103 protein-coding genes and 2 pseudogenes (1 of these 105 running past the window's edge) are annotated in these 106492 nt (G+C 62.4%); 53 read left to right on the forward strand and 52 right to left on the reverse strand.

Features of this window, described 5'->3' with window-relative positions:
* On the forward strand, positions 1–1026 hold the 3' portion of the coding sequence (locus BBJ66_RS11465; protein ID WP_071087051.1) for a multidrug effflux MFS transporter. It extends 174 nt beyond the left edge of the window; only the last 1026 of its 1200 coding nucleotides appear in the window; its start codon lies off the left edge, out of view; it ends in the stop codon at positions 1024–1026.
* Between the two features lie 141 nt (positions 1027–1167).
* Positions 1168–2460, forward strand: a complete 1293-nt coding sequence (locus tag BBJ66_RS11470) for an MFS transporter (RefSeq protein ID WP_071087053.1) — start codon at positions 1168–1170, stop codon at positions 2458–2460.
* Between the two features lie 5 nt (positions 2461–2465).
* On the opposite strand, the gene BBJ66_RS11475 is transcribed toward BBJ66_RS11470, so the two are convergent.
* The 4 genes from BBJ66_RS11475 to BBJ66_RS11490 all read right to left on the reverse strand — a co-directional run bounded on the left by BBJ66_RS11475 (position 2466) and on the right by BBJ66_RS11490 (position 8497).
* Positions 2466–3503: a LacI family DNA-binding transcriptional regulator gene (locus BBJ66_RS11475; RefSeq protein ID WP_071087055.1), complete on the reverse strand. Its 1038-nt coding sequence runs from the start codon at positions 3501–3503 to the stop codon at positions 2466–2468.
* 482 nt (positions 3504–3985) lie between these two features.
* Positions 3986–4306: a hypothetical protein gene (locus BBJ66_RS11480; RefSeq protein WP_071087056.1), complete on the reverse strand. Its 321-nt coding sequence runs from the start codon at positions 4304–4306 to the stop codon at positions 3986–3988.
* Positions 4307–4417: 111 nt separating this feature from the next.
* Positions 4418–6316 carry an ABC transporter ATP-binding protein gene (locus BBJ66_RS11485; RefSeq protein ID WP_071087058.1) on the reverse strand — a complete coding sequence of 633 codons (1899 nt, stop codon included), beginning with the start codon at positions 6314–6316 and terminating at the stop codon, positions 4418–4420.
* Between the two features lie 219 nt (positions 6317–6535).
* Positions 6536–8497 (reverse strand): ABC transporter ATP-binding protein, encoded by a 1962-nt coding sequence (locus tag BBJ66_RS11490; RefSeq protein WP_190238084.1) that lies wholly within the window; start codon positions 8495–8497, stop codon positions 6536–6538.
* Positions 8498–8621: 124 nt separating this feature from the next.
* Here BBJ66_RS11490 and BBJ66_RS11495 point away from each other — a divergent pair, with 124 nt between their 5' ends.
* The 3 genes from BBJ66_RS11495 (at position 8622) to BBJ66_RS11505 (ending at position 12924) form a co-directional block, all read left to right on the forward strand.
* Positions 8622–9239, forward strand: a complete 618-nt coding sequence (locus BBJ66_RS11495) for a flavodoxin family protein (RefSeq protein ID WP_071087062.1) — start codon at positions 8622–8624, stop codon at positions 9237–9239.
* Between the two features lie 279 nt (positions 9240–9518).
* On the forward strand, positions 9519–10925 hold the full coding sequence (locus BBJ66_RS11500) for an FAD/NAD(P)-binding protein (RefSeq protein ID WP_071087064.1): 1407 nt from the start codon (positions 9519–9521) through the stop codon (positions 10923–10925).
* Positions 10926–10995: 70 nt separating this feature from the next.
* Positions 10996–12924 carry a hybrid sensor histidine kinase/response regulator gene (locus BBJ66_RS11505; RefSeq protein WP_049735259.1) on the forward strand — a complete coding sequence of 643 codons (1929 nt, stop codon included), beginning with the start codon at positions 10996–10998 and terminating at the stop codon, positions 12922–12924.
* A gap of 72 nt (positions 12925–12996) precedes the next feature.
* On the opposite strand, the gene BBJ66_RS11510 is transcribed toward BBJ66_RS11505, so the two are convergent.
* From BBJ66_RS11510 to cyoA, 6 genes are all read right to left on the reverse strand, one after another.
* Positions 12997–14148 carry an acyltransferase family protein gene (locus tag BBJ66_RS11510; RefSeq protein WP_071087066.1) on the reverse strand — a complete coding sequence of 384 codons (1152 nt, stop codon included), beginning with the start codon at positions 14146–14148 and terminating at the stop codon, positions 12997–12999.
* Between the two features lie 106 nt (positions 14149–14254).
* Positions 14255–15013 carry an SURF1 family protein gene (locus BBJ66_RS11515; RefSeq protein ID WP_071087067.1) on the reverse strand — a complete coding sequence of 253 codons (759 nt, stop codon included), beginning with the start codon at positions 15011–15013 and terminating at the stop codon, positions 14255–14257.
* A 46-nt stretch (positions 15014–15059) separates the two neighbouring features.
* Complete coding sequence (gene cyoD / locus BBJ66_RS11520; protein ID WP_071087069.1) at positions 15060–15461, reverse strand: cytochrome o ubiquinol oxidase subunit IV; 402 nt, start codon at positions 15459–15461, stop codon at positions 15060–15062.
* Positions 15458–16078 carry a cytochrome o ubiquinol oxidase subunit III gene (gene cyoC / locus BBJ66_RS11525; RefSeq protein WP_049735264.1) on the reverse strand — a complete coding sequence of 207 codons (621 nt, stop codon included), beginning with the start codon at positions 16076–16078 and terminating at the stop codon, positions 15458–15460. Before cyoC ends, cyoD begins: the two co-directional genes overlap by 4 nt.
* Positions 16079–16083: 5 nt before the next feature.
* Positions 16084–18087 carry a cytochrome o ubiquinol oxidase subunit I gene (cyoB, locus tag BBJ66_RS11530; protein ID WP_071087071.1) on the reverse strand — a complete coding sequence of 668 codons (2004 nt, stop codon included), beginning with the start codon at positions 18085–18087 and terminating at the stop codon, positions 16084–16086.
* 42 nt (positions 18088–18129) lie between these two features.
* Positions 18130–19314, reverse strand: a complete 1185-nt coding sequence (gene cyoA / locus BBJ66_RS11535; protein WP_071087073.1) for a ubiquinol oxidase subunit II — start codon at positions 19312–19314, stop codon at positions 18130–18132.
* A gap of 377 nt (positions 19315–19691) precedes the next feature.
* Here cyoA and BBJ66_RS11540 point away from each other — a divergent pair, with 377 nt between their 5' ends.
* The 4 genes from BBJ66_RS11540 to BBJ66_RS11555 all read left to right on the forward strand — a co-directional run bounded on the left by BBJ66_RS11540 (position 19692) and on the right by BBJ66_RS11555 (position 22862).
* Positions 19692–21023 carry an MFS transporter gene (locus BBJ66_RS11540; RefSeq protein ID WP_071087075.1) on the forward strand — a complete coding sequence of 444 codons (1332 nt, stop codon included), beginning with the start codon at positions 19692–19694 and terminating at the stop codon, positions 21021–21023.
* A gap of 289 nt (positions 21024–21312) precedes the next feature.
* The gene (locus BBJ66_RS11545) at positions 21313–21771 is read left to right on the forward strand and encodes a hypothetical protein (protein WP_071087077.1); all 459 of its coding nucleotides are present in this window, start codon (positions 21313–21315) and stop codon (positions 21769–21771) included.
* Positions 21768–22058 (forward strand): type II toxin-antitoxin system RelE/ParE family toxin, encoded by a 291-nt coding sequence (locus tag BBJ66_RS11550; RefSeq protein WP_071087079.1) that lies wholly within the window; start codon positions 21768–21770, stop codon positions 22056–22058. The genes BBJ66_RS11545 and BBJ66_RS11550 overlap by 4 nt, the downstream gene beginning before the upstream one ends.
* 69 nt (positions 22059–22127) lie before the next feature.
* Positions 22128–22862, forward strand: a complete 735-nt coding sequence (locus tag BBJ66_RS11555; RefSeq protein ID WP_244511656.1) for a metallophosphoesterase — start codon at positions 22128–22130, stop codon at positions 22860–22862.
* An 88-nt stretch (positions 22863–22950) separates the two neighbouring features.
* Here the strand turns inward: BBJ66_RS11555 and BBJ66_RS11560 are convergent, their stop codons facing one another.
* The 13 genes from BBJ66_RS11560 to BBJ66_RS11620 all read right to left on the reverse strand — a co-directional run bounded on the left by BBJ66_RS11560 (position 22951) and on the right by BBJ66_RS11620 (position 39751).
* Complete coding sequence (locus BBJ66_RS11560) at positions 22951–23418, reverse strand: cyclic nucleotide-binding domain-containing protein (RefSeq protein WP_004679746.1); 468 nt, start codon at positions 23416–23418, stop codon at positions 22951–22953.
* A gap of 101 nt (positions 23419–23519) precedes the next feature.
* On the reverse strand, positions 23520–26234 hold the full coding sequence (locus BBJ66_RS11565) for an ABC transporter ATP-binding protein (protein ID WP_049736364.1): 2715 nt from the start codon (positions 26232–26234) through the stop codon (positions 23520–23522).
* A 334-nt stretch (positions 26235–26568) separates the two neighbouring features.
* On the reverse strand, positions 26569–27021 hold the full coding sequence (locus tag BBJ66_RS11570; protein WP_071087081.1) for an EVE domain-containing protein: 453 nt from the start codon (positions 27019–27021) through the stop codon (positions 26569–26571).
* 3 nt (positions 27022–27024) lie between these two features.
* Positions 27025–27399 (reverse strand): VOC family protein, encoded by a 375-nt coding sequence (locus BBJ66_RS11575; protein WP_071087083.1) that lies wholly within the window; start codon positions 27397–27399, stop codon positions 27025–27027.
* Between the two features lie 67 nt (positions 27400–27466).
* Positions 27467–28162, reverse strand: a complete 696-nt coding sequence (locus BBJ66_RS11580; protein WP_071087085.1) for a helix-turn-helix transcriptional regulator — start codon at positions 28160–28162, stop codon at positions 27467–27469.
* 416 nt (positions 28163–28578) lie between these two features.
* Complete coding sequence (locus BBJ66_RS11585) at positions 28579–29727, reverse strand: glycosyltransferase family protein (RefSeq protein ID WP_071087190.1); 1149 nt, start codon at positions 29725–29727, stop codon at positions 28579–28581.
* Positions 29724–30971 carry a glycosyltransferase family 4 protein gene (locus BBJ66_RS11590; RefSeq protein ID WP_071087087.1) on the reverse strand — a complete coding sequence of 416 codons (1248 nt, stop codon included), beginning with the start codon at positions 30969–30971 and terminating at the stop codon, positions 29724–29726. Before BBJ66_RS11590 ends, BBJ66_RS11585 begins: the two co-directional genes overlap by 4 nt.
* Before the next feature lie 9 nt (positions 30972–30980).
* A complete protein-coding gene (locus BBJ66_RS11595) occupies positions 30981–32186 on the reverse strand; it encodes a glycosyltransferase family protein (RefSeq protein ID WP_049732614.1) in 1206 nt (401 codons plus the stop codon).
* Positions 32187–32283: 97 nt separating this feature from the next.
* Positions 32284–33456 (reverse strand): ABC transporter permease, encoded by a 1173-nt coding sequence (locus tag BBJ66_RS11600; RefSeq protein ID WP_071087089.1) that lies wholly within the window; start codon positions 33454–33456, stop codon positions 32284–32286.
* Entirely contained in the window at positions 33456–34454 is a 999-nt protein-coding gene (locus BBJ66_RS11605; RefSeq protein ID WP_003595069.1) for an ABC transporter permease, read from the reverse strand. Before BBJ66_RS11605 ends, BBJ66_RS11600 begins: the two co-directional genes overlap by 1 nt.
* Before the next feature lie 3 nt (positions 34455–34457).
* Positions 34458–36365: an ABC transporter substrate-binding protein gene (locus tag BBJ66_RS11610; RefSeq protein ID WP_049732612.1), complete on the reverse strand. Its 1908-nt coding sequence runs from the start codon at positions 36363–36365 to the stop codon at positions 34458–34460.
* Positions 36365–38254 (reverse strand): ABC transporter ATP-binding protein, encoded by a 1890-nt coding sequence (locus BBJ66_RS11615; protein ID WP_071087091.1) that lies wholly within the window; start codon positions 38252–38254, stop codon positions 36365–36367. The genes BBJ66_RS11610 and BBJ66_RS11615 overlap by 1 nt, the downstream gene beginning before the upstream one ends.
* A 153-nt stretch (positions 38255–38407) precedes the next feature.
* Positions 38408–39751: an adenylate/guanylate cyclase domain-containing protein gene (locus BBJ66_RS11620; protein WP_049732610.1), complete on the reverse strand. Its 1344-nt coding sequence runs from the start codon at positions 39749–39751 to the stop codon at positions 38408–38410.
* A gap of 493 nt (positions 39752–40244) precedes the next feature.
* Here BBJ66_RS11620 and BBJ66_RS11625 point away from each other — a divergent pair, with 493 nt between their 5' ends.
* From BBJ66_RS11625 to BBJ66_RS11635, 3 genes are all read left to right on the forward strand, one after another.
* Positions 40245–41582 carry a nucleotide sugar dehydrogenase gene (locus BBJ66_RS11625; RefSeq protein ID WP_071087093.1) on the forward strand — a complete coding sequence of 446 codons (1338 nt, stop codon included), beginning with the start codon at positions 40245–40247 and terminating at the stop codon, positions 41580–41582.
* Positions 41583–41661: 79 nt separating this feature from the next.
* On the forward strand, positions 41662–41913 hold the full coding sequence (locus BBJ66_RS11630; RefSeq protein ID WP_049732608.1) for a type II toxin-antitoxin system Phd/YefM family antitoxin: 252 nt from the start codon (positions 41662–41664) through the stop codon (positions 41911–41913).
* 1 nt (position 41914) lies between these two features.
* Positions 41915–42187 carry a Txe/YoeB family addiction module toxin gene (locus tag BBJ66_RS11635; RefSeq protein ID WP_071087095.1) on the forward strand — a complete coding sequence of 91 codons (273 nt, stop codon included), beginning with the start codon at positions 41915–41917 and terminating at the stop codon, positions 42185–42187.
* Between the two features lie 36 nt (positions 42188–42223).
* Here the strand turns inward: BBJ66_RS11635 and BBJ66_RS11640 are convergent, their stop codons facing one another.
* Complete coding sequence (locus BBJ66_RS11640; protein WP_049732606.1) at positions 42224–43393, reverse strand: DUF3095 domain-containing protein; 1170 nt, start codon at positions 43391–43393, stop codon at positions 42224–42226.
* A gap of 124 nt (positions 43394–43517) precedes the next feature.
* Here BBJ66_RS11640 and BBJ66_RS11645 point away from each other — a divergent pair, with 124 nt between their 5' ends.
* The 9 genes from BBJ66_RS11645 (at position 43518) to BBJ66_RS11685 (ending at position 51381) form a co-directional block, all read left to right on the forward strand.
* Complete coding sequence (locus BBJ66_RS11645; protein ID WP_071087097.1) at positions 43518–43997, forward strand: class I SAM-dependent methyltransferase; 480 nt, start codon at positions 43518–43520, stop codon at positions 43995–43997.
* Between the two features lie 47 nt (positions 43998–44044).
* Positions 44045–44476, forward strand: coding sequence for a DUF805 domain-containing protein (locus BBJ66_RS11650; RefSeq protein WP_071087192.1), 432 nt, complete (start codon positions 44045–44047; stop codon positions 44474–44476).
* A gap of 206 nt (positions 44477–44682) precedes the next feature.
* Complete coding sequence (locus BBJ66_RS11655; protein WP_071087099.1) at positions 44683–45126, forward strand: DUF805 domain-containing protein; 444 nt, start codon at positions 44683–44685, stop codon at positions 45124–45126.
* 3 nt (positions 45127–45129) lie between these two features.
* Entirely contained in the window at positions 45130–45882 is a 753-nt protein-coding gene (locus BBJ66_RS11660; RefSeq protein WP_071087101.1) for a hypothetical protein, read from the forward strand.
* Complete coding sequence (locus BBJ66_RS11665) at positions 45875–47149, forward strand: hypothetical protein (RefSeq protein ID WP_071087103.1); 1275 nt, start codon at positions 45875–45877, stop codon at positions 47147–47149. The genes BBJ66_RS11660 and BBJ66_RS11665 overlap by 8 nt, the downstream gene beginning before the upstream one ends.
* Positions 47136–48092, forward strand: coding sequence for an AAA family ATPase (locus BBJ66_RS11670; protein WP_071087104.1), 957 nt, complete (start codon positions 47136–47138; stop codon positions 48090–48092). The genes BBJ66_RS11665 and BBJ66_RS11670 overlap by 14 nt, the downstream gene beginning before the upstream one ends.
* On the forward strand, positions 48093–49412 hold the full coding sequence (locus BBJ66_RS11675) for a DUF58 domain-containing protein (protein WP_071087106.1): 1320 nt from the start codon (positions 48093–48095) through the stop codon (positions 49410–49412).
* Positions 49412–50488, forward strand: a complete 1077-nt coding sequence (locus BBJ66_RS11680; protein ID WP_071087108.1) for a stage II sporulation protein M — start codon at positions 49412–49414, stop codon at positions 50486–50488. Before BBJ66_RS11675 ends, BBJ66_RS11680 begins: the two co-directional genes overlap by 1 nt.
* Entirely contained in the window at positions 50485–51381 is an 897-nt protein-coding gene (locus BBJ66_RS11685; protein ID WP_071087110.1) for an RDD family protein, read from the forward strand. The genes BBJ66_RS11680 and BBJ66_RS11685 overlap by 4 nt, the downstream gene beginning before the upstream one ends.
* Before the next feature lie 80 nt (positions 51382–51461).
* On the opposite strand, the gene BBJ66_RS11690 is transcribed toward BBJ66_RS11685, so the two are convergent.
* Entirely contained in the window at positions 51462–52409 is a 948-nt protein-coding gene (locus BBJ66_RS11690) for a DMT family transporter (RefSeq protein ID WP_071087112.1), read from the reverse strand.
* 86 nt (positions 52410–52495) lie between these two features.
* Here BBJ66_RS11690 and BBJ66_RS11695 point away from each other — a divergent pair, with 86 nt between their 5' ends.
* Both BBJ66_RS11695 and BBJ66_RS11700 read left to right on the forward strand, forming a co-directional pair.
* Positions 52496–52975 (forward strand): Lrp/AsnC family transcriptional regulator, encoded by a 480-nt coding sequence (locus BBJ66_RS11695; protein WP_071087114.1) that lies wholly within the window; start codon positions 52496–52498, stop codon positions 52973–52975.
* A gap of 78 nt (positions 52976–53053) precedes the next feature.
* Positions 53054–53965: an ankyrin repeat domain-containing protein gene (locus BBJ66_RS11700; RefSeq protein ID WP_049732603.1), complete on the forward strand. Its 912-nt coding sequence runs from the start codon at positions 53054–53056 to the stop codon at positions 53963–53965.
* A 111-nt stretch (positions 53966–54076) separates the two neighbouring features.
* Here BBJ66_RS11700 and BBJ66_RS11705 read toward each other — a convergent pair whose 3' ends face one another.
* Positions 54077–54970, reverse strand: coding sequence for a LysR family transcriptional regulator (locus tag BBJ66_RS11705; RefSeq protein ID WP_071087116.1), 894 nt, complete (start codon positions 54968–54970; stop codon positions 54077–54079).
* 69 nt (positions 54971–55039) lie between these two features.
* Here BBJ66_RS11705 and BBJ66_RS11710 point away from each other — a divergent pair, with 69 nt between their 5' ends.
* Positions 55040–56011, forward strand: a complete 972-nt coding sequence (locus BBJ66_RS11710; protein ID WP_071087118.1) for a quinone oxidoreductase family protein — start codon at positions 55040–55042, stop codon at positions 56009–56011.
* Positions 56012–56206: 195 nt separating this feature from the next.
* On the opposite strand, the gene BBJ66_RS11715 is transcribed toward BBJ66_RS11710, so the two are convergent.
* The 5 genes and pseudogenes from BBJ66_RS11715 to BBJ66_RS11730 all read right to left on the reverse strand — a co-directional run bounded on the left by BBJ66_RS11715 (position 56207) and on the right by BBJ66_RS11730 (position 60467).
* Positions 56207–56854 (reverse strand): alpha/beta hydrolase, encoded by a 648-nt coding sequence (locus BBJ66_RS11715; protein WP_244511658.1) that lies wholly within the window; start codon positions 56852–56854, stop codon positions 56207–56209.
* A 114-nt stretch (positions 56855–56968) separates the two neighbouring features.
* A pseudogene (locus tag BBJ66_RS11720) lies at positions 56969–57241 on the reverse strand (FkbM family methyltransferase); the annotation flags it as partial.
* A gap of 2 nt (positions 57242–57243) precedes the next feature.
* A complete protein-coding gene (locus BBJ66_RS34585; RefSeq protein WP_128146172.1) occupies positions 57244–57633 on the reverse strand; it encodes a hypothetical protein in 390 nt (129 codons plus the stop codon).
* 237 nt (positions 57634–57870) lie between these two features.
* The gene (locus BBJ66_RS11725) at positions 57871–58749 is read right to left on the reverse strand and encodes an FkbM family methyltransferase (RefSeq protein ID WP_049732598.1); all 879 of its coding nucleotides are present in this window, start codon (positions 58747–58749) and stop codon (positions 57871–57873) included.
* Positions 58749–60467, reverse strand: coding sequence for an adenylate/guanylate cyclase domain-containing protein (locus tag BBJ66_RS11730; RefSeq protein WP_049732597.1), 1719 nt, complete (start codon positions 60465–60467; stop codon positions 58749–58751). The genes BBJ66_RS11725 and BBJ66_RS11730 overlap by 1 nt, the downstream gene beginning before the upstream one ends.
* A 180-nt stretch (positions 60468–60647) precedes the next feature.
* On the opposite strand from BBJ66_RS11730, the gene BBJ66_RS11735 reads away from it, so the two are divergent.
* Together BBJ66_RS11735 and BBJ66_RS11740 are read left to right on the forward strand one after the other, a co-directional pair.
* Complete coding sequence (locus BBJ66_RS11735) at positions 60648–61742, forward strand: glycosyltransferase family 4 protein (protein WP_049732596.1); 1095 nt, start codon at positions 60648–60650, stop codon at positions 61740–61742.
* Positions 61739–62490, forward strand: a pseudogene (locus tag BBJ66_RS11740) (polysaccharide deacetylase family protein). The gene BBJ66_RS11735 and the pseudogene BBJ66_RS11740 overlap by 4 nt, the downstream one beginning before the upstream one ends.
* Positions 62491–62523: 33 nt before the next feature.
* On the opposite strand, the gene BBJ66_RS11745 reads toward BBJ66_RS11740, so the two are convergent.
* Together BBJ66_RS11745 and BBJ66_RS11750 are read right to left on the reverse strand one after the other, a co-directional pair.
* Positions 62524–62898 (reverse strand): GFA family protein, encoded by a 375-nt coding sequence (locus tag BBJ66_RS11745; protein WP_071087120.1) that lies wholly within the window; start codon positions 62896–62898, stop codon positions 62524–62526.
* Positions 62899–62991: 93 nt separating this feature from the next.
* The gene (locus tag BBJ66_RS11750; protein WP_071087122.1) at positions 62992–63822 is read right to left on the reverse strand and encodes an MBL fold metallo-hydrolase; all 831 of its coding nucleotides are present in this window, start codon (positions 63820–63822) and stop codon (positions 62992–62994) included.
* Between the two features lie 498 nt (positions 63823–64320).
* Between BBJ66_RS11750 and BBJ66_RS11755 the strand changes: the two genes are divergently transcribed.
* Both BBJ66_RS11755 and BBJ66_RS11760 read left to right on the forward strand, forming a co-directional pair.
* Positions 64321–64989, forward strand: a complete 669-nt coding sequence (locus tag BBJ66_RS11755; RefSeq protein ID WP_049732592.1) for a GntR family transcriptional regulator — start codon at positions 64321–64323, stop codon at positions 64987–64989.
* A 2-nt stretch (positions 64990–64991) separates the two neighbouring features.
* Complete coding sequence (locus tag BBJ66_RS11760) at positions 64992–65666, forward strand: GntR family transcriptional regulator (RefSeq protein WP_010067919.1); 675 nt, start codon at positions 64992–64994, stop codon at positions 65664–65666.
* Position 65667: 1 nt separating this feature from the next.
* Here BBJ66_RS11760 and BBJ66_RS11765 read toward each other — a convergent pair whose 3' ends face one another.
* Entirely contained in the window at positions 65668–67563 is a 1896-nt protein-coding gene (locus BBJ66_RS11765; RefSeq protein ID WP_071087124.1) for a bifunctional sugar phosphate isomerase/epimerase/4-hydroxyphenylpyruvate dioxygenase family protein, read from the reverse strand.
* A 221-nt stretch (positions 67564–67784) separates the two neighbouring features.
* Here BBJ66_RS11765 and BBJ66_RS11770 point away from each other — a divergent pair, with 221 nt between their 5' ends.
* The 7 genes from BBJ66_RS11770 to BBJ66_RS11800 all read left to right on the forward strand — a co-directional run bounded on the left by BBJ66_RS11770 (position 67785) and on the right by BBJ66_RS11800 (position 73410).
* A complete protein-coding gene (locus BBJ66_RS11770) occupies positions 67785–68615 on the forward strand; it encodes a transporter substrate-binding domain-containing protein (RefSeq protein ID WP_071087126.1) in 831 nt (276 codons plus the stop codon).
* Positions 68616–68878: 263 nt separating this feature from the next.
* Entirely contained in the window at positions 68879–69328 is a 450-nt protein-coding gene (locus BBJ66_RS11775; RefSeq protein ID WP_049732510.1) for a type II 3-dehydroquinate dehydratase, read from the forward strand.
* Positions 69325–69993 (forward strand): amino acid ABC transporter permease, encoded by a 669-nt coding sequence (locus tag BBJ66_RS11780; protein ID WP_049732511.1) that lies wholly within the window; start codon positions 69325–69327, stop codon positions 69991–69993. The genes BBJ66_RS11775 and BBJ66_RS11780 overlap by 4 nt, the downstream gene beginning before the upstream one ends.
* Positions 69994–70003: 10 nt before the next feature.
* Positions 70004–70645, forward strand: a complete 642-nt coding sequence (locus BBJ66_RS11785) for an amino acid ABC transporter permease (RefSeq protein WP_071087128.1) — start codon at positions 70004–70006, stop codon at positions 70643–70645.
* A gap of 55 nt (positions 70646–70700) precedes the next feature.
* Positions 70701–71465 (forward strand): amino acid ABC transporter ATP-binding protein, encoded by a 765-nt coding sequence (locus BBJ66_RS11790; RefSeq protein WP_049732513.1) that lies wholly within the window; start codon positions 70701–70703, stop codon positions 71463–71465.
* A 42-nt stretch (positions 71466–71507) separates the two neighbouring features.
* Positions 71508–72575, forward strand: coding sequence for a Gfo/Idh/MocA family protein (locus BBJ66_RS11795; protein WP_071087130.1), 1068 nt, complete (start codon positions 71508–71510; stop codon positions 72573–72575).
* A gap of 4 nt (positions 72576–72579) precedes the next feature.
* Positions 72580–73410: a shikimate dehydrogenase family protein gene (locus tag BBJ66_RS11800; RefSeq protein ID WP_071087132.1), complete on the forward strand. Its 831-nt coding sequence runs from the start codon at positions 72580–72582 to the stop codon at positions 73408–73410.
* Positions 73411–73428: 18 nt separating this feature from the next.
* Here the strand turns inward: BBJ66_RS11800 and BBJ66_RS11805 are convergent, their stop codons facing one another.
* The 5 genes from BBJ66_RS11805 to pcaD form a co-directional block, all read right to left on the reverse strand.
* Positions 73429–74475, reverse strand: a complete 1047-nt coding sequence (locus tag BBJ66_RS11805) for a 3-carboxy-cis,cis-muconate cycloisomerase (RefSeq protein WP_071087134.1) — start codon at positions 74473–74475, stop codon at positions 73429–73431.
* A gap of 225 nt (positions 74476–74700) precedes the next feature.
* Positions 74701–75312, reverse strand: a complete 612-nt coding sequence (gene pcaG, locus BBJ66_RS11810) for a protocatechuate 3,4-dioxygenase subunit alpha (protein ID WP_071087136.1) — start codon at positions 75310–75312, stop codon at positions 74701–74703.
* 2 nt (positions 75313–75314) lie between these two features.
* Positions 75315–76064: a protocatechuate 3,4-dioxygenase subunit beta gene (gene pcaH, locus BBJ66_RS11815; RefSeq protein WP_071087138.1), complete on the reverse strand. Its 750-nt coding sequence runs from the start codon at positions 76062–76064 to the stop codon at positions 75315–75317.
* 9 nt (positions 76065–76073) lie between these two features.
* Complete coding sequence (pcaC, locus tag BBJ66_RS11820) at positions 76074–76472, reverse strand: 4-carboxymuconolactone decarboxylase (RefSeq protein WP_049732519.1); 399 nt, start codon at positions 76470–76472, stop codon at positions 76074–76076.
* Entirely contained in the window at positions 76469–77278 is an 810-nt protein-coding gene (gene pcaD / locus BBJ66_RS11825) for a 3-oxoadipate enol-lactonase (RefSeq protein ID WP_071087140.1), read from the reverse strand. Before pcaD ends, pcaC begins: the two co-directional genes overlap by 4 nt.
* Positions 77279–77814: 536 nt before the next feature.
* Between pcaD and pcaQ the strand changes: the two genes are divergently transcribed.
* The 4 genes from pcaQ to BBJ66_RS11845 all read left to right on the forward strand — a co-directional run bounded on the left by pcaQ (position 77815) and on the right by BBJ66_RS11845 (position 80727).
* Entirely contained in the window at positions 77815–78732 is a 918-nt protein-coding gene (gene pcaQ, locus BBJ66_RS11830) for a pca operon transcription factor PcaQ (protein ID WP_049732521.1), read from the forward strand.
* A gap of 18 nt (positions 78733–78750) precedes the next feature.
* Positions 78751–79440, forward strand: a complete 690-nt coding sequence (locus BBJ66_RS11835) for a methyltransferase family protein (protein ID WP_071087142.1) — start codon at positions 78751–78753, stop codon at positions 79438–79440.
* A gap of 94 nt (positions 79441–79534) precedes the next feature.
* The gene (locus BBJ66_RS11840; protein WP_071087144.1) at positions 79535–80059 is read left to right on the forward strand and encodes an MbcA/ParS/Xre antitoxin family protein; all 525 of its coding nucleotides are present in this window, start codon (positions 79535–79537) and stop codon (positions 80057–80059) included.
* Positions 80056–80727, forward strand: coding sequence for an RES family NAD+ phosphorylase (locus BBJ66_RS11845; RefSeq protein ID WP_071087146.1), 672 nt, complete (start codon positions 80056–80058; stop codon positions 80725–80727). The genes BBJ66_RS11840 and BBJ66_RS11845 overlap by 4 nt, the downstream gene beginning before the upstream one ends.
* Here the strand turns inward: BBJ66_RS11845 and BBJ66_RS11850 are convergent.
* Positions 80724–81359, reverse strand: coding sequence for an alpha/beta hydrolase family protein (locus BBJ66_RS11850; protein ID WP_071087148.1), 636 nt, complete (start codon positions 81357–81359; stop codon positions 80724–80726). The two genes, BBJ66_RS11845 and BBJ66_RS11850, sit on opposite strands and share 4 nt — an antisense overlap.
* Before the next feature lie 743 nt (positions 81360–82102).
* Positions 82103–83002, reverse strand: a complete 900-nt coding sequence (locus BBJ66_RS11855; protein WP_071087150.1) for a LysR family transcriptional regulator — start codon at positions 83000–83002, stop codon at positions 82103–82105.
* A 127-nt stretch (positions 83003–83129) separates the two neighbouring features.
* Between BBJ66_RS11855 and BBJ66_RS11860 the strand changes: the two genes are divergently transcribed.
* The 5 genes from BBJ66_RS11860 (at position 83130) to BBJ66_RS11880 (ending at position 86717) form a co-directional block, all read left to right on the forward strand.
* Positions 83130–83972, forward strand: coding sequence for a DODA-type extradiol aromatic ring-opening family dioxygenase (locus tag BBJ66_RS11860; RefSeq protein ID WP_116429629.1), 843 nt, complete (start codon positions 83130–83132; stop codon positions 83970–83972).
* Positions 83969–84349 carry a glutathione S-transferase N-terminal domain-containing protein gene (locus BBJ66_RS11865; protein ID WP_071087152.1) on the forward strand — a complete coding sequence of 127 codons (381 nt, stop codon included), beginning with the start codon at positions 83969–83971 and terminating at the stop codon, positions 84347–84349. The genes BBJ66_RS11860 and BBJ66_RS11865 overlap by 4 nt, the downstream gene beginning before the upstream one ends.
* Positions 84350–84378: 29 nt before the next feature.
* Entirely contained in the window at positions 84379–84777 is a 399-nt protein-coding gene (locus tag BBJ66_RS11870) for a DoxX family protein (RefSeq protein WP_071087153.1), read from the forward strand.
* An 88-nt stretch (positions 84778–84865) separates the two neighbouring features.
* Complete coding sequence (locus tag BBJ66_RS11875) at positions 84866–85768, forward strand: NADP-dependent oxidoreductase (RefSeq protein ID WP_071087154.1); 903 nt, start codon at positions 84866–84868, stop codon at positions 85766–85768.
* Between the two features lie 247 nt (positions 85769–86015).
* Positions 86016–86717: a DUF899 family protein gene (locus tag BBJ66_RS11880; protein ID WP_071087156.1), complete on the forward strand. Its 702-nt coding sequence runs from the start codon at positions 86016–86018 to the stop codon at positions 86715–86717.
* A gap of 178 nt (positions 86718–86895) precedes the next feature.
* On the opposite strand, the gene BBJ66_RS11885 is transcribed toward BBJ66_RS11880, so the two are convergent.
* On the reverse strand, positions 86896–87456 hold the full coding sequence (locus BBJ66_RS11885) for a methylated-DNA--[protein]-cysteine S-methyltransferase (RefSeq protein ID WP_083335552.1): 561 nt from the start codon (positions 87454–87456) through the stop codon (positions 86896–86898).
* Positions 87453–88658: an MFS transporter gene (locus tag BBJ66_RS11890; protein ID WP_071087198.1), complete on the reverse strand. Its 1206-nt coding sequence runs from the start codon at positions 88656–88658 to the stop codon at positions 87453–87455. The genes BBJ66_RS11885 and BBJ66_RS11890 overlap by 4 nt, the downstream gene beginning before the upstream one ends.
* Positions 88659–88895: 237 nt before the next feature.
* On the opposite strand from BBJ66_RS11890, the gene BBJ66_RS11895 reads away from it, so the two are divergent.
* The gene (locus tag BBJ66_RS11895) at positions 88896–89549 is read left to right on the forward strand and encodes an AraC family transcriptional regulator (protein ID WP_244511660.1); all 654 of its coding nucleotides are present in this window, start codon (positions 88896–88898) and stop codon (positions 89547–89549) included.
* Positions 89550–89579: 30 nt separating this feature from the next.
* On the opposite strand, the gene BBJ66_RS11900 is transcribed toward BBJ66_RS11895, so the two are convergent.
* The 6 genes from BBJ66_RS11900 to hutI all read right to left on the reverse strand — a co-directional run bounded on the left by BBJ66_RS11900 (position 89580) and on the right by hutI (position 96454).
* Entirely contained in the window at positions 89580–90209 is a 630-nt protein-coding gene (locus tag BBJ66_RS11900) for a J domain-containing protein (protein WP_071087158.1), read from the reverse strand.
* A gap of 173 nt (positions 90210–90382) precedes the next feature.
* Positions 90383–90958, reverse strand: coding sequence for a HutD/Ves family protein (locus BBJ66_RS11905; RefSeq protein ID WP_071087160.1), 576 nt, complete (start codon positions 90956–90958; stop codon positions 90383–90385).
* A gap of 5 nt (positions 90959–90963) precedes the next feature.
* Positions 90964–92637 carry a urocanate hydratase gene (gene hutU / locus BBJ66_RS11910; protein WP_071087162.1) on the reverse strand — a complete coding sequence of 558 codons (1674 nt, stop codon included), beginning with the start codon at positions 92635–92637 and terminating at the stop codon, positions 90964–90966.
* A gap of 16 nt (positions 92638–92653) precedes the next feature.
* Positions 92654–93457, reverse strand: a complete 804-nt coding sequence (gene hutG / locus BBJ66_RS11915; protein WP_071087164.1) for an N-formylglutamate deformylase — start codon at positions 93455–93457, stop codon at positions 92654–92656.
* A gap of 202 nt (positions 93458–93659) precedes the next feature.
* On the reverse strand, positions 93660–95195 hold the full coding sequence (gene hutH / locus BBJ66_RS11920) for a histidine ammonia-lyase (protein WP_071087166.1): 1536 nt from the start codon (positions 95193–95195) through the stop codon (positions 93660–93662).
* Positions 95192–96454: an imidazolonepropionase gene (gene hutI / locus BBJ66_RS11925; RefSeq protein ID WP_071087168.1), complete on the reverse strand. Its 1263-nt coding sequence runs from the start codon at positions 96452–96454 to the stop codon at positions 95192–95194. Before hutI ends, hutH begins: the two co-directional genes overlap by 4 nt.
* Positions 96455–96576: 122 nt before the next feature.
* Between hutI and BBJ66_RS11930 the strand changes: the two genes are divergently transcribed.
* Positions 96577–97923, forward strand: coding sequence for a formimidoylglutamate deiminase (locus BBJ66_RS11930; RefSeq protein WP_071087170.1), 1347 nt, complete (start codon positions 96577–96579; stop codon positions 97921–97923).
* 61 nt (positions 97924–97984) lie between these two features.
* Complete coding sequence (gene hutC, locus BBJ66_RS11935; RefSeq protein WP_071087172.1) at positions 97985–98707, forward strand: histidine utilization repressor; 723 nt, start codon at positions 97985–97987, stop codon at positions 98705–98707.
* Positions 98708–98740: 33 nt separating this feature from the next.
* Here the strand turns inward: hutC (BBJ66_RS11935) and hutC (BBJ66_RS11940) are convergent, their stop codons facing one another.
* Positions 98741–99496 carry a histidine utilization repressor gene (gene hutC / locus BBJ66_RS11940; RefSeq protein WP_049733007.1) on the reverse strand — a complete coding sequence of 252 codons (756 nt, stop codon included), beginning with the start codon at positions 99494–99496 and terminating at the stop codon, positions 98741–98743.
* 194 nt (positions 99497–99690) lie between these two features.
* On the opposite strand from hutC (BBJ66_RS11940), the gene BBJ66_RS11945 reads away from it, so the two are divergent.
* From BBJ66_RS11945 to BBJ66_RS11965, 5 genes are all read left to right on the forward strand, one after another.
* Positions 99691–100533 (forward strand): transporter substrate-binding domain-containing protein, encoded by an 843-nt coding sequence (locus BBJ66_RS11945; RefSeq protein WP_071087174.1) that lies wholly within the window; start codon positions 99691–99693, stop codon positions 100531–100533.
* A gap of 105 nt (positions 100534–100638) precedes the next feature.
* Positions 100639–101364 (forward strand): ABC transporter permease, encoded by a 726-nt coding sequence (locus tag BBJ66_RS11950; RefSeq protein WP_049733005.1) that lies wholly within the window; start codon positions 100639–100641, stop codon positions 101362–101364.
* Positions 101365–101374: 10 nt separating this feature from the next.
* Positions 101375–102079, forward strand: coding sequence for an ABC transporter permease (locus tag BBJ66_RS11955; RefSeq protein WP_049733004.1), 705 nt, complete (start codon positions 101375–101377; stop codon positions 102077–102079).
* 25 nt (positions 102080–102104) lie between these two features.
* Positions 102105–102881, forward strand: a complete 777-nt coding sequence (locus tag BBJ66_RS11960; protein WP_049733003.1) for an ABC transporter ATP-binding protein — start codon at positions 102105–102107, stop codon at positions 102879–102881.
* A complete protein-coding gene (locus BBJ66_RS11965; protein WP_071087176.1) occupies positions 102878–104368 on the forward strand; it encodes an HAL/PAL/TAL family ammonia-lyase in 1491 nt (496 codons plus the stop codon). The genes BBJ66_RS11960 and BBJ66_RS11965 overlap by 4 nt, the downstream gene beginning before the upstream one ends.
* Before the next feature lie 8 nt (positions 104369–104376).
* On the opposite strand, the gene BBJ66_RS11970 is transcribed toward BBJ66_RS11965, so the two are convergent.
* Entirely contained in the window at positions 104377–104931 is a 555-nt protein-coding gene (locus tag BBJ66_RS11970) for a hypothetical protein (RefSeq protein WP_071087178.1), read from the reverse strand.
* Positions 104932–105097: 166 nt separating this feature from the next.
* Between BBJ66_RS11970 and BBJ66_RS11975 the strand changes: the two genes are divergently transcribed.
* Positions 105098–105829, forward strand: coding sequence for a phosphatase PAP2 family protein (locus BBJ66_RS11975; RefSeq protein WP_071087180.1), 732 nt, complete (start codon positions 105098–105100; stop codon positions 105827–105829).
* 88 nt (positions 105830–105917) lie between these two features.
* On the opposite strand, the gene BBJ66_RS11980 is transcribed toward BBJ66_RS11975, so the two are convergent.
* Positions 105918–106492, reverse strand: a 575-nt coding sequence (locus BBJ66_RS11980) for an IS630 family transposase (RefSeq protein WP_131819117.1), incomplete at its 5' end; no start/stop codon positions are given.

A 106492-nucleotide genomic window follows, 5' to 3' on the forward strand; every position in this document is an offset into this window, starting at 1 on the left:
CAGCTCGTCTACGGCCCGCTGTCGGATATGTGGGGCCGCAAGCTGCCGCTCTATCTCGGCATTGGCGTCTTTGCCGTCGCCTCGATCGGCTGCGCGCTCTCGACCAATATCGAAACGCTGATCGCCTTCCGCTTCGTCCAGGGCATCGGCGGTGCCGCCGGCATGGTCATCCCGCGCGCCATCGTCCGTGATATGCATACCGGCGTGCAGGCCGCGCGCCTGATGTCGCTGCTGATGCTGGTCTTCTCGATCTCGCCGATCCTGGCGCCGTTGACCGGCAGCGCCGTCATCGAATTCTACGGCTGGCGCGGCGTCTTCTGGGCGGTGACGATTGCCGCCTTCATCGGCCTCGTCCTGCTCGCCACCCAGCTTGAGGAAACCCGGCCGGCCAAGGAGCGCAGCGGCAGCGGCCTCAAGAGCGCCATGAGCGCCTATCGGCTGCTGCTTGCCGACCGCAACTTCCTGACGCTGACCTTCATCGGCGGTCTCGGCATTTCGAGCTTCCTTGTCTATCTCGCCAATTCGCCCTTCGTGCTCATCCAGCATTACGGGCTGACGCCGACGCAATACAGCTTCGCCTTCTCGATCAATGCCGTCTCCTTCTTCGCGGTGTCGCAGGCTACCGGCTGGCTCGGCGAGCGTTTCGGCCTGGTGCGCGTCATGCGCATTGCCGTCAGCGCCTTCGCGCTGGCGATGGTCGTCATGGCAGTGGTGATGGCCTCCGGCTTCAACCAGCTGCCCGTCATGGCGAGCTTCCTGTTCATCGGCTACGGCTTTCTCGGCCTCGTCATCCCGACGAGCGCCGTGCTGGCCCTTGAGGATCACGGCGCCATCGCCGGCACCGCCTCATCGCTGATGGGCACGCTGCATTTCGTCATCGCCGCCGTCGCCATGGTGATCTCGAGCCTGTTTTTCGACGGCACGGCCGTTCCGATGGCCGCCGGCATCGCGCTCTGCGCCTTCGCAGCCTTCGTGCTGACCCAGGCGACGATCGGCCGCCGCGCCGCGGTTGCCGCCGCCGAATGATCAAAGACAGGCCGCACCCGGTTCCGCCGGATGCGGCCACCAACCAGGGTTGCGGCGTGGGAGAAAATACTTCGCGCAATTTAATATTGGTGGGTAGCGCTATCTACGCCTGACGAAGCATTGTCATTCCGGAGAAGACGCATGGTCGACGAGAAGCGGCTCATCTCGAAAATCACCTGGAAGCTGATGCCGTTTCTCGGCATCCTCTACCTCATCGCCTATATCGACCGGCAGAATGTCAGTTTTGCCAAGCTGCAGATGGTCGATGCGCTCGGAATGAGCGAATATGCCTACGGCCTCGGCGCTTCGCTGTTCTTCATCGGCTATTTTCTCTTCGAGGTGCCGAGCAACCTGTTCCTCGACAGGCTCGGCGCCCGCGTCTGGTTCGCCCGCATCCTGGTCTCCTGGGGTCTCGTCACCGTGGCGCTCGCCTTCACGCAGAACGCCACGATGTTCTATATTCTGCGCTTCCTACTCGGTGTCTGCGAAGCCGGCTTCTTTCCCGGCGTGCTCTATCTGCTGACGCTGTGGTTTCCTTCAGCCTATCGCGGCAGGATGGTCGGACTGTTCATGATCTTCAGCGCCATCGCCAATGCCGTCGGCGCACCGCTCGGCGGCGTGCTGCTCGATCTCGATGGTCTCTATGGTTTTGCCGGCTGGGAGTGGGTGTTCCTGGCGACCGGCATTCCCGCCGTCGTCGCCGGCATCGTCACCTTCTTCTATCTTCCCGGCCGGCCTGAGAATGCGAGTTTCTTGAGCAGCGAGGAAAAGGCCTGGCTCGAACGCCGGCTTGCTTCGGAAAATGCCGGCATGGGCGAAAATGCCGGAGACGGCTTCAAGGCGCTCATCGATCCGCGCGTGCTGCTGATGGCGCTCTGCTATATCGCCTTCCCGCTGTCGGCCTATGGGCTGAGCTACTGGCTGCCGACCATCGTCAAGGCCTTCGGCGTCAGCAACACGGTGAATGGTTTTCTCAACGTCATTCCCTGGCTGCTGGTGGCGGTGGCGCTCTATGCCGTGCCTGTCATGGCCGACAAGGCGCAGTCGAAGACACCCTATATCGTCATTCCCGCCTTTATCGGCGCCGCCTGCCTGCTGCTCTCGGCGCTGATCCCGAACCACACGCTGCAATTCGCCTTCCTGTGTGTGGCCGCCGCGGGGATCTTCGCGCCGCAGCCGGTGTTCTGGAGCCTGCCCTCGCGGTTCCTGAAGGGGGCGGGGGCCGCGGCCGGCCTTGCCGCCATCAATTCGGTCGGAAATCTCGGCGGTTTCGTCGCCCAGAACGTCGTGCCCTGGATCAAGGATGAAAGCGGCAGCACGATTGCGCCGATGTTCTTCCTGGCCGCCTGCCTTGCCGCCGGCGCCCTCCTCGTCTTCTTCGTCACGCGTCAGCTGTCGAGCCGGGAGGCTTCGGCGGCGCCGAGCCGGGTCTGAGGGCTTCAGCCGGTCAGCGTGAAAGCGTCGCTTTCGCCGGGAACGAGCTCCAGCGGCCAGATCCGGTTGCGGGCGCCCTGCGGATAGTGCTCGGCATAGGCCGGCATGCTGGCGAGCAGGGTTTCGCCGAGCTGGGCGCCGAGATCGCGCAGCGACATGCGGAACGAGGTCAGCGACGGCTGCAGGAAATGCGTGCGCGGCTCCTCGCGGAAACCGACGACGGCGAGATCGCGGCCGGGAACGATGCCGGCCTCTGCCAGCCGGCGGTAAAGCCCGATCGCCATCAGCTCATGGATCAGGATGATCGCGGTCGGCCGCTCCTCGATCATCAGCAGTTCGTGGCCGGCCTGATAGCCGCCCTGTTCGCTCGACTTGACGCGGATGACGAGCGCCGGGTCGAAGGCGATATCGTGGCGTTGCAGCGCCTGACGGTAACTGTCGAGGAAGATATAGCCGAGATTGATATCGGAGGAGGGGGCGGCCACCGCGATCCGCCGGTGGCCCTTGGCGACGAGCCGATCGACGCCGCGCGCCGCGACGCCCTCGAAATCGAGGTCCATCCAGGTATAGCTGCCGCCCGATGCGCTGCGGCCGAGTGCCACGAAGGGGATGCGGGCCTTTTCCAGGAGCTCGATGCGCCGGTCGGTGCGGCGGGTCGCCGAGATGATCAGCGCGTCGACCAGGCGGCGCGCCACCATGCGCTTCAGATATTCATGCGGATCCTCGTCATCGGGGCAGGGCAGCATGACCAGATCGAGCTTGTGGCGGGAAAAGACGCTCTGCAGCCCGTCGGTGACGCCGAGGAAGAAGTCGTCGCTGTTTTCCACCGTCTCACGGCTGACCTCGAGCATCAGCCCGATGACATTGGTCATGCCCTGGCGAAGGCTGCGGCCGGATTGATTGGCGACGTAACCGAGCTCTTCGGCGGCCGCCAGCACGCGCCGGCGCGTTTCGTCGTTGACGTCGGGCTTGCCGTTCAGCGCACGCGACACGGTGCCGATCGAAATGTCGAGATGCTCGGCGAGCTGGCGAATTCCCTTCATCCCTGGCGATCTTCCTCCCTTGCAGCGCCGCGCGTGATGACCCTTCTTGCCACATGACGACGCCTGCGAAAAGCTGGAAGGTTCGGCGGTGACCAATTCGGGAATGACGCGTGCGTAAGCCGGCGGCGCGTCCGCGTGCTATTGCTCTCAATTGCACGACAGAGGGCGGGTCGGGTGGAAGTTTTTGCGAAGGTACTGTCGTTATGATGACCGACCGATTCGCGCCAAAGGCTGCCGCCCACCCTAACCCGGTAAAAACGGGGAGAGGGGACGTGCCCCGCGAGAACGCTGGTGAGGGACGAACAGGTTGACGCATATACCCTTCGCCCCGCAAGCGGGAAAAGGTGGCGGCAGCCGGATGAGCGGCTCTCCTGGTCGGCATGCCGTTGATATGAACTAAAAAAACCGAGGCTGCGCAACGCAGCCTCGGCTGGGGGTCGAGCGGCGCTGATGAATTCAGCACCACTTCAAAAACTTCAGATCTACTCGCAGACCCGCACGGTTTCGGCGTGGTAGCCGCCGTCATAGCGGTTGCGGACGTCACGGTCCTCATACCAGCATCTCGGCTGGGGTTCGACATAGCGGGGGCTCTCCACATAACGCGGGCCTTCATCGACGTAGCGAGGGCCGCCGCCATTGACGAGTGCGCCGCCGATCAGGCCGCCGACGACGCCTGCGGCAACACCGCCGGCGATAATGCGGCCGGTATTGTTGTGGTGGTGATGGTCACGCGCGGCAGCGGGCTGAATAGCCGATCCAACAAGGGCCGTCGCGATCAACAGGCTGCTAACAATTCTCTTCATAATATTCTCCTCAGTGGTACCGGCCCCCGATTAAAAGGGAAATGCGGCAGCAAGGCGTTGGTTCGTTCAATCTTTGCAACATGCGTTAATGCATGTCATCCGCCTTTAGTCTTAGGTCGCCGATTGTGTCGCCGTCGTTTCTTCCAGCACCTCTTCGGGAATATCGTCGAAGGAGGCGTAGTTGAGGTTATAGAGCCTGGAATAGAGCTTGCCGTTCTTCATCAGCTGCCGGTGGTTGCCGCTTTCGATGATCTCGCCGTTCTGCAGCACGATGATGCGGTCGGCCTCGCGGATCGTTGCCAGGCGGTGGGCGATGACGAGGCCGGTGCGGTTTTCGAGCAGCTTGACCAGCGCCTTCTGGATCAGCATCTCGGTATAGCTGTCGATATTGGCGGTCGCCTCGTCGAGCACCAGGATCTTCGCATCCGCCACCAAGGCCCGGGCAAAACTCAGAAGCTGGCGCTGGCCGAGCGAGAGATTGCCGCCGCGCTCGCCGAGAACGCTGTCATAACCATCGGGCAGGCGCATGACGAATTCATGCGCGCCGACGGCCTTGGCCGCCTCGATCACCTGTTCGCGTGTCGCTTCCGCCTTGTGGTAGCGGATGTTTTCGAAGACGGTGCCGGTGAAGAGGAAGGGCTCCTGCAGCACCATGGCGATCTGCGCGCCGAGCGAATCCTGCGTCAGGTCGCGCACATCGTGGCCGCCGACCAGCACCTGGCCCTGCTGCACGTCGTAGAAACGATGGATCAGCGACATGCAGCTCGATTTGCCGGAGCCCGTCGGCCCGACCAGCGCCACCGTCTCGCCGGGATTGACCTTGAAGCTCACATCTTTCAGCACCGGGTGCTTCGGGTTGTAGCCGAAGACGACGTCCCTGAATTCGACCGAGCCGTCCATGTCGCGCGATAGCGCCTTGGCGTCGGGCGCGTCCTTGATGTCGACGGGCACGTCGAGCACTTCGGTCAGCCGCTGGCCGGAGGCCATGGCGCGCTGCATCACCGAATATTGCAGGGTCAGCGACCGGATCGGGTCGAAGAAGCGCTGGATGTAGAACAGGAAGGCGACGAGCACGCCGACATCGAGCGCCTGGTTGAGAACGCGGGCGCCGCCGACGACGATGACGAGCGCCATGGCGACGCCGGTCAGGCTGTCGACGATCGGCACCATCACCTGCGCATAACGCGCCGCCGTCAGATGCGTCCGCAAGTTCGCATGCGCCTTGTCGTCGTAAAGGGTGAAGTTGACGCCCTGCCGATCCATGCTCTGGACGGCGCGCACCCCGTGGATGGCTTCGGCGAGCGCGCCGGCCGCAACAGAATTGGTCTCATGGGCGGCCATGAAGGACTTGCGCGCGAGCGGCAGCCAGAACAGCCGGACGATGAACAGCACCGGCAGCACCGAGAGTGTCAGCAGCCCCAGCTTGAAATCGAGATAGAGCATGACGAAAACGATGCCGAAGAGCAGCACGATATCGCCGACCGAGAGAACCGAGGTCTCGAGGAACTCCTGCATCGAGTTGACGTCGCCCTGCAGACGCGACATCAGCCGTCCCACTTCGGTCTTGTCCATGAAGGAGAGCGAGACGCGCTGGAGATGCGAGAACATCGCCCTGCGGATATCGAAGAGCACGTCTTCCGCCACGCCGCCGACCAGCGTTTCCTGCGCGTAGCTTGCCGCATAGTTGATAAGGATGGCGATGGCGAAGGCGGCGATTGACCAGATCAGCGCCGAAGGGCTGCCGCCGGGCGCCATGCCGTGGTCGATGGCGTAACGGATGATCAGCGGGATCAGCAATTGCATCATCGTGAAGGTCAGGACGGCGACGACCGACCAGGCGACCTGGCGGCGATAGGGATGAACGAAAGCCCAGATGCGCTTGACGATGTTGCCGTCGAAGGCCTTGCCGAACATCTCCTCCTCGACGCGATGCGAACCGACCACCGCCCGCGGGGGGCGGCGCCCGTCCTCGCGAACGTCGGGACGCTCGGTTTCCAGTTCCTCGGCCATCGTCGTTCCTCCTGCGGCCATGACGTCGGGTGGCCTGCATCTCATTGCTTTTCCTCTTCTCCCCAGCGGGGAGAAGGTGCCCGGAGGGCGGATGAGGGGGCCGCACGGCACGCCCTTATTTGCCCTTCGCTTCCGCTCAGCGCGCTCGTCGCTATCGCGCCTCGCCCCCTCATCGCCTCGCTTTGCTCGGCACTTCTCCCCGATGGGGAGAAGAGAGGATTACGCGCTCAACACCTCGTCGCCCGGCCGCACCTGCAGCTCATAGAGCGCCTTGTAGCGTCCGCCGAGCGCCAGCAGCGCCGCATGGGTTCCGCGCTCGACGATCTTTCCGTCTTCGACGAACAGGATCTGGTCGGCATGCATCAGCGAGCTCAGGCGATGGGCAACGATGATCGTCACGCGGTCGGCGGCATAGCGGCGCATGGCGCTGCGGATGCGCTGCTCGGTGGCCGCGTCGATCGCCGCGGTGGAATCGTCGAACACCATCACCGCCGGCTTCAGCATCAGCGCGCGGGCGATCGAAAGACGCTGCCGCTGGCCGCCGGACAGCGACACACCGCGCTCGCCGACGACAGTGCCATAGCCAGTGGGAAGGCCGAGCACGTAATTGTGCAGCTGGGCGCTTTCACTGGCGCGTTCGATGCGGCCTTCCTTCGCCCAGGGGTCGCCATAGGCGATGTTGTTTTCGATCGTCGTGGTGAACAGGAAGGAATCCTGCTGCACGACGGCAATCGCCCGGCGCAGCGATTGCAGCGTCGCCTTGCGGATGTCCTGGCCGTCGAGGGTGATCTTGCCACCGCTGACGTCGTAGAAGCGGGGGATCAGATGGGCGATCGTCGACTTGCCGCTGCCGGGCGGCCCGACGATGCCGATCGTCTGGCCGCGCCTGGCTTCGAAGGAGACGTCGTGGAGCACAGTGCGTTTTTCCGAACCCGGATAGGCGAAGCTGACATTCTCGAAGCGCAGCACGCCATCGGTAAGGTTCAGTTGCCGCGCATCCGGCGCATCCTTGATTGCGATGTCGAGATCGAGCAGGTTGAAGAGCCGCGTGCCGCAGGTCGAGGCGCGGGCAAAGGCATTGACCATCAGGCCGAGCTGGCGCACCGGCATCTGCAGGATGGTCATGAAGGTCAGGAACGAGGCGAGCGTGCCGACGGTGATCTCGCCCGACATCACCTTGCCGCCGCCGACGAAAAGCACCAAGCCCATCGCCGCGAAGAAGGAGAAGGTCATGGCGCTGGTATTCGTCACGCGGATGCCGACACGCTGATGCGCGAGCGCCAGCGCGTTTTTCGAGGCCGCCTCGAATTTCGACAGCTCGTGGTCCTGTGCGGCAAAGGCGCGCACGACGCGGATGCCGCCGAGATTTTCCTCCATGATGCGGGTCAGCACCGACAGCCGCTCCTGCAGGTCGAGCCAGGTGGCGCGCAGCCTCAGCTGCGTCACCGAGGAGCGCCAGCCGACGAAGGGTACGAAGGAGAGCGCCAGCAGGCCGAGCACCATGTCGGTCGACAGCAGCATATAAGCGCCGATGCCGATCAGGATCGACAGCAGGATCATCCGGACGAGCGCTGTCGAAAAATACATGCGCACGCCTTCGAGATCGAGCAGGCCGATGGTGATCAGATCGCCGGAGTGTACGGTGTCGTGAAAGCTGAAAGAGAGGCGCTGGATCTTTTCGTAGCAGGCCAGCCGCAATTCGTAGCCGATGTGATGACCAACGGCTTCGCTGTAATAGTTCTGAACCATGGTGAAGAGGCCGCGCAGCACGCTGGCGCCGAGCAGAAGCAGCGCCGTGGTCAGAAGCGCGTCCTGCGCCGCCTGGCCCGCGGCGCCGCCGCTCATCGCCATCTGCGTGTGGTCGACCGCCTGGCCGAGAAGGCGGGGGATCATCAGCTGGAAGGTGGAGGCGACCAGCGTGGCGCCGATCGCAAAGCCCGATTGCCAGGGGTGGCGGAAGGCCATCATGGTGATGCGCACCAATGTGAAGAGGCCTCGGCCCCAGCCTGCCGCAGTTGCAAGCGCCATCGAAGCCGAAGGCTTCGTCGCGCGTATTAACGCATCGCTGCTCACGGTGTTTTTTCCAATAGATGTGTGGTCGGACGCTGGCCCGAAAAGACGGCAAATCCATGAAAGGATTGATAGCACCGTCACTTTTGCCGATTCCATTTGGGGGTTCAAGTAAAGAATTCACCAACTGGTTATTTTTACGTGAGCGCCCCTCGCATCCGGACGGGAACAATCGGCGCGCGTGTGGGTTGCAGCAGGCAAACCCTGTCGGGCAACCGTTACCGGAGAGAGACCCATGCCACTGAAAGCCCTCGCTCTCAATGCCACACTCAAGATGACCAACGCCAAGGAGCCGTCTTCGACCGACCGGATGATCGGTCTCATCGACAAGGCGCTGTCGGCCTATGACGTCAAGACGGAAGTGCTCCGGCTTGCCGACTTCAACGTCAAGCCGGGCGTCACATCGGACGAAGGCGAAGGCGATGACTGGCCGGATATTCGCGCCAAGCTGCTCGCCGCCGACATCCTGATCATGGCGACGCCGATCTGGCTCGGCCAGCCGTCGAGCGTCTGCAAGCGGGCGCTGGAGCGCATGGACGCCTTCCTCGACGAGACCGACGATCAGGGCCGCATGGTCTCCTACGGCAGGGTCGCGGCCGTCGCCGTCGTCGGCAACGAGGATGGCGCCCATCATGTGTCGGCCGAACTCTACCAGGCACTGAACGACGTCGGCTTCACCATTCCGGCCAATGCCGTCGCCTACTGGGTCGGCGAGGCGATGGGTTCCAGGAATTTCGTCGATCTCGACAAGGTGCCGAAGGTCGTGACGACAGCCGTCGACATGCTGGCGCGCAACACGGCACATCTGGCGGGCCTGTTGAAGGCCAAGCAATATCCGGGCGAGGACGGCTGAAGTCGGCCCGTCTAAATCGTTTACTTTCAAAAGCTTGAACCCTCGTGGCAACAAAGCTCTTGCCACGGGCGCCGTTTGGCGCTTTGATACACGACTAGTTTGATAGACTATAGACGGGCGTGATTGCTCCGCTCGTGCACTTCCGGGGCCTCCGGCTCGGACTTCGATCCTGCGGCAAATCGTGAATGGCCGCATGAACCTCATCAACGCATGATCCGCAGTCTATGCGTTGAAACCTCGATCGACACACGGTGCGGATGAAGCCGCAAAGGAGTTGCGATGACGGTTCAGGGACTTTTTTCCGCCAGAGCCAATGCGGCGGCGCAGATTTCGGCCGTGCCGCGGATTGCCATCGTCGGACGCGGTTTTTCCGGGATGATGACGGCGATTGCGCTGATGAAGACGGTGCGTGCGCCCTTCCATCTGCAGCTGTTCGATCCGAATTCCTCGGTCAGCGGCGGCCAGGCGCTGGCCTCGGTCCGCTCTTCGACGATCCTCAATACCCGTGTGCGCGATCTCTCGGTCGCGGTCGGCGACAGCGACGATTTCAACGACTGGCTCTGCAGCAATACAGCCTTCCGCGCCGCCGTGCCGGCCGCCATACCCGGTTTCCGGCAGATCTTCGTGCCGAAGGAAATCTTCAGCGATTATGTCTACCAGCGCTTTTCCGAAGCGCTGGCCGCGCGCAGAGACATCACGGTCCAGGTCTGCAACGATCCGGTGGTGGCGATCCGCAGGAGCCACGGCAACCGCTTCCTGCTCGAAAGCGCCAATCCCGCCAATCCGCTGTTCGATACCGTGATGCTAGCCACCGGCTATGGCCTGAACGATCAGGGCGCCGGCGGCGAGGAGGCTTCGCCGGTCAGGGCGCAGCGGCTGGTGGCAAGGCCGCATGCGGTTCTGCTCGGCAGCGGCATCCGCGTCGTCGACCAGTTGCTGCAGCTGCGCGATGCCGGTTATGCCGGCCAGGTGACGATCATCTCCAGGCGCGGCTTCCTGCCGCAGAGCCATACGCCGAATTCCGCCGATCCGGTGTTTCCGGCCGCAGCGTTGCCGGAGAGCCTGCCCGAGATCGTCCGCTTCATCCGTCAGGCTTGCCGCGAGGCCGAGGAAGAGGGCAGAAGCTGGCAATCGGTGATGAACGGCCTGAGGAAACACGCTCGCTCGCTCTGGCGTTCGCTGCCGGCGCGCCACAAACACCAGTTCAACCGGCATCTGAGAGCAATCTACGACAGCCACCGCAACCGCCTGCCGGAGGCCATGCACCTGCGCCTGAAACGCGAGCTTGCCGAAGGCCGCACGGTGCTGCGCCGCGGCCGGGCCGGGCGCCGTGGCCTCAGCGGCCTGTTCTTCACGCCGGCCGGTTCCTCCACCGAAGAGGTCATCCATGCCGAACGCGTCATCGATTGCCGTTGTCAGGCGCCGGATCTTTCGGCGCCGCTGATCGGAAGCCTGTTTTCCGCCGGCCTCGCCATGCCCGACGAACTCTCGCTGGGGCTGGCGGTCAATGCGCGCGGCGAGCCCTTCCTGGAGGACGGCTCAACCGTTGCCGGGCTTTTTGCCGTCGGCCCGCTCGGCCTCGGCAGCCTTCCCGATATCGATCTGGTGCCGGAGATTGTCTCGCAGGCCTATGCCGCTGCCGAGCGGGTGGGCGCGCAGTTCTATCCGCAGGTCAGGGCAGTCTGAAAATTTGAGGCCGCTTCGGAACCATCCGCCTGCCGCGGCGTTATCAAGCGCTGGCGAGTAAGAGGGGCCGATGGAAGCGCTGAATCGACAAGATACGTCCCTAAACGAAGAGGGACGCTTTCGCCTTTTGGTCGATGCCATCACCGACTACGCCATCTATATGCTCAGCCCTGAAGGCATCGTCACCAGCTGGAATACCGGTGCGCAGCGGTTCAAAGGCTACAAGCCGTCGGAAATTCTCGGTGAGCATTTTTCCCGTTTTTACTCGGAAGAGGACCGCGCCGCGGGAATTCCGGAGCGCGCGCTCGCAACCGCCAAGGAGCAGGGCCGGTTCGAGGGCGAGGGCTGGCGTCAGCGCAAGGATGGAACCCGCTTCTGGGCGCATGTGATCATCGACCCGATCCGCCGTCCCTCCGGCGAACTCATCGGCTATGCCAAGATCACCCGGGACCTGACCGAACGCAGAGCGGCCGAAAAGGCGATCCGCCAGAGTGAGGAACAATTCCGCCGGCTGGTCCAGGGCGTTTCGGATTATGCGATCTACATGCTCGATCCCGACGGCAATGTCAGCAGCTGGAATTTCGGCGCCGAGCGCATCAAGGGCTATCGGCCCGATGAAATCATCGGCCGGCATTTCTCGACCTTCTATACCCCGGAGGACCGTGAAGCCGGCGTACCGGAGATGGCGCTCGGCATCGCGCGCGCCGAAGGCCGGTTCGAGCGGGAAGGCTGGCGCGTCCGCAAGGACGGCACCCGCTTCTGGGCCAGCATCGTCATCGACGTCATCCGCGACGATGAAGGCGGTGTGCTGGGTTTTGCCAAGATCACCCGCGATATTACCGAGAAGATGGAGACCCAGCGGGCGCTGGAGCAGGCCCGCGAAGAGCTGTTCCAATCGCAGAAGATGGAGGCGATCGGCCAATTGACCGGCGGCATCGCCCATGATTTCAACAATCTGCTGATGGCCGTGCTCGGCAGTCTGGAAATCCTGAAGAAACGCATGCCGCAGGATCTGTCGCTGACATCGCTTGTCGATAACGCCATGCAGGGGGCCCAGCGGGGCGCGGCGTTGACGCAGCGCATGCTGGCCTTTTCCCGCCGGCAGGAACTGCACATCGAGCCGATCGACGTTTCCGGCCTGATGCGCGGCATGATGGATATGCTGAGCCGGTCGCTCGGCCCCCTCACCAGGATCGAGACCTCTTTCCCGGTCAGGCTGCCGACGATCCTGACCGATCCGAACCAGCTGGAGATGGCGATCCTGAACCTCGTGGTCAACGCCCGCGACGCCATGCCTTCCGGCGGCCGGATCGTGCTTCGCGCGTCGGAGGAAACCGCGCCGTCAGGCAAGGGTCCGCTGCCGCATGGCCGCTATGTGAGAATCGCGGTGATCGATGAAGGCGAGGGCATGGATGCAAAGACGATGGAGCAGGCAATCACGCCGTTCTTCACCACCAAGGGTGTCGGCAAGGGCACCGGTCTCGGCCTTTCGATGGTTCAGGGCCTTGCCTCCCAGTCCGGCGGCCGCCTGATGCTGAAGAGCCGCCTTGGCGAAGGCACGACGGCTGAGTTGTGGTTCCCGGTCGTCAATGTCAAGCAGGCGGTGCAGGTCGCGGCCGACCTGCCGCAACGCGCGGAAAATGCGCCGCGCGGGCTGCGCATCGTCGCCGTCGATGACGATGGTCTGGTGCTGATGAATACGACGCTAATGCTGGAGGATCTCGGTCACACCGTGTTCGAGGCGATGGCAGGTCCCGAGGCGCTCGAGATCCTGCGCAGGCAGCCGGTCGATCTGGTGATTTGCGACCATGCCATGCCGCGCATGACAGGTGCCGAGCTCGCCAAGGTGATCCGCGGGGAATGGCCTGAAATGCCGATCATTCTCGCAACCGGTTACGCCGAACTCCCCGAAGGCACCGGCATCGCCAATCTGCCCCGCCTCGGCAAGCCCTTCTCGCAGGCGCAGCTCGCCGATGCGATCAGCCGGGTCGCTTCTTAGAGCAAATCCAGGAAAAGAGTGAAACGGTTTTCCGTCCGGAATTGCGTAAAACAAAAAGCTGGGGCGGCGGCGCTAGGCCAGACGCTTCTCGTCGCCATTATCCTGGATGACGGCGCGGTCAGTCCCGGCCGTGGATGAAGCGGCGCCGCTCTGGAGACGCTTTTCGGTGTCTTGCAGGTCAAGGATCGCGCGTTCGATCTGCTCAGCCGGAGTTTCGACGCGCTGCCGATGACGCTGCCACAAGCCGACGAGCAGGCGTCGGCTCGGGACTTCGATCGTCTCGTGCAGGAACCATGCTCCCCCCACCGCAACGAACAGGGCTACCGCGATGAGCGCCGGTTCCGGCATCACAGTTTCAAAAGTCCGATGCACCAGGAACATTATCGGGACGTGGAAAAGATAGAGTGAGAAGCTGATCGTCCCGAGAAATCTCGTCGGTGCAGCTGCCAGGACATTTGCCGCGATGGGAGGTTGGCGAGCGACGAGCGCCACGATGACGGCTGCGGCGACCGCGCTTTGCAGGCTCCAGAATTCGGGGGAAAAACCAGGCGCGAGATTCCTGTAGGTGAAGAACACCACCAGAAGGAACAGCGTCAAAATTCCCGTGAGCGCGGATGGCGTCCATTTATCCCAGTAGGAATGCATCTTCCCGGCAAGTGCGCCGAAAAGAAAGTAAGGAAGCTTGGAAACGAGCATGATTCCAGGTCCTGGCAATTCAAGCAGACCATCCACCACGACGACCACTGCGAAACCGACGATCACCCCGCTGTAGCGCTGCGGGCGGGCCAGGCAAAGCCACAGGATCGGGAAGAGCAGGTAGAATTGAATTTCGGGTGGAATTGACCAGAAAACCCCGCTCGAGCCCAGAAGAAAGACGTGTCGCACAAAGTCCGTGCCGCCGATGATGGGCTGAATGAAGTCCAGATTTGCTATGCCGGACAGCATCGCCACGAGCAGAACGGCCGTGAGATAAACCGGATAGATGCGGGCAAAGCGGCTCGCCAGAAAATCCAGGACGCTTTCTCTGGTCACCGGCCGTGAACCGTAGAGATGGGCCATCAGAAAGCCGCTGAGAGCAAAAAACAAGCCGACGGCTTCGCTGCCCATGGTCATGAGATGCAGGGACGCATTCGGAAAGATAAGTCCGAGATGGGCTTGAACGACCAGCAGCGCGGCGGTACCGCGCAGGCCATCGAGACTGGGAATGTAATCCGGCCGGTTCATGTGCAGCTTTTTCTAGTCTGTTCCGGTCAGAAATATCGGACATCGCTTTACACGATATTAATCCGGTTGCGCTGAAGCCAGCCGGCGCAACCAATTGCCGGGCCGACTATTCCCGGCGGCCTCTTCCGATCTCGCCGCGAAGGATGAATGCCAGCAAGGCGATCGCCATCGCGGCCAGCCCGTACCAGGTGAGCGCATAGACGAGATGGTTATTGGGGAAATGGATGATGGTCAGGCCGCCGACCGGCAGGCCGCCCGGATTGGCGGTCGCATCGGTATCGATGAAATAGGGCGCGACCGCACCGATGCCGCGCTTTTCAGCGATCGCCGCGACATCGCGCGAATACCAGCGGTCGGCGGCGGCGTCGTTGGATTGCAGCAGCGATCCCTTCGGCTCGGTCATCCGCATGAGGCCGGTGATCTCGACCGGACCCGACAATTCGCCCGCGCGGCGGGTGGCCGGATCGCGCCTGTCGATCGGCACAAAGCCGCGATTGACGAGAATGGCCGTGCCGTCGGCAAGGATGAGCGGCGTCATCACCCAATAACCCGGACCGAGCACCGTGGAGGCGTAGACCAGCGTTTCCTTGTCGTTCGCCAGCGTCCCGGCTGCGGTCACCCGGCGATATTCGTCATCGGCGGCACTGACCTTGCCCCAATCGGCCTGCGCCGGTGCCGACACTGCTGCGGCATGCACACGCTCATCGACACGGGCGATGAGGTCGCGCTTCCAGGCAAGCCGCTGCACCTGCCAGGTGCCGAGGGCCGCGAGAGCTGTGGCAAGCAGCGCCAGGCAGACGCAGAAGATGATGCGTTTTGCCTGAAAAGGCCGCCTTTGCGATTTGTCCGGGAGAGACCCGCTCATAGGCTGACCCGATGCCGGCGGCGCTGCCGCCGGCGCTCGGTGACGATCACGGCATGTTCTTCATCATCTCGGGGCTCATCGGCATCATGTTGCTGTTGAGATGATGCATGACCCAGAGCGAACCGGAGAGCGCGATGGCGACGATGATGATGGTGAAGATCAGCGCCATCATCGTCCAGCCGCCCTCGCTGCGCGGGTTCATGTGCAGGAAGAAGACCATATGGACGACGATCTGGATGGCGCCGATGCCCATCACCAGCACCGCCGTCACCAGCGGGCTGGCGAACACGCCGGCCATGACGAGCCAGAAGGGAATGGCGGTCAGGACGACGGAGAGCGCGAAGCCCGTCATATAGCTGCGGAAGGTACCGTGGCCTGCCTGATGACCGTGGCTGTGGCCGTGATGGGCCTCGTGGGCGTCCTCATGTGCGGGTGCTTGCGAACTCATCCGAGAACTCCCAGGAGATAGACGAAGGAAAAGACGCCGATCCAGACGACGTCGAGGAAGTGCCAGAACATCGACAGGCACATCAGCCGGCGGCGGTTGGCTTCGACCAGCCCGTGCATCGACACCTGCACCATCAGCGTGATCAGCCAGATGATGCCGAAGGTGACGTGCAGACCGTGCGTGCCGACCAGCGTGAAGAAGGAGGAGAGGAAGGCGCTGCGCGTCGGCCCGGCGCCTTCGTGGATCAGATGGATGAACTCATAGAGTTCGAGCCCGATGAAAGCTGCGCCGAACAGGCCGGTGACAGCAAGCCAGAACAGCGTCTCCGCCTTGGCGTTGCGCTCCATCTGCAGCATCGCGAAGCCGTAGGTGATCGACGAGAACAGCAGCATCGAGGTGTTGAGGGCGACGATCGGCAGATCGAAGAGATCGGCCGGCGACGGACCGGCGGCATAATTGCGGCCGAGCACGCCGTGGGTGGCAAACAGCACCGCAAAGATCAGGCAGTCGCTCATCAGGTAGAGCCAGAAGCCGAGATTGGTGCTGTTTTCCGGATGATGATCTTCCGTCAGGTAGAATTCAGGCTTTTCGGCCGTGTCGATGGTCTGATCGCTCATGGTCATTACACCTGCTCGGCAAGCAGCGCGGTGCGCTTGCCTTCCGTTTCGGTCACCTCTTCGGCGGGGATGTGGAAGTCGCGTCGGTAATTGAAGGTATGGCCGATCGCGACGACCAGCAGGGCGACGAAGGAGACGACGACCAGCCACCACATGTACCAGATCAGGCCGAAGGCCAGCGCGACGCTGATGCCCGAGAGGATGGCGCCGGTACCGGTGTTCTTCGGCATATGGATCGGCCGGAAGCCCTCCAGCGGACGCGCATAACCCCGGTTCTTCATGTCGTACCAGCTGTCATGATCATGGACGACGGGTGTGAAGGCGAAGTTGTAATCCGGCGGCGGCGAGGCGGTCGACCATTCCAGCGTGCGGCCGTCCCACGGATCGCCGCTGTCGTCGCGCAGTTCCTCGCGCTTCATGAAGCTGACGACGATCTGGATCAGGAAGGCGGCAATGCCGAGCGCAATCAGGCCGACGCCGAAGGCGGCGATGATGAACCAGATCTGCAGCGACGGGTCCTCGAACTGGCTCATGCGGCGGGTGACGCCCATCAGGCCGAGGACGTAGAGCGGCATGAAGGCGAACCAGAAGCCGATCTGCCAGAACCAGAAGCTCAGCTTGCCCCAGAAGGGATCGAGCTTGAAGCCGAAGGCCTTTGGGAACCAGTAGTTCACGCCGGCGAACATGCCGAAGAGAACGCCGCCGATGATGACGTTGTGGAAATGGGCGATGAGGAACAGCGAATTGTGCAGCACGAAGTCGGCCGGCGGCACGGCGAGCATGACGCCGGTCATGCCGCCGATAACGAAGGTCACCATGAAGCCGACCGTCCACAGCATCGGCACCTCAAAGCGGATGCGGCCGCGATACATGGTGAAGAGCCAGTTGAAGATCTTCGCTCCCGTGGGGATCGAGATGATCATCGTGGTGATGCCGAAGAAGGAGTTGACTGAGGCACCCGAGCCCATCGTGAAGAAGTGATGCAGCCAGACGATATAGGACAGGATCATGATCACGCAGGTGGCGTAGACCATGGAGGCGTAGCCGAACAGGCGTTTTCCCGAGAAGGTGGCGACGACTTCGGAGAAGATGCCGAAGGCCGGCAGCACCAGGATGTAAACCTCCGGATGGCCCCAGATCCAGATGAGGTTGATGTACATCATCGGATTGCCGCCGAGGTCGTTGGTGAAGAAGTTGGTGCCGGCGTAGCGATCGAGCGACAACAGAGCGAGCGTTGCGGTCAGGATCGGGAAGGAGGCGACGATCAGCACGTTGGTGCAGAGCGCCGTCCAGGTGAAGACCGGCATCTTCATGAAGGTCATGCCCGGCGCGCGCATCTTGACGATGGTGGCGATCAGATTGATGCCCGAAAGCGTCGTTCCGACACCCGCCACCTGCAGGCCCCAGATATAATAGTCGACGCCGACACCAGGACTGTAGGCTGCGCCCGACAGCGGCGGGTAGGCGAGCCAGCCGGTCTGGGCGAATTCGCCGATGAACAGCGACAGCATGATGATAACAGCGCCGGCGGTGGTCATCCAGAAGGAGAAATTGTTCAAGAAGGGGAAGGAGACGTCGCGCGCGCCGATCTGCAGCGGCACCACGAAATTCATCAGGCCGGTGACGAAGGGCATTGCCACGAAGAAGATCATGATGACGCCGTGGGCGGTGAACACCTGGTCGTAATGGTGCGGCGGCAGATAACCCTCCGAACCGTTGAAGGCGATCGCCTGCTGGGTGCGCATCAGGATGGCGTCGGAGAAGCCGCGCAACAGCATGATGACGGCGAGGATCACATACATGATGCCGATGTTCTTGTGATCGACGCTGCAGATCCAGTCGTTCCAGAGCGGGCCCCAGAACTTGAAATAGGTGATGAGGCCGAGCACCGCGATCGCGCCGATGACGACGCCGATGAAGGTCACGACCAGGATCGGCTCGTGATAGGGGATGGCATCGAGGGTCAACCGGCCGAAGACGAACTTCAGGAGGTCAGGATTGGAAAACATGGAACAACCCGTTCATTATGTCTTGCGACGCAAAGCGCCAGGTTAATTGTTGTTGTTGAGCTGCGCCGGCGCAGGATCGGCGCCGTTGGTCATGCCGGGCATGGAATGGCCGTCATGCTGCATGTCCATGCCCTGCATGCCGGGCATGCCGGGCATGTCGTGCTGCATGCTGTTGCCATCGTTTGACTTGGCCGGTTCGCTGCGCGCCGGAGCGCCCGTTGCCGGCACGGTGGCGGCAGGCGCCACGATGCCTTCGTCGGCATGGCGGTTGTCATATTGCAGCTTGTCGCGATTCTCGGCACTCTCCTTGCCGCCGCCGCCCTTCATGTCGATGTGCATCATCTCGTTCATGCACATTTTGCCCGGCGTGGCGCACATGTTGAGAATGGCGCCGTAGAGATCGGCATCGGCGCCGGCATAGTAGCGCACCGGTTCCTTCTCGCTCGGCTTCTCCAGCTTCAGATAGGTGTCGCGGTTGAGCATCGTGCCTTGCTGCTTGACCTTCGCCACCCAGGCGTCGAAGCCTTCGCGGGTAAGACCGTGGAACTTGAAGCGCATATGCGAGAAGCCCGCGCCGCTGTAATTGGCGGAGAAGCCCTCATACTCGCCTTCCCTATTGATGACGGCGTGCAGCTTGGTCTCCATGCCCGGCATGGCGTAGATCTGGCCGGCAAGGGCGGGGATATAGAAGGAGTTCATCACCGAGGAGGCGGTGATCTTGAAATTGATCGGCATATCCACCGGGGCGGCGAGCTCGTTGACCGTGGCGATGCCGAGTTCGGGATAGAAGAACAGCCACTTCCAGTCGAGCGCCACGACCTCGACGGTCAGCGGCTTGGTATCGGCCGGAATGGCGCGCTCCGCATCGAGGCGATCGAGCGGCCGGTAGGGATCGAGCTTATGGGTGGAAATCCAGGTCACGGCGCCGAGCGCGATGATGATCGCCAGGGGTGCAGCCCAGATGATGATTTCGAGGCGGGTCGAATGGTGCCATTCCGGCGCATAGGTTGCGGCCGTGTTGGAGTGGCGGTAGCGCCAGGCGAAGAGCAGCGTCAGGAAGATCACCGGGATGATGATCAGAAGCATCAGCACCGTCGAGATGACGATGAGATCGCGCTGTTGCACGGCGATGTCGCCGGACGGCGCCATGACCACCATGTTGCATCCTGCCAGGAAAAGCAGCGGCAAGACGGATAGAAGGCGGGAAAACTTCATGAGTTTTGGCACGTCTCTAAGCTCTTGTTGTTTCGTTTGTCTCGCGACTAAAGCACTGAACCTGATCGCGACATGAGGCCTTTGGTCGCAGTGCAGCAAGCATGCCGCACTGCGGCGTAAATCATGGTGTGCTATAGCGTTGAAATCCTGATGAAATCCAGAAGGATTTTTCGCCGGCGCATGTTTCAGTCCAATATATCCCCAACAACCGGCCAAGCCAGCATTTGCAGGGGAAAATCACCGTTCGGGTCACGCAATTTTTCCTTTGCACGCTTCATTTGCGCCGTGATGATCAACTATTTCAGTCTTACGGACTTGATAAGCCTGCGGGTTTGATCAAGATCACGCTTGGGGCGCCTTGCCGGAAGCGCCTTAACGAGGAGGCGTTTATGGCAACAACATCGCATTACGGGCCGTCATCATCGTCGCTGGAACGCGACGCGCGGCGTATTCACGACGACAAACCGGTTTCGCCTGGCAGCATCGCCGTCGGCGTGGTCATCGGCCGCATGTCGGAATTCTTCGATTTCTTCGTCTATGGCCTCGCCTCGGTCCTGGTCTTCCCACAGCTGGTCTTCCCCTTCGCGCCGGACAGGCTGACGGCGACACTCTATTCCTTCGCCATCTTTTCGCTCGCCTTCCTTGCCCGCCCGGTCGGCTCGGTCGTCTTCATGACCATCGACCGGATGTATGGGCGCGGCACCAAGCTGACGATCGCGCTCTTCCTGCTCGGCGGCTCCACGGCCTCGATCGCCTTCCTGCCGGGTTATGAGGAGATCGGCGTCTGGTCGATCGCACTCTTGGCGCTCTTCCGCCTCGGCCAGGGTTTTGCGCTCGGCGGCGCCTGGGACGGGCTTGCCTCGCTGCTGGCGCTCAATGCGCCGGCCAATCGCCGCGGCTGGTATGCGATGATCCCGCAGCTCGGCGCGCCGATCGGCTTTGCGCTGGCAAGCACGCTGTTCGGTTATTTCGTCGCCAATCTTTCCAGTGAGGATTTCCTTTCCTGGGGCTGGCGTTACCCCTTCTTCGTCGCCTTCGCGATCAACGTCGTGGCGCTGTTTGCGCGTCTGCGGCTGGTGATGACCAAGGAATTCGGCACTCTGCTCGAACAGCACGAGCTGGAGGCAGCACCTATCCTCGACGTGCTGCGCGTTCACGGCCGCGATATCCTGATCGGCGCCTTCGTGCCGCTCGCAAGCTTTGCCATGTTCCACCTCGTCACCATCTTCCCGCTCGGCTGGATGAGCCTTTACGGCAACCAGCCGATCGGCGCCTTCATGGTGGTGCAGGTGGTCGGCGCCATGGTCGGCATCCTCACGATCATCGCCTCGGGCCTGATCGCCGACCGCATCGGCCGGCGCGCCCAGCTTGCCATCTGCGCCGTCCTGATCGCCGTCTTCAGCTTCGTCGGGCCAATCCTGATCGCCTCCGGCAACAGCGGCCACGACGCTTTCGTCATCATCGGTTTCGGCGTGCTCGGCCTGTCCTTCGGCCAGGCGACCGGCTCGATCTCGTCGCGCTTCGGCCGCGGCTATCGCTACACCGGCGCCGCCTTCACCTCGGACCTCGCCTGGCTGATCGGCGCGGGCTTCGCGCCGCTGGTGGCGCTCAGCCTCTCCAGCCGCTTCGGCCTGACCTTCGTCGGCTACTACCTGCTCTCCGGCGCGATCTGCACCCTGGCCGCACTCGCCTTCAGCAGGGCGCTGGAACAGCGGGAATAGAGATAGGTTTGCCCCCGCAGCCGGTATCGGAAGTGCAGGCTGCGGGCTCGGGTTGCTGATAAACTTCACTCTTTACTCCGCGTCATCCTCGGCCTTGTGCCGAGGATCTGCTGAGCCGGTTGCAGATGCTCGGGACAAGCCCGAGCATGACGGAAGAGGACTTGGCCCGGCTTTGCGTCAGCAGTCTGAGCCTCTGCAGGAAACCATTCGAACTGCGCAATTCAATTATTGAACGCATTGCAGTCTATAATTAATTGCATATGATATCCGCGATCAGCGAGGATATGCCATGGCCGCGGAAACCATCGATCATTCGACACTTTCCCGCCTTGTCGATGCAGGCGCGGTCGATGCCGCGCATGTCATCGGCAAGACCGGCGGCTGGTCCATTGTCATCCGCTACGGCAAATCAGAGCGCCCGCTCGCCGCCCAGCGCAGCCGGCAGGTGCGTGTGTTCAAGCGCATGGATACGCTGGTGTCCTATCTCAAGGATATCGGCATCTCGCAGTTCGATGTCGATGCGGCCGATTACGTTCCCGAGACGGCATCGCGGCCGGATCGGGCCGCCGCTTTGCGTCGGACCCATGAGGCGGCGGAATACGACAAATGGTTCCGCGAACAGGTCGAGGAAGCGATCCGGGAAGCCGATGATCCGAACGCGGTCTGGATCCCGCACGAAGTCGTCAAGGAAGAGATGGCGCGCGAACGGGCGGAACTGTTGGCGCGGCTTAAGGGCGAGAGCAAGTGAAGCTCGTCTGGCGTGCGAAAGCTGCATCCGATCGCAAAAGAGCCATTCAGTTTATCGCCGACCAGAATGTCGGCGCCGCGATAAGCCAACTTGATGAGATCGAGCGTCAGACCGATTTGCTCATCGATCAGCCGGAGATCGGCCGGCCCGGACGAATCGATGGAACGCGCGAACTGGTCATTTCACGCACATCTTTTATCGTGATCTATCGTGTCCGCCAAAAACTCGAACAGGTGGAAATATTGCGCCTCGTCCATGGTGCGCAAAAATGGCCGCCGAAATCTTGATCTGATACCTGCCCGAAAGCATGAACCATCATGCGCCTTTCTAATAGCTGATTGCTGGGAAGCTCCATAGTGATAGTCCGTTCAGAGTGGATGCCCTCCATCCGTGAAATCGATGAAGAGACGGCCATTTGCGCGATCGGCGACGTTCATGGACGCGCTGATCTTCTGAGAGAGATGCATCTCGGTATTGCGCACGAATTTCACCTCATTTCTCCGGGTGCTGCTCATTGCATCCATCTGGGCGATCTGATCGACCGGGGGCCGGAAAGCGTGCGGTCGCTGAGATTAGCCATGCAGGGCATCCCCGGTGCGACCAACTGCACCCTCATTGGAAATCATGAACATCGATTGCTTCAGTTGCTTCGCGCACCTGACGCCAAGATGATGGATCGTTGGCTGGCGAATGGCGGTACCGAATTCTTTGAGGAACTCGGCGTTGACCCTCGCGGCCGATGGGAAGAGAGGGTGTCGGAGCTTCTAGGCGGCGATATGATTGAGTGGCTGCATTCGTTGTCTCTGAAGGTGCAGATCGGAAAACTACTTTTCGTCCATGCGGGCATCGATGCAGAGGTTCCGATCGATCGTCAGACCGCAGAAACTCTTGCGTGGATTCGCGAGCCTTGGCTTTCTTCGAAGGGGCCATATGAAGATGGGCTGGCCATCATACATGGTCACACGCCCATCGCCGATGTCGTTCTCAGCAACCAGCACAGGATCAACCTGGATAGCGGGGCTTGCGAAACAGGTGTTTTGAGCGCGCTTCTGATCCATGGCGGTCGAATGAAGCTCTTTCAGACCGGTTGAAACGCCCGCGAAATCCTCCGGACATCCATGATGTTTACAGCCCGTTCGGTCTTCGTATGGGCTGCCGAGCAATTCTGGTTCAGCGACTCTACTGCGCCATCTGCGGCTGCTTCGCCGCCCGTGCTGCGGTCAGTTCCGCTGTCGTGTGGTTCAGGCGGTCGGCGAGCACGCGCATGATTTCGACGGCCATTTCGGGGAAGTCGCTGAGCAGCTTGAGGAAGTGCTCCTTGCTGATGCGCAGCACTTCGAGCGGCGAGGTGGCGCGCACCGTGGCCGTGCGCGAGACATCGCAGAGGATGGCGATTTCGCCGACGATGGAATTGAGCTCGACATCGGCGACCTTGATCTCGCCGGCCGGCGAAGAGACGATGATGTCGGCGCTGCCGGAGAGGATGACATAGGCGGCGTCGCCGACATCGCCCTGGTGGAAAAGATCCTGGCCGGCCTTGTAGGTCATGCGATCGGAGGTGAAGGCCAAAAGCTTGAGCTTGGCCGGCGCAATCCTCGAAAAGATCGGCACCCGGCGCAGCATTTCGACTTCGTCTCTCAACAGCATGAGCGTTTCAATCCCCTGACGCAGGGTTCTTGGAACCAGGCGCCTTCAATTCCGGGCGTCCCCCCGGGAACACCTACCATAATCGCCGCCGCAATAGAATATTACGATAACAGTTCCTTGAACATCCCGTTTTTCTCGGAAAGTTCCGGATAGTTTCCGGCTTCCGCCAGCCCGCCGCGGTCGAAGAGCAGGATCCGGTCGAACATCTCGGCGAGCCGCGCATTGGAGAGCACCCAGATGATCGCCGGCCGCTTGCCCTCTTCGTGCAGGTCTTCGACGATGTTGCGGGTGATCTGATCCTGAACGCGCTGGTCGAGCGCCGACAGCGGCCGGTTGAAGATGAAATAGTCCGAGCGTTTCAGCAGCGCGCGGGCGAGATTCAGCTTCTGCCGCTGCACCATGGTCAGCCGCTTGCCGCCGGAGCCGACGTCGAATTCCAGCCCGATCGACAGCACGTCGTCATAAAGATCGAGCGCGTCGAAGAGTTCGCCCATGATGGCGCGGATGCGGTCGGAGGCGTCGGCCTGCTGATAGGCGATGCGGCCGAAGAGCACGTTGTCCATCAGGCTTGCCGATGGGGTGAAACGCTCGGCATCGTAGCGCTCGATCAGCTCGGCGAGATCGGCCGGGATATGCTCGTGGAACTGCTTGCGGGCGCTGACGATCTTGTCCATCAGCTCGTCGGTCAGCAGGCCGAAGCGGTGGCGCGGCTCGATATAGGCGAAGCTCAGCCGGATGATGGCCGAACGTTCCTCGGGAGTGGCGTCCTCGAAGCGGCGGCTTTGCAGCTTCTGCAGCAGCGCCTGGTAGGTCGGAATGTCGTCCGCCGTCATGAAGGTCAGCTGCTGGAAGAAGGGATGGTCCGGCGGCAGATCATGGAAGAGTTCGACGGCGTTCTCGGCAATCTCCAGGCCCATGGCGTAGAGATCGGTGCTCAGGCCCGTCTCGCGGAACAACTGCTGGAAATAGGGATGGGCGGCCAGCCGGCGATTGGTCATCAGCGGCCGCTTCATCGTGCCGAACAGCAGGTTTTCGCCGACCGTCGCCTGGGCGTTATAGGCGTCGAAATCGAACGGCACGACGATGCCGTCGAGCCCCTCGTCACGCAGCCGGTCCCGCAACGAGGCGCGCAGGGCGACGACGTGGTCGCTGACGGCCACATGCACGTCGGTGTTGACGTTCGAGCGTAGCGCCAGATCGAGAATGTCCTGCGAGATCAGCACGGCGTCGAGCACCGGGCGGATGGCTTTCAGCAGATCTTCAGGCCCGCTGGCGCCGGCCGCCTGATAATCCACCCAGTCGCTGTTGAGGTCGAGCGTTGGATTGCCGGCCTTTACCGCCTCGACGGAATGCCATTTATATTCGAGCGCCTGCTTCTCGTCATAGACGGGATCGGTCATCGGCGCGTGTTTGAGGCCGTAGAGCAGATTGCTGGCGAGCGAGCCGTGGAAGAAGAAGGTGTCGGCCGAGGCATAGGAGATGCGCCGGCCGGTGATCGATTCCGGCAGGTCCAGGAGGTCGCGCCCGTCGATGGTGATGCGGCCGGAGTCCGGCCAGACCATACGGCCGAGCGCTTCCGCGAAGGCTTCGGCGCCGCTGCCGTTCGGGCCGACGATCGCCACCGTCTCGTTCGGCTTGATCTCGACGGAGACGTGCTCGACGAGGCGGGCGCCGCTGTCGTCGGACAGTGAAAGATTGGTGACGACGAGCGCGCTGGTCAGCGCGCCGACGGGGGCGGTCGCCAGTTCCTGGATGCGGCTGTCGATCAGCGGCTCGACGTTGAACTGCTCGTAGACCTGCTGGTACTTCACCTGCACGTCCTGGCGCATCTGGTCCCAGTCGATCAGTTCCTTCAGCGGCCCGGGCAGGTCCTTATAGGCCGATATGACGGCAACCAACTGGCCGATGTCGAGCCGGCCCTGCAATGCCAGATAACCGCCGATCGCATAGAACAGGAAGGGCGTGACCTGGGCGAGGAAGTTGTTGATGAACTTCACCAGGAACTTCCACTGGTAAAGGTCGTAGCGGATCGAGAAGATCCGGCCGAGCCGCGAGGCGATGTCGGCGCGTTCGAGGTTGGATGTGTCGTTGCCGTGGATCGTACCGATGCCGTCGACGATTTCGCCGACGCGGCCGGAAAGTTCGCGCGCCGTCAGCTGCCGCTGGCGGCCAAGGTCCAGCAGCCGCTTGCGCATGCGGGGAATGACGACGGCCTGGACGCCGACGATGCCGGCGGCGATCATGCCGAGCCAGAAATTCTGGACGATGATAAAGGCGAGCGCCGTGATCGCCTGGCCGCCGAGAAGGGCAGGCGAGACGAAGGCGTCACCGGTGAAGCCGCCCATCGGCTCCACTTCGTCCTTGATCATCGTGGCGATCTCGGCCGATTTCACCCGCTTGAAGTGAATGGGCGGAAAACGCAAGACCCGGTCGATCAGTTCGAAGCGGATGCGCCGCAGCATGCGCTCGCCGAGCCGGCCCTTATAGGTGTTGATATAGAACTTGAAGAGGCCGTTCAGCACCACCAGCGCCAGAAACACCAGGCTGAGGGCCATCAGCATCTGGAAGCGGTTGAGCTGCAAGCCTTGAAAGAATTCGACATGGCCGATCAGCGGGATGTCGTAGGCAATGTGCATGAAGGTCTGCCTGGCGCCTGGACCTTCGAAACCGTCGCCCTGGATCGGTCCGTTGACGATCTGCTTCGGCAGATCGAAGGACAGGAAGTAGGGCACCATCGAGGCGGCGACGACGGCCAGAATCCACAGCTGCTGCAGCCGCGTGTTCTTCCAGATGTAGCGGGCGAGGCTTTTTTCCATGGCTAACCGTCAGCGTGCTGGGAAATTCCGGGGGCCGGGATGGGGAGGAATTCTGAGAACAGGATCATGCAGCCGGACCGCCGATATTGCAATGAATACAAGGCGAAGCGACCGGCTGCAGAAAGGCCGATTCTCGCCGGAACTTTGCTTATATCACAGGAATTTTGGATTACAGCGCCGCGCGTCCGAAAAGACGCGCAAAGGAGGTTGTAGGGCTTGCAATTGCTGGATAATTTTATCCGTAAACAGGTCCGTAATCATGCCGGGATCGGCCTGCGAGCAAAGAAACCCCCGGAAAAATCCGGGGGCCGGTCATTGGTCCGGGCGGTCAGGTTCACGCCGCGACGTCGCGAAGCATGGTATTTGGATCGGCATGGCTCATCGCTTCCGCGATCATATCGGCATCCTCATCGCCGATGCCGAACAAACCGAAGCGGAGCTGATAGCCCCAATTGGGGCCGACCCGGGTGAAGGCGAGCCGGCCGAGCAGCGACCGGATCGAGGTTTCCTGCGCAGGCTGCCAGTCGACATCCCGCCGCCAGGGCCTGAAACCGCTTTCCATCTCCACCTGATAAGGCGTGCCGTCGCGTGCCACGCCGATCGCGGTGAAAGCCTGCAGGCGGTCCTTGCCGCCAAAGGCGACGCTGGGCGAATAATAGATCACACGATCCCCAGGCGTGATCCGCCTGAGGGGTGATGCCTTGCCGTGACAGACCTGCATGAAGCCGGCTCGACGGCCGATGCGGACATGCTCTGCCGAAGCGACGGCGATCCAGGCTTTGGCCATGGCTCAAATCTCCTCGGCCACGGTGTAGACGCGCAGGCGATGCCCATCGGGATCGGCGGCGACGAAGCTGCGGCCGAAATCGAGATCGGTCGGCGCCATGACGATATTCGCGCCCTTGGCCTGCCAGTCGGCGTGGGTCGCATCGACCATGTCGGTGGCGGCGACCTTGAACCCAATCTCGGAGCCGCCGCCTGTCGCAGCCGGCGTGGGCTCGACGCCCGCCTTGCCCCAGAGACCGAGCCCCAGGCCGGAGGGCAGGATGAACATGGCGAAGGTCTCGCTCGCTTCCACGGGCTCTTTGCCGAGCAGCTTGGTGTAGAAGCGGGCGCTCGCCGGCGCGTCGGTCACGTAGAGAAGAATGCTGTTGCTGGCAGTCATAAGGATCTCCTGTTGTTTCATTGGACAGCAGAAGCTTATGACCTGATACTGCCAAATTCTGGCAGTATCATCCGTCTCGATGCGATATTCCCTGGATCTGCCGCCATTGTTTCAGCAGCGCCTGCCGGCGCTTGGGATAACGTGCGTCGAGCACTTGCGCATGAACGATGCGATCCGTGCGAAACGAGCGGAAATCCTGGCGGAGTTCGCACCAGCCGAGGAGGAGGCGCACCTGGTCGAAAAAGGCGAGCGCGAAGGGCCACACCACGCGCTCCGACGCCACGCCGGCGCCGTCGCTATAGGAGAGCGAAAGTTTGCGTTCGGTGCGGATCGCCTTGCGCAGCAGGGCCGGATCGACCTGATCGACAGGGATTTTGACGCCAGGGCCTACCAGAAGGGCTGAGGCATCCAGTGCGTCGCGCAATTCGGGCGGCAGCACGGCGGCGATCCGCGCCAGCGCATTGCGCGCCGCATCGCGTAAGTGATCGTCCCCTCTGTCCGCCACCCATCGGGAGCCGAGCACGAGCGCTTCGATTTCCTCAGGCGGAAACATCAGCGGCGGCAGCAGAAATCCCGGTTTCAGGACATAACCGACGCCCGGTTCGCCCTCGATCGCCGCGCCCTGGGCTTGAAGGCTGGCGATATCCCGGTAGAGGGTGCGGATACTGACGCCGATCTCGTCGGCCAGCACCCCGCCACTGACCGGCCGGCGGTGGCGGCGCAATACCTGGAGAAGGTCGAGGAGGCGTTCGGAACGGGACATGCGGTAAGCTTATACAGGCTTGCTGCTGCCAGATACTGGCAGGATGAGATTTGCCCGGTTTTGCCGACACCGTGCGCCCATTTCTTTAGCCGCCTAGAGCCTTTCCTGGTTAGATTGAAGCATTCTGTTGGCTCAAACGGAGTCGGATGGTCGATCAGCCGGCCCGTTTCAGCCAACCCTCCCGCAGATTTGCCTGGCAAATCTGCAAGACTTGGGAATCGCCGGACGCACTGATCGCTTCGCCACGGCGAAGCGGTGCGGCCGGWGGGCCGGGCATCTTTCCGCCAGGATCAGAGGCGATCGGCTCGGACGTACCAAGGGGTATGCCCTTCGCCAATCGCCTCTGCCCTGACGAAAACCTGCTCCGGCAGAATGCTTCAATCTAACTAGGAAAGGCTCTAAGCTCATGGAGATCGTCAAGCCTTCGAATTGCCGGCCAGCATGGAGCGGATGATGCCGGCGGTTTTCTCCGCGCCGTCGAGATCGAGCGAGACCGCCTCGCGGCGCGGCGCGGCGAGCGCTTTTTCGACCGCCTCCTTCACATGGGCCGGCGTCAGTCCCGTTTCCGGCAGGATATCGGCGAGACCAAGCGCCTGCAGCCGTTCGGCGCGCACCGTCTGCTCGGTCTCGCCGCCGGCGACGAAGGGGATGAGGATCGCCCGGCATTCGGTGCGCAGGAGGTCACCGACCGTGTTGTAGCCTGCCTGCGAGATCGAGACCTTGGCGCCGCGCAGCAGCGAGGGAAAATCCTTGCGGAAGCGCACCAGCGTCACGTTTGGGGCGGCGTCCCGCGACAGCGCGGCGAAATCGGCCTCCGGCAGGTTCGGGCCTGATATCAGCAGCCAGCGAAGATCGGCCGGCAGCAGGGCCGCTGCCTCTTTCGCCGCGCCGATCAGCGCGGCGCCGACCGCGCCGCCGCCCGCCGATGCGATTATGTCGAAGGTTTCAGTCGGTTCCGGCGCCGGCGGCGCTGCGACGAGGCCGGTATAGCGCAGCCTGTCGGCAATCTCCGTCGTCAGCGGGAAAGTGTCCTCCAGCCTGATGAAGCCGGGATCGCCATGGACGAGCACGGCATCGAAATGTGCCCGGACCAGGGCTGCGGTTTCCGCGTCGCGGCCAGCCTTGCGGTTTTCCTGAAGGATGTCGCGCACCGAGCTCAGGAGTTTCGGCCGCGGCTCGGCCTTTTCGATCGCCGCGAGCAAGGGCAGCAGTTCGAAGCGCATCTGCCGCCGGCCGAAGGGGAAGGCTTCGATGATGACGACATCGGGTCTGGCGGCATGAAAGGCCTCAAGCAGCAGATCGCGGCGGGCAGTGAGGAATTCCTCGCCGGCTGGCTGGCCATCGGCATCGGCGAGGCCGGAGAAACCGGCATTGCTGGCGACGACCGGCGGCAGCGCCACGGTCTTGACGCCTTCGCCGGGAAAACCCGGCACCGGCAGGCCGCCGGTGACCACCGTGACGTCGAAACCATCCTTGACGAGCGCGTTGGCGATGCGGCTGGCGCGGGCGATGTGGCCGATGCCGAGCAGGTGCTGGACGTAGAAGAAGATACGCGGTGCCGTCATGACGCCTTCCGCCATTCGGCCTCGAACAGGCCGGTGAGCTGCCGGATGCTGGAGTGATAGTCGAAATCGTCGCGCACCCGCTTTTCGGCGGCGTCGCCGAGGCGCTTGCGCAAGGCCGGGTCGCGGATCGCCGTCTCCAGGGCTTTGGCCAGCAGCGCCGGATCCTCCGGTGGCACCACCAGGCCGTTTTCACCGTCCTTGAGCAGTTCCGGCACGCCGGATACTTCGGTCGAAACGCAGACGAGCCGCTGGCTCGATGCTTCCACCAGCACGTTCGGCAGGCCGTCGCGGTCGCCGTTGGCGGCAATCCGGCAGGCAAGCGCGAAGAGGTCGGCGCGGCGGTAATGATCGAGCACGTCTTCCTGCGCCATGGCGCCCTTCCAGACGATGCGGTGGGAGAGGCCGAGCTCGGCGGCCAATGCCTTCAGCTTCGCAAGCTCCTCGCCGCCGCCGATATGGTCCATGCGCCAATGAATGTCGGCGGGCAGCAGGGCGAGTGCGCGCAACAGCACATCGTAGCCCTTCTTCTCGACGGCGCGGCCGACGCTCAGAATGAAGGCGGGATCATCGGTGTCGCTGCCGGTCCTCTCCGACCGCTCGCCGGCAAAAGCGCCGAAACGGGCAAGATCGAGACCGTGGTAGCTCAAGTGCACCGCGTCCTTGCGGGAGGTCAGGCTGCGCATGTGCTCATAGCCCGTCCTAGTGCAGGTGACGGCCCAGCGGGCGCTGGCGAGCTTTTCCTGCAGCTCCCAGTCGGGCGACGTCCAAATGTCCTTGGCATGCGCCGAACAGGTCCACGGTGTGCCGGTGAGGATGCTGGTATATTCCGTCACCGAAGCCGGCGTGTGGATGAAATGGGCATGCAGCCATTGCCCGCCATCGGGCCATTCGCGTCCCAGCACCAAAGCCTGGCCGAGACGGCGGAAGCGGTTGCGGGAGATGTCGCGTGACAGGTCGGCGAGGAAACGTTTGATCAGCGCCTTGAAGCCGGGTTTGGAGAACCCGGCGATCAGGCCTTTCAGCACGCGGATCGGCTCCTCGTGCAGATATTCCGGCAGGTAGACGACGCGCGCCTTGATCTCGTCATGCACGGGATGGCGCTTCTTGTCGGTCGGCCGGCGCATCGAAATCAGCGTCAGGTCGAAGCCGGCCTTTTCCAAGCCGAGCAGCTCCTGGGCGATGAAGGTTTCCGAAAGGCGGGGATAGCCTTTCAGCACGACAAGAATCTTGCGGCGTGGCGGCAAGGCTGTGCCCTATTCCGCGACGAGGGAAAGGTGGCTGGCGCGGCCGTCGATCCATCGGCCGACCGTCTGCGAGATGTGGTCGAGCCCTTCGAGATGCATATTGCTGCCGCTCTTCGACGGCGGCAGGCGGGAGGGCAAGCGCTTCAGAGCCTCGGACATGATGGTGGGATCGGCCGATTGGTCCGGCAGCAGCATATCGACGAGGCCGAGCGCGCTTGCCCGCTGGGCACGAAGCAGCTGTTCCTCGCGCGGCTTGACACGCGGCACGATCAGGGCAGGCTTGTCGAAGGAGAGGATCTCGCAATAGGTGTTGTAGCCGCCCATGGCGACGACGCCGGTGGCGCCGTCGATCAGCTCTTCCATGTGGTTGTCGAACTCGATCACCTCGATATAGGGAATGGCTTCGCCCTTCTGCACCAGCTTGGCGCGCTCGGCGGCCGGCATATAAGGCCCGAGCACGACCAGCGCCTTCTGCGTCAGCGTCGGATCGGCCTCGTAGGCGTTCATCACGTCGTGAACGAGATCGGAGCCGTCGCCGCCGCCGCCTGTGGTGACGAGCAGGTAATTGTCCTTGCGGGCGTTGATCGAGGTCTTGCCCTTGGAGACGCTGCGCTGCAGGAAGCCGACGAAATCCATCTTCCGGCGCAGGCTCGCGGGCACGTCGAGACCGATCAAAGGATCGTAGAAGTCAGGCGGGCCATAGACCCAGACGCTGTCGTAATATTGGTCGATCTTCTGCATGATGCCGTTCCGCTTCCACTCGGCCTCGAGCAGATGCGGCGCGTCCATAACCTCGCGCAGGCCGAGCACCAGCACCGTGCCGCGGGCCTTGAGATAGCCGAGCGTATCCTCGACCTCGCCCTTCAGCCCCATCGGCTCCTTGTCGACGATGAAAATGTCGGGCTGGAAGGTTTCGGCCGTGTGGCGAATGCTCGATTCGCGCATCTTCAGCGTCTCGTGCAGGTCGATATGGCTGGCGAGCGAGGTATATTCGCCGTTGCGCAGCTTGATGACGCTCGGGATCTTCACGAAGTCGACGCGGGCGCGATAGTCGAAGGCGCCGGCGATCGTCGCCCCCGAAATGATCAGGATGTTGAGGCCGCGATAATCCTCGACCAACGCATGGGCGATGGCGCGACAGCGTCTGAGATGGCCGAGGCCGAAGGTGTCGTGGCTGTACATGAGGATGCGCGCATCTTCGAGACGTCTGGCCATGGGTGTTCCCTCCGGGGTGAACAACATGCGTTAGTACCCCCACCGTCCGGAGGCCATGTGGCTGGGACGGTGCCATAAGGCACCGCCGGATTTTCTGCTATTTGTAGGGATCTGCCGCATCACGCAAGCCGTCTCCCAGAAAGTTGAACGCCAAAATGACAAGAACAACAGGAATGATCGGATAGAGCAGCCAGGGATAAAAGGCGATGACGCTGACGCTTTTTGCCTCGGTCAGCAGAATGCCCCAGCTGGTAATCGGTGGGCGAAGGCCGAGGCCGAGGAAGGAGAGCGCGGTCTCGCCGAGGATCATGCCGGGGATCGAAATCGTCGCCGAGGCAATCAGATGCGACATGAAGCCCGGCACCAGATGCCGGCCGATGATGCGCGGCGTGCTGGCGCCCATCAGCTGGGCCGCCTGGACGTAATCCTCCTCGCGCAGCGCCAGGAGCTTGGAGCGCACGGCACGCGCCAGCCCGGTCCAGTCGATGATGCCGAGAATGACGGTGATGCCGAAATAGATGACGATCGGGCTCCAGGTCACCGGCATGATGGCGGCCAGCGCCATCCAGAGCGGCAGGCTCGGCAGCGATTGCAGCACTTCGATCAGGCGCTGGACGACCAGATCGAAAATGCCGCCCCAATAGCCGGCAAGGCCGCCGATGACGATGCCGAGCACGAAGCTGATCGAAATGCCGATCAGGCCGATCGTCAGCGAGATCCGCGCGCCGTAAAGAATGCGCGACAGCACATCGCGGCCGAGCCGGTCGGTGCCGAGCAGGAACATCTGGCCGCCGATCGCCGGGCAGACCAGATGATAGTTGGAGGCGGCAACTCCCCAGAATTTATAGGCATCGCCGCGGCAGAAGAAACGGATCGGCTGCACGTCGTTCGGCCTGTCGGTATAGACGCGGTGCAGCGTGTCGAGATCGAGCGTCATGCTGCGACCGTAGACGAAGGGACCGACGAAATTGCCCTTGTCGAAGAAATGGATTTGCTGCGGCGGCGCGTGGATGAAATCGACGTTGCGCGTGTGCAGGCCGTAGGGCGCCAGGAATTCGACGATCAGGATCATCAGGTAGACGGCGGCGAGAAAGATGCCGGAGATCAAGGCCAGCCTGTGCTGCTTGAACTTCCACCACATCAGCTGCTTCTGCGAGGCGAGATGGATGCGCGATTGCGCCGCCGTCATGGTCTCGGTCGCCAGGGGATCGAAAGGCGCGGTCGAGACGTAATGGGGAAGCGGCGCGCCGGGTGCGGGAAGGGGCGACATTATTTGGTGCTCCTGCCTTGCAGACGGATGCGGGGATCGAGGAAGCCGAGCGCGATGTCGGAGATCAAAACGCCGATGACGTTGAGGAAGGCCAGAAACATCAGGAAGGAGCCGGCGAGATACATGTCCTGGCTCTGCAGCGCCTTGATCAGCATCGGCCCGGTCGTCTCCAGCGACAGCACGATGGCGACGATTTCGGCGCCCGAGATGATCGACGGCAGGATCGAGCCGATATCGGCGACGAAGAAGTTGAGCGCCATGCGCAGCGGATATTTGAGCAGCGCCCGCATCGGATGCAGGCCCTTGGCGCGCGCTGTCGTCACATATTGCTTCTGCATCTCGTCGAGCAGGTTGGCGCGCAGCCGGCGGATCATGCCGGCCGTACCCGCCGTGCCGACGATGATCACCGGGATCCACAGGTGGGAGAGGATCGAGCGTGCCTTCTCCCAGCTCATCGGCGCCGAGATATATTGCTGGTCCATCAGATGGCCGATCGAGATACCGAACCAGATATTGGCGAAATACATCAGGATCAGCGCCAGCATGAAGTTCGGGATGGCGATGCCGAGCAGGCCGAGGAAGGTCAGCCCGTAATCGCTCCAGCTATACTGGTGCGTCGCCGAATAGATGCCGATCGGAAAGGCGATCAGCCAGGTGAGCAGGATGGTCGTGAAGGAGACCAGGATCGTCAGCCACAGGCGCTCGCCGACCACGTCGGAAACCGGCATCTGGTATTCGAAGGAATAGCCGAAATCGCCGTGCAGCATGCCGCCGACCCAGTAGAAATAGCGCACGATCTCCGGCTTGTCGAAGCCGTATTGCTGGCGCATCTCCTCGATTTCCTGGAGGTTGGCGGTCTCGCCGGAGGCGCGCAGCTCCGCGATCTGGCTCTCGAAGAAATCGCCCGGCGGCAGCTCGATGATGGTGAAAACCAGCGCCGAAATGACGAAGAGCGTCGGCACCATGGCGGCGATGCGCCAGAGAATGTATCTGAGCACGCCTCAGGCCTCCTTGTACCAGAATGCATCCGGCATGTAGATGCCGAGATAGGAGGTGGGATCGAAGCCGTAGAGGGCTTTCTCCGGCAGGTTCTGCAGCTTGGCGGCGCAAAGGATCGGCTGCAGTGTGCTGTTGATCAGGCCGATCGAGAACACCTGCTGCGTATAGAGCGACAGCATCTTGTGCCAGATCACCTGGCGCTCCTCGAATTTCGCCGTCGAGCCCCATTGTTTGAGCAGGTCGACCAGTTCGGCAGCCTCCGGCAGATCGGGGGCTGCGCCCTCCTGGCCGGCCGAGAGGTAATGCATGCCCCAGAGCGGCCATTGCAACTGATCGTCGAGGGTCGGCGCCAGTCCCGAGGGCGACATGTCGGCCGTCGGCACGCCATTGTCGAGGCCGTACCAGATCGACATCATGATCGAGCCGCTCATGGCGCGATTGCGGAAGACGTCGCGCTGCGAGGTGCGGGTATAGAGCGCAAGGCCGATATTGGCCCAGTGATCGTGCACCAGCTCCAGCACGTCGGTGTCGAGATTGCTCTCGCCGGCGGTTTCGACGGTGATCTCGGCGCGCCGCCCGTCCGGCAGCAGCCTTATGCCGTCACTGCCGCGCTTGGTCAGGCCGATCTCGTCGAGCAGGCGGTTGGCCTCGTCGGCATCGAACTTCACGAAGGCATCGGCATATTCCTGCTTGAACAGCGGGCTGTCGGGCAGGACGGTGTCGGCGCTCGGCGTGCCCAAGCCGTAGAAGGCGACCATGTTGATCTCGTGCCGGTCGATCGCCAGCGACAAGGCGCGGCGCAGGCGTACGTCGCGGAAGAGGCCGCGCCATACCTCGTCGGCGCAGTTGAGGTTCGGCAGCAGGGTGATGCGCGAGCCGCGCGCCACTTTCCAGAGATTGACCTTCACCGGGAAGCGCTTCTCAGCTTCTTTCAGAAAGGTGTAGTCGTTGAAGTCGATGCCGGTCGCCTGCAGGTCGGCCTCGCCGGCGCCTGCCTTGGCGGCGATGATCGACGAGGAGGAGACGTTGAGGATGAAGCGGTCGAGATAGGGAAGCTGCCGGCCGGTCTCGTCGACGCGGTGGAAGAACGGGTTGCGCTCGAAGACGAATTGCTCGGCCGGCAGCGCCGTCGTGTTGCGCCAGGGATCGAGCGTCGGCAGGTTGGGATTCTCAGGCCGGTAGGAACGGGCCATTTTGATGTGCAGGTCCTGCCATTTCTTGACGCGGTTGGCCTGCATCATCTGTTCCATTTTCGCCTGGTCGGGCTGGAACTTCTTATGGAACTGCTTGAGATAATGCGCCGGCCCGACGATGACGAGCGGGATGGGGCCGGCGAGCGTCGGCAGGAACATCGGGTTGGGTTTGTCCCAGCTGTAGCGCACCGTCAGCGGATCGAGCATCTCGAAACGCGGCAGGCTGCCATGTGGGCGAAGCTCCAGCGCGCCGCCGCCCGGCGTCAGCTTCTCGTTGAGGATGACGTCTTCCCACCAGTAGCGGAAATCGTCGGCCGTGAACGGCTCTCCGTCGGACCATTTATGGCCTTCGCGCAGCCTGAAGGTGAAGACCGTGTCGTCTTCCGAGCTGAAATCGGCGAGAATATCCGGCTGGAACTGCAGGTGCTTGTTGTAGCCGATCAGGCGGGCATAGCCGTAGATCGTCATGAAGCGGATATCGCGCTGGCTGCCGATGATGGTTCGCACCGTGCCGCCGTAGCTGCCGGGCTCGAGCCCCATCTCCTTCAGGTTGACGATGCGCGGGCGGGCGGGAATGCGCTCGGCCATACCCGGCAGGCTGCCGGATGCCAGCCGCTCCTTGAGAAACTCAGGCTCGCCGGCCTGTTCTGCCCGAAGCACTGTGGGGGCGATCGCCGCGCCGACGAGGCCGCCCAGAAAAATGCGACGCGTCACCATCAGCGCAACTCCCTGGCATCGGCGCCTTTGCGGGCGCGCACCAGATGGCCGTCGCCGAGATCGGCATAGGCAAGCTCGGAGGCGTCGTCATGCTCGGCGGTAAAGGTCGCGCCCCAGTTCTGCTTGTCGGCGGCGCCGTTTTCCCGGAGCGCCTTGAAATCGAGCGGCCGGTCGAGATCGGGGAAGGGGACGGCGGCGAGCAGCGATTTCGTATAGGGATGCACCGGATCGCGCAGGATGATCTCGCGCGGCGCGATCTCGACGATGCGGCCCTTGCACATGACGGCGATGCGGTCGGCCATGTAATCGACGACGGCGAGGTTGTGCGAAATGAACAGATAGGTCAGCCCCAGCTCCTTCTGCAGGTCCTTCAACAGGTTGAGGATCTGCGCCTGGACGGAGACGTCGAGTGCCGAGACCGGCTCGTCGAGGATGACGAGCTTCGGGCCGAGCGCCAGCGCACGGGCAATGCCGATGCGCTGGCGCTGACCGCCGGAAAAACTGTGCGGGTAACGGCTGAGGTAACGCTTGTCGAGGCCGATCGCCGCCATCAAGCCTTCGACCTTGCGCTTGCGCTCGTCACTGTCGCCGCGGTCGTGAATTTCAAGCGGTTCGCTGAGGATGTTGCGCACCGTCATGCGCGGCGAGAGCGAGGAGACCGGATCCTGAAACACCATCTGGATCTTGGTGCGCATATCCTGCAGCGCTTCGCCGCGCACCGAAAGCACATCGATCACGTCCTTGCCGTCGTTGAACACGACCGAGCCGCCGTCGGGTGTGATGGCGCGCATCAGGATCTTGCTGAGCGTCGTCTTGCCGCAACCGGATTCGCCGACGAGGCCGAGACATTCGCCGCGGCGAATGTCGAAGCTGACATCGTCGACGGCGTGCACCACGGCGGCTTCGTGCTTGCCGAGCAGACTGCGCTTGCGCGTCTTATAAGTCTTCGACAGGTTGGTGACCGAAAGCAGTGTGCCCGGCGCCTCCGCCTGCAGCGGCTTCTTCTTGCCGACGAGGGTCTCGAGATTGACCGGCACGTCGCGCAGCGCCTTCAGCCGCTCGCCGGGTTTCATGTCGAAATGCGGAACGGCGGCCATCAAAGCCTTGAGATAGGGATGCTGCGGATTGCGGAAGATCGCCTCGACCGGCCCGGCCTCCATGATCTCGCCGTGATAGATGACGACGACTTCGTCGGCCATGTTGGCGACGATGCCGAGATCGTGGGTGATGAGCAGCATCGCCATGCCGAGCTTGGCCTGCAGCTCGCGCAGCAATTCGAGGATCTGCGCCTGGATCGTCACGTCGAGCGCCGTCGTCGGTTCGTCGGCGATCAACAGCGCCGGCCTGCAGATCAGCGCCATGGCGATCATGGCGCGCTGGCGCATGCCGCCGGACAGTTCGAACGGATACATGTCGTAGGTGCGGTGCGGATTGGTGAAACCGACGAGGCCGAGCATCTCCTCGGTCTTCTCACGCGCTTCCTGCTTGTCGATCTCGGTATGGATCAAAAGCACTTCGCTGATCTGGTTGCCGACCGTGTGCAGCGGCGACAGCGAGGTCATCGGCTCCTGGAAGATCGTCGCCATGCGCCGGCCGCGCAGGTCGCGCATTTCCTCGCTGTCACGCGACAGCGACAGGATATCGGTCGTGCTGCCGTCGAGCGGATCGGTGAAGAGGATGCGGCCGGAGGCCCTCGCCGGATTGGGCAGGATGCCCATCACCGACTGGCTGATCACCGATTTGCCGGAGCCGGATTCACCGACGAGAGCGGTGACCTTGCCGGGGAGGATGCGAAGATTGGCTTCCTTTACGACGCGAAGCCGGTCGCCGAAAACCGAGAAGGAGACGTCGAGATTTTCAATACGCAACAAATCGGCTGCAGACGCCATACCAATGAAATTCCCCAGTCTTCTATGTTCCCGTTAAGGCACACTATCGTACCGCAAACGGGGTGTCTAGCAGATGACAATCAAGGGAAAACCACAACATCCCGCCGAAGTTCCCCAGGCGAGACGCGCAAAATTTTGGCAGACGTTCGAGTTTTACTGGATGAACTTCTCCATGGTTGTGCGCTCGACCTGTTTCTTCGCGTCCCGGTGCAGGAGAATGACCTGTTCGGCTTCGGAAAGCCCGTTTTGAACAGCCTCGCGGAAGCCTTCCTCAACGTTGATCTCGGGGGCTGGCGCGCGCGGCTGCAGCACCGTCACCTTCTGGCGGATGCCGCGCAGTTTCTCTTCGCCGAGCGTCGTCCATTCGCCGCCGCAGTAGCCGGCGAATGCCTGGCTGGCGACGACCTCGCGGCCGTATTTCTTGGTCAGGATCTGCAGACGCTGCACCTCATTAACAGCCGAGCCGAAGGCAGAGAAGGTCAGCCGGTCCTTGAGGCCGACATTGCCGAACATGACGTTGCCGACATGCAGGCCGATGCCGTAGCCGACCTTGCTGAGGCCTTTCGCCTCGCGGTCCCTGTTGAGCTCGGCGACCCGCGCCTGCGCCTGGTGGACGGCGGAAAGGGCTGCCTCGCAGGCGATTTTCGACGGGTCCTTGTGGCGCCCGCAGGGATAGACGGCGAGGAAGCCATCGCCGAGGAAGCTCAGGATCTCGCCGCCATTGCGGTTGAAGGGGGCGGCGATCGCGTCGAAGAACTGGTTCAGCGTGTCGATATAGGCCTGGCGGCCTTCCTTTTCGGCATACATGGTGGATTCGCGCATGTCGCCCATGACGAGCGCCGCACGGATCGTCTCGCCGTCGCCGCGGCGGATCTGTCCGTTCAGCACCCGCTTGCCGGCGTCGCCGCCGAGATAGGTGGTCAGCATGTTGTTGGCGAGCTTGCCGAGCACCGCCATCTTGGCGGCGACCGCCAGATGATTCTGCATCCTGATCAGCGCATCGATCATGTCGTCGGAAAAGCCGTTATGGTGGTCGGTCGACCAGGAGCCCATCATGCCCTGCACCGAACCGTCGCCGAAGGGCTGCACGAAGGCAAGGTAATCGGTGATGGCGTCCTTGCGCAGGTCCTCGAAGATCGGGAATTCGGCCGGCCCTTCCTGCATCAGCCGGCGGCGGATGTGCTGCAGGTTGTTGTCGAGCAGGTAATAATAGGGGCTCTGGAGGAAACGGTCCGGCTTCTGCCCGGCCGGCATGCGGAAACCCTCAATGGTGACGCCGCTGGCGCGCCGCCAGGTGAAGCTCAGCGCGTCATAGAGCGGATGCAGCATCGAAAAGGTCAGATGCACGCGCGCGATCGGCAGGCCGGCCGCCGCGATCCTTTCGCAGAAGCCGCGCACGATGTTTTCAAGCTCGTCTCCGGCCAGCGAAGAGTTCGTCAGCCATTCAGCGACCCGGTCCAACAGGATGGAGGAGACGCTGGATTCGATCGTGCTCATTCTCGGTATGATCCTCATAAGGCACGCCATCCCAGAGAAAAAAATCCCTCGGCCGGCACATTTTCATGCGCAGGTCACAAGGAAATCAGGATGTACGAGCGGTATTATTTGTCAACGACCTGCCGAGAGCCCGGCAGCGGCACCTCTCTGCTCCCCGTATCGGAGGGCCGGACGGGTTGTCCTTTCACGGTGGTTCATTATCAAAAGTCAAAATAGGGATGCTGCAATTGCGAAACAATGGGACCGGGATTTTTTTGTGCGCTCAAGTTGCAACAAAGGATTGTGCCGGGGCATTTCGGCCACACTCGGATAAGGATTTTTCAGGCGGGATCGGCGGGAGCTGCCCCTCATCCGCCTGCCGGCCCCGGTTGAGTTAGGGTGAGGGGCAGCCTTCGGCGCGAATCGGGAGGGGAACGAAGATTCAGGTCCGGGTTTAATTCACCGCGATCATGCATTAGATCAGCTTCCACTTCCCCGTTTGAAAGATCCCGCCTTGGCCACCTCCACCTTCGATATGCTTTTGCAGAAGATCGAAACCCGCGCGGCGCGTGCCGGCGTCATCGGGCTCGGTTATGTCGGCCTGCCGCTGGCAATGGCGGTGGCGCGCAGCGGTTTTGCGGTCACCGGCTTCGACATCGATCCTTCCAAGATGGTGGCGCTCGATGCCCGCCGCTCCTATATCGATGCCGTCAGCGACGCGGCGCTTGCCGCCGAGATCGAGGCGGGACGTTTCCAGGCGACCACCGATTTCGCCGGTCTTGCCGCCTGCGACGTCATCATCATCTGCGTGCCGACGCCGCTCACCAAACATCGCGATCCCGACCTTTCCTTCGTCGAGGCGACATCGCGCTCGATCGCCCAGCATTTGCGCCCCGGCCAGCTCGTCGTGCTGGAATCGACCACCTATCCCGGCACGACCGACGATATCGTCAAGGCCATTCTCGAAGGCACCGGGCTGAAATCCGGTTCGGATTTCTTCGTCGGCTTCTCGCCGGAGCGCGAGGATCCCGGCAATCAGCATTATCACACCGCCACCATCCCGAAGGTCGTCGCCGGCGACGGGCCTGAGGCGCTGGCGCTGATGAGGGCCTTCTACGGCGCGGCGGTCTCGACCGTCGTTCCGGTCTCCTCGAATGCGACGGCCGAGGCGGTGAAGCTCACCGAAAACATCTTCCGCTCGGTCAACATCGCCCTCGTCAACGAGCTGAAGACCGTCTATGCGGCGATGGGCATCGACGTCTGGGAGGTGATCGACGCGGCCAAGACCAAGCCCTTCGGCTACATGCCCTTCTATCCCGGCCCCGGCCTCGGCGGCCACTGCATCCCGATCGATCCCTTCTACCTCACCTGGAAATCGCGCGAATACGAGCTGCCCACCCGCTTCATCGAACTCGCCGGCGAGATCAATTCGGCAATGCCGCGTTATGTCGTCGGCAAACTTGCCGAGGCGCTCGATATCCGCGCCGGCAAGGCGCTGAGCCGCAGCCGGGTGCTGGTGATCGGGCTCGCCTACAAGAAGAACGTCGCCGATATAAGAGAGAGCCCGTCGCTGCGGCTGATCGAGATCATCGAGGAGCGCGGCGGACGGGCCGATTATCACGATCCCTTCGTCGCCGAGATCCCGCCGACGCGCGAATATCAGGCGCTGAAGGGCCGCCGATCGGTGGCGCTGGCGCCTGATACCATCGCTGGTTACGATGCGGTGCTGATCGCGACCGACCATGACAGCGTGGATTATGCGGCGCTGGCAAAAGGCGCTACGCTGATCATCGACACTCGCAACGTCTTCAACCGGCTCGGTCTTTCGGCCGATCACGTCATCAAGGCGTGACGGAAAGGCGTGTACGCATTTGACTCCTCGGAAATATGTACATATATCTGTACATTCTGTGACTAAGAAAGAATGCGTGATGGCACATGTTCGTTTGACAGAGTTCCGGCAGAACATCGCAACCTATTTCGATCAGGTGCTGGCTTCTCGGGCGCCGTTGCTCGTGACCCGTCAGGGTTCAGAAGCAATGGTGCTCATTGCCGAAAGCGAGTACGAGAGCATGCAGGAGACTCTGCATTTGCTCTCGACGCCTGCCAATTCTGCCCGACTGCGCGAAAGTATCGGACAGCTTCGCAAGGGGCAGATGGTCGAAAACGATCCAACTCTCTGACATGAAGTTGCTATGGACCCCAAATTCCTGGGAAGACTACGAGTATTGGCAGAAAAACGACCAGAAGATGGTCGAGAAAATCAATGAACTGCTCAAGGATACAAAAAGGTCACCCTTTAAAGGGCTTGGCAAACCGGAGCCACTGAAAGGCGATCTCTCCGGGTTTTGGTCGAGGCGCATCCTCGGAGAGCATCGGCTCGTCTATTGCGTCACAGACAAGGGCTCCAACCAGCAGCTGGAAGTCATCCAGTGCCGATTTCACTACGAAAAATAGTGTCTCGCGCATTGCAGGTGATCGAGATGATCTCGGTTACAGCGGTGCGGCCGAAAGCCCCTTGCCGCTCATTCGGCTCGCGGCCACCGCATAACCGCCTGATGCGCCGTCGATGAAATGCATATGGTCGCGCGAGATCGGCGTCGGCACGAAGCAGGTCATCAGCGCCGAGGCCTGCCGATGCAGGCCGTAGCGGGCAATGCCCTTGGCCCGCGCCGCTTCCAGCAGCGTCTCGATGCGTTTCAGGTGCTCGGCGTCGACATCGACCGTCATTTTCAGACCGTCGTCGAACTTGCGGAAATCGGAATTGCCGGCGACGTCGCGCTTGTAGCGGCGCGCATCAAAGCGGCCAAGCGGCATGCCGAGTTGGTGGAAGACGACGGTGATGGCGAGCTGCAGGACGATGATGAGTTTCTGCCGCAACCGCCGGCCGGCCGGTGCTGTGGCCTTGGCCTCGCGATTGATGCCGTGCAGCGAGAAGGCGAAATTCGGGCCATCGGCCGGCACCGGATGGCTGCCGCGGTTCTGCTCGCCGGTGATGGCGACGATGCCGTTGACGAGCTCGCGGAATTCCTCGCCCGGCCGGCCTTCGCCGGGAACCGCGATGATCGAGACGATCTCGCCGTTCTGCGCATCGATGGGGCTCCAGCGGCAGGAGAGGCCGGTGAGATCGGGGCGTGTTCCGGCCGCGGCGCGCGCAACGGCGTAATGGCCGAGCTTCATCTGTCTCTCCGCCCAGCTAGTGCCGCCGCCCCAGAACATCGCATAGGTGACATGCGGGCTTGCCGAGTATCGTGCGACGCGCACGTCAAAACCCTCGGCGCGGGTGTCGGCGACCGGAACGATGGCGACGCGCAGCATCAGGCCGAGATCCTCCTCGACCCAGACCTGCACGGCGGCAAGGGCCTCGCGCGCCGCCTGCTCCAGCGAGCCCGGAAGCGCGATCAGCGCGCCGTCGCCGCCGAAGACGAAGGGATAATCGCCCTTGCCGACGGCATTGAGGACAGCCGAAATGACGCTGGCGCCCGCCATGTTGACGTCCTTGTACCGGCCGCCGGCGATCGCCTGCGTCGAGCCGACGATATCGGCAAGCGCCAGCACCCACCCGTCCGGCAGCGGCCGGTAATTGGCGGCATCGGTCACGCCCTCGAAGGCGCTGAACAGCGGCACGGCGGCAAAGAATTCTTCGTCGGTCACGGTTTTCATGTCATCCAGCTTAGCACAGACCCATGTTGCCACTGCAACGCCATTTCCCATTTACGGCAATCGACTTGGCAAGGTTTCATGTGTTAGCACGCGCTGACGATTTTTCATCACGGATATGGATTGGATGAGCCGCCTCGACAGCTTCATTCGCCGGTTGACGGCGCAGCGCGACATTTTGAACGCGATCATCGATCTGGTCGGCGAAATCGACGGCCCGGTGCTGGAATTCGGCCTCGGCAACGGCCGCACCTATGATCACCTGCGCGAAAACTTCCCCGGCCGCCGCATTGTCGCCTTCGACTGGGAGGTCCGCTCCTATTCGGCCTCGACGCCGGCGGCGGAGGATATGGTAACCGGCAATATCCGCGAGTCCGGCCAGGCCTTCCTCGGCATCGGCGCCGCCCTTGCCCACGCCGATATCGGCACCGGCCATGACGAGATCGACGCGGTGACGCTCACCTGGCTGCCGCAACTGATGGCCGGCGTGCTCGCCCCCAACGGCATCGCCGTTAGCGGCCTGCCACTGGAGCATGAGGAACTGGTGGCGCTGCCGCTGCCGGAGGGGATCAAGGAAGGGCGGTATTTTCTGTATCGGAGGACATGAGCGATTAGGGGGTAGTCATTCTTTGCTCTCGATAAATGGGCGTTTCAATGGGGCTCACTGAAGCCGTTCGGACGATTTTCAAGCAGAAATACGCAACCTTCTTCGGCAGGGCCTCCCGCGCGGAGTATTGGTGGTTTATGCTATTCCTTGCCCTGTTGCTGTTCGTGCTCGTAATTCTGGCCGGTGGGCTCGTCGTGAGCGGAACCGCGACACCGGTTGAAGCTCTCGCGGTCATTGGTGGATTGTTCATACTCGCAATTTTCTTGCCGCTAACATCTCTGCAGGTCCGCCGCTTCCACGATCGCAACATTTCCGGCTGGTGGTATCTCGCGCTGTGCATCGGCAGCTTAATTCCCTACGTCGGTACCATTGCAGGGATTGCGATCCTTGTGATCAGCGTACTCAAAGGCACAGAGGGGCCAAACAAATTCGGGCCGGATCCGCTGCGTCCCGAGGCGAGAGCAGAGGTTTTTGCGTAGAGCCTGAGCAACATCGGCCCGCTCTGGTGGCAAATGGCCTGCTCTGCAGGCCCGTGCAGAAAATGTGCGAGCACCGGTTCAAAGCTGACTTCTTGCAATTTCTGCGTTTGAATTGTAGCTGTTTTTCATCCGAAATAACTATTGGAACAAGACGGTGGCGAAATCGTCGGTCACCGCGCTGCAAACTGAAATCGGGGCATTTCAAAATGGGGTTTACTGAAGCTATTCGGACTGTTCTGAAGCAGAAATACGCAACCTTTTCCGGCAGGGCCTCCCGCTCGGAATATTGGTGGTTCATGTTGTTCTATTTTCTGGCGCTGTTCGTACTTGGGTTTCTGGCCGGTGTGCTCGCCTTCGCTACCAGCGGAGGCGGAGCCGCGTCACCGGTTAGCTACGCTGTGGTCATCTGCGGATTGGCCATCCTCGCAGTTTTCTTGCCGCTGATATCTCTGACCGTTCGCCGCTTCCATGACCGCAATATTTCCGGCTGGTGGTACCTCGCGATTTTTGTCCTCAGTTTTATTCCTTATGTCGGTATCGTCGCGGGCCTTGCGATCCTTGTCATTTCCGTGCTCCCGGGCACCGAAGGTCCGAACAAGTTCGGTCCCGATCCGCTGCGCCCCGAAGCGCGAGCAGAGGTCTTTGCCTAAAGCATGACCATCCGCAACGCCGGCCTGCTGGTGGCTCTGTTCCTGGTCGCCTCGGCTCCCTTTTCGTCTGCGCAAGCGCAGGACAGCAATCAGCAGGTTGAGGGCGGTGATCTTATAAGGAGCACCGCCGGAGCCGAATATGCGTCGCAGTGCTTGCAGAACGGCCTGCGCTGTACGCTGATCTATGGCGACGCCTCTGCAAAAGACGCACCGGCATCGAATACGACGACATCGTCACCGCAACGCAAGCCATTGTTTATCCCGCGAGAACCGGTCGTCAGCGGTCCACTGGCGGTTGCCGCCGTGCTTGTCGGTCTCATCGTGGTCATCGGATTGTTGATACGCTTCGGCAATGGCGGTGTCCTGCTCTCATCGGCTCCCCGCGACATGAAGCGGCAAGGCGAAGCGCCGGAAAGCTGGCGCACATCAGCCGCGGAGGCTGAGGAAAAGCCGAACGATTTCCTGCAGCGCATTGCGGCCATGGCGGATCGGCGGCAGGCGCTTGTCCTGCTGCTCAGGCATTGCCTGCTGCATGCGGCGGATATCACCGGAACACGGCTTTTCCGCGCCGATACGGAACGCGCCGTTTTCGCCCGGCTGCCGAAAAATATGCCCGAGCGCGAGCGGCTTGCAAATTTCCTGACTGCGGTGGAACTCGTGCATTACGGCGGCCGCAGCGTTGCGGAAAACCATTTCGGCGTCCTTCTCACGACGGCGCGCGACCTGCTTGCAACGGGCAGGTTGGCCCATGCGTAAGTCGGCCCCCGTTTTAATCCTGGTTCTGGTGCTTGCGCTGGTAGCGCTGGCACTCTTCTGGCTGGCGCGGGGCAACGATTTCGACCGCTCGCCGCTCGGCAACAAGGGATTGGAATTGTGGCTGCAGGCCAAGGGAATCCCTGTCATCCGATCCGACCCGCATGTCGCCCGAGCGAGTTCGGAAATCTCGCTGCGCATCGTTCCCCTGTCGATACGCCAAGGCGAGGCTGTCGCACCTAAGGCGGGCGAAGAAACGGATGAGGCGGCGCCGGAAAACTCAGTCCAGGAATCAAGTCGCTACGCGCTGCCGACGCTGATCATTTTGCCGAAATGGCGCGGCAGCGTGTCGACCGATGGTGTTGCCAGCGCAGCGGGGCTGGTTGATCTCGACGACATCCGCGGCGAACTCGACAGGATCGGTTATTCAGATTTGAGTCTCGATCGCAGCGAGAAGGGATTTGAAGAGGCACATCCCCGCCTGAAGCCGGATCAGCCAATCAGCATTGCCTTGTATCACGCACAAACCTTCGATCTGGCGAGCCTGCCGTCCTTCTGCAGGGAGCTTGCAGGCACGCTGACCGGTGCGCTGCTCGTCCATTGCGAGAACCATAATCAAGTCTATCTGCTGTCGGATCCCGACCTGTTGAACAATCATGGACTGGCTCTGGCCGATAACGCCTCCTTTGCCGCTTCGCTTGTCACGCTGTTGCGCGGAGCAGCGGAAAAACGGCCGGTCTATCTGGATACGGCCGGCCTGCCTCTGGACAGCGAGAAGCCGGTTGACGAGGGCAAGTCCTATGAGCGCTCTGCCTCCGATCTCAAGCGGTTTTTCGCCTACCCGCTGTCGGTCATCTGGGGAACGCTGATCGTCGTCGCAGCGATCTGCTTCTGGCGGGGCGCCTATCGCTTCGGGCCGCCTTTGCGCGGAGCATCCGCAAACATCGAGCTGTCGAAGACCGCCGCAATCGACGCCATGGCGCGGCTCTTGCGCCTGTCGGGCAATGACGGGCGGATGGCCGGCCAGTTCGTGCTGCATCTGCTGGCCGACAAGGCGCAGCTACTCTTCGGCTCCGGAGCCGGCAATCAGGCCGGTATAGCGCGGCTGTTTCAACGCCTGGCGCGACAGGACAAGGCAGCAGCGCAAGCCCTGCACGCCGCAGCCGAGGCGCTGATCGAACGCGGACATGTGATGACGCGGGCAGACCTGCACCGCAATCTCGAGACATTCAGAAAATCGCTGAGGAGCTTTGACCTTGGATCTAGGTGAATTTCGCAATCTTATCGCCACCGTTCGCGGCGAAATCGGCAAAGTGGTGCAGGGGCAGGATGCGATCATCGATCTCGTTCTGATCTCGATCTTTGCCGGCGGGCACTGCCTCGTCGAAGGCCCGCCCGGCACGGCCAAGACCCTGCTCGCCCGGTCGGTTTCCGCCGCCATGGCGCTGGTCTATCGCCGCATCCAGTTCACGCCCGACCTGATGCCCGGCGATGTGCTCGGCGTTAATCTCTTCAACTTCCAGACCAATCAGTTCCACCTCACCAAGGGTCCGGTCTTTACCGATATCCTTCTGGCCGATGAGATCAATCGCGCTCCGCCGAAGACGCAATCGGCGCTGCTGCAGGCGATGAACGAGCGGATGGTGACGCTCGACGGAACCGATTATTCCCTGGGACCGGATTTCTTCGTGCTTGCCACGCAAAACCCGATCGAGCAGCAGGGCACCTATCCTCTGCCCGAAGCCCAGCTCGACCGCTTCCTGTTCAAGCTCGTCGTCGATTTTCCCGACCGCGATACGGAAATTGCCATCCTCTCCAAACACGCCAAGCAGGCGCTGCAATCGGATATGCGCAATGCCGGCATCCGCCCGCTCGTCACCAGTGGCGCGCTGGCCGAGGGTCGCGCGCTGATCGATGCGATCCATCTGGACGGCACGATCCTGACCTATGTCGTCGACCTGGTGCGCGCCACCCGCTCCGATGCCGATATTCTCTACGGCGCATCGACGCGCGCCGCCGACGCCCTGGCCGCCGCCGTGCGCGTGCGTGCGGCCTTCGAGGGCCGAGACTACGGCTTGCCTGATGATGTCCAGGCATTGCTGGTGCCGGCGCTTCGCCATCGCATCATTCTCTCGCCTTCGGCCGAAATCGACGGCCGCACACCGGACGAGGTGCTGCGCAACATCATGAACCGCGTGGATGCGCCCCGTTAAATGCGGCCATCCCGGTATCTGATCGCGCTTGTTCTGATTTTGGCGGCGGTGACGGTTTTCGTCAGCGTGTGGTGGCACGATATGGGCTACCTCCTCATCGGCCTGTGGGTCGCGGTTGCGGCATTGACGGCAGGCGATCTGGTCATGTCGGCCCTGTCTGGCCGGATGACGGTGGAATTCGATCTGCCGCCGCAAGGCTTTGTCGGCCACACCGCCGCGTTTACGCTCGCCATCCGGCCGCAGAAGGGTGCGGTGCCTCGGAATATCGAGAGCCGGCTCGATTGCGCGCCCGAGCTTGCCGTCGGCGAAAGCAGATTGGCGAGTGGCACATTGGGCGCGGGAGAAGAACAGACCAGTGCCGCCTTCGATCTTCATCTGACGCGGCGCGGACGATACGCGGTCCATGAGCTGTGGCTGAAATGGCCATCGCGGCTGAAGCTGCTCGATATGGTCGCGCGCATGCCGGTGGGAAAAGAGATCGCCGTGCTGCCCGACATATCGCCGGTGCTGTCGGGAGCGGTCAAGACCCAGATCCTGCCGCTGGAAGCCGGCCAGAAGGATCTGCGGTTGCGCGGCGAAGGATCGGAATTCCATCAGCTGCGTGAATTTGCCAGCGGCATGGATCCGCGCAGCATCGATTGGAAGCGGTCCGCCCGGATGCGCAATCTTGTCGTGCGCGAAATGCGGGCCGAACGAAACCACCAGATCATCCTGTGCGTCGATTCCGGGCGGCTGATGGCCGAACAGCTCGGCGGCTTCTCCAAACTCGATCGCGCCATCAACGCGGCGCTGGCCATGTGCTGGGCCGCGGGACTTGCCGGCGATCTCGTGGGTTTCTACAGTTTCGACAGCCGTCCGCGCCTGTTCGTGCCGGCCTTGCCCGGGAGAACGGCCTTTCCGCGGCTGCAGACGATGTGCGCCGAGCTCAGTTACGAAACCCAGGAGAGCAACCATACGCTGGGACTGACACATCTGTCCGGGCGTTTGAAACGACGGTCGCTGATCGTGATATTCTCCGATTTCGTCGACAGCATCACGGCGGAACTGATGATCGAGAACATCCAGGTGCTCGCCCGGCATCATTTCATCGTCTACGTCGCCCTGCGCGATCCGATGCTGGCAAAGCTGACGGAACCCGAGGAGGTGACGCTGGACGCCGTCGCCCGCTCCGTGGCAGCGCGCCAGATCCTGCAGGAGAGGCGCGCCGTGATGGAAAAGCTGGCGCGTCTCGGCGTACTCTGCCTCGACAGCACGCCGGAGGCACTGACTTCGGATCTCATTGCGCGTTACATCGAAATCAAATCCCGTGAGATGATATGATGGATATCGGTATCGGCGACAGGAGAGATACGGGCGGGGCGGTCAACATCGACGCCATCCAGACCGATATGCTTCGCTCGGCGCGCTTCCGGGTGGAGCGTGAAGCGCACTGGCGTCAGCTTGATGACCTCGTGACGCGGGCCGAAAAGGGTGGCGCGGCAGCGCTTGGTTATGACGAGGTCCGCAATCTCGCCGGCGGCTACAGGCAGGCGATGAACTCGCTGAGCGTGGCGCGCGACATTTCCCTCGATCGCGCGCTGATCGCCTATCTCGAAAGCCTCTGCGCCCGGGCCTATCTGGTCGTCTATGCGCCGCAGGAAAGCCTCGGCGGCCTGCTCACCCGGCTGCTGGTGCAGGGCATCCCGCAGGCAGTGCGCCGATCGGCGCTACCTCTGTTCATCGGTTTCCTGGCGCTGGTTCTGGGCGCGCTTGCCGGCTACAAGCTCTGCAACAGCGACCCGAGCTGGTTCTATACCTTGGTGCCGCCGGGGCTGGCCGACCAGCGCACCCCGGACGCATCGGCCGAATATCTCCGCTCGACGATCTATGGCAATGAAGGGCATGACAGCGACAGGCTGGCCGCCTTTTCCGCCTTTCTGTTTTCCCACAACACCACCATCGCCGTGCTGATTTTCACGCTCGGCATTTTCGTGTCGCTGCCGAGCTTCATCCTGACCTTTTACAACGGCCTGATCCTGGGCGCCTTCTTCGCGATGTTTGCCCGCAAGGGATTGGGTTACGAGGTGTTCGGCTGGCTTTCGATCCACGGCGTGACCGAGCTTGCGGCCATCGCCATTGCCTGTGCCGGCGGCGCAAGGCTTGGCCTTGCCGTTCTTCTGCCGGGTGAACGAACGCGCAGGGAGGCGTTGCGCCACCAGGGGCATGATGCCGTCAAGCTCGCGATCCTGGCGGCGCTGATGCTGATCGTGGCGGCCTTCATCGAAGGCTTCCTGCGCCAGCTGATACAGGATCCGATCTGGCGCCTCGCCGTCGGCTGGGGCATGGGCCTTTTCTGGGTGGGCTGGCTGCTGTTTAGTGGCCGCGACAGCAAAGTTTCGAGTGAGCCTGTGCGATGAACCAGTCAGTCCAGGACAGCAAACGCGTCGAACGGTTCATCCCGCCCGAAGGGGTTCCGATCACTTTCGCGATCGGCTCCATCGGCAGCCGCCTCGGCGCGCAAATCCTCGACATCATCTTCACCAATATCCTCATCTTCATCTGCGCCTTCCTGATCGCTTTCACAGGAATCCTGCCTTCGAACGTCGAGGCGATGCTGATCGTCCTGCTCGGCTTCCTGGTGCGGACCCCCTATTACATTCTCTCTGAGCTCATCTGGAACGGGCGTACGCCCGGAAAAAAGATAACCGGCATCCGCGTCATCAATGCCGGCGGCCGGCGGCTGACGCCGCACCAGGTGACCGCGCGCAACCTGATGAAAGAGGTGGAGATATTTGGCCCGATGAGCCTTCTGGCATCGGTCGCCACGCAGTCGGGCTGGGAAATCGCTTTGACGAGCGCCTGGCTTCTGGTGGTGGTGATCGTTCCCCTCGCCAACCGGCGCCGGCAACGGCTCGGCGACATCATCGCCGGCACGCTGGTGATCGACAATCCGCGCTCCGTGCTTTTGTCCGACCTCGCGCTGTCCGCACCCACCGCCGCCGCGCAGCCGGAGTTCGAATTCCTGCCCGAGCATCTCGATGTTTACGGCAAATATGAGCTGCAGACGCTGGAAGACGTGCTTCGCGACACGACAAAGAACCCCCAGAGCCAAGAGATCGTCCAGATCGTGCGCACCATCACCCGAAGGATCCGCTATCCCGACACCGTCAAGCCCGGCCAGGAACTGCTCTTCCTCAACGAATTCTACCGCGCCCAGCGCGAGCATCTGGAGAGCTTGAAGCTATTCGGAACGCTGCGGGAGAATAAGTATCACGAGCATACGCGGGCAGAGGCGAAGAGGCTTGTGTGAGGCGATTTCGGCACGGAATCTCTAGTTTTTGTGATAGATTCGGCCGTCGCTGAAAAATCTCGGATTTATTGTCGCAAAACTCAAATTTTTGCGGCAGGGCTTTGAGATAATTTGGATAGAGCCCGTGGCTTGCTGAACACTGCGACGGCAGCACAAACGCCGGCAAACTGTAATGCTGCGCCAATCGCCTCCGCAGAAGACGGCAATCGCGCCTCGAAACGGAAGCCGTAGGCGAGGCCGAACACCGTTTCCGCAACGATGAGCTGGGCGGAGAGGGCCAGCGGCAAAAGACGTGACGCGATCACCCAGCACCAGGTCGCAAACCACGAACCGGCCAGCCCCATCAGCAACGCCCACCCGGCGAAACGCAAGACCTCGGAAATAGACGCCGTATCCACCAGATCGAACGACGCCAGCGGCAACAGGAACAGACTGCCGATCGCCGCGCCGATGCCTTGCAGCCCTGTCCATTGCAGCCCGTCAGGCGCGTCGGCTGACTGCATCACGGCCGCATTTGCCAACCCGTAGACGATCCAGATCGCAAGCGCCACGAAGCTGGCGAGGATGCCGAGAGTGATTGTCGCCTTGATAGATGGATCTGCTGTGTGGATCGTCGCGACATTGACGATCGCTACCCCGACCACGATCAGCATCAAAGGCAAGGCGAGAACCTGCCATGGTGCGGAGCGGTCACGGATATTGGCGATAATCGCCAGAAACACCGGCATGGTGCCGATGATGACAGGTGGAATAGCAGCGCCCACGAACTGGACAGCGAAGGCGGCGCTGACAAAGTATCCCACATATCCCGCGCCCCCGAGAAGCAGGCCGACCAGAAGCCGGGACGGCGCCATTCCGGCAGGCCGAAACCGTCGATCGATCATCAGTAGCAGGCAGGCAAGACCGAAGATGCCGTAGCGGGCAATGGTCAAATCCCATGCCGTGAACGGCGCGACGGCGCGTGGGGCGACGAACGTCAGCCCCCACAATGCGCAAGTCGTAAGGCCGGCGATGATCCCAAGCAGCATGATGATCTCCTTTTGGTGACGATCATGCGATGTGATCCGGCAGTTTTATATGGAAAAGCAAAGGATCAGCGATTAACTTCCTCTCTATGTCAAAGGCAAAGGCACCGCATAACCTTCAATCTGGAAACTCGACCCTGGACGAGACCGACGCGCGCATTCTGGCAACGCTCGATTCGGATGCCCGCTTGTCGATGAGCGAGCTTGCCCGCCTCGTTGGCATGTCCGCGCCGAGCGTTTCGGAGCGCGTTCGCAGGCTGGAGGCGACCGGTGTTATCCGGGGTTTTACCGTTGACGTGGATACGCGTGCGATCGGCTATCAGATACGGGCCATGGTGAGGATCAGGCCTTTACCGGGCAAGCTGCACCTGGTCGAAAGGCTCATTCAGGAGCGCCCGGAGTTTGTCGAATGCGACAAGATTACCGGCGACGATCCATTCCTGGCCCGCTTGGTCGTCCATTCGATCGAGCAGATGGACGATGTTCTCGAAGCTCTCTCCGAACACGCCGTCACCAGCACGGCTGTCATCAAGGGCACTTCTGTCAAACGCCGCCTGCCGCCCCTGTAGCAGGGTTAGGTTGTGCTGGCCGATGAGGCTGATCGGATATATAATTTTCAGTCACCGTATTGGCCGGGGGAGAGCCAGATGCGTGAGCTGATCGGAAGCCTTCTCATCTATTTGAGTGCTGCTTTAACCGCCCATGGCGGTCCGCTTCACGAGGCGGTCAAGAGCGGCGATGTGACGGCCATCGCGGCGGCCCTCGATGCCGGCGCCGACATTGAGGAGCAGGACAAGGGAGCCACGCCTCTGTTCCTGGCAATTCGTAGCGGCCATCCCGAAGTCGTGGAATTGCTGATCGAGCGCGGGGCGGGTGTGAACAATCCGTCGGCGATGGGCCTGCCGCTGACCGGCGCCGTCCTGACCAACGCCGTCGACCTCGTGCGGCTGTTGTTGGCGCACGGTGCTGATCCGAATGCCGCCGCGCGGGGCGAACGCATGCTGCACTTCGCGGTCGCGAACGGCTGTCTCGATTGCGTCAAGCTGCTCGTGGAAGCGGGCGCAGACGTCAACGCCGTTTGGACCCGCGGCGACCCCGCCCGTCTCCCGGCCATTGTGACGGCCTACCATCTTGCAAAGCACGACGATCATGCCGACATCGCCGCCTATCTGCTGGAACATGGGGTCACCATTCTGAAACCCGAGCCGATTTCCGCGAAGCTGGCGAAAGGCGACCCGGCAAAGGGCGCGGCGTTCTTTGCCCCCAACTGCTCCTCCTGTCATGCCATCCGTGCGCAAGGTGGACCCACCAGGGGACCCAATCTGTGGAATGTCGTCGGACGCGACAAGGCCTCGACCAAGTTCGACGGCTACTCCAAAACGCTGTCGGCTTGGGAGGGGTCCTGGACGTATGAGGACCTCAATATTTTTCTCGCCGGTCCCACTCTGACAACGCCTGGCGTCGACATGGAAATCCGCGGCGCACCTGACGAAGCCGATCGGCTTGATGTGATCGCCTATCTCAGAACGCTCGCCGACACGCCGGCGCCGCTGCCGTGAATAGCGCGCGCAGCGCCCACGCCCCGTGAGGATGTCGCCGCGTCGCTGCCGTTCCTGTCAATGCGGCGACGCGTGCAAGGCCGATCTTCCGTTCCCGGCCGATATCGTGATCTACTCGGACAAACGGGGCGGGTCGGCATGAGGCTTCTTTTTGAACGCGTTCTTCAACGCGTCCAGGACGACACGAACAGCCGGAACGTCCTTGATCTCCGCGTGCACGACCAACCATAGTTCCCGTACGAGAGCATGTTCGCCCTCGATCCGCTGAAGATCGAAAGGGACCGCGAACTCGGGCAGCATGACGACACCCCCGTCAAGCCTTGCGGCCGCGACCTGAAACTCCAGAACGGATGATCGCAACGCAATTTGGCGGCCGGCGGCCACCTCGTTGAGACGCAATTGCTGCGGCGAGGAATTCATCGCTTCATCGTAGCCGATAAACGTCCATTCGGACGGTGCAACGGTTTCGAGGTAACGCTTCGAAGCGAAGAGGTTGAACGTCAGCTCCTGGAGCTTGGTGATCGAATAGTCGCCATCTTCCGGTCTTGACAGTCGGATCGCGATGTCCGCCTCGCGCCTGTTCAACGACGTAAACCGCTTCTCGCCAACAAGCGTAATCTGCACACCCGGATGATCTCGCCGCATCGCCACGATCGGCTTTGCCAGAAGCACGCTCGAAAGAGCGGGCGGGGCACTGATCCTCACATGTCCGCGCACTTCCGTCGCGCTGCTGCGCCCAATCTGCTCGACCGCGGCAGTCTGCAAGGCAATGACAGCTGCATGCCTGGCAACCTTCTCGCCTTCCAGAGTGAGGAGAATGCGCCGCCCGCGACGGTCGATGAGCTTGCGTTCGAGCGTTGCTTCAAGCGATGAGACGCGCCGACTTATGGTCGCGTGCTCGACGCCGAGCTGCTTTGCTGCGCCTAAAAACGTTCCCGATTGTGCCAGCGCCAGAAAATGCCGCAGGTCGTCCCAATCGAGTTGTGTGAATTTTCTCCCATTCATTGTGAAACAATAGGGAATTTTCACACGCTTGGCCAGCCGCTAGCCTGTGCGCATCAAGGAGATCGAACGATGACAGATCAGATCATAACGTTGAATGCCCCAGGCGACGTCAGCCGGTTTCAGGTACAGGATCATCGTTCCGCTCCTCCCGGTCGCGGCGAGATAGAAATTCGTCATGAAGCGATCGGCACCAATTTCCTGGACGTCTATCATCGCAAGGGTATCTATCCGATGCCCTCCTATCCGGCCGTGATCGGTGCCGAGGCTGCCGGTGTCGTGGCAGCGGTCGGTCCTGACGTGACGGGTTTGCAAGAGGGCGACCGGGTGGCATATGCGGGGCCGCCGGTCGGAGCCTACTGCACGACAAGGACCATTGCCGCTGAAAGAGTGATCAGGCTTCCCGACGCGGTTTCGGCGAAAACGGCTGCGAGCTCGTTGCTCAAGGGCATGACGGCCTACATGCTGCTGAAGAAGACGTGCGATGTTCGCGACGGAAGTCGTATTCTGATCCACGCCGCCGCCGGTGGGCTTGGAAGCATCCTCGTCCGCTGGGCCAAGTCGCTCGATGTCACGGTGATCGGCACCGTCAGCAGTCCCGAAAAGGCAGTGCTCGCCAAGTCCTTCGGCGCGGATCATCTCGTCGTCGGGCGAGGGGCCGATATCGTCGCCGAGGTCCAACGGCTCACGAATGGCAACGGCGTTGACGTCGCCATTGACGGAATTGGCGGCGATATGCTGGTCAAAAGCCTTCGTTCGGTCCGGGCCTTCGGGATGGCTGTGACCATCGGGCAAGCCGCCGGTCCGGTCCCACCGGTTCCGGTCGAGGAGCTTCGGCCCGGCAAGTCGCTCTCTCATCCGAGCATCATGGCCTGGTGCGCCGATGTCGCAAGATACCACGAGGCGGCGCAGGCGGCAGTCGAGGCCATGGAAGCAGGGATCGTCTGCCAGATCGCCGCGGAATTCAGCCTGGCAGATGTTGCAAGAGCACATATCGAATTGGAGTCCGGGCGGGCCGCAGGCAGTATTTTGCTGATACCTTAGCGCATGGGGCGCAAAGGTGTGTTTGGCGATGACAATATGCGATCACCGTTGTGTCCGCCTACAGCACGGAACCGACATCAGATCGGAGGTCGGAACTATCGCGACAGCTGCGATGCCAGGAAATCGGCTGCGTTCTGGCGTGCTGTCGCAGCGTTTGGGCTTGTCGATCTCAGGAAAAAATCGTGCGCGCCGGCTTCATAAACATCGAGGGCAACAGGCCCTTCCAAGCCGTTGTGCCGTCCGTTGCAGTTCTCGGCCGATCGACAAGGGAAACGTACGATCAGCACTTCCCCAGATGAGCAGCAAGGGCGGCAATGAACGGACAGGCTGCGAATAGCCGTTCGGGAAGCCGCCATCGACCAGCACCAGGGCGTCTATATCGGCGCGTCCAACCGTAGCGGCCGAAGCGATTTGCGCGCCAAGGGAGATTCCGAGAACGCCTACCTTGCCGCCGTGGCCCGATTGCCCCTCAACATAGGCGGCCACGGCCTGAACGGCCGACGTCCACTCCGGCAACCGTTGCGCATAAAAATCGCTCCGCGCCCGTGCGCTGCTCGCTGCTGCGATAGTGTCGAGGTCGGCTGCCGACAGGATATGAACGAGATAGGCATTCAAACCCGCAGCCCGGAACGTCTGGCCAGTCTCATCATAAGCGGCCGCTGCAAAGCCCTTGCTGCCGCTCAAGATCAGAACAGCCGGGCATATTGTCTTCGCGCAGCTCCCGAAGCTCTCGACCAGGATCCGGCCGCCCGGCGTCGGTACGGTGAATTGCTGCCGGGATGCAGCATGAGCATTGTCAAACATATAAGCGAGAAAAACGAGGACGCAGGAAAACAAGCGCATTTTGCTTCTGAACTCTACCAAGTTGCGAAAGTCAGGAAGTTTACTGGCGTTGCAACGATTGCTTGGCCAATGCCGTAAGGTGGTGGACGGCATCAATGACACAAGAAGCCGCCTCTACGGCAAAAACAGCACGTTATACTGATCAAACTCCCCCGGCAGATCCCGCACCTTCATCTCCTCCTCGCGGTCCTCGAAGAGGACGAGGCAATCCTCATAGTAGACGGCGAGCATGGAGATGAAGGCTCTCGTGCCCTCGGCTCCGTAGAACAGCGGCGTGAACTCCATGTGGAGCGGCACGCGGCGGGAAAGCAGGGGCTGCATCGAGCGGCAGGCGATCGGCTCGTAGCCTTCGATATCCATCCAGACGAAACCGATTGCTTCAGGGTCGCTCACGGTTCGGCAGAATGTTGCCTTTCAGTATTTTCTATAAGGGATTGCAAGGCAACGTACCCGCGGGCTTTTGATTCCGATAGTATTATCGCGGTCTCTTTCAAGGAGACCCTTCCGCCTTGTTGAAGATAAGCGAGAGCTATCGTTTGATCGATCACGGGGTCTGCCCCACAGGTTTTGTCAAAAATGTACCCAACCATAACGGCGTCGGGAATTTCTCCAACTTCGATTACTGGCCCGCCGGTCGCAGACTTTAGTGTTCCGTTGTCAGCAATGATGCATTTTGGGTATTCTGCAGTCCTATGATAAAGGTAAGCTTTGAAAAAATATCCTGCGAATGTTCCAACAAGAATTGCTGAGGTTGTCTTGAGTAAATTCGCAATTATCATTGTCCAAACCTAGATTCGTCCCAGTTGTAGTAATGATATTAAGAAAGGTCGATAATTTATATTGAATCGATCCCCGGTTTGACGATTTAATGCCGTAATCGCTTGCGTATACGGATCTTGTTATGTTGCCAGCAGCATCTACATCTGTAACAATTGCGGAATGTCCGGATGCCCATAACGCTTACCCCAATCTGGGCCGCTCTTAATCAATACGTTGCAGCCCGTTCAAAATTCGCTCTACGGCAAAAACAGCACGTTATACTGATCAAACTCCCCCGGCAGATCGCGCACCTTCATCTCCACCTCGCGGTCCTCGAACAGCACGAGGCAGTCCTCGTAGTAGCCGGCAAGCATGGAGATGAAGGCTTTCGTTCCCTCTGGTCCATAGAACAGCGGCGTGAACTCCATGTGGAGCGGCACGCGGCGGGAAAGCAGGGGCTGCATCGAGCGGCAGGCGACCGGCTCATAGCCTTCGATATCCATCCAGACGAGGCCGATTGCTCCAGGGTCGATCGAGAGGCCGGCGAGGATCTCGGAGACCGGCTTCACGGGCACGCTGATCTTCCTGTCGGTCGGGCTCTGGCGGAGGGCGCTGCTCTTGCCGTGATTGTTGCGGTTCAAAAAAAAGTCGATCTCGCCTTCACTCTCGCCGGCGGCGCAATTGACGAGGCGGACCTTTTCCGTGAGCCGGTTCTGGCGGATGTTGAGTTCAAGCAGCGGGAAATTGCGCGGGTCGGGCTCGATGCTGACGATCCCGGCATAGGTGCCGCTCAAGGCGAAATAGACGGTCTGGGTGCCGATATTGCCGCCGATCTCGAGCAGCGTCGCGTCTTTTCTCAGCAGGCCGCGCTCGCGCAGGATGGCGATCAGCCGGTCGACGGCGTCGCGCTCGAAATGGCCCTTCCGGAAGACCTTGCGGCCGATATAGTCGGAAGGCGAGAAAGTCATCAGATGGTCGCCGGCATCGACCGTCATCGAGACGACGCGCGGGCCGATATTTTCGATCAGCAGCCGCCGGCCGAAACGGGTGTCGAAGAAGCGCGAGGCGGCGGCATTACGCGCCTTGCGCAGCCGGCGGCTCCAATATTTGGCGGTCAGCCACGGTGTGCCGGGCATCAGTCTTTTCCTTCGAGCGGTTCTGCCGCTTTCTCTCTCGGAATGACATAGACTTTCAAGGGCAGGGCGCGGCCGCGCACGCTGATGTCGCGGCTTTCGATGCCGGAAAGATCGGCGCCGGAAAGCGTCGCCACCGGCTCGGAGATGACGATCGCCGCTTCGAATTCCTTGGCCGCACTTTCCAGCCGGCTCGCGACATTGACGGTATCGCCGATCGCCGTCATGCTGCGCACCCGGCCATAGCCCATCGTGCCGACCACGGCCGGGCCGGTGTGAATGCCGATCGCGATGCGCAGCGGCAGCGCCAGTTCCTCGGCGAGTTCGGCGGCCAGTTTCTCGATCTCGGCGACAATCGCCGCGGCCGCCTTGAGCGCCTGACGGCAGGCCTCTTCCGGCGCGGTGTTGAGGCCGAAGAGCGCCATGGCGCCGTCGCCGATGAACTTGTCGAGCCGCCCGCCTGCCTGCTCCACCGCCTTGCCGATGATGGCGAAATAGCGGTTCAGCAGGAAGACGACGTCGAAGGGCAGGCGCGTTTCCGTCAGCGTGGTGAAATGGCGGATATCGACGAAGAGCACGGCGATCTCGCGCTCGCGCCCCGGGCTGGTCTCCTGGCTGTTGACGGGAAGGGTCGCTTCGAGCGCCGGCACCAGCAGCGGCGCCACCGCGACATCGCGGTTCGGGCGAAGCTGGCAGGCAAGCCGCACATCCGGACCGGCATTGATGCGCCTCAGCGTCGTCTGCTCCATCTTGTCGGGGACAGGTAGATTTTCGTAGTCGCCGAGGATCTGCACCCGGCAGGTGGAGCACTGGCCCTTGCCGCCGCAGACGGCATAATGCGGCAGGCCGCCGAGCCGGCTTGCCTCCAGCACCGAGAAGCCGCGCGGCACACGGATCACCTCGCCGCCCGGATAATGCACGGCGACCTGATCGAGACGCTCCTTCAGCTTGCGCCGGGCGCGGGCGGCGACGACGATCAGCAGCGAGGCCGAGAAGGCGCCGTAGAGCCCGGCGCGGATTGTCGAGACCTCACGGTGGACTTCCGGGTTCGAGGCGTAACGGGCATTGACCGTCGCCTTATAGGGGCTGTTGGCGATTGCCTGCTGATAGGACGGGTCGGCGAGTGTGCGGCCCATTTCGACGAAGCCGAGCAGCGAGAGCACCGGCACGAGGATCGCCAGCGCCAGCAGCAGCGGCGCCAGGCCCGGGTACCAGGGGCGGTAGCGCAGCCAGAAATGCAGGCCGATGCAGCCGTGGATCCAGACGGCGACGAGACCGAATGCCTGCCGCAAGCCGTTCGCCGGCGCCCTGATCCACAGCGAGCCGACGACCGTCTCGTAGTCATCGATATAGCCATAGAGTTCGTGGGCGATGCGCGTGCCGATGACGTGATCGATGAGGAGCAGCGGGATCAGCAGGCCGAGCACGATCTGCGCCATCTCGCCCTTTGGCATGACCAGGCTGCGGCGCATATAGATGGCGCGCAGCACCAGCGCCATGTGGGTGAGAACCGACGAATAGAAAATGGCGGTCCCGAGAGGATTGCGCCAGATCGCCATGAACAGCCGGGCGGCTTTATCGGCGGCGGAGACTGAAATCAGGCCGATCGCATGGTTCGACAAATGCATGAGGACGAAGACGAAAATGACGAGGCCGGAACCGAGCCTCGCCCTTCTGATCGTACGCTCCGAAAAAATCCCTGTGGCCGAGACCGTCGTCATTCATTCCCGTTCTTGTCGATGCAACCGCAGGCTCATAGAAATTGAGAAAGAGGCGGAATTGCTTCCATCGCGATCACATTCCATATGCTTATGCGCAAGTTTTAGGGAAATGGACAATAGCGGAGTTTCGCCCGCGGCCATGCCGGTTGGAAACACTGTGTCTTCATGTGAGGGTTATGCATGCGGGTGGCTTTCTACGCGCCGATGAAATCGCCGAACCATCCGGTGCCGTCGGGCGACCGGCTGATGGCGCGGCTGTTGATCCGGGCGCTGGAGCTTGCCGGCCATGAGGTCGAGGTCGTCTCGGAATTCCGCACCTATGCCGCGACACCGGAAGCCGCAGCCGTGCTCGAACCGGCGATCGCTGCCGAGCTGCAGCGGCTGCGGAAAAAATGGGCATCAGTGCCGCGGCCCCATCTCTGGTTCTGCTACCATCCCTATTACAAATCGCCCGATCCGTTCGGGCCTGTGATCTCCGCCGAATTCGCCATTCCCTATGTCACCGCCGAAGCCTCCTATGCGGCCAAACGCGACAGCACCGGCTGGGCGGCTCAGCAGAAGCGCGTGGGCGCGGCAATCCTGCAGGCGGCGGTCAATATCAGCTTCACCGGGCGCGATGACGCCGGGCTTGCGGCCGCCTTTCCGCAGGCGCGGCTTGCTCGTCTGAACCCCTTCATCGACACGGCGCTGTTCGAGACGGTGTCGCCGGCGCCCGATCCGCTGCGTCTGATGGTGGTGGCGATGATGCGGGCAGGGGACAAGATGGAGAGTTATGCAATGCTTGCAAAAGCGCTGCGGCTGATCGAGGACCGGCCCTGGACGCTTGCCGTCATCGGCGATGGCCCGATGCGCCGGGAGGTGCAGGCGCTGTTTGCCGCCGTTCCCGCCGACCGCATCGAGTGGCTGGGAGAGCGGGATGGGGCTGAGATTGCCGGCCTGCTCGGGCGCGGCGGCCTCTATGTCTGGCCGGGCTGCGGCGAGGCTTACGGCCTTGCCTATCTTGAGGCCCAGGCTGCCGGCCTGCCCGTCGTCGCGCAGGAAACGGCAGGGGTGCCTGCGGTGGTCGAGGCTGGGGTGACCGGCCTGCTGACACGGGATGGTGATGTCGCCGCCTATGCCGCGGCCGTGGCTGCCCTGCTGGACGACGGGGAGAGGCGCGGCGCCATGGGGCAGGCGGCACGCAGCTTCGTGCTCGATCAACGCTCGCTGGCGATTGCGGCCGAGCGGCTGGACGGAATTTTGCGAGCCAATGCGGCAACAGGAGTAAGGCAATGACCGACAGGACGAGCTGGGAGCCGCTGCGCCGCGAACTCGACCGCTGGCAGGCCGCCGGCCGCGTGGCCCGCTTCTGGCTGCGCGACGACGATGCGATCGAGCCGACGCCTGATCTGGAGAGGCTGCTGGCATCGTCGGGCGAGAACGAGGTCCCACTGACCCTTGCCGTCATTCCCGGCCTGACGGGCGAGGCACTGGCGGCGCGGCTGGCGGAAGAAGCAGTGTCAGCGTCGCGGTGCACGGCTGGTCGCATACGAACCATGCCGGGCCGGAGCGGAAAAAGCAGGAACTCGGTGGCGACCGGCCGGCGGAAATCGTGCTCGGCGAGCTGGGCGAGGGGGTCCGGCTGCTGCAGCGGCTCCATCCGGCTCGCTTCCTGCCGGTGCTGGTGCCGCCGTGGAACCGGATCGACGCCACCCTCATCCCGGCGCTGCCGGACCTCGGTTTTACCGCGCTTTCGGTCTATGGGCGGGCAAGGCAGGGCGGGCCGATACCGCTTCTCAACACCCATGTCGATATCATCGATTGGCACGGCACGCGCGGCGGGCGGAGCGAGGCGGAGCTGGTGGCCGAGCTGGTGGCGGAGCTGCGCGACCGGTTTGCCGGCAGCGACGAGCCGATCGGCGTGCTCACCCACCATCTGGTGCATGACGCGGCCGCCTGGGATTTCCTGTCGGCCCTGTTTACGGCGACCGGCCGGCATCCTGCCGTCCACTGGTCGGCGGCATCGGCACTTCTCAAGCCGTGAGGCTTGCCATCGGAAGGTCGCCGATGTCCCCACTCATCGTCGGTCTTCCTCAAACTGCTCGGCGCCCTCGACCGGCCGCAGCCACGGCTCGCGGCGCTTGATCCAGAGTTCGTAGCCTGGAACAAGCGGCGTCGGCGCCTCGGACAGGATGCCGAGCTTGATTTCCGCCTCCTCGCCATCGACGGAAAACAGCCGCGAACCGCAGCCGGTGCAGAAATGCCGGCCTTGGAACGCGCCGGTTTCCCCCGAATGTTCGAACTGGCCGGCGGGCCAGATCCCATAGAAGGTGAAGGCCGACCCGCTTTCCTTCCTGCAGTCCATGCAATGACAGATCCCAACGCGAATAGGTTCGTCGCGAACGGCGATGTGCACCTGCCCGCAAAGGCATTGTCCGGAAATTACGGTCATGGCTGATATCCGTTTCAAGGATCTAACGATGCCGAGAAAACGGTCTGGCTCGGGATCTGTTCCCCGGCAAGCTCAAGCGCGGCCTGCAGCCTGTCAGATCACCACGGTCTGATTGTCGCGGGCGGCAAAGGACTCGGGGAAGGCGGACTGCGCCTGCGCTTCCATCTGCGCCAGCTGCTCGTCGGTGCGCGAGGGGGCGTGGTGGAAGAGGGCGAAGCGTTTGGCGCCGGCAATCTTTGCCAGTTCGGTGCCGTGCTGCCAGGTCGAATGGCCGAAGCCCTTGAAACGCTGCATCTCGTCTTCATTGTAGGTGCAGTCGTAGACGACGAGATCGGCATCCTTCATCATCTCCAGCGAGACCGGGTCGTGGCTGCCGGGAATATGCTCGATATCGTAGATCAGAGCGACCGAACGGCCCTGCCATTCGATGCGGTAGCCGATGGCGCCGCCCGGATGGTTGAGCATGAAGGTCTTGATCTCGATGCCTTCGTGCGGCGTCAGCGCCTGACCGGGATGGAAATCGCGGAAGTTCATCGTCGCCTGGCAGATATCGGTTTTAACAGGAAACCAGGGCGGGCTGATGAACTGCTCGACCATTTCGCGCGTGCTCATCTTGCCGTCGAGATGGCCCGACCAGATGTTGACGTTGATCGAGGGATAATAGATCGCCTTGAAAAAGGGCAGGCCGATGATGTGGTCGTAGTGGCAGTGGCTGAAGAACAGGTCGACGTCGCTGACGCCGTCGGCGAGCAACGACAGGCCGGCCTCGCGCAGGCCGGAGCCCGCGTCGAAGATCATCCTGTGTTCTCCGCAGCGAATTTCGATGCAGGAAGTGTTACCGCCGTAGCGGTCGAACTCGGGCCCCGAGACGGGAATACTGCCGCGGACGCCCCAAAATTTAACCTGAAACAGTTCTGTCGTCATCGTTCTTCAAACCGGCCTTCCCGCCCGCCATCGTAAACATAGTTTATCCCGATGCGAAGCAGCAGAATTCCACGGGTTTGCCTGTACCCCCTTTCATTCTCCTAACCGCTAGCGGAAGAAGAAGTAGATTTTCCTAAGCAATCGGCTTTCGCGTCGGAAAGCAACCCGGTATGGTTGGTTTTCGGTAAACGGGCTGCGGGGGCGGGACATTTTCCCGTAAGTCATGCCTATTAGATGGTTGCGCGCGATTGAAAAAACAATTGCCGCCATCTCGGCTCGAATCCGGGTGCCAACCATTTGCGCTAAAACGTTTTTGCGACAGCCTGATACAGCTGCAGGCGCCAGTGCGGCGCGAGCGGATTTTCTCGTCCGCATTGCATGTCGGCAGAAACAACATCCTCTGAGAAAAGTGTGTTCGCTTCCGCGCCAATGTTTCCTTGATCGCCGCCGCCGAAAAGCGATATATCCGACGATAGTGGAAATATAAGAGACTCGGTGATGCTGCAGCCTGTCGTAAACGAGACCATCGCCGAGAGCAGTTACCGGCGCATTCGGGCCGACATCATTTTCGGGCGGCTGGCGCCCGCACAAAAGCTGAAGCTGGAAAGCCTGAAAGAGTCCTACGAGACCAGTATCAGCACGCTGCGGGAGGTGCTGAACCGGCTCTCCTCCGAGGGGCTTGTCGTCGCCGAGGGACAGAAGGGGTTCGAAGTTTCTCCGGTGTCGGTTTCCGACCTCAGGGAGACGGCGGCGATGCGGCTGCTCCTGGAGAGCCATGCCCTGGAGCAGTCATTCGCGCGTGGAGACGTGGAATGGGAGGCGCCGCTGGTCGCGGCCCATTACAAGCTGGCGCGGATGGAGAAGGTCATGGCGTCAGGCGATACCAGCAGGGCCGAGGACTGGAAGCGCTACGACTGGGAGTTCCACCAGGCGCTGATTTCCGCCTGCGGGTCGAAACTGCTGATGCAGACTCACTCGGTGATCTTCGACAAATATCTGCGATATCAGATGGTCGCCCTGTCCTACCGCGGCGACGTCGCCGCCGAAGAACACCAGCAGCTTTTGGATGCGGCCTTGCGGCGGGATGCGGAGACTGCCAAGCGGGTGCTTGCGTTTCATATCGAAGGCGGGGTGGAACACGCGCTCGCCAAAGGGACGCTGAAATAGCCATGCTCAAGCAAGTCCACGACCCGGCCGAAACCGTAAGCGATGTCGTTTTCCGGCAGATCCGCGAGGATATCATATCGGGGGTATTGCCGCCGGGGGCCAAGATCAAGCTGGAGCAGGCCAAGGAGCGCTACTCCATCGGCATTTCGTCGCTGCGCGAAATTCTGAGCCGCCTGACCACGGAGAACCTCGTCGTCGCCGAAGGGCAGCGTGGTTTCGAAGTCAGCCCGGCTTCGCGGCGGGAACTGCTGGAGCTCGCCGACCTGAGGATCGTTCTTGAAACCCATGCGATCGGCCTTGCTTTCGCTGCGGGAAATCTCGAATGGGAGGGGCGCATCGTCGCTGCCCATCACCGGCTGGCCGCCGCCGAGCGCAAGCTGCTGGCCGGCGATATGTCGCGCACGGTCGACTGGGTCCGGTACGATTGGGAGTTCCATCAGGCAATCGTCTCGGCCTGCAATTCGGAGACGCTGATGGCGACCCTGTCCTCCGTCTTCGACCGCTTCCTTCGTTACCATATGCTGGCTGAAAGCTTCCGCGGAAAGCCTGTCGTCGATGACCACCGGCTGTTGTTCGAACTGTCCATTCAACGGGACGTCGCCGGCGCGACCGAGGTGGTCAGACGGCACGTGCAGAGCGGCGTCGCGCATGTGCTGAAGAGCGGCCGCATTCTTTAAATTAGTAAGCGTCTTTTGGAATTCCTTCCGGGCGCATCTGTCTTTTCAGCGCGGCGATGCGGAAGATGGCGTTCGGGGCGCCATAACCGCGATAGCCGCGGCGCTCGACGATCTCGAAAAAGAAACCCTCGCCGTAAGTGCCGCTGTAAAGCTGGAAATATTCACCATGCTCGTCGCGGTCATAGAGGATGTTCTCCGCTTTCAGCCGCTCGGCCATGACGGGATCGAGCCCGAAGCGGGCTTCGACGTCGTCGTAGTAGTTCGGCGAAATATGCAGGGATCTGAAACCGCAGCTGCGAAGTTTTTCGGCGGTTGCGAAGATGTCGTCGGTCGAAAACGCCAGGTGCTGGATGCCGGATCCGAACTTCTCGGCAATGAAATGTCCGGCCAGGGTGCGGCGGTTTTCGGCTCCGTTCATGGTGATGCGCAGCGCCCCCGACTGGTTTTCGACGACCTGGCTGCGGACCACCCCGGCTGGATCGATGATGTCGACCATCGGGGTCTTATGGGTTTCGAAGATCGACGTGTAGAACAGAAGCCAGGTGAGCATTTCATCATAGCCGACCGTCTGGGCGACGTGATCGACGCGGAGAAGGCCGGCAGACGCCGTACCGGTGTCGTCGCTGACCGGGTGAAAGTCGATTTCGGAAAAGCGGCCCAAAGCGCTCTTGTCGTCGATCAGATAGACGATGCCGCCGCCGACGCCCCGAATGGCCGGCAGTTCGAGTTCACCCTCCGCCACCGGTTGGGCGAAGGGCTCGGCATCGAGAGCAAGCGCACGCGCATATGCCTTTGCGGCATCGTCGACGACCAGGGCCATGGCATAGGCAAACGTGCCATGCACGGCGTAGGCCGCGTTGGCAAATCCCGCCTGATCGACATTGACGAGGATGCGGATCTCGCCCTGCTCGAACAGGGAGACCTTCTTGCTGCGGTGGACGGCGGTCTGTCTGAAGCCGAGGGTGCGCAGCAAGGCCACCAGCTCGACCTCATCCTGTTCGTCCGTGGCAAACTCCACGAAGCCGACACCCTTGACGGCGGCCCTTTCCGGCATCGCCGCCCCGGTCATGCTTTGGGTGCCGAGATCGCGGCGCACCTGATCGCCGAGATAGATCAGGGAGCGGTGGCCATCGGCGGCGATCGGCCGCGACAGGCCGCCTCGAAACTGGTCGTTGAAAATCTCCAGGGAGAAATAGCCGTCATAACCGGTGGCGGCGACGGCTTCGGTAAAGGCCGTGACGGGAAGGTCGCCTTCTCCGGGCATATTGCGGAAGTGGCGGCTCCAATAGAGCAGATCCATGTCGATCAGCGGCGCATCGGCAAGTTGGACGATGAAGATTTTCTCTTTGGGAATCGAGCGGATCGAATTGACGTCGATCTTGCGCGACAAGGTGTGGAAACTGTCGAGGATCAGGCCGACATTCGGATGATCGGCGCGCCGCACGATCTCCCAGGCGTCGCGGTGGTCGCTGATATGGCGACCCCAGGCGAGCGCCTCGTAGCCCACTCTCAGTCCGCGCCGGGCGGCACGTTCGCCGAGTTCCCGGAAATCGTCTGCCGCCCGGTCGATGCCGCCGATGGCGGCCGGCGAGACGTTCGAGCATACCAGCACCAGATCCGTTCCAAGCTGCTGCATCACGTCGAACTTCCGTTCGGCGCGATCGAAGGTGCGGCTTCTAAGCGGCTCCGGCATGCCTTCGAAATCACGAAACGGCTGGAACAGCGTGATTTCCAGGCCGTGGTCGCGCACCAGTTTTCCGACATCGGCCGGGCTGCCGTCGAAGGCCAGAAAATCGTTTTCGAAGATTTCGACGCCGTCGAAGCCGGCTCGGGCGATCGCCTCAAGCTTCTCAGGCAGTTCGCCGCTGATCGTCACAGTCGCAATCGAGGTCTTCATATCAAAGCCCTTTCGGCATCCATCGCCCAGCCGCGAAAAATCGCTCTCACCTATTATTGCAAATCTCGTGAGGAATTCAAATAGCTTGATGCATTATAAAATCTCATACGATTTTGAAAAACTCTGTTGATTTACGCGCCCGTCTCTGGCAATCATTCCTCCCACAGTCAAAAGGTGAGGTGGCTGTCCGGTCGAACGACCGCCAAAGAGGAGGAAACCTAATGTTCAAATCTATGCTGACGCGCCGAAACGCGATGCTCGGAGCCGCGGCCCTGGTGGCTGCCGTCACCGTGGCGCAACCGGCCGCTGCCATCACGCCTGACGAAATCAAGGCTCGCGGCAAGATCATCGTCGGAATTCAGGGCGACAACCCGCCGTGGGGCTTTGTGACCAGCGGCGGCAAGCAGGACGGTCTCGACGCCGACATCGCGACGCTGTTCGCCAAGGAGCTTGGCGTTTCCGTCGAGTTCGTGCCGCTCGAGGTCAACAACCGCATTCCGGCGCTGACGGCGGGGCGCGTCGACGTTCTGTTTGCGACCATGGCAATGCTGCCGGATCGCGCCAAGGCCGTGCAGTTCTCCAAGCCCTATGTTGCCAATGCCATCGTCCTGATCGGTCCCAAATCGGCGGAGATCAAGACGAATGCCGATATGGCCAAGTTCAGTGTCGGCGTCGCCAAGGGTGCTGCACAGGACACGCAGGTGACGAAGAACGCGCCTGAAGGCACGACGATCCGCCGCTATGACGGAGACGCTGCGAGCGTCCAGGCCCTGGTGTCCGGCCAGGTCGATACGCTGGGCGGCAACATCTTCTATATGGACCGGGTCAACAAGGCGCGTCCGGGCGAATTCGAAAACAAGCTTGAATTCCAGAAACTCTACAACGGCGCTTGCACGCGTCTCGGCGAGAAGGAAATCAATGCGGCGCTCAACACATTCATCGACAAGATCAAGACAAACGGCGATCTCAAGGCCGTCTACGACAAGTGGATGAAGGTCCCGGTCCCGGAATTCCCGGAGAAGCTGGAAGGCATTCCGTTCGCGGCGAACTGAGCCAAGCGTCGGTTCACGTCGGTGGCTGCCGATTGCCCCTCACCCTAACCCTCTCCCCGTAAACGGGGCGAGGGGACTTGCCCCGCGAGACGCTGGTGAGGGACGGAGAGATTGCGGCTTGGTCCCTTCGCCCCGTTTACGGGGAGAAGGTGGCGGCAGCCGGATGAGGGACAGGCGGCTCTCTTCAGACGAACCTTACCCATGAAGGCGGGCAGCCATGCCCGTCAACGCAACCGCCATGCCAAGGCCCTGAGGTGCGCGACATGACCAGAACCATTTTTGTGCTCAACGGACCGAACCTCAACCTGCTGGGTGAGCGCGAGCCCGCCATCTACGGCTCGACGACGCTGGCCGATATCAGGGAGAAGTGCCTGGCGAAGGCCGACAGTCTCGGCTTTGCCGTCGACTTCCGCCAGACCAATTTCGAGGGCGAGCTGGTGGAAAGCGTGCATCAGGCCCGCAAGGGGGCCTGCGGCATCATCATCAACCCGGCCGGTTATACCTTCACCTCGATCGCCCTCCTCGATGCGCTGAAGATGTTCGATCCGCCGAAGATCGAGCTGCACATCTCGAATGTTCATGCGCGCGAAAGCATCTACCACAATTCGCTGATCTCGCGCGTCGCCACCGCCATCATGATCGGTTTCGGCGCCCGCGGTTATGAGCTTGCCATCGAAGCAATGGCCGACATGGCGGGAGCAGCGAAAGCATGAATTACAAGCTGGATTTCACCCCTGTCATCGATGGGCTGCCGAGCCTTCTGCTCGGTTGTCTCGGGACCTTTCTGCTTGCCATTTGCGGGATGCTGCTGGCGATCGTCATCGGGATCGGCGGCGTTGCCCTGCGCGACTCCGCACTCAAACCCTTGCGGTGGCTGGTCATCGCCTTCGTCGAGCTGATCCGCAACACGCCGTTCCTGGTGCAGATCTTCTTCATCTATTTCGCGCTTCCGCTCGCCGGCATCCGGCTGGATCCGACGCCGACGGCGATCATCGCGCTCGGCATCAACGGCGGCGCCTACGCGATCGAGATCATTCGCGGCGGCGTCCAGTCGATCCCGAAGGGGCAGATGGAAGCCGGCCTGGCGCTTGGCCTGCACAAGGCGCAGGTCTTCCGGCTGATCATCCTCAAGCCGGCGCTGCGGGCGATCTATCCGTCGCTGACCAGCCAGTTCGTGCTGTTGACGCTGACCACCAGCATTGCATCGGCGATCTCGGCCTATGAGCTGACCTCCGTTTCCCAGCGGATCGAATCGGAGAGCTTCCGGAGCTTCGAGGTCTACTTCACGGTCACGCTTTTCTATTTCGTGATTTCCTGGGTGATGATGCGCCTGTTTGCGGCGTTTTCGGCCCGCTACTTCAAATATCCCGTCAAGTAGGAGGAATTCCATGGGTCACGATGAGTTCGTCTTCCTCCTGATCGGCCTGAAATGGACCGTGGTCCTGTCCGCCGTCGGCTTCGTCTGCGGCTGCATTGCCGGGCTCGGCGTCGCTCTCGCCCGCGTCTCGGGCAACCCGCTTCTAGAACGCCTGACCGCCGGCTATATCGCCGTCTTCCAGGGAACGCCGCTTCTGATGCAGCTTTTCGTGGTCTATTACGGCCTGGCCCTGCTCGGACTGATGCTCGATGCCTGGGTGGCCGTCGCCATCGGGCTGACGCTGCATGCCAGCGCCTATCTCGGCGAGATCTGGCGCGGATCGATCGAAGCGGTTCCGCGCGGCCAGACGGAAGCGGCAAAGGCGCTCAGCCTCCGTTACGTCTCCCGCATGAGGGATGTCATCCTGCCGCAGGCGCTGCGCATCTCGCTGCCGGCCACGATCGGCTTCCTCGTGCAGCTGATCAAAGGCACCTCTCTTGCCTCGATCGTCGGCTTCACCGAGCTGACCCGGGCCGGCAACATCATCTCCAACCAGATCTTCCAACCGCTGACGGTCTTCGGCGTTGTCGGCATCCTGTACTTCCTGATGTGCTGCCCGCTGACGATCCTCGGCGCGCGCCTCGAGCGGAAATTCGCCGCTTCGGCGCGCTGATCCGCAGCCTTTTTTCTTCGATGCGGCCTTGGCCGCCAATCCTGGAGTTCTACCGATGACCAGACCCGTTCCCCCCCAACGCGCGGAAGCCATGATCACCATGGCGCAGGTGGAAAAGTGGTACGGCTCGTTTCAAGCCCTTCACGACATCAACATGACGGTTCGCAGCGGCGAGAGGATCGTCCTGTGCGGGCCTTCCGGCAGCGGAAAATCGACGCTCATTCGCTGCATCAACCATCTCGAGACCTACCAGAAAGGCGAAATCCGGGTTGGCGGTATCGTTCTCAGCGATCAGGCCAAGACTGTCGATGCGATCCGCCGTGAGGTCGGCATGGTCTTCCAGCAGTTCAATCTGTTTCCGCATCTGACCGTGCTGCAGAACTGCATGCTGGCGCCGATGAAGGCGATCGGTGTCGGCAGGGCGGAGGCCGAGGAGCGGGCGCGCGGGCTGCTCGAGCGGGTCAAGATCCTGGAACAGGCCGACAAATATCCGGTCCAGCTCTCGGGCGGCCAGCAGCAGCGCGTCGCCATCGCCCGGGCGCTCTGCATGCGGCCGAAAGTGATGCTGTTCGACGAGCCGACCTCGGCGCTCGACCCGGAGATGGTCAAGGAGGTGCTGGATACGATGATCGCGCTGGCCGACGAGGGCATGACGATGATCTGCGTCACCCACGAGATGGGCTTTGCCCGCCAGGTCGCCGATCGGGTGATCTTCATGGCCAGCGGCGCGATCGTCGAGGAAGCTCCGCCCGCCGAATTCTTCACCAACCCGCGGCACGAGCGCACCAGAAAGTTTCTCGGCGAAATCCTGCGGAAATAAGCGGTCTCAAGGCCGATACCTCGTCAAATTCCGGAGCCGATCATGAAGCCATTGAAGATTGCAGTCATGGGGGCCGGCCTGATCGGCAGACGCCATGCCGAGCGCGTCATGTCCGAGCCCGGAACCATTCTCTCCGCCGTGATCGATCCGTCTGCGGTCGGCCGCGACTTTGCCCGCAATGCCGGCATCCCATCCTACGCCTCCTTCCAGGACATTCCCGGCGAGGACAGGCCCGACGGCGTCATCGTGGCAACGCCGAACCAGCTTCACGTCGAGAACGCCATGGAGCTTATCGCCGCCGGCATTCCCGTTCTCATCGAAAAGCCGATCGCCGACGACGTCGACGCTGCCGCAGCGCTCGTTGCCGCCGGCGAGAGGGCAGGCATACCGCTCCTCGTCGGCCATCACCGGCGCCACAACCCGATGATCCAGGCGGCCAAACAGATCGTCGACGGCGGCAGGCTTGGCCGGATCGTCACGGTGCACGGCACCTTCTGGGTCGCCAAGCCCGACAACTATTTCGACATCCCCTGGCGGCGGGAAGCCGGCGCCGGCCCGATCTTCGTCAACCTGATCCATGATGTCGACCTGTTCCGGTTTCTGTTCGGCGAGGTCGAGGCCGTGCATGCGATGGAATCGCACACCGTGCGCCACCACGCCGTCGAGGACACGGCTGTCGTCTCGTTGCGGTTCGCAAACGGCGTTCTCGCCACGCTGACCGGCAGCGATGCGGTGGCCGCACCCTGGAGCTGGGAGGCGACCACCGGCGAGAATCCTGCATTTCCCCTCTATCCCAAACATTGCTACCAGATCGGCGGCACGAAGGGATCGCTCGGCATTCCCGATCTGACGCTTTGGACGAGCACGGCCGAGCCGGATTGGCTGGCGCCGCTTGCCGAGGAGCGCGTGGCTTACGAAGCCGCCGATCCGCTTTGCCGTCAGCTCAGCCATTTCTGCGATGTCATTCGCGGCGATGCCCCGCCGCTCGTGAGCGGGCAGGAAGGCCTTGCCACCCTCGGGGTTGTCGAAGCGATCAAGAGATCGGCGCGCTCGGGGCAGATGATCCACCTCTCTGACGCCGGCGCCTCTGCCGATCCTGAGAAAGTCTAGCCACATGATCACCGGGACGACCAAACTCATCGCGCACCTCGGTTATCCCACCGAGTCCTTCAAGGCGCCTCTGATCTACAATCCGTATTTCGAGAAGAACGGCATCGATGCGGTCGTCGTGCCGATGGGCTGCATGCCGGAGGATTATCCGGCGTTCCTGAAGCTTGTCTTCCGGCTCTCCAATATTCACGGCGCGCTGATCACCATGCCGCACAAGATCGCGACGATGGCGCTGCTCGACGAAACCTCGACCAATGCCAAAGTCGCAGGCTCGTGCAATGCGGTGCGCCTCGATTCGAAGGGCAGGCTGATCGGCGACATGTTCGATGGCGAAGGCTTTGTGCGGGGCGTTCTGCGCAAGGGCAAAAAGGTCGAAGGCGCAAATGCGCTGGTCGTTGGCGCCGGCGGTGTCGGCTCGGCGATCGCGGCATCCCTCGCGAAGGCGGGTGTCGCCCATCTCGCGCTCTTCGACGCCAACGAGACGACCGCCACCGCGCTGCTCGACCGGCTGAAGACACATTATCCCCACCTCCACGTCACGATCGGCTCACTCGATCCGGCCGGCTTCGACATCGTCGTCAACGCGACACCGCTTGGAATGCGGCGGGGCGACCCTCTGCCGATCGACGTCGACCGCATCTCCCCCTCGACCTTCGTCGGCGAGGTGGTGATGAGCAAGGAGATCACCCCGTTCCTGGAGGCGGCCCGGGCGCGCGGCTGCGCCTTTCAGGTCGGCACGGATATGCTGTTCGAACAAATCCCGGCCTATCTCGAATTCTTCGAATTCCCGACAACGACGGCCGACAATCTGCGGGCCATCGCCAAGCTTGGTTGATGCTCGTTTCGCGTGGCTTTAGGCAGTTCCAAGCCGCTTGATATTCCCTGTCAATTCCCCCGCCAGCCGCAGCGAAGCGGCCGTTGCCATCGTCATTTGCGGCAGCAGCAGCCATTCGAGCGTCCAGGCGGCACCGGAGCGTTCCTGTTCATGGACGAGGGACTGGTGGATGCCCGACAGCGCCGTCGCGTTGAAGCGGGCGAGCGCGACCAGGGTTTCGGCGGCGACCGGGTTCTGCTTGTGGGCCATCGCCGACGAGGTGCCGCCGCCTGCGATTTCGATCTCTTCGCCTGCCTGGGCAAGCAGGGCGATATCCTGGCCGATCTTGCCGAGGCTGCCGGAGATCGACGCAAACAGGCCGGCGATATCGGCGATCGGCAGACGGCCGCTCTGCCATTGCCTGGCGTCGGTCAGGCCGAGTTCCTGGGCGAGTGCGGCGCGAACGGTTGCGGCCTGCGGGCCGAGCTTGTCGAGCGTGCCGGCGGCGCCGCCGAACTGAACGGGAAAACTCTGCTCGGTGAGGCGGTCGCGATAGGCCTCCAACGGCGCGCGCCACGCAGTGAGACGGTCGGAGATGGTGATCGGGATCGCCGCCTGCATGCGGGTATGGCCCATCAGCCGGTTGCCGCCGAACTGGCGGTCGAGCCCATCGAGCCCTGCGACGATGGCGGAAAGCCGGCCGGCGAACAGGAAGACCACCGCCTTCAGCCGGATCATCAGGCTGGTATCGATGACATCCTGGCTGGTGGCGCCGAGATGCAGGTTTTTCGCCGCCTCCTCGCCGACTGCGGCGCGCAGCTGCTTGATGAGCTCGGGAACGACAACACCGTCCCGCGCCGTTGCTGCCCGCAGACGGGGCAGATCGGGCGAAAAGCCGGCGCAGATTTCGGCAATCTTTCTTGCCGCTTCCGCTGGGATCAGGCCATGCGCGGCTTCCGCCCTCGCCAGCGCGACCTCGAAGGAGAGCATGGCGCGGATATCGGCCTCGGCGGAGAAATAGGGCGCGATTTCATCGTCGCCGAGCAGGCCGGAGAGAAAGGGGTGGTCGAAGGGCGATGCGGTCATGGATTGCTCGTTTTTGGTGGTGGCCCCCTCATCCGGCTGCCGCCGGGGTCGAGCCGCCGGTCTCGACCCGTCCTTCGGACCCCGAGGGGAGAAGGGATTTGGGGCGGTGTCGGCGCCTATGGGCATGTCATCTCGTCTGGCACATACCCTCTCCCCTCGGGGAGAGGGTAGGGTGAGGGGGCTACGGGCACAAGGCTCTTCGTACAGGCCGCTGGCCAAGCCCCTTCAAATATCCAGAAACACCGTCTCGTTGGCACCCTGCAGATGGATGTCGAATTGGCAGGTGGCGCCGTCGCGGGTGGCGATCATGGTGGCGACACGCTCGCGATGTTCGATGCGGGCAAGCAGCGGGTCGGCGGCATTGGCCTCCGTCTCCTCCGGGAAATACATGCGCGTGTGCAGGCCGATATTGATGCCGCGGGCGACGATCCAGACGGTGATGTGCGGGGCTTGACTGCGGCCGTCCTTGAAGGGGACACGGCCGGGTTTGATGGTGTCGAAGCTGTAGACGCCGTCTTCACTGCGGGTCGGGCAGCGGCCCCAGCCGGTGAAATTGGGATCGGCGGTGCCGCGCATTTCCGACGGGCTGTTGTAGAGGCCGGCGCTGTCGGCCTGCCAGATCTCGATAACGGCATCACGCACCAGCGCGCCGGCGCCGTCGAGGATGCGGCCGGTAACGGTGATGCGTTCGCCGAGCGTCTTGTCGTTGACCATCCGGGTGCCGAGATCACTGTCGTAGACGCCCGTTATGTCGCAGAAATTCGGCGTCAGGCCGATATGGACATAGGGGCCGGCCGTCTGCGACGGGGTTTCCTTGAGGTAGCCGAGCTGCTGCATGATCAGTTGCCCTCCAGCCTGTTTTCGAACATCGTCGAGCGGCGGCCGCGCAGCACGATGTCGAATTTATAGGCGCGTGAATCCATCGGGATGGTGTTGCCCCAGTCGAGCGGCGCGATCAGCTGTTCGATCGCCGCCTTGTCGGGGATGGTGCCGACGATCGGACATTTCCAGATCATCGGGTCGCCCTCGAAATACATCTGGGTGATCAGCCGCTGGGCAAAGCCATGGCCGAAAATCGAGAAATGGATATGGGCCGGGCGCCAGTCGTTGACGCCGTTCGGCCAGGGATAGGCGCCGGGCCGCACCGTGCGGAAATGATAGCGGCCTTCCTCATCGGTGATTGCGCGGCCGCAGCCGCCGAAATTCGGGTCGATCGCCGCGAGATAGCTTTCCTTCTTGTGGCGATAGCGGCCGCCGGCATTGGCCTGCCAGAATTCGACCAGCGCGCCGGCAACCGGTTTTGCCCGCTCGTCCAGCACCCGGCCATGGACGATGATGCGCTCGCCGATGGCGCTTTCGCCGGGCTGCGCATAATTCAGGATCAGGTCGTTGTCGAGATCGCCGATCATCGAATGGCCGAAGACCGGGCCTGTCGTCTCCGAGATCGTGCCGTCGAGCGAGAGCAGCGCGCGCTGCGGCGCCCGCAGCACAGAGGTTTTGTAGCCGGGGGTCAGAGCCGGCGCGTGCCAGGCGCGGTCGCGGGCGAAGAAGGCGCCGGTCTCCGGCTTGCGGTTGACTAATTCGGACATTTTCCTCCCTCAGGCCGCCTTTTCGGCGTCCATTTGTTCAAAGGCCTGCTTGGCGATCTTGATCGCATGATTGGCGGCGGGAACGCCGGCATAGATCGCCACATGCAGGAGCGCCTCGCAGACATCCTCGCGGGTCGCACCTGTGTTGGCGGTGGCGCGCACATGCATGGCGACCTCGTCGTCCTGCCCGAGTGCCGCGAGCAGCGCGATGGTGACGATCGAGCGCTCGCGTTTGCTTAGCCCCGGGCGCGACCAGACATGGCCCCAGGCGGCTTCGGTGATCAGTTCCTGGAAGGGCCGGTCGAACTCGGTTGCCGCGGCCGCAGCACGGTCGACATGGGCGTCGCCGAGCACGGCGCGGCGGGTCGCCATGCCCTGCCGGTAGCGCTCGGAGGCGGTCTCGTTCATCGGTTGGTTCCTCCAGCAGGAAGAGATGTCAGGAAGGTGCGGATGATCGCCGTCAGCGCTTCCGGCTGCTCGACACAGGGAATATGGGCGCAATCCGGGATGACCTCGTAATGGGCGCCCGGGATGAGCTTCGCTGTGGAAAGCACGAGATCGGGCGGCGTCGAGCCGTCCTGGTCGCCGACGATGCAGATTGTGGGGACAGCGATCCTCTTGGCCGCTCCGGTGAAATCGGCATCGCGGATCGCTTCGCAGGTGGCGATATAACCCTCGACCGGCTGGCGCGTCAGCATGTTGCAATAGCCTGAATAGGCGGTGTTCTCGGGCCGGCGGAAGGCAGGCGTGAACCAGCGCTCCATGATGGCGTCGACAATGCTGGCGATGCCGTTTTTCTCGACCGCGGCGATGCGGGCGTTCCAGCTTTCCGCCGTGCCGATCTTAGGGGCGGTGTCGCTGAGAATGAGCGCGCCGACGAGATCCGGCCGGCGCTGATAGAGCGACTGGGCGATAAGACCGCCGACGGAGAGGCCGCAGATGACCGCATTCTTGACCGAGAGCAGATCGAGCAGGCCGGCGAGATCGGTGGCATGGTCCTCGATCGATGCGGGCAGCTGGCCGACATCGGAAAGCCCGTGGCCGCGCTTGTCGTAAAGCACGATGGCGAAGTCGCCGGCAAGCCGCACCACGACGTCGCGCCAGATGCGGAAATCCGTTCCGAGCGAGTTGATGAAGACGATCACCGGCCGGTCGGCGGGCGCGCCGATGACCTGATAGTGGATCGTCACGTCGTTTATGCTGGCGAACTGCACGTCATGTCCTCATCAAGTTGGCTCAGCCGAGGGGCCGGCATTGTTTGGTTCCGCTGGCGGGAGCGCGACAACGCCGCGATGGCTCTGTCCGTCCCTCCATTCTCCGTCATGCTCGGGCTTGACCCGAGCATCCACGCGGCCCCCACCGGCAGCCGGGGCATGGATCCTCGGGTCAAGCCCGAGGATGACAGAGAGTGGGGGAGGCGCCCCTCACAAATTGCACGTCACTGCCATCTTCATCAGGTCAGTTCCGCCGGCAAGCGCGTTTCCGACACGGGCGTCAAACGCCGCGAATGGCTCTGTCCGTCTCTCCACCCTCCGTCATGCTCGGGCTTGACCCGAGCATCCACGCGGCATCCACCAGCCGCCGCGGCATGGATCCTCGGCTCAGGGCCGAGGATGACAGAGTACGGGTAGGCTTCTCGCCAAACTCGCCCATCCAATCAGAAATACTCCGACAGCAAAATTGACCGGTTGATCCGGTTAAGTAAAATGATATTTATCAGCCTTTCGATAACCCAGGAGTTATGCGAGCGATGATCGACAGCCGCGTCAAGTTTCGCCATCTGCAGACCTTTGTCGAGGTGGCGCGGCAGAAGAGTGTCATGAAGGCGGCTGAGTTGCTGCATGTCAGCCAGCCGGCGGTGACGAAGACGATCCGCGAGTTGGAGCAGGCGCTGGGTGTCGACGTCTTCGAGCGCGACGGCCGCGGCATCAAGATCACCCGGTACGGCGAGGTCTTTCTGCGGCACGCCGGGGCGGCGCTGACGGCTTTGCGCCAGGGTCTCGATTCCGTCTCGCAGGAGCAGTTTGCCGATGCGCCACCGATCCGCATCGGCGCCCTGCCGACGGTGTCGTCGCGCATCATGCCGCGGGCGATGGAGCTCTTTCTCAAAGAACAGACCTGGAGCCGGGTGAAGATCGTCACCGGCGAGAATGCCGTGCTGCTGGAGCAGCTTCGCGTCGGCGATCTCGACATGGTCGTCGGACGTCTGGCGGGTGCGGAGAAGATGGCGGGTTTTTCCTTCGAGCATCTTTATTCCGAGCAGGTGGTGTTTGCCGTGCGCGCCGGTCATCCGCTGCTCGACGCCGGGCAATCGCCCTTCTCAGGTTTCGGCGATTACACGGTGCTGATGCCGACGCGGGGTTCGATCATCCGGCCGGTGGTCGAAAACTTCCTCATCGCCAACGGCGTCTCCAGCCTGCCGAACCAGATCGAGACGGTGTCGGATTCCTTCGGCCGGGCTTTCCTGCGCTCGAGCGATGCGATCTGGATCATTTCCAACGGCGTGGTTGCCGATGACGTCGCCGACGGGCGGCTGGCGCTGCTGCCGGTCGATACCGGCGAGACCAGAGGCCCGGTCGGCTTGACGATGCGCGCCGATGCCGTGCCGTCGGCGCCGCAATCGATCCTGATGCAGACGATCCGCGAGGCGGCAGGAGAGGTTTCCTGATATAATGGAGGTGGGCCGATGGAGGGTCAAAAGAAGAATCTCGGCAGGCGGGCGACCGAGGCGACGGTGAAATTCGTCGCCGTGCTCGCGGTGATGATCTTCGTCGCTGCAGGTTCGCTGTCCTATTGGCAGGGCTGGCTGTTCTTTCTCAATTTCTCCGCCTGGATCGTTTCGACGACAGCCTATTTCCTGAAATATGACCGCGCCTTGCTGGAACAGCGGCTGCATGTCGGGCCGGCCGCGGAGCGGGAGCCGGCACAGAAGCGTATTCAGCTTTTCAACGGCATCGTGCTGATTGCGCTCTTCATCGGCTCGGCGCTAGATTATCGGTTCGGCGGCTCGGCCGTTCCGGCGTCGGTTGTGATTTTCGGCAACATCCTGGTCGCAGCAGGCTTTTACGGCTGCTTCCTGGTCCTGCGGCAGAACAACTTCGCCTCGGCGACGGTCGAGATCCGCAGGGATCAGCGGGTCATTTCGAGCGGGCTCTACAGCATCATGCGTCATCCGATGTATGCGGCGGCGCTTGTGCTCTTCATGGGCATACCGCTGTCGCTCGGCTCGTATTGGGGCTTGCTTGCCATCCCTCCTGCCTTAGGCGGACTCGTCGCGCGGCTGCTGGACGAGGAGAAGCATTTGGTAAGAGACCTGCCGGGTTATGCCGAATACCGCCGCAAGGTCCGCTACCGGCTACTGCCTGGTTTATGGTGACGCCCGAACCGGCAATCGGAAATGGCAACCTCTTGAAATCTGGTTGATGTATGCCCAGATTTGGACTATGTCTAAGTCGAGACTGGAGGCTGTTATGCAGCATGCACGACGCAGGGAGCAACGGGAAAGCCTGGGGCCACAGCGACTGGACACAGAGCGGTTTGCTCCGGCAAGCCGCAAGAGGTTGAGCGCCCCTGCGCTACGAACCTTCCTGGCGATCGCCGATCTCTGGCGGCTGAGCGAAGAGCAGCGGCTGCTTGTGCTCGGCTATCCCTCCCGGTCGACCTATCACAACTGGGCCAAGCAGGCGCGCGAGCACGGAGCCTTCACGCTCGATGCCGATACGCTGACCCGCATTTCAGCCGTGCTCGGCATCCATCAGGCGCTCGGCGTGCTGTTTGCCGACGAACGCGCCGGCGTCGCCTGGCTGCGCATGCCGCATCAGGCGCCGGTTTTCGGCGGCCATCCACCGCTCGATATCGTCACCAACGGAACCCAGGACGGGTTGATGACCGTGCGCCGCTTTCTCGATGGCGCCCGCGGCGGCGTCTATATGCAGCCGAACAAGCTCGACGAGGCCTTCACGCCTTACGAAGATGCGGACATCGTCTTCCGGTGAGTGACCGTTTTGTCGAGGCGCCGCGTCCCTCCTGCCGGCTGATCCCATCGCAATTTCCGCCGATCGGGCTTTTCGACACGGTGACGCGGGCGGCCGACCTCGAAGCCGTGATGGAACTCGTCGGCTGGACCAATGATCGCCTCGTCGCCGACCGCATCCAGCGGCTTCCCAGGGATGAATGGGTTTACGGCACTGCGAATGCCAGCATCGTCATGGCCGCCTTCCTGCATGTCGCCCCCGGCGGCATGCGCTTCAACGGCCCCGATCTCGGCGCCTGGTATGCCGCCGACAATCTGAAGACAGCCGCCGCCGAGGTCGGCCATCATCTCCGGCGCGAGGCTGTCGCGCGCGGAGTGGCGACGATGGCGCGCACCTATCGAAGTTATTCGGCCATCCTGATCGGCGACTATCTCGACATTCGCGGCGAACAGGCGCTGCGGCCCGACGTCTATGACGGCGCGAGCTATGCGGTGTCGCAGATTTTGGGTGAGCAGGTGCGTTCGAGCGGCGGCGCCGGCATTCTCTATGACAGCGTCCGGCTGAGAGGCGGGGTGAACATCGCCGCGCACCGGCCGCGCAACATTCGCGATGTGGTGCAGGCAGACCACTTCGAAATCACCGTCTCCCCCACCGACCGTCGCATCGATGTCAGGAAGCTTGCAAGCTAGAGGCGTTCCGCCCAGGCCCTGGCCGCTTTCGCCATCGTGGCAAGGTGATCGGCAGCCGAAAAACCCGAGATCGTCTTGCGCGGCTTGAGGTCGTGGTCGCCGTCCTCGAGCCAGAGGATCTCGATCCTGTCGGAGAGATCATAGCCTGGCACCTCGTCGCGGGTGCCGAATTCATCGCGGGTCCCCTGGCAGATCAGCGCGGGCGTCGCGAGCCCGGTGAGATGGCCGGTGCGCAGCTTCTCCGGCTGGCCGGGCGGATGGAAGGGATAGCCGAGGCAGAGCAGCCCGGCGATTTTTCCCCTGCGATAGAGATCGTCGGCGATCATGCTGGCGACCCGGCCGCCCATCGACTTGCCGCCGATGATCAGCGGACCATCGGCACCGAGCGCGGTTATCGCCGCCTCATATTCGGGATTGAGCGTTTCGGCCCGCGGTGGCGGCTTGCGGCCCTCCGCCGTGCGTCGCGCCGCCATATAGGCGAATTCGAAACGGGCCACACGGAAACCGACCGTGGCGAGCGCCTCCGCCGCCGATGTCATCGATGCCGAATCCATCGGCGCGCCGGCGCCATGCGCCAGCAGAATGGTGAAGCGGGCATCACGGGGGCCTTGAAGGAGAAACCTGTCAGACATCGGCAAAACTGTCCCTTGAAAGTCAGGCCTGAAGGGTCCATATACGGCTCCTGCCTGAAAAATGGATGCGCGCGGTATCGACGTCGTCGAACTGTTCGCTGTCCGACAGGATAAGGGCGCTCCCCGCAAGGGTCGAGCGCCCTTTTTGCTTTTCGGATATCGGCTGGACTAGAGCCTTTCCTGGTTAGATTGAAGCATTCTGTTGGCTCAAACGGAGTCGGATGGTCGACCGGCCGGCGCGCGTCGTAGCCCAGCTCTACGGCCAAGCCGGCCGGTCGATCAGCCGGCCCGTTTCAGCCAACCCTCCCGCAGATTTGCCTGGCAAATCTGCAAGACTTGGGAATCGCCGGACGCACTGATCGCTTCGCCGTGGCGAAGCGGTGCGGCCGGTGGGCCGGGCATCTCTAGCCAGGATCAAAGGCGATCGGCTCGGACGTACCAAGAGGTATGTCCTTCGCCAATCGCCTTTGCCCTGACGAAAACCTGCTCCGGCAGAATGCTTCAATCTAACCAGGAAAGGCTCTAACGGCCTTGGGTTCATGCTGGTGCGATGGGGATCAACTCCCACCATACTCTATATAGCACTTCGGAATCCCGAAATTGGCTGCACCGTTGAAATCGCTGCATATTTTCCTGCGGCGACGACGCTGAAAACGCGTCGGATTTCGGAATCCCGAAGCGGGGGGATTTCGGGATTCCGAAGTGGGATTTTTTTCGCCCCGCCGTTTTCTCGCTGAGCAGGATTATCCCATCTCCCGGGTGCTCGCCGTCAGAAAGTCGATGAAGGTGCGGACCTTGGCGGAGAGATATTTGCGGCTCGGATAGACGGCGTAAAGTGTGCTGTTGAAACCGAGTGTGATGGCGGGAAGCACGATTTCCAGGCGGCCGGCTTCGATATCCTGCTCGGCCATCCATGCCGGCAGGAAGGCGAGGCCCATGCCGCGCAGGGCCGCGAGATGCATAATTGTCTCATTGTCGCTGAGCATCACGGTGCGGAAGGTGATCTTGTGTGGCCCGTCCGGACCTTCCAGCGACATGCTTTCCCCGAGGTTGACGCCGGAGTAGCGAAGCAATGCATGGCCGTTGAGTTCGGCGACGTTCTGAGGCCGTCCGGTTCGCGCGAGATAGTCCGGCGAGGCCATGAGACGAAACTGCACATTCGTCAGTGGGCGGGCGACGAGACCGGGATCGAGCCGGTCCTGCGACGTTGCCCGCAGCGCAAGATCGAAACCTTCGTCAACCAGGTTCACCAGCCGGCCGCTGAGATCCAAGTCCAGGCAGACATCGGGGTAGCGCCGGTTATAGGCTGCCAGCATGTCTGTAAAACAGCCGGTTGCCGCCCAAACCGGCGCACTCAATTTCAGGGTACCGCGGGGCGCCACCGTCACATTGCCGATGGCGTCTTCCACCTCGTCCAGCCGTTCGAGCATCTCCCTGGTCTGGTTGAAATAAAGCCGCCCGGTCTCCGTCAGGCTGACATGGCGGCTGGTTCGGTTGAGCAGCCGCGTTCCCAGCCGGTTCTCGAGCTGCATCACATGCTTGCTCGCCATTGCCGGTGAAACGCCAAGGCGATCGGCGGCAGCAGTGAAGCTTTTCAGTTCGGCGACGGTGCAGAACACCCGCAGGCTCATCAACGCGTCCATTGATCATCAACATCCAGGAAATGGTTCTTCAATATCCGCCACATTGATCAATAACAGAGAAAAAATCAAAATCTTCCCATCGAAGCACCGCCCCATGCTCGTGGCAATGATGCGAAGGACAATTCCGGTGACAAATTCCAGACTCCCGACCTATTTCGTCAGCCATGGCGGCGGCCCCTGGCCCTATATGACAGGTGAATTCCGCCGCAATTTCGATGTGCTCGAACAGTCGCTGGTCGACATGCGCGCCGAACTCGGTGATGCGCCGAAGGCGATCCTCGTGGTCTCGGGTCACTGGGAAGAGGATGGTTTTGCCATATCGTCGGGCGTCAAGCCGGGCATGGTCTACGATTATTACGGCTTTCCCGAACACCTCTATCACATCACCTACAATGCCCCCGGTTCGCCCGATCTCGCAAACCGCGTGCGGCATCTGCTGCGGGCGAGCGGCATCGGAGCGGCGCTCGATCCGACCCGCGGTTACGATCACGGCACTTTCAGCATCATGAAGCCGCTCTATCCGGAAGAGAACATCCCCGTCGTGCAGCTTTCGCTGGATGCGGGTTACGATCCGGCGCTGCACATCAGCGTCGGCCGGGCACTTGCGCCGTTGCGTGACGAGGGCGTCCTGATCATCGGCAGCGGTCTCAGCTATCACAACCTTTCGGCGATGCGCGGCACGGGCGGATATGAGCCGTCCCGCCGCTTCGACGCCTGGCTTCAGGAAACGCTGGTTCACACGGCCTGCGACAAGCGCACCGAGCGGCTGATCGACTGGCAGCAGGCGCCGGCTGCGCGGGCGGCGCATCCGCGCGAAGACCATCTCATCCCGCTGATGGTGGTGGTCGGCGCCGCCGAGAACGAAGCCGGCGCCACCACCTATCACCAGAAGGACTTCGCCGGCGGGCTCGCCGCATCGAGCTTCCGTTTCGGCCGCGTGCCCTCGAAATCACATGAATATGCGCAATGACCAGCGAAACCTTCAAGCCGATCGTCTACCTCAAGGAAAACTGCCCCTTCTGCCTCAAGGTTCGCCTCTTCCTTCTGGAATCGGGTCTGGCATCGGACGTGGAAAGCCGCGATTTCGTTCCTGGAACCGAGCAGGAAGAGAAGATCCGGGCGGAGCTGTCGCCGCATCTCGACAGAGTGAGCTTTCCTTCGGCGCAGCTCGAGCCCGGCCGCTACGTCACCGAATCCGACGATATCATTGTATTTTTTGCAGCGAAGGTCGGCCGCGATCCGGCGGGCATGACGGTTTACCGGAACTATGTCGATGGGGTCTTCGCCATGTCGATGAAGCTCTGGAAAGAAAACCAGGAACTGAAGAAGGCGGCCTCCGCCGCCTGACCTCCCATCAACCTCTTTGGACAAACTCGATGATCAATACCGGCAAATGGACGCCATACGTCCTCGCACTTCTGCGCATCATGGCGGCGCTGCTCTTCCTCGAACATGCCACCATGAAGTTTCTGCAGTTTCCGGGTCCGATTCAAGGCGTACCCTATCCGCTGCCCGCCCTCCTGCTGATTGCAGGCGCAATCGAGGTGATCACCTCTGCTCTGATGCTCGTCGGATTTCAAACGCGCATCGCAGCATTCATCGCTTCGGGCGAAATGGCTGCCGCCTATTTCATGGGCCATATGCCGTATGGCTTCTGGCCGGCGCTGAACATGGGCGAAGGCGCCATCCTGTTCTGCTTCATCTTCCTCTATATCGCCTTTGCCGGCGGCGGTGCCTGGACGCTCGACAACACGCGTCGTCCCGCCACGGCCTGAGACGGCGCCATCCGGAAATCGCCTATGCCCGGCTGCCGGGCGGCAATTGGGCATAGGCGCAACGAAACGCTGAAATTCTGGAGACGCCATGAAAGCGGCACTTCTCAAATCCTACGGTGATGTCGACCAGTTCGAAATCGCGGACCTTCCGGCGCCGAAGCCCGGACCGGGCGAAGTCCTGATCAAGATCGAGGCATCCGCCGTCAACCCTTTCGATCTCATTCTCCGCCAGGGCTTCATGGCCCAGTATATCCCGCTTCCGCTGCCGGCCGTGCTCGGCGGTGACGCCGCCGGCACCATCTCGGCCCTCGGCGAAGGCGTGACCGGTTTTGCGGTCGGCGAGCGGGTCGTCGCCGATTTTGCCGCAAACGGCAAAGGCGCCCATGCAGAGTATGGTGTCGTTCCCTCGACATCCATCGCAAGGCTGCCCGCCGCACTCGGCTTCGAGCAGGGCGCCTCGCTGGTCAAGGCAGGTCTTACCGGCCGGCAGACCGTCGAAGCGCTCGGCGTCAAGGCCGGCGACCGGGTTCTGGTTTCCGGCGGCCTCGGCACGGTCGGACGGTCCGCCATCCAATACCTCAAGCAGATCGGCGCCCAGCCGGTTGCCGGCGTCCGGCCCGAGCGCCTCAACGAAGGCCGGGGGCTGGCGGGCGAAGCGCTCGACATCACGGTTCCCGCCGCAAGCTCGAACTTCGACTATGCGATCAGCACGGCCGGCCCGGTGGCCGGCAACCTCATCGGTCATGTCCGCGACGGTGGCACCGTTGCGAGCATCGTTCCGGTGCCGGAAGGCGCCAATGCCGCAGGCCGCGTTATCGTCCGTGAACTCTACCACCGCACCGACGCGGCCATGCTCGAGGCTATTCTGGCGTCCGCCGCCAGCGGTGAGCTGGCGATCCCGATTTCCCACACCTTCACGCTGGAGCAGATCGGCCTTGCCCAGAACGCGGTTGCGGCAGGGGCTCCCGGCAAGGTCGTTCTCAAACACTGAAAGATAGAGACGCGGCCCCGCGGCGCGTAAACCCCATCGACCGGCACGACGTTCTTCATGCCGGCCGTCTCGGCCGCTTGTGCAGTTTTTCTGTTCCGCTGCTCCTCAAAGGCGGATTTTTCCTGTCGCCCCTGTCGGTTTTCGCATCCTCCGATCGTCATGCCAACGATGTGCTAGAATTCCCTTTGCGGCTTCAGCGCGTCCTTGGGCGCGTCAGAGACGCGCGGCAACAGAAGGAGGACATGTCATGGATAACCAGCATCTGGTTCCTGCAGCCGTGCTTGCGGCAAAGAATGGCGTCCGGTTTCCCAATGAGACCGAGGAATATCGTAGCGCCCGCGACGCGCTGCTCGCCGAAGAGATCGAATTGCGCCGGCACATCGAGCGTGTCGCGAGGCAGCGGCGGGCGCTGCCGCCGGGCGGCGAAGTCAAGAAGGATTATCGCTTCGAAGGCGTCGGCGGGCCGATCTCGCTCAGCGAGCTCTTCGCGGATAAGCAGACGCTGATCGTTTACAGCTACATGTTCGGCCCCCAACGCGAGCGCCCGTGCCCGATGTGCACCTCGCTGCTGTCGGCCTGGGACGGCGAAGTGCGCGACATCCAGCAGCGCGCCGCCCTTGTGGTCGTTGCCCGCTCGCCGATCGGAAAGCTGCTCGCCTTCAAGAAGGAGCGCGGCTGGCATCACCTGCCGCTCTATTCCGACCTGACCGATGAATACAGCCGTGATTATCACGCGGTCGGCAGGGACGGCGGCGATGGCGCTGCCTTCAACGTCTTCACGCGGCGCGACGGGACCATCCGCCACTTCTGGAGCCAGGAAATGGGCGACGTCACCTCCGATCCCGGCGAGGACCCTCGCGGCGCGCCCGACCTGATGCCGCTCTGGACCCTGATCGACACGACGCCGGAAGGCCGGGCACCGGACTGGTATCCGAAGCTGTCCTATTGAGTTTGACGGACCCATCGACAGGAGCTGGCGAGGGACAGCTGTGTCTTCCCAGCAAGGCGGTATTTTCACTCAAGCAAAAAAAGGGGAGCACCCGTGGCGCTCCCCAATTGGGAGAGAATGGAGTGCCTCCCCGGGATCAAATAGGCTGTCAGGCACATGTCTCGCTGAGCCGGTCTGTTCAAACGAAGAGAGGTTTTGCTCCGTTTTCATGATCGAGGAGCCATCGTTTGCGCGAAAGGCCGCTCCCATACCCGGTCAAAGAGGCATCGGATCCGATCACCCTATGGCAGGGGACGACGATGTTTATGAAGTTCGCTCCATTCGCCGCGCCCACTGCCCGGGTACCGGCCGGGTTCCCGACGCGGCGGGCAAGCTCGGCGTAGCTGATCGTTGAACCAGGCGGAATCAGACAAAGTTGCTCCCACACCTTGATCTGAAATGGGGTTCCGATTGTTTTCACGCGTACGTTTGCAAGGGCGTTGAGGTCACCATCAAAATAGGCCTCCAGGGCTTCGTGGGACGGGCTTCGCTGGTTGCTGGCTCGGTTTATCAAGCCGTCGATGCCGAAATGGCGGATCAAAAGCTTGTTCATCCGCTCCGACAGATCTTCCCAATCCGCCAGACGAAGTGTCCCGTCTTCCTCGCTGAAAAGGAAGAGGGTTCCGATCGGTGTGCGCAGATGCTCGGTGATAAGCGTCACTTTTTTCACTGCACCGCCATGTGAGTTCGCCGGCCTCATGCTTTGATTTCCCGCACATTCGGGAGGAAAATGGTGAGGATGCCGATCGCCGGAAGGAAGGCGGAGATATCGAATACGAAAACGATGCCCTTCCAGTCAGCCAATGCGCCAAGCATCGCCGCGCCGATACCACCGATCCCGAAAATGAATCCGAAGAACAGCCCGGAAACCATTCCAACCCGGCCTGGCATCAGCTCCTGCCCATAGACAACGATCGCCGGAAACGCGGAGGCGAGCACGAAACCTATGATGGCGCTCAAGGCAACGGTCGGGACAAGACCCACGTGCGGAAGAACCAGGGTGAAGGGAAGAACCCCTAGAATGGAAACCCAGATCACCAGTTTCCGGCCGAGCCTGTCGCCGATCGGCCCGCCAGCGATCGTGCCGGCCGCGACCGCACCGAAGAACACAAACTGGTAAAGCTGTGCGTCCCGAGTGCTCAAGCCGAACTTTTCCATCAGGTAGAAGATGTAGTAGCTCGTGAAGGCGGCGAGGTAGATGTATTTCGAAAACAGCAGAGCGATCAGCACCGCCATGACGACCAACACCTTTTTTCGGGAAAGGGTCGAATGTCGAACAACAGCGCCAGATTTCGGGCGTTCCGCGTGGCCATTCTGTTTGTACCAACGTCCCAGAGCCGTCAGGATAATCATGCCTGCCAACGCGGCCAGAGCGAACCACGCAAGGCCGTCTTGCCCGCGCGGAAGGATGATGAAGGCCGCCGCGAGCGGGCCGACAGCTGACCCGAAATTGCCGCCGACTTGAAACAGGGATTGTGCCAGGCCGTGCGATCCACCTGAAGCCAGACGAGCTATCCGCGAGGTCTCCGGATGAAAGATCGATGAGCCAAGCCCCAGCAACACCCCGCCCGCAAGCAGCACCTCGTAGCTTGGGGCATAGGCAAGGGTGATGAGGCCCAACATGGAAGATGCCATCCCGACCGGGAGTGAATACGGCATAGGCCGCCGATCCGTGTATGCCCCAATGAACGGCTGCAGAATTGACGCTGTCAGGTTGTAAATGAGGGTCAGAATTCCGATTTGCGCGAACGAAAGCGTAAAATTGCTTTGCAAGATCGGGTAAACCGCAGGCAGCAGGGCCTGCATCATGTCATTTAGAAAATGACATAAGCTGGCTGCACCCAGAACCGAGAAAACTGCCGTTTCGGCTTTAATGGGCGGCGGTGACGCAGCAATCGACATTTCGACAACCTCGATGCGGAAAAGTGGAGCGGGTTGCCCCATCGTGCATTCCAGATTAAGGCTCTGTTCGCTGCCCATCCACCGATATTGGGCCGCAATATTACGAGAATGGGCCACGGCATGCGCAGTCCTCGCATCGATAAGGTTGATCACCTTCCCCGGCCGGTAATCGGGCTCGGCCACGATTACGCCGACGGATTTTTGATAGAGCCCCACGAACACCGACGCGGCCAGCTTATGAACGCGACCTCAGGCCTTATTGTCCTGACCACACCGGAAGGAAAATGGGTGATGCCGCCGCATCGCGGTATGTGGATCCCGGCGGGCATGCGGCATAGCGTTCGCGCGGTGGGCCTGGTCCGAATGCAAAGCCTTTATGTCGAAACCGACCGCGTAGAAGCTATGCCACTGCACTGCCAGGTTCTTGAGATCACTTTATTCATGAGGAGTCTGATAGGCGAAGTGGTGCGACTTTCTCTCGATAAGGAAGCCGATGGCCGCAGTCAGGCACTGATGGATTTAACGCTATACGAGATGGAACGGCTGCCGGGTCTGCCTTTGTCACTGCCGTTTCCATCGGACGAACGCTTGGCCAAAAAGTGCAGGGAGTTCGTGGGGCAGCCAAACATTCGTCAGACGATCGATAACTGGAGCAGGGAGCTTGGAATGAGCCGGCGTGCCTTCACACGCATTTTCCGACAGCAGACCGGGTTGAGTTTTGTCGGGTGGCGGCAGCAGGCCTGTCTTCTTTCAGCTTTGCCACAACTCTCCGCCGGTCAATCTGTGACCTCAGTGGCGATGGAATTGGGATACGAGAACCCGGCCGCGTTTACGATCATGTTTAAACGTGCGTTCGGCAAACCGCCATTGGCATACCTTGGGCTGCGCTGATTTCCGGTCACCCCCGGCCAGATTGTTCCGTCAGCCGGTGGAGCGGTTTCTCGACGTTTCGATCCATTCGAGATTGGCGACCGAAGCCTCCGGCAGCGGTGACGGATCGACGTCGTAGACATAGCCGGCGAGCATGTCGGCGGCGCGTTCCGCTGCCTTGATCTTCGCCTCGGTTTCCGCGACCGCCTTGCCGATGGCTTCGATGCGGGCACGGAACATGTGCGCGAGCACATCGCGGCCGGACTGCTTTTCGAGCCGTTCCAGATGCAGGCCGATGCGCGAGGCGTGGCGTTCCAGCTCGCTCTTGCTGAACCGCGCCTTGCGCAGTTCCTCCGAAAGGCTTTCCTGCATGACGGCGACGGGATCGAAACTTCCAGGCACGCGCTCGTCGAGCACGGCGTCGGTGACGAGCTTCTCGATCATGACGAGCGCCTGCAACTCGGCGGCGTCGGCGAGTTCGACGTCATAGCCCGTATCGTCATAAACCTTGCGGCGGACGGGATCGAGAAGCAGCCCATAGGCCTTCTGCAAAGTGTCGAAAGCGTCTGTATCTCCGCCCGAATCGGGGTGGGCGACCTTGGCCAGACGCCGATAGGCGGCCTTCAGCTGCGTCTCGTTCGCATCGCGTTCAACGCCGAGAATATCGTATGGATCCGTCACGCCTGCTCCCTTGCTACCCAACGTGGTGGGCAGTCTAGGTCTTCTTCTGCATCAGAAAGGCGAAGTTTAGACCGAAAGCAGGAATGACGTCCATGGCCCGAAAAAGCAACGGTTCGCGCGAATGCCCGGGCCGTTTTTCGATTGTCCAATTTTTTCAATCGGTTGCGCTAAGATCAGCCGGTGGCGATCGAAGCAAGATAACAGATTGCCTTGCCATCGATTTTGAGTTCGGTTCCCGCCGCATCCGTCATCAGCAGCGCATCGCCTGATGCAAGCGTGCCGGTCCCGTCGCCCTGCCGGAACGACAGGCCGCCGCGATGGCAGAGAAGCAGGCATGTCGACGACGTCAGCGGTACGATCCTGCCGCCATCGATGTCGATCCGAACCAGCGTGTGGACGAGCCCGTCGCGGCGGGTCATGACGTTGAGATCGGTGATCGCGCCGTCCTGGAGCCTGGCGGCGACCGGGATATCCGCCGGGAAGGCGAGCGGATCGCTCGCCGTCGTCAGCAGCGCGGGCGTTTTGCCTTCGATGTCGAGCGCCATGCCGTTGCCGTCGAGAATCACAAGCGTCCGGTCGATGCCGGGAAAGATCGAGAACGGCCCGTCGGCTCCGACGGTCGCCATGCTGACGCGCCAGTCGAAACCGGCAAGGCCGGCCTCTTCGGGCGAAACGGCGATCTCCACCGTTTCGCCGCCGCCGTTTTTCCACGGCATGCGCTTGTGATCGGCAGCGCGCAGGATCCTCACGAGGCTCAGTTCCCGAGAATGCCGGGCAGGCGCAGGCCCTTGTCCCGGGCGCAGTCGAGGGCGATGTCGTAGCCGGCATCGGCGTGGCGCATGACGCCGGTCGCCGGGTCGTTCCAGAGCACCCGCTCGAGACGCTTTGCCGCATCGTCGGTGCCATCGGCGCAGATGACGACGCCGGAGTGCTGGGAGAAGCCCATGCCGACGCCGCCGCCGTGATGCAGCGATACCCAGGTGGCGCCCGAGGCGGTGTTGAGCAGGGCGTTCAGCAGCGGCCAGTCGGAGACGGCGTCCGAGCCATCCTTCATCGCTTCGGTTTCGCGGTTCGGCGAGGCGACGGAACCGGAATCGAGATGATCGCGGCCGATGACGATCGGCGCCGAAAGCTCGCCGTTTTTGACCATTTCATTGAAGGCCAGCGCCAGGCGGTGACGGTCGCCGAGACCGACCCAGCAAATGCGCGCCGGCAGGCCCTGGAAGGCGATGCGCTCCCTGGCCATGTCGAGCCAGTTGTGCAGGTGGGTATTGCCGGGGGTCAGCTCCCTGACCTTGGCATCGGTCTTGTAGATATCCTCCGGGTCGCCTGAGAGGGCCGCCCAGCGGAAGGGGCCGATGCCGCGGCAGAACAGCGGGCGGATATAGGCCGGCACGAAGCCTGGGAAGGCGAAGGCGTTTTCCAAGCCTTCTTCCTTGGCGACTTGGCGGATATTGTTGCCGTAGTCGAGGGTCGGAATGCCGGCATTCCAGAAAGCGATCATCGCTTCGACATGCTCGCGCATCGAGGCGCGTGCCGCTTTTTCCACCGCCTTGGGATCGCTCTCGCGCTTGGCCTTCCATTCGGCCATCGTCCAGCCCTTCGGCAGGTAGCCGTTGATCGGGTCGTGCGCCGAGGTCTGGTCGGTGACCATGTCGGGGCGGATGCCGCGGCGGACCATTTCCGGCAGGATTTCGGCGGCATTGCCGAGCAGCCCGACGGATTTCGCTTCGCCCGCCTTGGTCCAGCGGTCGATCATCTCCAGCGCCTCGTCGAGCGTCTCGGCCTTGGCGTCGAGATAGCGGGTGCGTAGGCGGAAATCGATCGAGTCCGGATTGCATTCGACGGCGAGGCAGCAGGCGCCGGCCATGACGGCAGCCAGCGGCTGGGCGCCGCCCATGCCGCCGAGGCCGCCGGTCAGGATCCATTTGCCCTTGAGATTGCCGCCGTAGTGCTGGCGGCCGGCCTCGACGAAAGTCTCGTAGGTGCCCTGCACGATGCCTTGCGTGCCGATATAGATCCACGAGCCGGCCGTCATCTGGCCGTACATGGCAAGGCCCTTCTTATCCAGCTCGTTGAAATGATCCCAGGTCGCCCAATGCGGCACCAGGTTGGAATTGGCGATCAGCACCCGCGGCGCATCCTTGTGGGTGCGGAACACGCCGACCGGCTTGCCGGACTGGACGAGCAGCGTTTCTTCTTCCGTCAGCGTCTTCAGCGTCGCAACGATACGGTCGAAATCCTCCCAGGTGCGGGCGGCGCGGCCGATGCCGCCGTAAACGACGAGCTCGTTCGGATTTTCGGCGACATCGGGGTCGAGATTGTTCATCAGCATGCGCAACGGCGCTTCGGTCATCCAGCTCTTGGCATTGAGATCGTTGCCGCGGGGCGCGCGGATTTCACGGATATTGTGACGTGGATTGGTCATGGCGGTTCCCCTGTTGTTATCGTTTCAGGCCTGGTGCGATCTGTACGATGCGCACCAGAATGTCTCTGAGATGGACGCGAAGTCGGTCTGCCCTCGCGGTGTCGTAGGCAAAGGGCGGCGTCTCGGTCTTGAGATGCGTCGACTGCGCAAGCTCCATCTGGATGGCGTGCACGCCGGTCTCGGGCCGGCCGTAATGGCGGGTCGTCCAGCCGCCCTTGAAGCGGCCGTTGAGCACGCTGTCGTAACCTTCGGCGGCCTCGACGACGGTGAGGGTCGCCTGCTCGATGGCGCCGTCGCAGGTCTTGCCCATATCGGTGCCGATATTGAAATCCGGCAGCTTGCCTTCGAAGAGGAAGGGAATATGCGAGCGGATCGAGTGGCAATCGTAAAGGATCGCGACACCGTGGATCGCCCTGACGCGCTCGATCTCGGCGGCAAGGGCGGCGTGATAAGGCGCATGGAAATCCTTGAGCCGCGCCGCGATATCGGCCTCGTCAGGCGCCTGCCCATCCTTCCAGATCGCCTTGCCGTCGAAGTCCGTTTCCGGGACGAGGCCGGTGGTGTTCTGGCCGGGATAGAGGCTGACGCCGGCCGGATCGCGGTTGGCATCGATCACATAGCGGTGGAAGGTGGCACGTACGGTCGTGACGTCATCGAGCAGGCCGTCATAGAGCTGGTGGATGTGCCAGTCGGTATCGGCCAGGATTTGGCCGTTGTCGTTGAGCCGGCCGGCAATCTCCGCCGGCACCTCGGTTCCGGTGTGGGGGAAGGCGAGGATGACGGGGGAGGTGCCCCGATGGATTTCGTATGGTGTGGTCATGGGCAAAGCGCTCCGGCGTTTGGGGCGTCACCCCCCTCTGTCCTGCCGGACATCTCCCTCACAAGGGGGGAGATCGACTCGCAGATGGCATCTCCCCAAACAATCGATGTTGGAGCGAGTGGGTCCGCCCAGCCGATCTCCCCCCTTGTGGGGGAGATGTCCGGCAGGACAGAGGGGGGTACCAGGTGCACATAGATCACGATCAACCCTCCAAAACCGGCAGAATGCCCGATGAAACGGCGGCGTTCAGCGCACCCGTCGCCACCAGCTCGGCCGCGGCGGCGAGGTCGCCCGCCATATAACGGTCGCTGTCGAGGCTCGGCACCTGGCTGCGGATCGCGGCGATCGCCTTTAGAAGCTCGGGGCTGGTCGACAGCGGCGCGCGCAGTTCGACGCCTTGCGCGGCGGTCAGCGCCTCGATGCCGATGATGCCGAACAGGTTCTCGGTCATCCCGAGCAGACGGCGAGCGCCGTGGCAGGCCATGGAGACATGGTCTTCCTGGTTGGCCGAGGTCGGCGTCGAATCGACCGAGGCCGGGTGCGACATCTGCTTGTTCTCCGACATCAGCGCTGCCGAGGTGACCTCGGCGATCATCAGGCCGGAATTCAGGCCCGGCTTCTTGGCGAGGAAGGCCGGCAGGCCGTAGGACAGCACCGGGTCGACCAGCAGCGCGATGCGGCGCTGCGAGATGGCGCCGATCTCGCAGACGGCAAGCGCGATCTGGTCGGCGGCGAAGGCGACGGGTTCGGCGTGGAAATTGCCGCCGGAGACGACGGAATTGTCCGAGAGTACCAGCGGATTGTCGGTGACCGCATTGGCCTCGATTTCGAGCGTGCGGGCGACCGAGCGCAAGAGGTCGAGGCAGGCACCGTCGACCTGCGGCTGGCAGCGGATGCAATAGGGATCCTGCACGCGCTCGTCGCCTTCGATATGGCTCTGGCGAATGACCGATCGTTCGAGCAGGGCGCGCAAGGCGGAGGCTGTGTCGATCTGACCCTTATGGCCGCGCAGGGTGTGAATATCCGGATGGAATGGCGCCGAAGAGCCCATGGCGGCATCGGTGGACATGGCGCCGGTGATCAGCGCCGCCTGGGCGGCGCGATGGGCGCGGAAAAGGCCGGCCAGCGCCAGCGCCGTCGAGGTCTGCGTGCCGTTGATCAGCGCCAGGCCCTCCTTGGCGGCGAGCACGACCGGTTTCAGCCCGGCTCTCTCGAGGGCTGCGGCACCGGGCAGACGTTCGCCGGCGAAGAAGGCTTCGGCCTCGCCCATCATCACCGCCGCCATATGGGCGAGCGGGGCAAGATCGCCGGAGGCGCCGACCGAGCCCTTTTCCGGGATCAGCGGGATGACGCCCTTATCGAGCATGCCTTCGATCAGCCGCACCAGCTCCAGCCGCACGCCGGAGGCGCCGCGCCCGAGCGAGACTAGCTTCAGCGCCATGATCAGCCGGACGATATTTTCCGGCAGCGGCGCGCCGATGCCACAGCAATGCGACAGGATGAGATTGCGCTGCAGCGTGGCGACGTCGGCGCTGTCGATCTTGATCGAGGCGAGTTTGCCGAAGCCGGTATTGATGCCGTAAACCGGCGCGTTGCCGGCAGCGATCTCGGCGATGCGGGCGGCAGCCTTGTTTATGCCGGCATCGAAGGCGGGAGCGAGCCTTGCCGGCTCCCCCGTCCAATAGATGATTTCGAGATCCTTGAGCGAGACGGAGCCCGGGTGGAGCGTAATGGTCATCGACCGTTCCTTTCGCCCTTGAAGACACGTGCATGAAGTGGGTTGAAGCCGATGCGGTAGACGAGCTCGGCAAGGCTCTCGACATTCCAGACGGCGAGATCTGCGGATTTGCCGGCTTCGAGCGTTCCGGTCTCGCCGATGAGGCCGAGCGCGCGCGCACCTTCGCGGGTGGCGCCGGCGATGCATTCCTCAACGGTGAGGCCGAACAGCGTCGCCGACATGTTCATGGTGAGCAGCATCGAGGTGAGCGGCGAGGTGCCGGGATTGCAATCGGTGGCGATCGCGATCGGCACGCCGGCCCGGCGCAGCGCTTCCACCGGCGGCTTCTGCTTTTCATGAATGGCGTAGAAGGCGCCGGGCAGCAGCACGGCGACGGTGCCGGACGCGGCCAGTGCGGCAACGCCTTCTTCGTCGAGATATTCGAGATGATCGGCGGAAAGCGCGCCATAGGCGGCCGCCAGCTTGGCGCCGCCGAGATTGGAGAGCTGTTCGGCATGCAGCTTGACCGGCAGGCCGAGCGCCTTGGCCTTGTCGAAGACGCGGGCGATCTCGGCTGTCGAAAAGGCGATGCCTTCGCAGAAGCCGTCGACGGCATCGGCAAGGCCGAGATTATACATGTCGTCGAGGCCGGGCAGCACGACATCGTCGAGATAATCGCCGTTGCGGCCCTTATAGTCGACAGGCGTTGCATGGGCGCCGAGATAGCTGGTGGCGACGCGGACCGGCCTGACATGGCCGAGCAGGCGGGCGCTCTGCAGCATCTTCACTTCGCCGCTTCGGTTCAGCCCGTAGCCGGATTTGATCTCGATCGTGGTCACGCCTTCGGCAAGCAGCGTATCGAGCCGCGGCAGCGCCACGCTGACGAGTTCCTCGACCGACAGCGCATTGGTCGCCTGCACAGAGGAGACGATGCCGCCGCCGGCCCGCGCAATCTCCTCATAAGTCGCGCCTTCAAGGCGCATTTCGAACTCGCGGGCGCGATTGCCGCCGTGAACGATATGGGTGTGGCAATCGACGAGGCCTGGAGTGACCCAGCGGCCTTCGAGGTCAACGATGTCGGAATGTTCGATGGCGGAGGCCGGCAGGTCGCTTTCGGCGCCTGAAAAGGCGATGCGGCCGTTTTCGATCAGAACGGCGCCCTTCTCGACGATGCCGAGCCCTTCCTTCTCAGGCGCGAGCGTCGCCAGGCGCGCATTGCGCCACAGTGCCGGCCTGACCTCGGCGGATGCGGTGCCTTCTGAAAAATTGTTCCCGGTCATCAGCTTTGCGCCTTTCCTTATGCCGAAACATGTATATACATAATAAGCAGGTGACAAGAGAAATTTTGCGCGCTCTTCTGGAAAAGAAAGATCGGCGGCGCGGCAGAAGGGGAGAAAAGGCCATGACCATACTTCACGCAGGCACTGCTCTGACGCCGCAAGGCTGGCAGAAGGATGTGCGGCTGACGCTCGAAGCCGGGCGTATCGCCCGGGTCGAGGTGGGCGTTGCCGCCGCGCCCGGCGATGAACGCCACGCCCTGATCGTTCCGGCCATGGGCAACCTACACAGCCATGCCTTCCAGCGGGCAATGGCCGGTCTTGCCGAAGTGCGCGGTCCGGCAAACGACAGCTTCTGGAGCTGGCGCACGGTCATGTACAAATTCGCTTTGGCGATGACGCCTGAACATGTCGAGGCGGTCGCCGCCAAGCTTTATGCGGAAATGCTGGAGGCAGGTTTTTCCCGCGTCGGCGAGTTCCACTATCTCCATCACGACAGGGACGGCGGCGCTTATGCCAATATCGCCGAGCTTGCCGAACGTATCGGCGCGGCGAGCCAGGAGACCGGCATCGGCCTGACCTTGCTGCCCGTCTTTTATGCCCATTCCGGCTTCGGCGGCGCTCAGCCGATCGACGGCCAGCGGCGTTTCATCAATTCGCTCGAAAGCTTCGAAAGGCTGATGGAGGGATGCCGTGGAGTGACCGGCCGGCTCGACGGCGCCGAACTCGGGCTGGCGCCGCACAGCCTGCGCGCCGCAACCCCGGAGGAACTGGATAGGGTCGTGCCGATGGCGGGCGACGGCCCGATCCATATCCATGTCGCCGAGCAGGTGAAGGAGGTCGAGGACTGCGTCGCCTGGTCGGGCGCGCGGCCGGTGCAATGGCTGCTCGATCATATGCCGGTGGATGAGCGCTGGTGCCTGATCCATGCAACACACATGACCGAGGACGAGACGCGGCGGATGGCCAAAAGCGGCGCGATCGCCGGCCTCTGCCCGATCACCGAAGCCAATCTCGGCGACGGCGCCTTTGCCGCGCCGCTTTTCCTCGAAGAGGGCGGACGATATGGCATCGGTTCGGATTCCAACGTGCTGATCTCCGTACCGGAGGAGCTGCGCCAGCTCGAATATTCGCAGCGCCTGGCGCTGCGTGCCCGCAATGTCGTCGCAGCCCCCGGCGGATCGACGGCGCTTTGCCTGTTCAACCAGGCGCTTGCCGGCGGCGGTGCGGCGCTCAAAGCCCCAGCCGGCCTTGCCGAGGGCCATTCCGCCGATCTCGTTTCGCTCGATCTGTCAGCCGTTCCCTATCTCTCCGGCGATCAGATCCTCGATCATTGGCTGTTCGCCGGCGGCGTTTCCGTCGATTGCGTCTGGGCGCGTGGCCGCAAGCAGGTGGCGGACGGCCGTCATCTCAAGCGCGATGCCATCGACCGGCGTTTCCTCGCCGCGATGGGGGAATTGCTGGCTGCCTGAAAAAGCGCTTTTCATGAGCGGGGCATTCGGACTAGATCGGGAAACCAATCGGAACGTGGCGATGAATCAGAGCAGGGATCCCACCTTGCACCAGCGCATCCTCGGCGAGATCGAGGGCCGTATCGTCTCGGGCGAATGGCCGCCGGGGCACCGTATTCCCTTCGAAGTCGATCTCGCCACGCAGTATGACGTCTCGCGCATGACGGTGAACAAGGTGCTGACCCAGCTCGCCAAGGCCGGACTCATCGAGCGTCGCAAGAAATCCGGCAGCTTCGTCACCCAGCCGCAGGCGCAATCGGCGGTTCTGGAGATCCACGACATCAAGGCCGAGGTGCAGTCGCTGAGCCTGCCCTATTCCTATACCGTCGCGAAGAAGGCGAGCCGCAAGGCCAAGGCGGAGGATAGCCGCCGGCTGGAACTGCCGGTGGCGTCCTCGGTCGTCGAGGTCGTCTGCATCCACAATGCCGGCGCACGGCCCTTCTGCCTGGAGGAGCGGCTGATCAGCCTGGCGACCGTGCCTGAGGCCGCCGATGCCGATTTCCTGACGATGGCGCCGGGACCGTGGCTGCTCAACCAGGTGCCATGGAGCACCGCCGAACACCGGATCCACGCCGTCTCCGCCGGTGCCGAGGTCGCCGCCGCACTCGATATCGCCCGCAACACTGCCTGTCTGGTGGTCGAACGCCGCACCTGGAGCAGCGCCGGCCCGGTGACGCATGTGCGCTTCACTTATCCCGGCGATCGTCACGCGCTGGTGGCGCGTTTCACGCCGGCATCGCAATAATCCCATGTTCCATATACAACATGGCGGCTGTTTTCATTCCTCAAACATCTTGCCGCTGCGCGCTTCGAGCCGGTAGCGATAGCCGGGATAGACGAGGCGGGCTGTGGAGACCACCTGTTTTGCCGACCATGTGCGCCGGCGGATCGTCAGGCATGGTTCGGTCTTCAGGATGGTCAGGAGTTTGCATTCCCAGGCCTGCGGCATCGCCGCCTCGACGACGTGTTCGGAGCCGCTGAGCGGGGCGGCGGCCGTCAGGTAAGCGTTCGGCGTCAGGGTGGTGAAATCCTGATCGAGATATTCGGGCGCGGCCTCCGGATGGACGAAACGGTCCTCGATCTGCACCGGAACGCCGTTTTCGCTATGCACGATCAGCGAATGGAAGACCGCCGCGCCGATTGCCAGTTCGAGCGCGTCGGCGATCTCGGGAGAGGCCGTTTCCTGGGCAAGAACGACGACGGAGGCCTCGTGGGCATGGCCGCGTTCGGCGATTTCCTCGGCGATGTTGCGCACCTCGAACAGCGCCGAATAGCCCTTGCGCTCGGCGACGAAGGAGCCGACACCCTGGATGCGGACGAGCTCGCCTTCATTGGCAAGTTCGCGCAGTGCCCGGTTGGCGGTCATCTTGCTGACGCCGAGTTCGACGACCAGCTCGTTTTCCGACGGCACGCGGTATTTCGGCGGCCATTCGCCGCTGTGGATGCGGTCGAGGATCACCTGCTTGACGCTGGCGTAAAGCGGCGTGCTATCATTTTCCGCCAGCTCGCGCTTCATCTCCCCGGAACGCTTCATTGCCTATTCCTTTTGCACGAATGGAATTCGCCACATAAACCGACTTTCCTCTTGCATATCACAAAATATCTCATATGGTACCATATACAACCTCCCAATCGGTCCTGGACACAGAAATAGGACGGAAAGGGCAAGCCGGCGAAGATCGGCGTGGCGCCGCAAGGTCTGTTTCAACTCCAGAGGAGAATTCATCAATGAAATTCAGCGCAATCCTGTTTTGCGGCGTCGCCGCTCTTTCCGCCTTTGCCGCTCCCGCCTTCGCCAAGGACTGGACGAAGGCGACCATCACGCTCGAAGGCGCCTATGCGCCGTGGAACCTGACCAATGCCGACGGCACGCTCGGCGGCTTCGAGCCGGAGCTTGCCAAGGTGCTGTGCGAACGCGCCAAGATCGAATGCACGCTGGTTGCTTCCGATTGGGACGGCATGATCCCGGCGCTCAATGCCGGCAAGTTCGACGTCATCATGGATGCGCTGTCGATCACCGAGGAGCGCAAGCAGGTCATCGACTTCACCATTCCCTATGCTGCGACGCCCGCCGCCTTCGCCACCGCCAAGGACAGCCCGCTGGCGAAAGCCGCCGGCACCGGCGCCACGATCAAGATGACGCCCGGCCAGACCGGCGTGAAGGAGATCGAGGCGCTGAAGGCTGCCTTCAAGGGCAAGACGATCGGCATCCAGGCGGCGACCGTCTACGCCAAGTTCGTCTATGACAATTTCGGCGATATCGCCGAGATCCGCGAATACAAGACCGGTGCCGACCGCGACCTCGACCTGCAGAATGGCCGCATCGACCTCGGCTTCGACGACGCCGTCTATTTCGCCAATGCCTTCAAGAGCGCCAACGACACGCTCGACTTCACCGGTCCGGAGATCGTCGGTTCGATCTGGGGCGAGGGCGAAGGTCTCGGCGTCCGCAAGGCCGATACGGATCTGCGCGACAAGTTCAACGAGGCGATCAAGTCGACGCTTGCCGACGGCACCGTCAAGAACCTCTCGATGAAGTGGTTCAAGGTCGACGTCAGCCCGCAGCAGTAAGCGCTTCGGCCTTTTGGCCGCAGGCGCCGGTCTCCGGCTTTGTCGCCGGAGACCGCGTGTTATTCTCGATCCATAAAACACTGCCACGGACGGGGAACGGACGATATGGCAAGCTTGGAACTGCTTGGCTTCGGCTCGACGGGATGGGGCGCGCTGCTCATTCTCGCCGCCTTGATGACGCTGGCCGTCACCGCGACGGCGCTGGCGATCGGCGCGGTGCTGGGTGCGCTCGTCGCGGGCGCGAAGCTCTCCGGCAACCCCTTCCTCGTCGCGCTGGGGAACGTCTATACAACAGTGTTTCGCGGCGTTCCGGAACTGCTGATCATCTATCTCATCTATTTCGGCGGCTCCTCGGCCGTCACCTCGATCGGCAAGGCGATGGGTTACGAAGGCTTTCTCGGCCTGCCTTCCTTTGCCGCCGGCGCGCTTGCCGTCGGCATCATCTCCGGCTCCTATCAGGCGGAGGTGTTCCGCGGCGCCTTCCTCGCCATCTCCAAGGGTGAGCTGGAAGCGGCCTCGGCGATCGGCATGCATCGCGGCCTGCGCTTTCGCCGGATCATCATGCCGCAGGTGCTGCGGCTCGCCATTCCCGGCCTCGGCAATGTCTGGCAGCTCAGCCTCAAGGATTCCGCACTGATCTCCGTCACCGGCCTTGCCGAACTGATGCGCACCAGCCAGGTCGCGGCCGGCTCGACGCGGCAATATTTTCTGTTCTTCATCGCCGGCGGCTGCCTCTATCTGATCCTGACCAGCCTTTCCGACCGCATCTTCAACGGCGCCGAACGCCGCGCCAATCGCAGCATGCCGGCATCCGCCATGGGCCAGGCGTAAGGAGGCGATGATGGACTTCACCTTTCTCGCTTCGACCATGGTGACGCTGCTCAAGGCGGTGCCGACGACGCTGATCCTGTTTTCTCTGTCGATCTTCTTCGGCGGCCTGCTGGCGCTGGTCATCGTCTCGATGCGCGTCAGCGGCAACCCTCTGCTTATGGGCTTCGCCAAGGGCTATATCTTTGTCTTCCGCGGCTCGCCGCTGCTGATCCAGATGTTCCTGGTGTTCTACGGCCTCGGCCAGTTCGGCGTCATCCGCTATTCTTTCCTCTGGCCGTTCCTGCGTGAGCCGATGGTCTGCGCCGTGCTGTCGTTGGCGCTCTGCACGGCCGGTTACACGGCGGAGATCTTCCGCGGCGGCATCCGCGCCGTTTCGCCGAAGGAAATCGAGGCGGCGCGGTCGATCGGCATGTCTGGCTTCCTTCTGGTGCGCCGCATCCTGGCGCCGATCGCCTTCCGCCACGCGCTGCCGGCCTATTCCACCGAGATCGTGCTGATGATGAAGTCGACGGCGCTTGCAAGCCTCGTCACCGTCTGGGAGGTCACCGGCGTCGCCCAGCGGCTGATCTCGCAGACCTACCGCACGATGGAAGTCTTCCTCTGCGCGGCGATCATCTATCTCGTCCTCAACTTCATCATCCTGCAGGGCATGGCCCTGCTCGAATATTCGCTGTCCCGACACCGCCGCGCGGCCCCGCAGCCGCTGAAGGCATAAGCGATTTGACCTGATTGGAGCAACCATGCCAGGCGTAACCCGACTTTCGGTCCGCAATATCCGCAAGAGCTTCGGCACGCACGAGGTGCTGCGCGGCATTTCCCTCGATGCCGAGGACGGCGATGTGATTTCGCTGCTCGGCGCCTCCGGCTCCGGCAAATCGACCTTTCTGCGCTGCATCAACATGCTCGAGACCGCAAGCGACGGCGAGATCTGGGTCGATGGCGAGCACATCGAGATGGTGCACAAGAACGGCCGCAGCAAACCGGCCAGCCAGAAGCAGGTCGATCATATAAGATCCGAACTCGGCATGGTGTTCCAGTCCTTCAATCTCTGGTCCCATATGACGATCCTGCAGAACGTCATCGAAGGCCCGATCCATGTGCTGAAGCGGCCGCGCGCCGACTGCATCGCCGAGGCCGAAGCGTTGCTCGAAAAGGTCGGCATCGCCGACAAGCGCCATGCCTATCCCGCCCATCTTTCCGGTGGCCAGCAGCAGCGCGCCGCAATCGCCCGCGCCCTGGCGATGAAGCCGAAGGTGATGCTCTTCGACGAGCCGACCTCGGCGCTCGATCCGGAACTCGTCGGCGAGGTGCTGCGCGTCATGCGCGCGCTTGCCGAAGAGGGCATGACCATGCTCGTCGTCACCCATGAGATGAGCTTTGCCCGCAACGTCTCCAACCGCGTCGTCTTCATGCGCGAGGGACTGATCGAAAGCAGCGGCAAGCCGGACGAGATGTTCACCGGCGGCGCCACACCCGCCTTCCGCCAGTTCATCGGCCATTTCGGAAGCGGCCAATGACCATCACCATCGATAAAGTGCTGACCTGGCGCGACGTCGCGCGCGTCGGGGCAGGAGAGGCGCTTGCGCTGTCGCCGGCCGCCTGGGCGCGGGTCGAGCAGGCAAGCCGCATCGTCGCCAGCATCGTCGAGTCGGGCGTGCGCGCCTATGGCGTCAACACCGGCGTCGGGGCGCTCGCCGATACCGTGGTCGATCGCGCCTCGCAGAGCCTGTTGTCGCGCAGCATCGTGCTCAGCCACGCCTGCGGCGTCGGCCCGTTACTCGATGCCCGCGCGGTGCGCGCCATCATCGCCGCCCAGATCGCCAATTTCGCCCATGGCCATTCCGGCGTGCGGCGCGAGATCGTCGAGCATCTTACAGCCCTGTTGGCGCATGATTGCATTCCCGATGTGCCGTCGAAGGGCTCGGCGGGCTACCTCACCCATAATGCCCATACGGCGCTCGTGTTGATCGGCGAAGGCAGCGCCACGTTGGGCGGCCAACGCCTGAGCGGCCGCGAGGCGCTGGCCGCGATCGGCTTCGAACCGCTGGTGCTCGGCGCCAAGGAGGGACTTAGCCTCGTCAACGGTACGGCCTGCGCCACCGGTTTGACCGCCACCGCACTTTTGCGCGCCGAACGGCTGCTCGACTGGGCCGATGCGGTCGCGGCGCTGACGCTGGAGGCGGCAGGCTGCCAGATCGCCGCTTTCGATTCGGCGGTGCTGGCGCTGCGCCCATCGGCGGGGATCGAAAAGGTGGGAGCGGCGCTGCGTGCCCGGCTTCAGGGTAGTGGCCTTGTCGCTGCCGCCTTCGGCCGGCGCACCCAGGATGCGTTGAGCTTGCGTTCGGTGCCGCATGCGCATGGCGCGGCGTGGGATGTCTTCGACAATTCCGCCCGTATCGCCGATGAGGAACTTGCCTCGGTGACAGACAATCCCGCCGTCTCGGGCACGCCGGAGCATCCGATCGTCTCCTCCGAGGCGCATGCGGTGGCGCCGGCGCTCGGACAGGCGGCCGATAGCCTCGCCATCGCGCTGGCGCAGATCGGCGCGATCAGCGAGCGGCGCATGGACCGGCTGGTCAATCCGCTGGTGAGCGGCCTGCCGCCGTTTCTGGCGAGCGATGCCGGCAGCCATTCCGGCTTGATGATCGCCCAATATACCGCCGCAGCCCTCAGCAACGACAACCGCCGGCTTGCCGCACCGGCGGCCCTGGACGGCGGCCTGACCTCCGGCCTGCAGGAAGATTTCCTTGCCCATCCGACGGCGGCCGCCGGCAAGCTGCTCGCCGTCATCGACAATGCCGAATATATCCTGGCGATCGAGCTGATGGCCGCTGCCCAGGCACATGATTTCCTGGCGGCGACCGCGCCGCGGGCGGCGGGCACGGATGTCGTCTACCAGGCCGTGCGGCAGCGTGTCTCCCATTACGGCGACGAGCGGCCGCTCAATCGCGATATAGAGGCCGTGCGCAGCCTGATCCGCGAGATCGCGCCGCCGGCTGTCTAAGCGAGTCGTCAGAACGGCTTGCTTGACGCCGAATCCTGCTTGGTCTTTTCGCCGGCCTCGAGGCGCTTGAGGCACTGGGCGAAGGTGGGGTAGAGCTGGTCCACCCGCGACAGCGGCAGCGTCCAGTCGCCTTCGTCGCCGGCAAAGGTCAACTGCACGTCGGGCGTTCCGGCAAAGGAATTCTTGATGAGCTTCTTCAGGCCGCCACTTCCCTTGCTGCCCGCGGGCCAGAGGCGAAGCGTGTTCTTGTCGAAGAATTCGGCGGCGACCACTTTCGTCGCATTGCGATCGGTCAGCGTCACCTCGGTCTTGGTGGCGGCCGGAATGTCCCATGTGGTCTTGGTGACCAGCCAGAAGGTCTCGGTGGCGCTCTGGCGGAATTCCATGGTTTTGCCGAGCTCGCTGTTCCACAGCAGCCGGCAATAGGCAGGCTGCTCGCTGGCAAAGCCGACCGACCATTGTCTCGCCCCGCCCATCCATTCGGTCTCGCCGAGCGCCGCGACCGGCTGCAGGACGGCTGCCATCAAAACCATCGTGGTCAGAATTTTCTTCACCGAAACCATCTCCAAGACAATCGGCTCCAGCCATAGCAAAAGAAGGTTGAGCTTTTGCTACCGGGCGTTTCGGTTGGCTTCAGCATGTCTCCAAATGCCGCAAGGGCTTGAATTTGCGGCTCGCCTTGCCGATCTGGCGAGAAATGACATGATGTGAAGGGAGTTCGATGGCGGCATGAGCGAGGTTCAACGACGCGGATTTTTGGCGAGGCTCACCGCATATGAGCCGCTGACGCTGATCACGCTGGCATCCGTCGCCGGCGGGCTGTTCGTGCTGCAGCGGCTGACGAGCGAGGTGCTCGAGGGTGAGACGTTCCGTTTCGACGAGGCGATCCTGCTGGCGCTGCGGCGGCCGGGCGAGCTTGGCATGCCGATCGGCCCTGGTTGGCTGACGCATGCCGTCAGCGATATCACCAGCCTCGGCGGCGTCACCGTTCTCTCGCTGATGACGGTCCTCGTCACCATCTATCTGTTGCTCGATCGGCGCTGGCCGATCGCGCTCTTCCTCTTCTCCTCGGTATTGACCGGCTGGCTGGCGAGCGCGACGCTGAAGATCCTCGTCGCCCGGCCGCGCCCCGATATCGTGCCGCATCTCGCCGAGGTCAGCGATCTCAGCTTTCCCTCCGGCCACGCCATGGTCTCGGCGGTGACCTATCTGACGCTCGGCGCGCTGCTGGCCCGGACACAGCGTTACCCCTCGACGCGGATCTTCGTCATGGGGGCCGGGGTTTTCCTGGCCGTCATCATCGGTTTGAGCCGGATCTATCTCGGCGTCCATTACCCGACGGATGTCTTCGCCGGATGGTGCGCCGGGGCGCTCTGGGCACTCGGCTGCTGGCTGATCTCGAAACGCTTCATTCCCAGCCGCGCCCCTGAGGCTGGCGCCGAAAACGGCGGCGGCAGATAGCGCGATCTCTAGGCCAGGCGGCTCACTCTCATGTTTGTGGCGCCGCATCCCTGCGGCGCCACAAAAGACCGATTAGACCGTTTTGCATTTAGGTTGACCCATATCCTGCGTTTCGGATGTAGTTTGCGCATTCGTTTGGTTTGATTGTCTCTATGGTTCGAGCCAAAGCGTCGTGGACTGTGTCTTCGGAACGGGCCATTGCGGTGCGCATGGCCTGTTTGATCTTGGAGAAGAGCTGTTCGATGGGATTAAGGTCAGGGCTGTAAGGGGGCAGGAAGAAGAGCTTTGCCCCTGTCTTTCTGATAGCGCGACGTACCGCCAGGCCTTTGTGGCTGCCGAGATTGTCGAGGACGACGATGTCTCCCGGCGACAGGGTCCGAACGAGTTCCTTCTCGACATAGGTCAGAAAGGCATTGGCGTTGATCGGCCCGTTGAGGACCCATGGTGCATCGAGCCGGTCGTTTCTGAGGGCTGCGACAAAAGTCATCGTTCTCCAATGAGCGTGGGGGACATGGGCGATCAGGCGTTTGCCTCGTTCGCCCCAGCCCCTGAGCGGAGCCATATTCGTCTTCACCCAGGTTTCATCAATGAACACGAGGCGATCAGGATTGATCTCGCCCTGATGGCGCTTCCACCGTTCACGTTGACGGGCCAGCTTCGGCC

This window comes from Rhizobium sp. RSm-3 (assembly GCF_001854685.1).
Taxonomy (GTDB): Bacteria; Pseudomonadota; Alphaproteobacteria; order Rhizobiales; family Rhizobiaceae; genus Rhizobium; species Rhizobium ecuadorense.

What these genes read in the sequence shown, in the direction of transcription:
- BBJ66_RS11470 (WP_071087053.1), top strand. Translation starts at nt 1,168, where the DNA reads ATGGTCGACGAGAAGCGGCTCATCTCGAAAATCACCTGGAAGCTGATG.
- BBJ66_RS11475 (WP_071087055.1), bottom strand. Translation starts at nt 3,503, where the DNA reads ATGAAGGGAATTCGCCAGCTCGCCGAGCATCTCGACATTTCGATCGGC.
- BBJ66_RS11480 (WP_071087056.1), bottom strand. Translation starts at nt 4,306, where the DNA reads ATGAAGAGAATTGTTAGCAGCCTGTTGATCGCGACGGCCCTTGTTGGA.
- BBJ66_RS11485 (WP_071087058.1), bottom strand. Translation starts at nt 6,316, where the DNA reads ATGGCCGAGGAACTGGAAACCGAGCGTCCCGACGTTCGCGAGGACGGG.
- BBJ66_RS11495 (WP_071087062.1), top strand. Translation starts at nt 8,622, where the DNA reads ATGCCACTGAAAGCCCTCGCTCTCAATGCCACACTCAAGATGACCAAC.
- BBJ66_RS11500 (WP_071087064.1), top strand. Translation starts at nt 9,519, where the DNA reads ATGACGGTTCAGGGACTTTTTTCCGCCAGAGCCAATGCGGCGGCGCAG.
- BBJ66_RS11505 (WP_049735259.1), top strand. Translation starts at nt 10,996, where the DNA reads ATGGAAGCGCTGAATCGACAAGATACGTCCCTAAACGAAGAGGGACGC.
- BBJ66_RS11510 (WP_071087066.1), bottom strand. Translation starts at nt 14,148, where the DNA reads ATGAACCGGCCGGATTACATTCCCAGTCTCGATGGCCTGCGCGGTACC.
- BBJ66_RS11515 (WP_071087067.1), bottom strand. Translation starts at nt 15,013, where the DNA reads ATGAGCGGGTCTCTCCCGGACAAATCGCAAAGGCGGCCTTTTCAGGCA.
- cyoD (WP_071087069.1), bottom strand. Translation starts at nt 15,461, where the DNA reads ATGAGTTCGCAAGCACCCGCACATGAGGACGCCCACGAGGCCCATCAC.
- cyoC (WP_049735264.1), bottom strand. Translation starts at nt 16,078, where the DNA reads ATGAGCGATCAGACCATCGACACGGCCGAAAAGCCTGAATTCTACCTG.
- cyoB (WP_071087071.1), bottom strand. Translation starts at nt 18,087, where the DNA reads ATGTTTTCCAATCCTGACCTCCTGAAGTTCGTCTTCGGCCGGTTGACC.
- BBJ66_RS11540 (WP_071087075.1), top strand. Translation starts at nt 19,692, where the DNA reads ATGGCAACAACATCGCATTACGGGCCGTCATCATCGTCGCTGGAACGC.
- BBJ66_RS11545 (WP_071087077.1), top strand. Translation starts at nt 21,313, where the DNA reads ATGGCCGCGGAAACCATCGATCATTCGACACTTTCCCGCCTTGTCGAT.
- BBJ66_RS11560 (WP_004679746.1), bottom strand. Translation starts at nt 23,418, where the DNA reads ATGCTGTTGAGAGACGAAGTCGAAATGCTGCGCCGGGTGCCGATCTTT.
- BBJ66_RS11565 (WP_049736364.1), bottom strand. Translation starts at nt 26,234, where the DNA reads ATGGAAAAAAGCCTCGCCCGCTACATCTGGAAGAACACGCGGCTGCAG.
- BBJ66_RS11570 (WP_071087081.1), bottom strand. Translation starts at nt 27,021, where the DNA reads ATGGCCAAAGCCTGGATCGCCGTCGCTTCGGCAGAGCATGTCCGCATC.
- BBJ66_RS11575 (WP_071087083.1), bottom strand. Translation starts at nt 27,399, where the DNA reads ATGACTGCCAGCAACAGCATTCTTCTCTACGTGACCGACGCGCCGGCG.
- BBJ66_RS11580 (WP_071087085.1), bottom strand. Translation starts at nt 28,162, where the DNA reads ATGTCCCGTTCCGAACGCCTCCTCGACCTTCTCCAGGTATTGCGCCGC.
- BBJ66_RS11585 (WP_071087190.1), bottom strand. Translation starts at nt 29,727, where the DNA reads ATGACGGCACCGCGTATCTTCTTCTACGTCCAGCACCTGCTCGGCATC.
- BBJ66_RS11595 (WP_049732614.1), bottom strand. Translation starts at nt 32,186, where the DNA reads ATGGCCAGACGTCTCGAAGATGCGCGCATCCTCATGTACAGCCACGAC.
- BBJ66_RS11600 (WP_071087089.1), bottom strand. Translation starts at nt 33,456, where the DNA reads ATGTCGCCCCTTCCCGCACCCGGCGCGCCGCTTCCCCATTACGTCTCG.
- BBJ66_RS11610 (WP_049732612.1), bottom strand. Translation starts at nt 36,365, where the DNA reads ATGGTGACGCGTCGCATTTTTCTGGGCGGCCTCGTCGGCGCGGCGATC.
- BBJ66_RS11615 (WP_071087091.1), bottom strand. Translation starts at nt 38,254, where the DNA reads ATGGCGTCTGCAGCCGATTTGTTGCGTATTGAAAATCTCGACGTCTCC.
- BBJ66_RS11620 (WP_049732610.1), bottom strand. Translation starts at nt 39,751, where the DNA reads ATGAGCACGATCGAATCCAGCGTCTCCTCCATCCTGTTGGACCGGGTC.
- BBJ66_RS11630 (WP_049732608.1), top strand. Translation starts at nt 41,662, where the DNA reads ATGGCACATGTTCGTTTGACAGAGTTCCGGCAGAACATCGCAACCTAT.
- BBJ66_RS11635 (WP_071087095.1), top strand. Translation starts at nt 41,915, where the DNA reads ATGAAGTTGCTATGGACCCCAAATTCCTGGGAAGACTACGAGTATTGG.
- BBJ66_RS11640 (WP_049732606.1), bottom strand. Translation starts at nt 43,393, where the DNA reads ATGAAAACCGTGACCGACGAAGAATTCTTTGCCGCCGTGCCGCTGTTC.
- BBJ66_RS11645 (WP_071087097.1), top strand. Translation starts at nt 43,518, where the DNA reads ATGAGCCGCCTCGACAGCTTCATTCGCCGGTTGACGGCGCAGCGCGAC.
- BBJ66_RS11650 (WP_071087192.1), top strand. Translation starts at nt 44,045, where the DNA reads ATGGGGCTCACTGAAGCCGTTCGGACGATTTTCAAGCAGAAATACGCA.
- BBJ66_RS11655 (WP_071087099.1), top strand. Translation starts at nt 44,683, where the DNA reads ATGGGGTTTACTGAAGCTATTCGGACTGTTCTGAAGCAGAAATACGCA.
- BBJ66_RS11660 (WP_071087101.1), top strand. Translation starts at nt 45,130, where the DNA reads ATGACCATCCGCAACGCCGGCCTGCTGGTGGCTCTGTTCCTGGTCGCC.
- BBJ66_RS11665 (WP_071087103.1), top strand. Translation starts at nt 45,875, where the DNA reads ATGCGTAAGTCGGCCCCCGTTTTAATCCTGGTTCTGGTGCTTGCGCTG.
- BBJ66_RS11675 (WP_071087106.1), top strand. Translation starts at nt 48,093, where the DNA reads ATGCGGCCATCCCGGTATCTGATCGCGCTTGTTCTGATTTTGGCGGCG.
- BBJ66_RS11680 (WP_071087108.1), top strand. Translation starts at nt 49,412, where the DNA reads ATGGATATCGGTATCGGCGACAGGAGAGATACGGGCGGGGCGGTCAAC.
- BBJ66_RS11685 (WP_071087110.1), top strand. Translation starts at nt 50,485, where the DNA reads ATGAACCAGTCAGTCCAGGACAGCAAACGCGTCGAACGGTTCATCCCG.
- BBJ66_RS11690 (WP_071087112.1), bottom strand. Translation starts at nt 52,409, where the DNA reads ATGCTGCTTGGGATCATCGCCGGCCTTACGACTTGCGCATTGTGGGGG.
- BBJ66_RS11695 (WP_071087114.1), top strand. Translation starts at nt 52,496, where the DNA reads ATGTCAAAGGCAAAGGCACCGCATAACCTTCAATCTGGAAACTCGACC.
- BBJ66_RS11700 (WP_049732603.1), top strand. Translation starts at nt 53,054, where the DNA reads ATGCGTGAGCTGATCGGAAGCCTTCTCATCTATTTGAGTGCTGCTTTA.
- BBJ66_RS11705 (WP_071087116.1), bottom strand. Translation starts at nt 54,970, where the DNA reads ATGAATGGGAGAAAATTCACACAACTCGATTGGGACGACCTGCGGCAT.
- BBJ66_RS11710 (WP_071087118.1), top strand. Translation starts at nt 55,040, where the DNA reads ATGACAGATCAGATCATAACGTTGAATGCCCCAGGCGACGTCAGCCGG.
- BBJ66_RS11715 (WP_244511658.1), bottom strand. Translation starts at nt 56,854, where the DNA reads ATGCGCTTGTTTTCCTGCGTCCTCGTTTTTCTCGCTTATATGTTTGAC.
- BBJ66_RS34585 (WP_128146172.1), bottom strand. Translation starts at nt 57,633, where the DNA reads ATGATAATTGCGAATTTACTCAAGACAACCTCAGCAATTCTTGTTGGA.
- BBJ66_RS11725 (WP_049732598.1), bottom strand. Translation starts at nt 58,749, where the DNA reads ATGCCCGGCACACCGTGGCTGACCGCCAAATATTGGAGCCGCCGGCTG.
- BBJ66_RS11730 (WP_049732597.1), bottom strand. Translation starts at nt 60,467, where the DNA reads ATGACGACGGTCTCGGCCACAGGGATTTTTTCGGAGCGTACGATCAGA.
- BBJ66_RS11735 (WP_049732596.1), top strand. Translation starts at nt 60,648, where the DNA reads ATGCGGGTGGCTTTCTACGCGCCGATGAAATCGCCGAACCATCCGGTG.
- BBJ66_RS11745 (WP_071087120.1), bottom strand. Translation starts at nt 62,898, where the DNA reads ATGACCGTAATTTCCGGACAATGCCTTTGCGGGCAGGTGCACATCGCC.
- BBJ66_RS11750 (WP_071087122.1), bottom strand. Translation starts at nt 63,822, where the DNA reads ATGACGACAGAACTGTTTCAGGTTAAATTTTGGGGCGTCCGCGGCAGT.
- BBJ66_RS11755 (WP_049732592.1), top strand. Translation starts at nt 64,321, where the DNA reads ATGCTGCAGCCTGTCGTAAACGAGACCATCGCCGAGAGCAGTTACCGG.
- BBJ66_RS11760 (WP_010067919.1), top strand. Translation starts at nt 64,992, where the DNA reads ATGCTCAAGCAAGTCCACGACCCGGCCGAAACCGTAAGCGATGTCGTT.
- BBJ66_RS11765 (WP_071087124.1), bottom strand. Translation starts at nt 67,563, where the DNA reads ATGAAGACCTCGATTGCGACTGTGACGATCAGCGGCGAACTGCCTGAG.
- BBJ66_RS11770 (WP_071087126.1), top strand. Translation starts at nt 67,785, where the DNA reads ATGTTCAAATCTATGCTGACGCGCCGAAACGCGATGCTCGGAGCCGCG.
- BBJ66_RS11775 (WP_049732510.1), top strand. Translation starts at nt 68,879, where the DNA reads ATGACCAGAACCATTTTTGTGCTCAACGGACCGAACCTCAACCTGCTG.
- BBJ66_RS11780 (WP_049732511.1), top strand. Translation starts at nt 69,325, where the DNA reads ATGAATTACAAGCTGGATTTCACCCCTGTCATCGATGGGCTGCCGAGC.
- BBJ66_RS11785 (WP_071087128.1), top strand. Translation starts at nt 70,004, where the DNA reads ATGGGTCACGATGAGTTCGTCTTCCTCCTGATCGGCCTGAAATGGACC.
- BBJ66_RS11790 (WP_049732513.1), top strand. Translation starts at nt 70,701, where the DNA reads ATGACCAGACCCGTTCCCCCCCAACGCGCGGAAGCCATGATCACCATG.
- BBJ66_RS11795 (WP_071087130.1), top strand. Translation starts at nt 71,508, where the DNA reads ATGAAGCCATTGAAGATTGCAGTCATGGGGGCCGGCCTGATCGGCAGA.
- BBJ66_RS11800 (WP_071087132.1), top strand. Translation starts at nt 72,580, where the DNA reads ATGATCACCGGGACGACCAAACTCATCGCGCACCTCGGTTATCCCACC.
- BBJ66_RS11805 (WP_071087134.1), bottom strand. Translation starts at nt 74,475, where the DNA reads ATGACCGCATCGCCCTTCGACCACCCCTTTCTCTCCGGCCTGCTCGGC.
- pcaG (WP_071087136.1), bottom strand. Translation starts at nt 75,312, where the DNA reads ATGCAGCAGCTCGGCTACCTCAAGGAAACCCCGTCGCAGACGGCCGGC.
- pcaH (WP_071087138.1), bottom strand. Translation starts at nt 76,064, where the DNA reads ATGTCCGAATTAGTCAACCGCAAGCCGGAGACCGGCGCCTTCTTCGCC.
- pcaC (WP_049732519.1), bottom strand. Translation starts at nt 76,472, where the DNA reads ATGAACGAGACCGCCTCCGAGCGCTACCGGCAGGGCATGGCGACCCGC.
- pcaQ (WP_049732521.1), top strand. Translation starts at nt 77,815, where the DNA reads ATGATCGACAGCCGCGTCAAGTTTCGCCATCTGCAGACCTTTGTCGAG.
- BBJ66_RS11835 (WP_071087142.1), top strand. Translation starts at nt 78,751, where the DNA reads ATGGAGGGTCAAAAGAAGAATCTCGGCAGGCGGGCGACCGAGGCGACG.
- BBJ66_RS11840 (WP_071087144.1), top strand. Translation starts at nt 79,535, where the DNA reads ATGCAGCATGCACGACGCAGGGAGCAACGGGAAAGCCTGGGGCCACAG.
- BBJ66_RS11850 (WP_071087148.1), bottom strand. Translation starts at nt 81,359, where the DNA reads ATGTCTGACAGGTTTCTCCTTCAAGGCCCCCGTGATGCCCGCTTCACC.
- BBJ66_RS11855 (WP_071087150.1), bottom strand. Translation starts at nt 83,002, where the DNA reads ATGGACGCGTTGATGAGCCTGCGGGTGTTCTGCACCGTCGCCGAACTG.
- BBJ66_RS11865 (WP_071087152.1), top strand. Translation starts at nt 83,969, where the DNA reads ATGACCAGCGAAACCTTCAAGCCGATCGTCTACCTCAAGGAAAACTGC.
- BBJ66_RS11870 (WP_071087153.1), top strand. Translation starts at nt 84,379, where the DNA reads ATGATCAATACCGGCAAATGGACGCCATACGTCCTCGCACTTCTGCGC.
- BBJ66_RS11875 (WP_071087154.1), top strand. Translation starts at nt 84,866, where the DNA reads ATGAAAGCGGCACTTCTCAAATCCTACGGTGATGTCGACCAGTTCGAA.
- BBJ66_RS11880 (WP_071087156.1), top strand. Translation starts at nt 86,016, where the DNA reads ATGGATAACCAGCATCTGGTTCCTGCAGCCGTGCTTGCGGCAAAGAAT.
- BBJ66_RS11885 (WP_083335552.1), bottom strand. Translation starts at nt 87,456, where the DNA reads ATGAGGCCGGCGAACTCACATGGCGGTGCAGTGAAAAAAGTGACGCTT.
- BBJ66_RS11890 (WP_071087198.1), bottom strand. Translation starts at nt 88,658, where the DNA reads ATGTCGATTGCTGCGTCACCGCCGCCCATTAAAGCCGAAACGGCAGTT.
- BBJ66_RS11895 (WP_244511660.1), top strand. Translation starts at nt 88,896, where the DNA reads ATGAACGCGACCTCAGGCCTTATTGTCCTGACCACACCGGAAGGAAAA.
- hutU (WP_071087162.1), bottom strand. Translation starts at nt 92,637, where the DNA reads ATGACCAATCCACGTCACAATATCCGTGAAATCCGCGCGCCCCGCGGC.
- hutG (WP_071087164.1), bottom strand. Translation starts at nt 93,457, where the DNA reads ATGACCACACCATACGAAATCCATCGGGGCACCTCCCCCGTCATCCTC.
- hutH (WP_071087166.1), bottom strand. Translation starts at nt 95,195, where the DNA reads ATGACCATTACGCTCCACCCGGGCTCCGTCTCGCTCAAGGATCTCGAA.
- hutI (WP_071087168.1), bottom strand. Translation starts at nt 96,454, where the DNA reads ATGACCGGGAACAATTTTTCAGAAGGCACCGCATCCGCCGAGGTCAGG.
- BBJ66_RS11930 (WP_071087170.1), top strand. Translation starts at nt 96,577, where the DNA reads ATGACCATACTTCACGCAGGCACTGCTCTGACGCCGCAAGGCTGGCAG.
- hutC (WP_071087172.1), top strand. Translation starts at nt 97,985, where the DNA reads ATGAATCAGAGCAGGGATCCCACCTTGCACCAGCGCATCCTCGGCGAG.
- hutC (WP_049733007.1), bottom strand. Translation starts at nt 99,496, where the DNA reads ATGAAGCGTTCCGGGGAGATGAAGCGCGAGCTGGCGGAAAATGATAGC.
- BBJ66_RS11945 (WP_071087174.1), top strand. Translation starts at nt 99,691, where the DNA reads ATGAAATTCAGCGCAATCCTGTTTTGCGGCGTCGCCGCTCTTTCCGCC.
- BBJ66_RS11950 (WP_049733005.1), top strand. Translation starts at nt 100,639, where the DNA reads ATGGCAAGCTTGGAACTGCTTGGCTTCGGCTCGACGGGATGGGGCGCG.
- BBJ66_RS11955 (WP_049733004.1), top strand. Translation starts at nt 101,375, where the DNA reads ATGGACTTCACCTTTCTCGCTTCGACCATGGTGACGCTGCTCAAGGCG.
- BBJ66_RS11960 (WP_049733003.1), top strand. Translation starts at nt 102,105, where the DNA reads ATGCCAGGCGTAACCCGACTTTCGGTCCGCAATATCCGCAAGAGCTTC.
- BBJ66_RS11965 (WP_071087176.1), top strand. Translation starts at nt 102,878, where the DNA reads ATGACCATCACCATCGATAAAGTGCTGACCTGGCGCGACGTCGCGCGC.
- BBJ66_RS11970 (WP_071087178.1), bottom strand. Translation starts at nt 104,931, where the DNA reads ATGGTTTCGGTGAAGAAAATTCTGACCACGATGGTTTTGATGGCAGCC.
- BBJ66_RS11975 (WP_071087180.1), top strand. Translation starts at nt 105,098, where the DNA reads ATGAGCGAGGTTCAACGACGCGGATTTTTGGCGAGGCTCACCGCATAT.